We start from the raw sequence: 115,343 nt of genomic DNA, 5'->3' as shown, positions 1-115,343 counted from the left end.
TGTAGCGCCCAACCACAGCGTTGCCTGTAATTTCCCCATGAATGAGACCCCTGTTTTTTGTTATGAATTAGGACAGGAATCCATTCTATAAGTTCTAAACTGAATGCAAACAAAAAACCCGCCAATAAACTTTTTAAAGCGGGTTTTTTATTTAATTTGGTTTAAAAATTACCAGCGTGTGCCAAAACTTTTATCGGTTTGATGGCCTAAACTGGGCAGGTCGGCTAAATCGTGTACCGTACTTAAGGGGCCGTTGGGGAATAATTGGTAAAGGTATTTGCGTCCGCCTTGCGGGGTGAACTCTTCTTGTAGCATATCAGCGAGGCGGCGGGCATTTTGACAGTCATCGCAGTGTTCGTAGAAGTCGAGTACGAAGTTAATCACTTCCATGTGTTGCGGGCTGAGGCTGATACCTTGCTTGGTGGCTTGTTGACTAATGCGCTGGTAAACGTTGGCGACTTTCAGGGTGGGTAGTGGGGCACGCATTACCGCATGGGCGCGTGGGAACATTTCATCGAGTGATACGTCACTGAACATCATGGTATAACCCTCCTAGTGGTGTTTTGGGGGAATCTTCTATCTCTAGTGGTCGTTTATCGGTTGCTTCGTGTATTCCAAAAGTAATATTCCCTACTCGTGCAGTCAAGATATTTTTTCGCCTTTTTACAAGCGTGTGACGACTGGGCTATGCTGCGCTTCTCGTAATCGCTTGGAACAATACGCATGACTGTAGCGAATCCCCGCTTGACCAGTGTGACTTTAGCCGCGTATGGGTGGATGCCAAAGGATTGGGCGCAACGTTTTTACCCAGAGGATTTGCCGTCAAACTGGCAGATGGTGTATTACAGCAATGATTTCAACGAAGTATTAGTGCCCGCAAGCGCGTGGGAGTCCGGTGCGCTGGTGGCGGATTGGTCGGTATTGCCAGCGGGTTTTGAGCTGTATTTGGAAATTACTACGGCTTTGCTGGAGTCAGCGCATTGGGTACAGGTGTGTGAATGTATTGAGCAAACCTTGGCAACGCAGATCAGTGGGTTGTGGGTTGATGCATCAGCGCAGCATCAGTTGCCAGCAGCTTGGGAACAACGTTTTGCGGTACATCTTGCGACGGCAGATACGTTATTGGCGACAATGCCCGCGAACGCTAATGCGCAACTGGGTTTATTGCGTACCGATCAAGGTTTGACTCCCGCCGCTTTACGCACCTTGTTTGAAGCGTTGCAGGCGAAGACCGCGCACAAGGACGTGGTATTGTTTTTGGACACACCTTACGCGGTGGTGGGGCAAATACAGTTAATGCGCCAAGTGTACGGGGTTTAACGCGGGTAACTGGGTGGTTGCGGTATCCGATAGGTATTTGACTTGTAAGGGTTAGTGCTGGGGTAACGTGGTGCGGGTGCGTACTGGTATTGCCCTGTGCTTTGCTCTAGCACCTCGTCAAACATACCATTTTTTTCCATGTAATAGCCCAACACGGCCAAGGCACTGGCTGCGAAAATTATGGCAAAGGCAATTTTTACCTTGCTGTAAGGGCGTTCGCCTTGGGTTTTGCCGTTGCGCCCGTTGATAACGAAACGGTAAGTTTCTTGCTTGTAACGAAATGCCGCTGACCACACCGGTAGCAATACATGCTTAAACGTTGTGCCGGAATGTTGGGTTTGCAGGCTGTGAATGTGTTGCTGATCACCGCCAATATCGCTGGTGACGGCGGCGTGGATGCGGCTGTCCATGATATTGCGTGCGTCTTCAAAGCCTTCGTCGAGGTCAATTTGGTAAATTTCGCTCTGGAAGCCGCTCAAATAACTATCGTTATAAGGAACCAGATTGGGTAAATCCCACGGTTCCAAACGATCCAAAATCGCACGCGGTAAGGTGCGCGTTGCGCCAACCAGCACATCATCAAAGAATAAGCGCACCCGTCCGCTCACAGGTGTCCAGCGTACTTTGGGAACGCTGCGAACTTGTTGCTGCGATTTGCCATTGACAATGACCGTTACCATTTCACGCTCGTAATACACCGTGCCGCGCTCACCCCGGTAAAAGGTGTCGGTATGGCTGTCATACGTCCAATACGGCACGTAAATGCCCAGCAGTTTTTCATCGCGCTGCGCTTTGTTTTTGAGGGCGGAAGGCGCGAACCATAAGCCGCCAATCCATTTATCGAAAGCGTCGCGTGCGGCTTTTTCGGTAATGACAAACGGCAGTAACGACTTCGGCTGAAACAAGCGGGTGCGCTCTGTTCCCGTAACCACGGGCGTGCCGCAAAACGGGCAATCCCCGGCGTGGCGATTGGTGGTTAGCTCAAAAGTTGCCGAACAATTGGGGCATTTAATGACTTGGGTATTATCTAGCGGACGCAGTTTTACCTGCTCGATGGCGCGTAACGCTTCGGCAAAGCTGTATTCCTGAATCGGCACGCTGCTGGTTTGAATCGCATTTTGATGCCCGCAATAAGTACATTGCATGGCAGTCGTGCCCGGTTGGTAAAGCAGATCTGCCCCGCATTGCCCGCAGGGAAAATGTTGTTGCCGCGTTTTGTTGTTATCGTCTGCCATGAGTGCCTATGAACACGATGCCCTTCCAGTCGCAAAAGGAAGGGCGGGTTGAGAGTGTCGTTTATGTACCCGGTACAGGTGGGATGGGCGGAGGCGTTTGCGCTGTAAACAGTGCCGCTAACGCTGCCACTTCTCCGGCTGCTTGCCAAGCTGCCATGCCATTTTGCCATACCAGTGCGGCGGGGGTGAGCGTGCCACTGCGTACCATTTGTTGCAATTGCTGGAATGAATGGGGGCCGCTGGCTGCTTGGTCAATCGCCACGTGCCACTCATTATCCGGTAACGGCGGGGGCGCGGCTGGCTTGGGTTTGTTCAGCACTTCTGCCATTTTATTGGCAACGGCAAAACCCATCCCCATGTCTAACGCACTGTTAGAGCCGCCATTACCCACGCCTTGCGCCGTTTGGTATTGCAAGTATTGGTCAAGATTACCGACCATGCCCATGCTGGTACGCTTATCGAGTGCTGCTTCCACCTCATCCGGCAGGGAAATATTTTCCACCGCAATCGAGGTTAATTGAATGCCGTAACCTTTGAATTCCGGCGCGATCCGCTGGGTGACGTATTGCCCGAATTGCTCGTAGTTCGCCGCCATATCCAACACCGGAATGTTAGACGCAGCCACCACAGTGCTGAAACGGGTGACGATTAAACTGCGCAACTGGTTGCTGATTTCATCGACCGTAAACAGACTGTCAGTGCCCATGATTTCCAGCATGAACTTGCGGGCATCTTCAATCCGAATCGCGTAAGTCCCGAAGGCGCGTAATCTGACCGCAGAAAACTCGCTGTCACGCATCATCACCGGGTTGCTGGTTCCCCATTTCAGGTTGGTGAATTGCTTGGTGTTGAAGAAATACACTTCGGCTTTAAACGGGCTTTGAAAACCGTGATCCCAGTGCTGCAAGGTGGAAAGCACCGGCAGATTTTGGGTTTCCAGCACGTACATGCCGGGGGTAAGTACGTCGGCAATTTGGCCTTCGTTAACGAAAATCGCGACTTGTGATTCGCGCACGGTGAGTTTTGCACCGTATTTGATTTCGTTGCCGTGCCGCTCGAAGCGGTAGACCATTGTGTCATTACTGTCGTCTGTCCATTCAATGACATCGACAAATTCACCCATGAGTTTATCCCAGAGTCCCATGATTATGCTCCTTGACGTGGGCTGTCAGCTTTGGCTTTGGCAGCAATGAGGGCTTCACGCAATTCACCTTCCATGACCTTGATTTCTTCCTCAGCCTTGGCACGCATGGCTTTGCCTTCGTCAGCAATGCGCAGGGAATCGTTGATGGTGTCGATCAGGCTTTGGTTGGCTTTTTTCACGGATTCAATATCGAACACGCCGCGTTCCATTTGTTTGCGGGTTTCGGCATTGCCGAGGCGCAGGGTTTCGGCGTTCTTTTCGAGTAAATCATTGGTCAGGTCAGAGGCTTTCTTGACCACTTCCGCTGCGTCGCTCATACGGAAAATCGTTACCGCTTGCGCCAATTGGTTTTTCCACAATGGCACGGTATTGATCAGGGTAGAGTTGATCTTGTTGATCAGGGTTTTGTCGTTTTCTTGCACCAAACGGATGCTGGGTAAGCTTTGCATTGCGACTTGGCGGGTCAGGCGTAAATCGTGGATGCGGCGTTCGAGATCGTCACGCGCTGCACGCAAATCACGCAGATTTTGCGCCATGATCATGTCTTGCGCATTGGCTTCGGCTTTAGCAACCAGCGCGGGAATATCGGTGGTTTCCAAGCGACGTAACTTCTCTTCACCGGCAGAAATGTAAACTTCCAGTTTGTGGAAAAAGTCGAGGTTAGCTTCGTAAAGGTGATCCAGCGTTACTACGTCGGTGAGCAACTGGGTTTTGTGGCTTTCCATCTCATCGGTGATGGTATCAATTTGCTTACGCACTTCTTCGTATTGATTGAGGAATTCCACCACTGGCTTGGCTTTACCAATCAGTTTTTCCCACCAGCTTGGCTCATCGTTAGGGTTTAGCGCGTCAATGTCGAAACCCTTAATCGCGGTAATCATGCTGGTGAGCGATTTACCCGCAGAACCAATGTCTTTATTCTTAACGCCGGTCAACATTTTTTCGGAAATAACGGTCATTTGCTCTTGGGTTTTAGTGCCGAAGAACATAATGCTGCTGCGGTCGCTCATGTCGATTTCCGCAATGATGCTTTCCATTTCTTGCTTTTTAGGGTCGGTCGCTTGTTCAAAAGCCACCAGTTCGGTGGTGACTTCTGGCAGTGTGGCGATTTCAGTGCCGGGAATAATCGCAGGAGCTGTTTGGGTCGCAGTCGTTTGAGTATCGCTCATGATGGTAATCTCCGAAAAATAATTATGATTTAAATAACGCCTTCACGTTTGAGTTGGGTTTCCAGCACTTCTATCTGTACGTCCAAATCAAAATGGTTATCTTCGAGAAGTTTAGTCTGTTGTTCTGTGAAGGTTTGCTCAATCGAATCCAGCACGCGGCTGAAATTGGTTTCCAAGGCTTGCGGAGCTGCCAGCCCTTGATGCGTCTGGGCATAGCCCTCAGTGACACGCTGGGTTCCGTCTAAATACACTTTGAGAAATTTACGTGCACGACTTAAGCGGGCAGGATCGTCTTCGATACTGTCCACGACTTCGCGGGCTTTGTTGGTAATGCGTTGCAAGCGTGCATTGAATTCAGGATTGCGGATTTTACGGCGGGCATCTTCAATAGCGTCAATTTTCAGATTGGCGGCATCCAAGGCTTCCAACACCTCTTCGACCGTAACGCCTAGCGACAGCTTACCTGCTTTATCTTTGCGCGGGTCAAGCCCGTAATACAACGCAAACCCTAGGAAGGCCACCGCGCCAATTAACACGGATTCGGGTAACGCGCCCATTACGAAGTCAGAAGTCCACCAATCCAATACGCCCGTGGTAATGCTGATAAATAACGCTGCTACGGTTTTGTACGGTGTGGTCGGCGCACGTGCAATTTTGCGCCGTTCGTATTCACCTTGCAGCCGGAAACCGTGTCGCGCCACCGTTGCCGCTAACATGAAAGCTGCGAATGCACCGCCAGTGACCAAAGTGTCAAATACTTGCCCACGTAACAGCAGCACAATCGAGGTAATCAAGATGGGCAGCGGTAACAGGAATAACAAAATGCCTTTGATGCCATAGCGCACGGCATGAAGGGTAGGGTCGTAACGCTTTGCTGATGCCATGTGTCCCGTTCCTAAAAAATGGGCGGAATAAGGTGAATAACAGACGCGATGCTCACCCCACCGATGGTGACGAGCAACAAGATGAAGCCAACCGTCTTTTTTAATGTATAGGCCATAATGTCATCCTTTTAAGATGCAGCAAAGTATAGCGAATATGTATGGTAATAGCCTACGTTATTCAAGGGGGAATTCAAGTAAAACTGGATGAGTTGTGTCCGGGTTGTGTCGGGGTCCGAGCAGGGGTGTATAATCGGTCCATCACCCAACCACGCAAGTTGCCGGAAAATGCTTAAATTTCCCTATGCCATCAGTGACTTTTACACCCTACGCCGCGAGGGTTATTTGTACCTTGACCGCTCCAACGCGGTTCCTGTGTTGGAAGAAGCAGGTCGGCAACTGGTGTTTTTACGTCCGCGCCGATTTGGTAAATCGTTACTGTTGTCGCTGTTAGCGAATTATTACGACATCAATACGCTGGATAAATTTGAGATGTTGTTTGGCGATCTTGCTGTCGGGCGCAACCCAACCGCAGAGCGTAATCAATATTTGATTCTGCGTTTGGATTTCTCCAAGGTATCAGCCAAGGGGAATGTGGAGGATATACAACGCAGCTTGTTTATCCACATTAACCAGTCCATTCAAGATTTTATGCAGCGTTACCAGCCGTTGTTGAAACATCCCGTGGTCATCATGGCTGATGCGCTTGGTTCGTTCCAATCGGTGATGGATGCGGTAAAAAATAGTGGTCACAGCATCTATTTGCTGGTCGATGAATACGACAATTTCGCCAATGAAGTGCTGGTGCATGACGTAGGCAATCGCCAACGTTACAGCGATTTGCTAGAAAGCGAAGGCGTGGTCAAAACCTTGTTCAAGATCATTAAAGCAGGGGCATCGGAAGGCAAAATTGCGCGAGTATTCATCACCGGCGTATCGCCCTTGGTGCTAAGTGACATGACCAGCGGTTACAACGTTGCCACCAATATTTACTTGGATGAAGACTTTAATAACTTATGCGGAATTAGCGAACCGGAATTGACAGGGCTAGTCGATGAAGTGGTTCAGGCGTGCGGCTTGCCCACAAGCGAAACCAGCGTAGTGCTGGAAACCATGCGTCAATTTTATAATGGCTATCGCTTTTGTCCAGATATTAGTCTTCCCACCCTCTATAACCCGACGTTGTGTTTTTATTTTTTACGCGCTTACCAAAAACGCTGCCGCCCACCAGAACAAATGCTAGATGGCAATCTTGCAATGGATGCCAGCCGAATTAGTTACATTGCTAACTTACCCGGCGGAGCAAGTGTCATTGGTAATATTTTAGATGAACAAAACCCCGTGTTGTTGCCCTATCTGGAAAGCCAGTTCGGGGTGGAACAACTGCATCGGTTGCAACACGATGCGCGTTACATGGTGTCGCTGCTGTATTTTTTCGGGGTGTTGACCATCGGTGGCTTGGGTGGAGAGCTGGAAGAGCTGCGGCTGGAAGTCCCCAATCGGGTCATTTACGCCCTGTATGTGGACACCTTGCGCGAAAAAGCCCTGCCAGACTTAGCGCAACGTCGCGAAGTTGAAGGGCTTGCCAAACAATTTTACCAAACCGCTGAGTTGCAACCGTTAGCGGATTACCTTGAAAACAGTTATTTCAAAGTGTTCAACAACCGTGACTATCGCTGGGGTAATGAGTTGACCATCAAAGCCGCCTTCATGAGCCTGCTGTTTGATGACACTTATTACATCATGGACTCGGAAGCCGCATTGCAACGACGTTATGCCGATTTGCTGATGATTATCCGCCCTGATATGCGCCGCCTTGCCGCGTTGCAGGATATTGTGCTGGAGTTTAAATACCTTTCACTGGCTGATGTGGGGATGACCGCAGAAACCTTGCGTGAGCAAAGTCGCGAAACGCTGCAACAACTGCCAGTGGTTCAATCGGTATTGCAAAGTGCATTGGTGCAGTTACGCGATTACCAGCGGGTGTTGATGGAAAAATACCGTGAGCCGCAACGCTTGCGCTGTTTGGCAGTGGTGGCGATTGGGTTTGAGCGGGTGGTGTGGGAGAGTCTGGCGCAATACTGAGCATAATCCCACCGCATGAACATTCGTTAATGAATTCGCAAGCCTGTTGTAATGTTGTTCTTGTCACACTGTTTGCCATGTGTAAAAAATTGATTGAGGAGCGACTATCCATGTTCAAGCGTAATAAATTGGCATTAGCGACTGGCTTGTTGGGTGCGGCGTTAGGTTTTGCTGTGCTGCCAACGATGGCTGAAGTATTGCCGCCTGCAACGCCAGCCGTTCCCGCTGCACCAGCGGCTCCCGCGCCTGCTGCGGTGGTCACGACACCACTCGCGCCCATCGCTGCACCTGTTGCGATGCCGACGATGGGTGGTTTGCCGGATTTAGTGGCATTGATTAAGCAAAACAGCGCGGCAGTGGTGAATATTAGCGTTGAAGGCAAAGCGGTTAGCTCTGCCTACGGTTTGGGTTTGCCCGATGGGTTGGAATTGCCACCTGAATTAGAGCGGTTTTTCCGTCAATTACCCGATGGCAATAAGGGTAAGAAGCGTTCAGCGCAAGCGGTTGGTTCGGGTTTTATCATTTCCGCTGATGGTTATGTCGTCACCAATGCGCATGTGGTGGATGACGCTAAAACCGTCACGGTTGGTTTAGGTAATAAGCGTGAATTGATTGCCGAAGTCATTGGGATGGATAAACTCAGTGACATTGCGTTGCTGAAAGTGAAAGCCGATAACCTGCCTGTGGTGCAATTAGGCAATTCCGATGGTTTGGATGTGGGGCAGTGGGTGTTCGCGATTGGTGCACCGTTTGGCTTAGACCATACCGCGACGCAAGGGATTGTCAGCGCGTTGTCACGCAGTTTGCCGGACGGAACTTACGTGCCGTTTATTCAAACCGACGTGGCAGTGAACCCCGGTAACTCCGGCGGCCCGTTATTCGATTTGTCCGGGCGCGTGGTAGGGGTGAATTCGCAAATCTATAGCCAAAGCGGTGGTTATATGGGGATTTCGTTCGCGATTCCCATCAATGTTGCGAAAAATGTGGTGGAACAGCTTAAAGCCAAAGGGCAGGTGAGCCGGGGTTGGTTGGGTGTAGCGATTCAGGATATGAATCAAGAGTTAGCCACCTCGTTTAACCTCAGTCAGCCTAGCGGTGCATTGGTGTCGAGCGTGGAGCGCGGGAGTCCGGCGGACAAAGCGGGTATTCAGGCAGGTGATGTGATTATCGGTTTTGGCGCAGGCGAAGTGAAGTCGGCCTCTGATTTGCCGTTGCTGGTGGGTAATACCCCTGTTGGAACCAGCGTGCCTGTTAAAGTGTTGCGTGCTGGTTCGGAAAAAACGCTTGATGTAACCGTGGATGAGTTGGCAGATAGCGGTGATAAATCCAGCCCGCGTGTCGCCACGGGCGAAGCAGGCCAAGGTGTGCTGGGTGTGGTCGTGGCGGATTTATCCGAAGCCGAACGTAAAGCGAATGAGCTCAAGGAAGGGGGCGTAATGATTCGTGAAGTGTTGCCCGACAGCGCGGCGGATAAAGCGGGTTTGACCACGGGTGATATTATCGTTTCGGTCAATAATGCGTCGATTACTTCAGCAGATGCGTTAAAGGCAGCGGTGAAGTCCGCGCCAGAAGGCAAGCCGTTGGCAATGCTGGTGATGCAAGACGGTAAAACGCGCTTTATTGCGATTAGCAAACCGTAATCCATCATATCGGTGGTTCGGTGACATAAAAGCAGGCTTCGGCCTGCTTTTGTCGTTGTGCTTTATCAAGCGGTTTTTTAGATTGATATAATAATATTCAAATTTTAAGTTTGATTGAATAGGTCTATAGTGTACTCATCAACAGTTAGACAACACCGGAGACAGGCACATGGACATTCAAATCGGCATTCAAACAGAACAACGTCAAGCCATTGCAGACGGTCTTTCACGTTTATTAGCAGACACTTACACCCTTTACCTCAAAACGCATAATTACCACTGGAATGTGACCGGGCCGATGTTCAACACCTTGCACCTCATGTTCGAGACGCAATACAACGAGTTGGCATTAGCGGTGGATTTAATTGCGGAACGTATTCGTGCGTTGGGTCATATTGCACCGGGGACTTACGCTGCTTACAGCCGTCTTTCGTCGATCAAGGAAGAAGAGAGCATTCCGAAAGCGCAGGACATGATCCGTCAGTTGATGGAAGGTCAGGAAGCTGTGGTGCGTACCGCACGCAGTATTTTCCCCGTAGTGAATGAGGCAAGTGATGAGCCTACGGCGGATTTATTGACGCAGCGGATGCAGATTCATGAGAAAAATGCATGGATGTTACGCAGCATGTTGGAGTGAACCAACCACACCTCGCCCTCGGTTTACGTTCTCGCAATGCAAACCGAGGGTAGGGTGAACTACCTGCTCTTCGGCTTTAAATTGCCGAGGATGCTTTCCTGCATTTTTTGCCAAGTCTGGATATTTTGCTCGCCTACTTTCAGCCAAGAATCCAAGGGCGTACCAGCCAACACCTTATGCATTTGTTCGCGCATGGCTTCTTGCTGATTCGTAAATAAATTAACGCTTTGCGCCATGTATTCAGTGAAGCCTTTACGGGTGGTGTCGCTGTAGTTGCGGATAAATTGTTCCAAAATATTGGCACTGAACAGCGGTTGCCCACCAGATTCCTGTTCCATAATGATCTGCAACAAAATGCTGCGGGTAATGTCATCCCCGGATTGCCGGTCAATGACTTTGAAAGGAACGGAAGCCAGCACTAAATCACGCACATCATTCAAAGTGATATAACAACTTTGATTGGTGTCGTACAAGCGTCGGTTGGGGTATTTCTTAATAATGCGTTCGTCGGTCATGGTATTTTTTTGAGCTACTGTGTGGTGAAACAAACAAAAATCAACGGCTGCCTAGCATGAAAGCAGCTTCTAAGTTTGATTTTATAGGTTAACGTTTTGTTATGCACACAAAAACAGTATGGCGATGCACAAAAGCAGTGAATAGCGGGTGAGAACCCCTCACCCCAACCCCTCTCCCTCAAGGGGAGAGGGGCTAAGAACGAGAGGTACAGATTTTACATCACTCTTATTCCCCCTCGCCCCTTGAGGGAGAGGGGGCTAGGGGGTGAGGGGTAAATCTCTTAGTGAATGAACTGACCGCCGTTAGCGGAGATGTTCGCACCAGTGATGAAGCCCGCTTTGTCGGATGCCAAGAAAGAAACGATTGCAGCCATTTCTTCTGGAGTACCCAAACGACCTACTGGGATTTGCGCAATGATTTTGTTACGCACGTCTTCAGCGATAGCCATAACCATTTCAGTCGCGATGTAGCCCGGTGACAAGGTGTTGATAGTTACGCCTTTACGAGCCACTTCTTGTGCCAGAGCCATGCTGAAACCGTGTACGCCCGCTTTTGCCGCGCTGTAGTTGGTTTGACCAAACTGACCTTTCTGACCATTGATGGAAGAAATGTTGATGACGCGACCAAAGCCACGCTCTGCCATTTCGTTCACGAACTGGTGAGTCACGTTGAAAACGCTGTCCAAGTTGGTTTTCATGACCGCAGCCCAATGTGCTGGGGTGATTTTCTTGAAGGTTGCGTCACGAGTAATACCCGCGCAGTTAACGATAATGTCAACTTGACCGAAATCCGCAATCACGGATTCTTTCAGTTTCGCGCAATCGTCATAGTTGCTTACGTCGCAAGGGTAGATTGCAACTTCATAATCTTGCTTGGCTTGCCATGCTTTGGCTTGCTCTTCCGGCTCGAAATAAGTGGTAACAACTTTGTAACCGTCAGCAGCGAACTGCTTGCAAATCGCGTTACCAATACCGCCAGTACCACCAGTTACCAGTGCAACTTTACTCATAATCAATGCTCCTACTATTTGTTTACCCCTCACCCCAACCCCTCTCCCTCAAGGGGAGAGGGGCTAAGAAAAGGGAAGGTATAATTTCTTGTTCCCCTCGCCCGTTGAGGGAGAGGGGGCTAGGGGGTGAGGGGTCTTAAACCGCTTCAACCGCCAACGCAACGCCTTGACCACCACCGATACACAGTGTTGCCAGACCTTTTTTCGCGCCAGTGCGCTTCATGCCGTGCAACAGTGTTACCAGCACACGTGCGCCGGAAGCACCAATCGGGTGACCCAATGCAATTGCGCCGCCGCTGACGTTAACCTTGCTCAGGTCAAAGCCGAGGCTTTCGTTAACCGACATTGCTTGTGCTGCGAAGGCTTCGTTGGCTTCGATCATGTCGAGGTCAGCAACGCTCCAGCCTGCTTTTTCCAAGCACTTGGTCGTAGCAGGGATAGGGCCAGTGCCCATGATTGCCGGATCAACGCCCGCGCTAGAGAACGCTACGATGCGAGCCATTGGGGTTAAACCCAGTTCAGCCGCTTTAGCAGCGGTCATCACGATGACTGCCGCAGCACCGTCGTTAATGCCGGAAGCGTTGCCCGCTGTTACTGAACCATCTTTCTTGAACGCAGGGCGCAGTTTGCCCAAAGAAGCAGCGGTTGTGCCAGCGCGTGGGAATTCGTCAGTGTTGAATACCAGTGGATCGCCTTTACGCTGTGGGATCACGACAGGAATGATTTCGTCGTTGAACGCGCCCGATTTTTGCGCAGCTTCAGTTTTTTGTTGTGAAGCAGCAGCGAATTCGTCTTGCGCTTCACGGGTGAAACCGTATTGGGCAGCGATGTTTTCAGCAGTCATACCCATGTGGTAATCGTTAGTAGCGCACCACAGGCCGTCTTTAATCATGGTGTCGACCAGTTTCCAGTCGCCCATTTTCTGACCGTTGCGTGAACCTGGCAGGACGTGTGCGGAAGCACTCATGGTTTCCTGACCACCTGCGATTACGATGTCAGCATCGCCACAAGCAACCGCTTGATACGCCAAATGGACTGCTTTCAAGCCGCTGCCGCAAACTTTGTTGATGGTCATTGCTGGTACTTCAACCGGCAAGCCAGCAGATAACACCGCTTGACGTGCAGGATTTTGGCCTACGCCAGCGGTCAAAACTTGACCTAAAATGACTTCGTTGATTTGCTCAGGTTTCAGGCCAGAGCGTTCCAGCAAACCTTTAATGACGGTTGCACCGAGTTCTGATGCGGGGAGTGATGAGAGTGAACCACCGAATGTGCCGAGAGCAGTACGGCCAGCAGCCACAATCACGATATTATCTTGCATTAAAAACCTCCTAAACGTGCGGATTATCAACTTTGTTGCAGCGCACAAAGTAACATGCTACGCTAGAGTAATGCAATCTTTTTTACGTGGAGGATGGGTACTCTAATGGCAGCTTGGTCTGAAGATATGATGAAAAACTGGTCTGACGCGCAGCAGCGTTATTGGAATGCTTGGTCTGACCTCTCCACAATGGGAAAAGTAGGCGCACAACCCAGCTTCGGCACACCAGCTTGGACACAAGGTTTAGAGCAATGGTGGAAAGCCGTTAGCCCACATACAACCCCCGGTGCTTCAACAGATGCGTTCCAGCGTATGGTTGAGATGGGTAAAGTCTACATGAATCTGGCAGAAAATGCCTACACTGTTCAGCAATCCGGTAAATCTGGCGCAGAAAGCATGAATGCGTGGATGGATGCGATGGAAAACGGTTTCCGTCAGTGCTGCACGCAACTTGACATGAGCAAGTTCGGTGCGCACGGTTTTGGCGTAGGCCAAGCAGCAATGGATAGCTGGCAGCGCGTGTTGAACAGCATGGGAATGCAAGCGTTTCAGTCGATGGGCGCGGGTGGTTTCCAGATGCCGACTTCCGAAAACTGGAGCGAGCAACTCAGCAAATTATTAGCAACGCCAGCAGTCGGTTATAACCGCGAATCGCAAGAGCGTTTGCAAGTCCTAGCGCAAAAAGGCACGAATTACCAAGAAGCAATGGATGATTACCTGAAAGCGTTCGCGAAACAGGGTATTGAATCTGTGCAAGCGTTGCGTGAGCGTGTTGCGACGCTGCGTGAAGAAGGCAAGAACATTAGCTCATTGCGTGAGTTGTATGATCTGTGGGTAGAAGTTAACGAAGAAGTTTACGCCAAATTCGCCATGACTGATGAATATCAGGTGGTTTACGGTGATTTGGTCAATGCGTTGATGGTACTCAAAAAAGGTATCAATACTGAGTTGGACAGCGTGTACGCCTCCGCCAACCTGCCGACCCGCACCGAACTGAATGCTGCTTTTGAAAAGCAGCAGGAAACGCGCCGCGAAAACCGCGCATTACGCAAGCAATTACAAGAATTGTCACGCAAGGTTGATGCTCTGGTTGCTGCACAAGCGTCTGAACCTGCGCCTGCTCCGGTTGCTGCACCCGTACCTGTCGTTGCTGAACCTGTGGTTGAGCCGGTCGTTGTTGCTGCTGAACCTGAACCGGCTGTTGCACCTGCGCCTGTCGCCAAACCGAAGAAAACACCTCGCGCTAATACCAAAAAAGCGTAATCAGTACTGGATATTCAAGGAGAACGAACATGCCGTTTCAAATGCGTCCAGATCAAATTCTGAACGAAGTGAAAACCTTCAACGAAAAACTCGCGCAAGGTATGACCAACTTAATGGAAGTCGGTGAGATTTCCACTGGCGTTACCCCGTTTGAGGTGATTTACACCGAAGACAAGCTCAAATTGCTGCATTACACCGGTAATGCCGAGCCAAGCAATAAAGTGCCAATGCTGATTGTGTACGCGCTGGTTAACCGCCCTTACATGACCGACATCCAAGAAAACCGCTCAACCATCAAAGGGTTGCTGGATGCGGGTCAAGATGTATATCTGATCGACTGGGGCTACCCGGACGCATCCGACCGTTACCTGACAATGGACGACTATCTCAACGGTTATCTCGACAACTGCGTGGATGAAATTCGTGCGCGTCACAATGTCGATGCAATTAACCTGTTAGGGATTTGCCAAGGTGGTGCTTTCAGCTTGTGCTATAGCTCCATGCATCCTGAAAAAGTTAAAAATCTCATCACTATGGTCACGCCAGTGGATTACCACACGCCAGACAATATGTTGAGCCACTGGGTACAAAACGTCGACATTGACCAACTGGTCGACACCATCGGCAACGTTCCCGGCGAAATGCTTAACTGGACGTTCCTCAACCTGAAACCGTACCAATTAATGGGGCAAAAGTACCTCGGTATGGTTGACGTGATGGGCGACAGCCAAAACCTCAAAAACTTCATGCGCATGGAAAAGTGGATTTTCGACAGCCCGGATCAGGCTGGTGAAACGTTCCGCCAATTCATCAAAGACTTCTTCCAGCAAAATAAACTGCTGAAAGGCGAAGTACAGATTGGTGATTACACCATTGACCTGAAAAACGTCACCATGCCAGTGCTGAATGTATTCGCGGAACAAGACCATTTGGTTCCGCCGGACGCTTCACGCGCATTAAAAGGTGCGCTGGGCGGCTCAGATTACACCGAACTGTCTTTCAAAGGCGGTCACATTGGTATTTACGTGAGCGGTAAAGCGCAAAAAACCATTCCACCAGCGATTGGTGAATGGCTGACTGCACGCAGCTAAACAGCTTTTCCCGGCCTCCCCGTATTGGGGAGGTGTGGGATGCTATTTGCGCTTACGGAGATCTGTTTTTTATAATTCAGAAAATAGATAGACTTAACTTTAAGCCTTCATCAAGTGCCGATATTTTTTTGTCTGGCAATCTGCCGATTTTCTCTATTAAGAACGATTTATCAATAGTTAGAATCTGTGAAACATTGATGACAGATTCTTTTAATAATTCTGTGTCTCTTTTGGCCAGAGAAATATTACCCGGAGCAGTAGCCAAGCGTAAATTTGAAGTCACTATTGCGACAATGACAGTTTGTATTCGACTGTGGTTGAATGCATCGGATGAGATGATGACAACGGGTCTTTTATAACCCGGTTCTGAGCCTCTGGGTTCTTCAAGAGAAGCCCACCATATTTCCCCTCGCTTCATTACCATTCCTCGCGTGGAATGGACTTAATCTGCATTGAATATAATTCATCATCTAAGACAGAAGGTTCATCGCCATAGATTTTATTCAATGCTGCGGTGACATTCATAAATCGCCTTGATGCTATGTATTCTTCAATAGCTTTGGCGTAAAGCTCACTTCTGGATATACCAAAATGATTAGCAAACAGTTCTGCTGCTTGAAATATTGGATCAGGTATTGATATGGCTGTCTTCATGTGAATTAGAGTATGACAATGGTTATACCGATGTCAAGAGGGGGGTAACATTTGCGCTTTAAGATAAGGCGGGATAGACTGGTCATCTAACTAGTCATTTACGAGGTATGCTTATGCAAACTTGGGCTGTCCAAGATGCTAAAGCGCGGTTTAGCGAGTTTTTGGATGCGTGTCTTGCGCAAGGGCCGCAAGTAGTCACCCGGCGTGGTGCTGAAACGGCGGTTCTCGTTCCTGTTGAAGTCTGGCGTAGACTCCAAGCCGTCGCAAAACCATCACTGAAAGATTTATTGCTGTCTGACGCGGGGCGTGGTGAGCTTGTGTTGCCAGAGCGCGGGCAAGCTCGCAGAAGACGGGTACAAGAGGTTCTATAAATCATGTACTTGTTGGATACGAATGTTGTCTCTGAACTCAGGAGACAAAAACCGCATGGGGCAGTTGTCGCGTGGATTCAGTCCGTCGACGATAAGGATTTATACCTCTCGGCGGTAACATTAGCTGAAATTCAGGCGGGTATAGAATTAACGCGGGATCAGGATAGCCAACGTGCAGCCGAATTGGAAATATGGCTGGATAACGTAGCTGCCGAGTCTGTCAAATAAACTGTGTAACACGTTTTTCATAGGGCGGAGAGCGGAACCCGCTCTTCACCGAACATAAGTAAAAAAGTCTGCAAAGCGGGTTTCCAGTGGTGAATGACCGACCACTTTTGCGAGGCTTCGCGTACCGCCAAATACAGGCTTTTGAGGGCTGAACTGTCATTGGGAAAGATGCGCCGGTTGCGGGTAAACTTGCGCAAACTCATGTTCAGGGATTCAATCGCATTGGTGGTGTAAATCACTTTGCGGATCTCCGGCTGGAACTGGAAAAACGGGATGACATTCGCCCAGTTACCGCGCCATAGACGCACGACTGCTTTGTATTTGTTACCCCATTCGGTGTCGAGGGCTTCCAGTTCGTGTTCGGCTTCTTCAGCAGTGCTGGACTGGTAAATGCGCTTGAGGGCAGCGACCACACCTTTGGTATCCTTGGCGGTGACGTAGCGCAAGCTGGCGCGAACCATGTGTACCATGCACAACTGGGTCAGCGTTTTGGGGAAGACCGCGTTGACGGCTTCAGGCAAGCCGTTTAAGCCATCCATGCACGCCACGTAGATGTCTTGTACGCCCCGGTGGCGTAGTTCCGTCAAGACCGATAACCAGAACTTGGCACCTTCATTTTCTGCCAACCAGATGCCCAACACGTCCTTTTCACCGCGTAAGTTGACCGCCAATACCACATGGGCTGATTTATTGATGACCTGCTTATCTTGTTGAACTTTAACGACAATCCCATCGAGCCAGACAATCGGGTAGATATTATCCAGTGCTCGCGTCTGCCACGCTTTAGCTTCGCCCTGAACGGCTTCGGTTACTTCCGCGATCAGCGTATGCGAGATGTCCACCCCGTACAGGCGTTTGATCGTGTCTTCGATGTCGCGGGTGGTCATGCCTTTGGCGTACAGCGTCAGGATGTGTTCTTCCATCCCTGCTAACCGTATTTGGCGTTTTTGTATCAACTTCGGCTCAAAGCTGCCATCACGGTCACGCGGTGTCTCTACCTGCAACTCACCAAATTCGCCTTTGATGGTCTTGTTGCCTTTGCCGTTACGGGTATTGCTGCGCCGTTGCCCGGCTTCGCTACGCTCACCCTTGTCGTAGTTTAGGTGCACATCCAATTCGGCTTCCAAGCTGCGGTTGATCATCCGCTGCAAGAGCTGGCTGTAAAGGTTTTTGACATCAGCAGGCGTTTTGCAATCGCTGAGTAAGTCATCCATGAGTTTCGGGTCGAGGCGTTCCATGTTACTGCTCCTTCTTGGGATTCACGTTATATAGCAGTTACACAGTTCAGTTTACAGTCTCTTTATTGAGCCATACATATGAGTTGTATTAATAAGAACTTTCTCTATTTGCTTTTCTCGTTTTTTCCATATATTAGTCATGGCTCTCTTCTCAGAATCCAAATCATTTTTCATCTGCGTAAAACCTTCTACAATCGCTTCAACTTGCAATCTAAATTCATTGCTGGTTAAAAAGTCGTATAACATAATCATTTTATCACCTTTATTTTCTTGTGTAATAATGGCGTTACTGATTTGAATAAGTGTTTCACGAAGAACAGGACAAAGAGATTTGAATTCATCAAAAGAACAAATCCAGATGCCTTCTTTTAATCCCATTCTTTTCATGTCTTGAGGCATGGTATCTGTTACTAGAACACCAATATTGGCATTTTTGTCTCGAATGTCAGATTTGAATTTTTCTATCCAGCTTACTTGAAAGTGTTTTGTGCGTTTGCTCTCGTAATAAATTGAACCACAATTCTGCCTGTTATATGTATTTACTATTTGAATACAATCTGCACCTTTTTCTCCTTTCTTTATTTCTTGAATAGAATCTAATGGAAAATTATTTATCAGCCAATCCTCAATGGCTAGCTCATGAACCTCTCCCTGTAGTTGAGTGGAACCTTGCGCAGCTTTTCTTTGAGCTTCTCGTAATTGTTCCTGCAATTGATTTATAATATTTTCTTTCTCTGATACTTTTAATTTTGATTTATCTTCTTCTATTCTTTTTATTTTTTCTCTCTCTTCGTTTATCATTTTATTTAATTGTTGCTGGGATTCAAATTCTATTTTATCTCTCAACTCTTCTTTTTCTCTTTTTAGACGCTCAATTTCTGCTTTTGATTTATTTAGGTCTTTAACTTGATTGGATTTTTCTTCTATTTCTTCCTTTAATGCTTTAATTTGTTCGGCTTGCTCTTCTTCTATTTTTCTTTTTATATCTTTTTCAATTTTAATTTTTTCATTTTTGACTCGATGTGTGATTTCATCCTCAATGGATTTTTTTTCTTCTTGTATTTTAAATTCCAATTCTTTGATTTTTTTTCGATCTTCAATAAGTTGTTCATTATATTTTTTCTTGAGTTCGTTATCTAATTGGTGATAAGTAATTATCCAAAAGTTATCGTGTATTTTTCGCCAAAGCCAGCCAGTATAGCTAACACCAGTTCCTTCATGTCCTTGTAGCTTTTATAGGCATCCAGCGGCAACCATTCATATTTGATTTTTCGCCAGAGTATTTCGATAGGATTGAGTTCAGGGCTGTAGGTTGGCAAAAAATGTAAGCAAATTCCCGCCAACATCCAATCTTCACGTTTACCAAGAAAGGCTTTGCTGGTTTGTATCGGGGCGTTATCCAGAATAACCAAGCAAGGTATTTTTGTTTGTGCAAATTCTTCGGCATAACGGTCAGCAAAGGCATTAAAGGCGGCGATGGCAGCTTGTGAGTCAACGCGCCCTTCCACCGTGTGGAAAAAACTATCGTTGTCTAGGCTCATAAAACCCAAGACATTCAAGCGTTTGCTCTGAGCTGTGAGTAGCCTGCGTGTTTCCCCCGTTTCTGCCACCCGTAAGGGACGCAAGGAGTTGTGGTAAAACCTGAACCATCGAAGTAGTAAATAAGCAACTTGCCAGCCGCCGCTTGCTGGTGGAGTAATGCTTGAATTTCCTGCTCACGCTTGAAAGCCACGGGGTCACGTTTATCTTTCAATGAGTTACGCATCCGCTTCCAGAGGTAGTGGAACTTTTTTTTAACAGGCGTTTCAAGGTGCTGGTACTGGCTACTTTCTGGGTTAGATCAGCCAGTTTGGTTTGAGCCGTCTTGATTTGGCGTGGCTCTTCGTCCACTAGGGTTTTCAACAACGCTACTTCAGCTTCTGTGTATATCCGGGGGCAACCAGAGCGGGGACGGTCGTAAAGTCCCAGCAGCCCTTCATGTTCCCAGCGGTCGAGCCACTCACTGATGGCATCGCGCCGTACATCCAAGATTGACCACAGTTCCGCAAGGGTAAAGCCGCGTGTACTCAACAAAATTGCTTGCGCACGTTGACGACAGCGGAATGTAGGGTGGTTCATATACATTTCCTGCAAGGTCAGAGACTGTAAACTGAACTGTGTAACTGCTATATAACGTGAATCCCAAGAAGGAGCAGTAACATGGAACGCCTCGACCCGAAACTCATGGATGACTTACTCAGCGATTGCAAAACGCCTGCTGATGTCAAAAACCTTTACAGCCAGCTCTTGCAGCGGATGATCAACCGCAGCTTGGAAGCCGAATTGGATGTGCACCTAAACTACGACAAGGGTGAGCGTAGCGAAGCCGGGCAACGGCGCAGCAATACCCGTAACGGCAAAGGCAACAAGACCATCAAAGGCGAATTTGGTGAGTTGCAGGTAGAGACACCGCGTGACCGTGATGGCAGCTTTGAGCCGAAGTTGATACAAAAACGCCAAATACGGTTAGCAGGGATGGAAGAACACATCCTGACGCTGTACGCCAAAGGCATGACCACCCGCGACATCGAAGACACGATCAAACGCCTGTACGGGGTGGACATCTCGCATACGCTGATCGCGGAAGTAACCGAAGCCGTTCAGGGCGAAGCTAAAGCGTGGCAGACGCGAGCACTGGATAATATCTACCCGATTGTCTGGCTCGATGGGATTGTCGTTAAAGTTCAACAAGATAAGCAGGTCATCAATAAATCAGCCCATGTGGTATTGGCGGTCAACTTACGCGGTGAAAAGGACGTGTTGGGCATCTGGTTGGCAGAAAATGAAGGTGCCAAGTTCTGGTTATCGGTCTTGACGGAACTACGCCACCGGGGCGTACAAGACATCTACGTGGCGTGCATGGATGGCTTAAACGGCTTGCCTGAAGCCGTCAACGCGGTCTTCCCCAAAACGCTGACCCAGTTGTGCATGGTACACATGGTTCGCGCCAGCTTGCGCTACGTCACCGCCAAGGATACCAAAGGTGTGGTCGCTGCCCTCAAGCGCATTTACCAGTCCAGCACTGCTGAAGAAGCCGAACACGAACTGGAAGCCCTCGACACCGAATGGGGTAACAAATACAAAGCAGTCGTGCGTCTATGGCGCGGTAACTGGGCGAATGTCATCCCGTTTTTCCAGTTCCAGCCGGAGATCCGCAAAGTGATTTACACCACCAATGCGATTGAATCCCTGAACATGAGTTTGCGCAAGTTTACCCGCAACCGGCGCATCTTTCCCAATGACAGTTCAGCCCTCAAAAGCCTGTATTTGGCGGTACGCGAAGCCTCGCAAAAGTGGTCGGTCATTCACCACTGGAAACCCGCTTTGCAGACTTTTTTACTTATGTTCGGTGAAGAGCGGGTTCCGCTCTCCGCCCTATGAAAAACGTGTTACACAGTTTATTTGACAGACTCCAAGGTCACGCGGATTTCTTCAGGGATCGGCTGGGCAAATTTCATCGGTGCGGACATTCTTAAGTGACAAACTACCAGTTTACACCAGCAGGATCTTATACGTGGAAACTTCTAGCTAGTTACTTAACTGTTAATGCCCTCTGTAATCCGTGGCCTTTTCGTTTTATATCAGTCCTCACCCCATCATCAATCCACACCTGTGTGTTGGCTTTAAATACGCTTTCAATATCAGGGGAACTTACCTCTATATCAACTCTCGCCCCCCACGTGACTAGCTCTGATGCTAGTTCTTCTTCAAAGTCAGAAAGCTGTTGAGGTCGTGCTTTGTTGATCTTGCCATCTTTATCTTTCTTGTTTAGTGTTGCGAATAGCTTTCCGAGACTTTCTTTTGTTGTCTTCCAGTCTTCGTTGCTTTCTGACATTAATGCCACAACGTCTGCATACATTTTTCCGAAGACGCTTGAATCCTTTGATGTAAAATCCTCGGATGCTTCCTTGATCGCCGGAATGAAGTATACCTCTCCAAATATCCCACTGGCGACCGATTTAAGACCTAAAAAATTTGTAGTCTCCAACTCAAAGCTGAAACTTATTGAGTCTCTATTTTGTTCTATGTATGCAATTTGAGCATCAATAATATCTTGCTTTGAAATTCTACCTGTATCGGGAATATGCGGATGAAACGGAAGGCTGCTGACCAGCTCTCTTTTTGTGTATGCATTGGCATTTGCTTCTTGAAGCCACTCTTCTGTTGGATTTTCAATATAACCTCGATACTCAAAGCTACCACCTGAGTACGCAGTTTTTCTCACGACAATTTTTTCTTCAGAGGTAAGATATTTTTTGAAGGTTGTTTTGTCAGAATCATCTAGATTTCCAAATTGCAATTCAACAAACAGTTCTGTGGATCCACGATGGAAGTCAAGATCATGATGCTTAATCTCACCAAAGAAAAATAATATTGATGATAGTAAGTTGGACTTCCCGTGATTGTTTTGACCAATTATCACCATCAAGTCTTGAGCATGGATGACTTGATTCTTTATTGATCTCCAATTTTTAATGCTAATTTTCTCTATTTTCACGGTTTGTCCTTAAAAGGCATAACGAGGGTGTAGAAAAACCTAAGTCTCTCTAGAAAAATCTCAAAAGTGGCATGATGTACATAAATTTTTTGACATGTTTCACTGAAAACTCCTCAAAGATTTACGTAGAATTTCACGTTTGTTTTTTATTCAAATTTCAAAAGTCGAAAAAGTGGTTTTGAGGTTCTTCTACAGCCTCAACGTCCGAATTGATGAGCGCGGCGGGGAGTAGGGTGGTTGGAGTTGTGGGCTGTCACCGCGTCCGTCGTTGAATAACTCGCTATGCATTTGATTAATAATGTTTATTTTAAGACCTTGAATGCTGGTGTAATGCCTGCCCTGCTGGCTGCTTTGCAAAACTCCGCGTCAAAAGTGTGCATCAAGCTATCCCCACAAATGCACAAGTGCATAGCATCAGCAAAATCAGCACCCAACTTATACCACCCAAGGGCTTGTCCAACCTCTGTTGGGTTCTCTATGACGATATTTTCGGTTATCAGGACATTCTCAAAAAATGATGCTATGTCGCTACGGGATATTTTATAGACTGAACGGAGTACCCACTCAGTCTCCAGTAATACCGTCCTGGAAATGAAAACATCATTATTATTAATCAGTTGTTCGGCAATGTCGGCTTGGGTTTGGTCATCGTTGACTGCGATGCGCACCAATAAATTAGTATCAAAAGCGATCATTGGTGTACTCAACAGGTCGGCAAAGTGTCTCAGTTGAAACAGGCGCACCCGTATGCTGTAAAAATCCCCGTAAGGAGTTTGCAGGAAGCCTACGCTGTTGTTTTGGCTTGGTTTGTAGCATGACCCCATGTTCTGTTGTCACCAATATCAGCTCAACACCAACACCCCAATGTAAAGAGTCCCTTACATCTTTGGGTATGACGATCTGTCCTTTGCTGGACAGTCTGACAGTAGCCGCCATCATAAGCATGAACCTCGGTAAGATGATAAGTAAGATGTTTAATTATGGAACGGATGATGTCAAATAGCAAGCACAGCAAAATTGAGGAGATTAGGGTTCATATAGTCGATTTTAGTAATTTTTTGTGCAGGGCTTCACTGACCATTAGCAATAGCACGTTTTATTATAGGTGCAACTGATTCGACGGTGATGCCATGCTCTTTACAATATTTGGATTGAAGCCAAATAGAAAGTTGCTTTTGTCCTTTGCTTGAGTTGCAACCACGGCAACATAACGCAATATTTTCTCTTGTAATAATCTTTTCATCGTTAATAATGTGTTCCCAACTTGTAGCCGTTCTTGTTGAAACTTTTGCTGGTGTGAATGCTTTTCCGCAATAGACGCAGACTGTATCTCTTTCTCGAACTTCGATTTCTAGCCAGTTTGGAATATTCCAATTATTTGCCACGGTATTTCTCCTTTTTTGTGCATAACAGTTGCATATCTAGCGTCCTGAAATATTAGTATACTGAGCCTGTGAGAATTTATTGACACAGACTTCATCTCCCCATTCGCCAGCGTTCCGTCCAATCTGGGATTTGCACGGCGTATATTCTTATCAACGTACAAACAGTTTCCCAACACCACTTCACAAACCACAAACACGCTACCGCCCTACCGTGTCATAACAGACCAGCATAGGGTCGGGTACGTGTTGTTATGATTGGTGTGCTGTTGTTGGGGTATTACCAGATTGCTGGAAACTGTAGCATAAGTTGATTAAAAATACCCACACCAAATACACCCTAGCGCACCGCTTGCACATCCCCCCGCATCGGGCTACGCTTCCGCGCTGTCACGACTTTGTAACGGAAATCCCTATGGGGTGAGCGGTGAATTTGGAACTGATTTTGCAAGCAATTTTGCTCACGGCGGATAAGCCGTTGTCGCTTGAGCAGTTGGAAAGCTATTTTCTGCCCGAAGAGCGTGTGTCGCGCTCGGCGATACGTGTGGCGTTGCACACTTTGCAGGCGGCGTGCGCGACGCAAAGTTTTGAATTGCAAGAAACGGCGAGTGGTTTCCGCTTGCAAACTCGTGCGGCGTTTCAGACGTGGGTGCAGCGTCATTCTGAGGAAAAACCGGCGAAATATTCGCGTGCTTTCCTTGAAACCTTGGCGTTGATTGCATGGCGACAGCCGATTACCCGTGCGGAAATCGAGGCGGTGCGCGGTGTCGCGGTGAATGCGAATGTGATTAAAACCTTGCTGGAGCGCGAGTGGGTCAAGGTGCTAGGGCATAAGGATGTACCGGGCAGACCAGAAATGCTGGGGACAACCCGCCAATTCCTTGATTATTTTAACTTGAAGTCATTGGATGAATTGCCTAGCCTGTTAGCGATGAAAGGTTTGGATATTGATCAATTGCCCTTGGCATTAGACAGTAAATAAAACCAATGTGTTATACTGCGCTGCAACATTTTGCCGATTCTCGGAGCTAAATCCCATGAGTAATACCCAAGCCCCCGCCCGTGTCACTGTGACTACCTTGCATAAGATGAAGCGTGAAGGGAAAAAAATCGCCATGCTGACGGCTTACGATGCCAGTTTTTCGCGGGTGCTGGATGCACAAGGCGTTGATATTTTGTTGGTGGGTGATTCATTAGGGATGGTCATTCAGGGTCATGAAACCACAGTCCCGGTGACGATGGATGAAATGGTTTACCACACCCGTGCGGTGGCGCGTGCGTGCCAGCGGGCTTTGGTGATTGGTGATTTGCCGTTTATGAGTTATACCTCGCCCGAATTAGCCTTGCGCAACAGTGCGCGGTTAATGCAAGAGGGTGGGGCGCAGATGGTGAAACTCGAAGGCGGTGCGCCGCAAGTCGCAACAGTGGCGCAATTGGCGCATCACGGGGTTCCGGTGTGTGCGCACTTGGGGTTGCAACCGCAATCGGTACACAAACTCGGCGGTTATCGGGTGCAAGGTCGTGATGAAGCGGTAGCGCAGCAAATGTTAGCGGATGCACACGCGCTGCAAGAAGCTGGTGCGGATTTGTTGGTGCTGGAGTGCGTCCCGGTCAGTTTGGCGCAACACATCAGTCATGCGTTAAGTATTCCGGTGATTGGCATCGGGGCAGGGCGCGAATGCGACGGTCAGGTGTTGGTGCTCTATGATATGTTAGGCATTTCACCACGCGCCCCGAAGTTTTCCCAAGACTTTATCGGTGCGGGTGCAACCATTCCACAGGCGGTTGCGTCTTATGTGCAAGCGGTCAAGGCGGGCACATTCCCGCAAGATCAACATTGTTTCTTTTGAGCGATTAGTATGATTATTGTGCAAGCGATTGACGCACTCCGTGAGGAGCTAAGCGCGTGGCGTAAAGCCGCTGAAACGGTAGCTTTTGTGCCGACAATGGGGAATTTACACGCCGGACACATGGCTTTGGTGGAGCGGGCGCGGCAGTTGGGCAGTAAAGTGGTGGTATCCATTTTTGTAAACCCCACCCAATTTGATCGTAAGGAAGACCTCGCCGCTTATCCGCGTACACTGGCAGAAGACTGCGCCCAACTGCAAACTGCGGGCGCGGCAATGGTATTTACGCCCACGCCTGCGATGATGTACCCCGCTGGCGGGTTAGCAACGCGGGTGGAAGTCCCCGGTATCAGTGAATTATTGGAAGGCGCGGCGCGTCCCGGACATTTCACCGGGGTTGCTACGGTCGTGTGTAAATTGTTTAACCTAGTGCAGCCCGATGTGGCGGTGTTTGGGGAAAAAGATTTTCAGCAATTGATGCTGATTCGGCAGATGGTGCGCGATCTGGATATGAATATTCGCATCGAAGGTTTGCCGACAGTGCGGGAAGCGGATGGCTTGGCGATGAGTTCGCGGAACGGTTATTTGACCGCTGCGGAACGTCAGCTTGCACCGGGATTTAACCGGGTATTACGTGAAGTGGTTGACGCGCTGCACAAAGGTAGGCACGATTACGCCTCCCTACAGGCAGATGCAGCGAAGTCACTGGAATCTCGCGGTTTTCGGCCTGATTATGTGGAAATCCGGCGGGCTTTTGACCTGTTGCCACCGGAGCAGGGAGATACCGATTTGGTAGTGTTAGGCTCGGCATGGCTGGGCAAGGCACGCCTCATTGATAATCTGCCATTAACATTGAAAAATTTAACAGAAACATCATAATAGTATTGCCTAGCAAAATGCTGGGCATGGAATTTAGTTACGGAGACCTCGCTATGGAGCTGACGCTTCTCAAATCCAAACTGCACCGTGTTACTGTCACTCATGCTGAGTTGGACTATGAAGGTTCTTGTGCGATTGATGATGATCTGTTGCTGGCGGGCAATATTCGTGAGTACGAACAATTGCACATTTATAACATCACCAACGGCGAACGTTTTTCGACGTATGCGATTCGTGCGGAAGCTGGTAGTGGTGTTATTTCTATCAATGGCGCGGCAGCACACAAGGCGAGTGCGGGTGACTTATTGATTATTTGTACGTATGCAACGTTTAGTGAAGCTGAAGTCGACGCACATCAACCGCAGTTGGTGTACTTTGATGGTAAGAACCGGATTACGCATACCTCTAAGCAGATTGCTGTACAGGCCGCTTGATTAATATTTGATACACTTCGTCGGGAAGGGGTGTAAATCCGGGTGTTTCTTGTTAGTATTATTACCCGGTTGATACACAATATATCCACTTATTTTTAGTATTATCATCGACTTCAGGTCTGCTCACCTGCTGAAACGTGTCAACCCCTTAACCCGTTTCAGGTGCGATGGATATTTAGTTAAAGCGACTTGCCGTGAATTTCGCGGCAGGTCGACTTGCTTTCCCTTGTTAGTTCCTTCTAAGCTCACGACTTGTTGTTATTAGTATTTGTCGTGCTTCCTTGCTGCGTATCTTACGGGTTTGGGCTGAATCAACACTTAATTAAAATCTTTTATTACGACTTGTAATTAACTGATTTTTAAGGTCTATTTGGTTCATGCCTAGTTCAGTTTGAGGGCTGGTCATTAACCCACATCATCGAAACCTGCTTGTTTATAAAGACGTTTTGCCTCTTCTGCATCTTGCGGCACACCGTTACCTTGCTGGTACATGAGGGCTAACGTGGTCAAAGACCCCTGTAAACCTTGCGCTCCGGCTAACCGAAACCACTTGGCGGCTTCTTCACCATTTTTGTTGGCGCATTCGCCTTCAAGGTACATAAAGCCCATACCGTGCTGTGCCAAGCCGTAGCCTTGTTCGGCGGATGCTTTCATCAGTTTGTAAGCCATTAACTCGTTACGCACCACGCCAAGGCCGTTTTGATGCATGATGGCGCATAAATGTTGTGCTACCGGATCGCCCTGATCAGCGAAGGGCGATAGCATTCTGATAGCGCGTGAGAAATGTTTCGCTTCAAAGGCGGCCATGCCGCTGGCAAAATCCATAGTTTCTGCATCAATTTGTGACATGATAGGTTCCTTAATCTTAAAATCAGCCCTAATCTTAACGCACACGCTGGGTTATGGCGAAATAGCCCACCCGATTGTCCGTGTTACCCCCATAGGGATATTCCTCAAACTGGGATACCCTTCTTAAACTTCTGCGACATGGAAAACCCTTCTTAAACTTCTGCGACATGGAAAATGCCACAATGACCGACGTAAACACTGATTTAAACCTGAAGCTGCACATGCGCCAATGCATTCAAAAGGTAGCAACAGGCCCCGAATACAGTAAAGATTTAAGCTACGAAGATGCTTATCATGCCATGCGCCATATTTTGTCGGGCGAGGCTGATCCTGTGCAAGTGGCGGTATATTTCATTGCATTGCGGATGAAACGCGAAACCGATGAAGAAAACCGTGGAACTTTACAGGCATTGATTGACGGCTCGGTCATTAGCACCGCAGCAGTGGATGAAATCTTCGATATTTCCGACCCGTATGACGGTTACACACGCGGGGTTCCGGCTTCGACGTTTGTGCCGGTGGTGTTGGCGAGCATGGGTGTGCATTCGGTATTGCACGGTTTAGAGCAGGTTGGCCCTAAATTTGGCGCAACCCACCACAAAATTTTGAAAGCAGTCGGCTTAAATGTGAATTTGTCGCCTGCGGAAGCGGTCGCACAATTGGAGCGCATCGGCTGGACGTATCTGGATCAGCGGCAATTTGCCCCCGGTTTGCACGATTTGATTCCTATCCGCCAGCGCATGATTAAGCGTCAGGTGTTGACCACGGTAGAAACCATGCTGGGGCCGATTCGCGGTCGGGTGAAAACCCATTGCATGGGCGGTTACGTGCATAAGGCTTACCCACCGATTTATGCGTCATTAGCGCGTCAGGCTGGGTTTGATAGCGCGATGTTTGTACGCGGTGTGGAAGGCGGGATTATCCCTTCTTTACAGCAAAGCGGTAAGTTGTTCTATTACTACGAAAAGGGTGAAGAGCAGCAGCGTGATTTATCGCCGCAAGACATCGGTATTCAATCGGATGTACGGGCGATTCCATTGCCGGATGATTTACCCGCCGCGCCGACGATTGGTGATGAAATCGCCACAATGGTCGATAGCGACGCACTCGCGGCTAAAGCAGCAGCGATGGGTATCGCGGCTTTGGGTGGCGCGAAAGGTTTGATGTACGATAGTTTGGTATACTCAGCTTCAACTGCGCTGGCGCATTTGGGGCGTTATGCTTCGATTCAGGAAGCCGCTGATGCGGTACGTGCCACGCTCGATAGTGGCAAGGCACTGGAAACACTGCGTGCTGCCGTCTAAAGCACCACGTTTATTTTGGTTTTGATAGTAAGAGGATTTGGCAAATGAATATGCAGTACTACAACGCGGTAGTTGAAATGGAAAAAGCGGGCGTTGACCCTGAGTTCCTGCAAGGCTGGCAAGGTGGCTACCTGCTGAACCCTATGCGTGAAGAACAGCGTGTGACTGAAGCCTATGAAGCAGGTTACGCGGCTGGTCAAGAAAAAGACATGGACGCTTACAAAGAGTGGCTGCAAGGCTAAGCGCGACGCACGGTGTTTAGCGTATAAAAGAAGCGGGCTGAGTCCCGCTTTTTTTGTTATCGCTGTTTTTAGTGCAGTTATCCGGTAGTGCGGAGCCTTTCCGCATTATTTCCGCCACAATGCCTTCATGTTACTAAGCCATAACACGGGTATTTTCCTTTGAGCGTACAACTCGTTACCAGTCCTGCTGATCTGCGCGACATTGTTCCCGCGTGGGATGTGCTTGCGCGTCACAGCTTGGAACCCAATGTTTTTTATGAAAGCTGGATGTTGCTGGCGGCCTTGGAGCAATTTAGCACGGGGCAGGTGGCGGTGTTATTGGTGTGGCAAGACCCGTCCCACACGCGCTTGCTGGGTTTAGTACCGTTGATGCAAGCGCATTCTTATTACAAATGCCCCGCTTGTCATTGGTCAAACTGGGTGTACACCAATTGCCCATTGGGAACCCCATTAATTCACCGTGATTATGCAGAAACAGCCTTGCTGGGCGTGTTTGAGTGGCTGGGTGAAACCGGTGCGACGGTATTTTCTTTGCAAAATGTGGCAGTTGACGGCGCATTCTTTCAGTGTGTGGAAACTTTGCGGCGTGACCATGCCTTGTTGCTGGATGTGCCTCAGCAATGGGCGCACTCTTTGCAACACCATTTTTCGCCGGTAACAGCAGTGAAATCCCAGACATTATGGCCGGGTGAAGTGCTGCAATTGGAACAGTGGATACGTGAGTTTACCCAATTAGAACAAGGTGGTTGGAAAGGCTGGCGGCAAACAAGTTCGGCGTATCCGCCACAACAACAGGCGTTTGTGGAAGAAGTGATGCGTGCTGGTGCACTTTACGGGCAATTGATGATGGTGCGACTTACGCTACACGAGGAGCTGATCGCGTTGAGCTTGCACCTGACAGGGGCGGAACAAGGTATTTTCACCTTGCAGGCGGCTTACAATGCCGCTTATGCGGATGTCATATCGCTAACAGCAACACCAGATACGACAAGCCGCCAAATAGCAACCTTGCACCTAAGTACCCGCCACCGCTTCAGTAAACCGCTGATGCACACGGTACGTGTGGCTAAATCCGTGTACCGTTATTGCACCAGCAGTCATCATTAAGCGGTTAACGTCCCCGATAGCCGCTGTTGCCGCAAACCCATTCCAAGTCGCCTAAGCCATTGGCTTTGCCAAAACCCCAGTAATCTTTGCTGTTGTAAGCTTCGGCGCGGCGAATGCTATTGCCTTGTTGATTGCCATACCATTCGATGCCACCGGAGTAAAAGTCGAACGGATTCATGGCGGTGGTAACGATTTCCCCACGTTGCGGCAATTGCAGCAGCGCACCCATGGCAGTTTGGTGGTGTCCGCGCGTGTCGCCACCCGCACCTGTGCCGCCCGAACCTTGATCGTTCCAGTAATATTCGCCACCTTGCGGGCCTTGACCGTTGTTTTGCCCGACGGTGCGCTGTCCGCCGCAACTGCCATTGCTTTCTAAGACCCAACCAGAACCTGCGGCGCACGCCCGTAAAATATCACCCGCGCCATTGCCTTGCTGAATCCCCATTGTGCCTGCTTTGCAAGCATCTTGAGTGTTAGGAACTTGTGGGTTTTCAGTGGTATCGGGTGAGCCTTTGCAATAGCCAGTGCGGTCGCCGTTTAAGTCGCGGAAACCCAGCAGCATATCGCCGTTGTCGAATTCTACATCACTGAGCCAAGGTTGCGGGTATTCCAAATTGAAGTTGGTTTGTTGCGCATTACCGGGGGCAATCCGCCCGTACACCACGCGCCAATCTGGTTGCCAAGGCCGCCAGTTGGTATCAAAGCACCCCGGTTCGGGTGGAGCAGCCATGATATTGCTCGAATACACGCACCCGCGCGGGTAATTTAACGGGGTGCTGAATGCCGGAGCATTGTCAAAGCGTTGCGCTTGCGGGTCAAAACGGTAAACAGCAGCTTTGAGTTGTTTAGTATCACCGATAGCACCGCTACCGACAGTGGATTGCGCGGTGCAAGTAACTCCGACGTAAACTTGCCCATCGTGAATGCCCAGCCCCATCGGGCGTGCATCTTGCGGGTTGCTGCACGCATTGAGTGGAATAGCGACGGGGGCGGCTTTGAGTTGATTGACGGGCAATTTACCACCAGCGTTTAACGCGGCGGTATCCAGTTGGTAAAGCTTGCGGTCGCCCAGACTTACTGCGTAGAGGGTTTGCTGATCTTCCGACAAGTCAATGTCACCCAAGCCCACAAAGCCTACTTTGTCGAAACTGGCGGCATCGTGAAACCAATCGGTCGCGCCGCCACGCGGATCATTACCCGCTACTGCGCCGCCGCCAAGACGATTGAGATCGGCAAACAGCGTGGTTTGTCCGGTACGACGGTCAGTGGCGTAAATAGCCCCTGTGCCATGCGGCCCTAATGCGGCAAAACGTTTCAAAAACGCCCCAGATAGCAAGGTATTGCTGCTGGCATGATAGGCCAAGCCATACACCGAACCCGTGGCTGGCTCAGCAGCTTCCCCGCGAAAATCACGCGAACGGTGCGGTGCTTGATAGGGTAAACCGATGATCGAAGCTTGATTGGCGGCGTTAGCATCTTCGGCTTGAATCAGTGCGGTGGTGACAACCTGGACATTGCCAGCGGGACAATCTGCTCCTGCGGCGGTATTGGCGGTGGTAGGCAACGGCAAGGTGGCAAGTGCAATCGCAATGCTGAGGCTGAATCGGCGCGTAGCTAGGGCTGGTATGGGCATATAGAGCAATCCTTTGGTCATTGAATAAGCATCCTTTGCGTTTAAGTGTAGACAATGACCTTTTCATTTGCCGGACTCATAGCACACTAGGGCTATTTTCCCGATGGGCTGCTCCCGCTTAGAATGCCGCCATGCAAAAATCACTGAGGTAACGATATGGCACTCACCACACTCCTGTTTGACGTAGACGGCACACTCGCCGACACCGAACGCGACGGACACCGCGTAGCCTTTAACAAAGCCTTCGCCGAAGCCGGTTTGGATTGGGACTGGACGGTAGCAATGTACGCGGATTTATTAAGCGTAACCGGCGGTAAAGAGCGCATTCGCTTTTTCGTGGACAAATACCAACCGACGTTTGCCCCCGCCGAAGGTTTAACCGAATTTGCAGCGCGGATGCACAAGCGCAAAACCCACTACTATTTAGCCATGTTGCAAGACGGCGAAATTCCGTTGCGTAACGGTGCGGCGCGTTTGATTCACGAAGCGCGGGCGGCGGGTTTGCGTTTGGGGATTGCTACCACTACTACGCCGGAAAACGTGACGTATTTGCTCAGAGCGACTTTAGGCGAGGAATCATTGGGGTGGTTTGAGTGCATTGCAGCGGGGGATATTGTGCCTGCGAAAAAGCCCGCGCCGGATATTTACCAATACGCGATGCAGCAAATGGGGGTAACACCTGAAGAGTGTCTGGCGTTTGAAGATTCGGATAACGGGATTCGTTCATCGACTGCCGCCTTGTTGAAAACCGTGGTGACGGTGAACGATTACACCCGCGAACACGATTTTAGCAAAGCGGTATTGGTATTGGATCAGTTTGGGGAGCCAGACGCACCATTCACGGTGTTACAAGGCGATGCAGGCGATTATCGCTGCACCACCCCGGCGTTATTGCAGGTATTACACGCGCGTTAATAGCCCGCTAACAGGTTTTGCGGGCGATAGGTGTCTAAACGCGCCCGCCAGCCCGGTAGCCATTTGCTTTCCTGACGTTCAATTGGCGAATTAGCGATGCGTCGGGTCAGTACCACTTCGGCGGCACGTGCAAATTCATTGAGTGCCGCCGCTCCCGGTTCAACCGGATTCATGGTTAACAATACTTGCAGTAAGCCCCAGCCTTGCCCGTTGTAACGCTCACTAATGCTTGTGCCTTCGCCTTTAAAGTTGACGTAATCCAGTAAGGGGTACAATCCTTTGGGGGATTTCTCGACGGCTTGGTAATTTTTCAAGACCCGATCGCGGTCTTGGGGCGCAACGTTATTGAGTAAATCGGGTAATGCCCGCGTTAACCGTGCTGCCATGTAATTGGCTTGCAGGTTCATGGTTTGGCGCAGGAAGTTGCGTAATTCGGTGACTTCACGGTCATTTTGAGCGCGTTCAAACGTTACTTTGTTAGGCCAAGGTGCGCCGCGCACTTGACGATTTTGCAGCCATGCCGGTAACGCAACTTTTTGGCTTTTGGTGTATTCGATCAAACCCGGAAAGGTTTCGGTGTAAGGCCCGGTGCGTCCTTCGGGATACCAGATAAAATGACCAATACCCAGTGAGGCGAACTCCTCTTGCGCATTCCACACTACCAATTTGGCGGGATCACCACTGGTTTCGTTTTTGAAGACTTTATCGGCAATCCAGTTTAAATCTTGTGCAGATACCACGGTTGGTGGTGCTTGCGTTTGCGTCATCGGGGCGCAAGCTGCTAACCCACCCATGATCGCCAGTGAAACCAGTAATTTTTTCATCGTTTTTCCCCTTGTTGTTGCTTAAGCAGTAGGATGTTGGCGTAGCCCTATAATCGTTATCAATGGATTCGTATTGCATTGAAAAGTTCAATATGCCGCGCATGAGTCATGGCGATAAGCGTGCTGCAATAGTATATTGAAAGCAGATTCACTCAACGGAGGGACGTTACCATGCACGAGAAATTAGAGCAGTTATTAAACAAAATCAAAGCCGAACGCGCGGAATTTCAGGAACGCCTGCCTCATAGCAGCGAAGATTTTCACGCACTGTGGGCGGATACCGAGCAACGTTGGGAAAAGCTGCAACTGCAATTGCGCGAGTCCGGGTTGTCATTGGTAGGTAAGGCTGGTGGTTTGCTCGAAGAAGTCGAGGAAGAATTGCGCGAATTCAAGCAAGAGGCGTCGGCTAAAACGTGGGAACTGCACTTGAAAGCGAAAGAGGAAATCCACGATCTTGGCGAAGATGTCGATAAGTTGCAGCATAAACTTGCCGATAAAGTCGAGGATGTGCGCCTTGAAGTAATGGAGGAATTGCACGATCTGGGCGAAGAAATTTCCAGTTTGTATCAGAAAATCCGTCACCGTTTCGACTGAATGTGCGCCGCCCACATCACAGGAGGGCAGGGATGGAGCATTACACCAAGCGTTTGCTGAACCCGTTTAACGGCACGGTGCAGGTGATTGCGGATACCGAGATTCGGGCGTTGAGTTTCAATGCACGTGATTGGGAATTGCAGTTTCGTTGCGATTCGCCCAAGGGTGTGCGTTATGCGCGGATTGGGACTTGGTGTCGGCAAACGGGTTTTAAACCTTATCCATTACCGCCGGATATTGATGTGGCTGCGGTTGAAATCGCGCATAGCAAAATGTTGGGTGCGTTACAGTCCGCGCCTGCGTTGTTGGTGCAGGATGACACTTACGAGTTGTGGTTGCTGGATCAAACGCAGCAACTACCTTTGGCTTTGTTAGCGAGTTGCCGCCGCCAGGATGAGATGTCAGCCGCAACGGTGCGAGCCTTGTGGAAAGCAGTGACCTCAAATCAACTGCAATTGGCGAATACGCCCGAAGAAGAGCGGCGTGGTGCGCCACCCGTGAGTTACCGGGTGGAAGAGTGCGTGAAATCCCGCGCGGGGCAAAATCCGCGTGCCGCTTGGTTTCAGCGTTTACCGGATCGTAGTGCTTACCGGGTACAGGGTGACGTGGTGTTGCCTGAGTGCTTACCCGCTGAGCACTTTCCCGAATTCCTTTTGCGCGAAGACTGGAAGTCTGCGACAGAACAGGCGTTATGCCATCGCTATTTGCAACGCCTTTCCCCACGTTTATTGGTATTGCAGCATTTATCGCACGCTGCGCGTGACCGGTTGGAACAAATGGCCTGCCACCACGCGTTGGATGTTGCTGACTATTTTCACTTGTACCCCGACATTGCCGACCAGCAGCGCATGACCGCGCTTCGGGTAGAGGCGCGGTTGCGGTCGAGCTTATTACCTGATTAAAAGGAGTGGTTACAATGCTGAGAATGACAATGCCAGCGATCCGAGTCTACTTGTTTTGCATCCTGCTGCCGCTATTGCTTGTCGGTTGTGGCAAGGAAGAAGGGTATGAAATTCGTGATGGAAAAGTGATCTGGCACAGTTGGCGAGGCGATGGACTATCTGGCACGTGGTCTGAGGGTGTGTTGCTGGATGATGCACGTGGTTTTACGATTCTCCAGCAGCAAGGTTATGCGAAGAATGCCGAAAGCGTTTTTTACGGCTCTAGAAAACTGGACGGGGCAGATGCAGCGACATTTGAACTGCTGGATCAGTCATCAGGGCTGGCGAAGGATGCCAAGCGCGTGTATCTCAGTGGTGCAGTGATCGCAGGGGCAGATCCCGCTACTTTCGCGTTGACAGGTATGGAGTATTTGGGGAAGGATAATAAAGACTATTATCTTGGGACAGCACCCTTGCATGTGCGTGACATGAGCACCTTTAAAACCGTAAAGGACAATACCTTCTGCTCACAAGACAGCGACCACTGTATTTGGGCGTGGAATAAGTTCGACTATTATGTGGGCACGCAGGCCACTCCAATGGTTGACAGCAATACTTTTCAGGTGATTCAGTCCAGCTATGCGAAGGATGCCAAACAAGTGTACTTCGGCAGCACGGTTCTCGCTGGCGCAGATGCAGCATCTTTTCAGGGGATTGGCGGCGAGTCGGGCGAGTTTGCTAAAGATGCCAAACATGTTTATTGGAATGGTGAAGTCGTGGAAGGTAGCGATGCCAAGACGTTCCAACTGCTTAAGTACCGTTACGCCAAAGACAGTAAACAGGCGTACTTTTGTTATGCGAGTGGTAGCCCTCCGCTCATTCTGGCTGGCTCAGATGCCAAGACTTTTGAGGTAATCGGGCCTTCTACGCAAGGTTTTGGCTATGCTAAAGATGCCAAGTAAGTAACTAGCTAGAAGTTTCCACGTATAAGATCCTGCTGGTGTAAACTGGTAGTTTGTCACTTAAGAATGTCCGCACCGATGAAATTTGCCCAGCCGATCCCTGAAGAAATCCGCGTGACCTTGCAGGAAATGTATATGAACCACCCTACATTCCGCTGTCGTCAACGTGCGCAAGCAATTTTGTTGAGTACACGCGGCTTTACCCTTGCGGAACTGTGGTCAATCTTGGATGTACGGCGCGATGCCATCAGTGAGTGGCTCGACCGCTGGGAACATGAAGGGCTGCTGGGACTTTACGACCGTCCCCGCTCTGGTTGCCCCCGGATATACACAGAAGCTGAAGTAGCGTTGTTGAAAACCCTAGTGGACGAAGAGCCACGCCAAATCAAGACGGCTCAAACCAAACTGGCTGATCTAACCCAGAAAGTAGCCAGTACCAGCACCTTGAAACGCCTGTTAAAAAAAAGTTCCACTACCTCTGGAAGCGGATGCGTAACTCATTGAAAGATAAACGTGACCCCGTGGCTTTCAAGCGTGAGCAGGAAATTCAAGCATTACTCCACCAGCAAGCGGCGGCTGGCAAGTTGCTTATTTACTACTTCGATGGTTCAGGTTTTACCACAACTCCTTGCGTCCCTTACGGGTGGCAGAAACGGGGGAAACACGCAGGCTACTCACAGCTCAGAGCAAACGCTTGAATGTCTTGGGTTTTATGAGCCTAGACAACGATAGTTTTTTCCACACGGTGGAAGGGCGCGTTGACTCACAAGCTGCCATCGCCGCCTTTAGTGCCTTTGCTGACCGTTATGCCGAAGAATTTGCACAAACAAAAATACCTTGCTTGGTTATTCTGGATAACGCCCCGATACAAACCAGCAAAGCCTTTCTTGGTAAACGTGAAGATTGGATGTTGGCGGGAATTTGCTTACATTTTTTGCCAACCTACAGCCCTGAACTCAATCCTATCGAAATACTCTGGCGAAAAATCAAATATGAATGGTTGCCGCTGGATGCCTATAAAAGCTACAAGGACATGAAGGAACTGGTGTTAGCTATACTGGCTGGCTTCGGCGAAAAATACACGATAACTTTTGGATAATTACTTATGTGTATCAAGGCGCGAATGTCATTACTGGTGCTGACCCTGCGACTTTTGTTGTGGATCAAGGCGACCCCGAAAATGCCTCGGATAAAAACCAACGCTACCGCAACGGCGAACCCGTTAAATAAATCAACGCGAATTTATTCGGACATTTATTGAAAAGCCCTTGCATTAAAATGGTGCAAGGGCTGTATAAAGCAGTTACGCAGCTATTTTAGATTGCTTATTCAGTTTTATTTTGATTACGGTTATGACACCGACTACTGTTGCCAGCAAAATTATAGCCAATAATGGACGGTAGAAAATCCACGCAGTCGCAATCGTCACTAAAGCAAAAATGATCGCTAATAAAAATGCAATGATTCCTGTGCCAGCCCCAATAATGTCGCCTGCAATAGGCAATACGTCGGCTATAACAGAAAGCACCTTGAATTCCATATTAATCCCAATAACGAGCAGGATAAATCCAATGAGCCGGAGAATCCATGTCAAGATGACATTGCTGTCTTGTGCATGTTGGATGATGGCATCAGCACTGTGGATGCCTGTTTCCAGCAGTTCAATTTCCCCGCCCACGCTAGTGGTGTAAGGTTCAAGCGTATTCCGAACCTGCTTGGCAATGACGCTGACTTCCATCGGGTTCACCACTTCAAAGGTGATGCGTTGATCCCCAATCTGTGGTGTTGCCGGATCTGCACCGCTGTAAAAACTACCCGCTTGTAATTTTATTCCTGTGGGAAGTTGCGTATTTTTAATGTCAGCCGCTTGAATAAAAAGCGGTTTTGTTTCATCAATCCGCTCCACGAGGGAGCTGGGGAGGCTGAATTTCCCAAGGGATACCGCATCCGCAACCTGCGTGTTGGATTCGTAGGGCATGGTTGCCGGGTTCTGGTGTTCCTCTGGAATTCTGAAATTACTGGAGTTGATCGCGCTTGCCGACCAAGTTTTTGCGTATGAGTACGTAGTCTTGGTTTCTTCGCCACCGCCAAGCTTTTTCTGGGTTTCACTTTGCGAGGTTTCCTGCCATTGGTACATTTCTGTTACCCGACGCAGTTGTAAGGCATTGGCTGATACCCCAAAAATAGGGTCACTCAGCACGGCTTTTGTATCGGCTTTCCCGGTGGTATGGATCAGTTTACCGGCATTGGCAGGGTCAACAGCATCGGAGGCGACCGAGACGACAGAACTCGCGCCTTCCTGTAGTGTTTTGTATTCTTTGACGGATCGGCCTTCATTCCAGAACAGCAGTATCAAGGCAGCAATGATCAGTACAATACCAACCAATATCCCTTTAATTGCGCCGCCAAGACGACTAAACCACGATTCGGAAGTGACTTCGGTGAAATTATCATTCGACATTTGACGCATTCTCCAGCTAATTGTTAATTCAGGTCATTGGCGGCATAAGCCATTATTTGACTTTGATAGACTTGATGGTTTTTTCTAGCGCGTCGGCGTGCGTTTCTAGTGCCTTTTTCGGTGCTTGGTTGATGATTACGAGGAATTTTTCACCGTCTTTTTTGACATATTCGACGAAGTTTACGAAGTATTGTACGCCTTTCGCTTCTGCTTGCCCGTTGTTATAGGTAGCGGTAACGCCCAAGGCATCATCCTTTGCAACTTCGGGGTCTTTGCCTTCATTCCAAACGATGCTTTCATACTTCGCGCCTACGTCTTTCTTCATTTTTTCGACAGCAACATCCAGTTCGCCTTGGTCGATCAACAGTACGTTCATCGCAACCAATTTGTCGGGGGATTCCACGTAAGCACCTTCAGAATCGGGTGTGATGTGCCAATCAGCCGGGAAGTCGACGGTAAAAAGCGGTTTGTCTTTGTCTGGATAGCTGTAGGTTTGCGTGTCACTGGCATCGCTGCTCTTGTCGTCGCCTTTGTTCGCGTCGCCGCCGTGGGCTTCGATTGACTCGATAACTTTTGCAGCAATTTCAGCGTGCTTTTCAAAGGCTTCACTGCTGGAAACCCACAGCAGCATGTAAGTATCGCCGGATTCTGTGTGATTGGCGAGGATGAGGTTAATGTTCGCTTTACCTTCCTCGTCTTCGCCTTTGGCATTGAGTACTTGTAAAGTCACGCCCGGATTTTCGCCTTCGGTCGGCTTTTCGTCGTAAGTGACGTTCTTGAAGCTGTCTTCGATAGAGGCTTTGGCTTCTTCCATTGCTTCGTCAGGATGATCCTTGTCAGCTTCCAGTTTAGAGAGTTCCATAAAGAAGTTGGAATCATCCTTGGGATTGGCAAACAGTACGCCGTCCTTCGGCTTGAGTTCCCAGTCATCGGGGAATGCTACGTCGAGTTGCGGGGCATTTTCAGGAAAGTTAATGGATTGATCCGCCATGACGAATGGGGAGCTTAATAGAGTGATAAAACAAAGAATAAGCGATTTTTTCATGATAATGGCTTCTTAATATGGCGGGCAGAAAATTATTTCTTTTTCCGGGGTGAAAAAAGAAAGGCTGAATATATGCGCTCTCTCTCGCAACAAAGCTGAACACACACTATAAGTTCAGAAGATGGCATATAACATGGCTGAATTTATCAATAAATTTGAGAATTGTCATTGTGTTTTTTGCTAGGATTATATCTGGCAAGATTCTTAGCCTGGGCTTACATCTTGCCCAAGATTAATTTTTTAACGATAGTTTATCAATGCGAGGGAAAAATCATGAGAACACTAAATACGCTATTTTTATTGGTTGCATTAGGTGGCTTCGCCTTGCCCGTCAGTGCCGCCAGCCTTGAGGGTGAAATTTCTGGATACGAGTGTGGTGACAACTGTTACTTGACTGTTACCGACGCGGCTGGCGAAGAACACATTGGTCTGTGTACCGCTACCTTGTGTGAGAACTGGAATGCGGAAACAGCAATGCCTGACAGTTTTAAAGGCACTCAGGTCAGAGTTACGGTTGGCACGGGTACGCAGGTCGATGGTAGCGGCAACAACATGGGTGAGATGGAATCCTTCGATGAAATTGAACTGTTAGGTGCGGACAGCGCAACACATTGCACCGACGATGAACTCACGGTGTTTTCCTGTGAGTTGAAAAATAAAAAGACCGTTTCTGTGTGCGCATCGAATGATGTGTCTGCTCGTTCTGGGTATTTGCAATACCGCTTTGGTAAAATTGGCAAGGTTGAGCTGTCTGTCCCTGCCAAGAAAAAAAGTTTCCCGCAAGAATTAAGCCTTCAGCACAGTAAAGACGATAGTGCAGCATACAATTACATGAGTTTTTCAAACGGTGGTAATTTTATCTATGAGTTGACCAGCTTCCGGCAGTTTAAGTCCACCAATAGTGAAGGTCAGGAAACGCCAGAAAGCAGCGATACGCTTGCAGTACGGGATATTAGAAAATCCATGCGAGAAGGTGATATTGTTTTCTCCAGTGACTGTGCAATGCTTGGTGCGCCGCTGGATGTTGAGGCGGTTTCCGAATGGACAGGTGTTCAGTGGGAAAGGGCAGGGTTCTAACTGTCTATTTTCATTATTCATCCTGCCAGTGTTGTAATATGTTTTTGTGTAAATTTTTCATCTAAGAATTTGATTTTATGAAAAAAGTTAAGGTTTTATTTGTATGTATGGGCAATATCTGTCGTTCGCCCACTGCGCAGGGTGTTTTTGAACGTTTGGTGCAGTCAGAAGGCGTGGCGGAGCACCTTGTTATTGATTCGGCGGGTACTCATGCGTATCACGTTGGGAACCCGCCCGACAAGCGTTCACAAGCTGCGGCAAAAGGTCGTGGCTTGGATTTGTCAGGGCAACGCGCCCGTCAGGTGACAGCGGCGGATATTGAGGAATTTGATTACGTTTTGGTGATGGATCATACCAATTTGTACGATTTGCAGGACTTGGTGACGGAATCAGGGCGCGAACGCGTACATTTGTTTATGAAGTTTGCGGAACGTTGGGATGTGGATGAGGTTCCAGATCCGTATTACGGTGGGAATAGCGGCTTTGAGCGCGTATTAGACATGGTGGAAGATGCGGCGGCGGGATTGCTGATGCATATCCGCCGCCACCATTGGTAAGCAAGAAACTTGCTTAGGATGCTGCCTTATTCGGCGTGCATCCATGAAGGACGTTTCTTCGGAGCCGGTGCTGGTTCCGCTTCTGCCGTTTCGTTGGCTGTGAGCACTTCCGGTGTTACCGCCACTGCTGGTGCTGCCACGATAGGTGTTACCACTTCCGGCGGTGCTGGCGGTGGTGGCTCAGGTGTAACCACAACGGCTTTGGGAGGTTCTACGGCGATTACCACTTCCGGTTTTGGTGCAGGAGCAGGTGCAGCTACCTCAGCAACGACGACGGGTGTTGCAGGCGGTTGGCTTTCCACCACGATTTGCGGCGCACGTTCGACTTTTGCCGGTTTTTCGGGGTTTAAGTCAATCACGAATGGTTCCAGTGACTCTTGTGTGATTTCGTGATCAGTCGCCGGACGCGGTTGGCGCGGGCGATCACGGTCTTGACCACCCCGTGGACGACGTGTACGACCACGACGTTCGCGGTATTCACGCGGTGGACGTTGCTGGATTTCAGCATCATCATCCGTTGGCTCAAACGCGCTCACTTCCTCGGTTTGTACTTCGTCTGCTGGTTCGTCGTCAGGCTCGCTTACTGGCGGTGCGTGGCGTTTGGGCGCAGGCGCATTGAGTGGGGTTAAATCCGCAATGGATGTTACCACTACAATTGGCAGCGGAGAGCTAGTGCTAACCGTATCAACACCACTTGCTTGCTGCTGGGTTTCACCTGCTTCGTTAGTTTCCGGGCGACGCTCATCACGACGCTCACGGTTATCACGGCGATTACGATCACGGCGATTGCGGGTACGCTGGCCTTGCTCATTCGGTCGGTCAGAACCGGCATTGTCGTCGATCGGCATTAAGCTGATTTCGACAGGCGGCAGGTTTTCAACATCATCGACGTTAGCAACGGGTTGCTCGTAACGGCGTTGCTGACGGTCGTTACGTGGCTGACGCGGTTCTTGGCGTTGTTGATTGCCCTCACGTTGCTGCTGCGGTTCACGATTATCACGCGGTTCACGTTGTTGTTGCGCTTCACGGTTGTCGTTTACCGGCTCACGTTCACGCTGTTGCGGATTCGGTTCGCGCGGTTCACGCCCTTGTTGACGCTGGTTGCCGTTACGGTCGTTACGTGGTTGACGCTCGTTTCGCTCAGTGCGCTCGTTAGGGCGACGTTGTTGCTGACGATTATCTTCACTTGCACCCGTTTCAGTATTCTCTGGGGTTCTGGTGTTGTTGCGTTCGCGGCGGTCATTGTTACGGTCATTACGTTCGTAACGCGGATTATTGCTGCGGCGGCCTTGACGATCTTGGCGTTGCGCTTCGTCTTTGCGTTCAGTATCAGCGACAGCTTTTTCGGCAGCTTCTGCGGCTTTTTCAGCTTTAGGATTGCTTCCAAACAGGCTGTTGAAAATCCGCCGTACCAAACCGGGGCCTTTAACGTCGGGAATTGCCGTTGGCTCTGGTGTTACAACATCGCTGACTGGGGTGTTACGCGGCGCGGCTTGCGGAGCAGGTTTGCTCGGCATCACGTTGGTAACAGCCGCTTCTACCGGCAATTGTTTTGGCAGGTTTTCTTGCTGCGTGGTGTCTTCTAATTCCGGTGGTTCAGGGATGTGCTTGTAACTGGCAACATCTTCCACTTCCAGACCATCGCTGCGGATACGGCTGATTTCGTAGTGCGGCGTATCGAGGTAAGGGTTAGGAATGACCAGCAGCTCAATGTTGCGGCGTGCCTGAATATCAGCCAGAGCCTGACGCTTTTCATTGAGTAAGAAACTCGCGACTGCAACCGGCACTTGGGTAATGACCTTGGCAGTCATTTCCTTCATGGCTTCTTCTTCCATGAGGCGCAAAATTGACAGTGCCAACGAGTCAGTGCTGCGAATATGACCATGCCCGGTGCAGCGTGGGCAGACGATTTGGCTGGATTCACCCAAAGAAGGGCGCAGGCGTTGACGCGACATTTCCAGCAAACCAAAGCGTGAAATGCGTCCGACTTGCACCCGTGCGCGGTCAAGTTTCATGGCATCACGCAGGCGTTTTTCAACTTCGCGCTGGTGTTTGCTGGGTAGCATGTCGATGAAGTCGATCACCACCAAGCCGCCCAAATCCCGTAAACGCAATTGACGGGCGATTTCGTCAGCAGCTTCGAGGTTGGTATTGAGCGCAGTTTCCTCAATGTCATGCCCTTTGGTGGCACGTGCTGAGTTGATGTCGATGGAAATCAACGCTTCGGTGTGGTCAATCACAATCGCCCCGCCGGACGGCAAGCCCACGGTGCGCTGATACGCTGTTTCAATTTGATTTTCAACCTGATAGCGGCTAAACAGTGGAGTGCCATCAGTGTAATGTTTCAGCTTGCGGATGTTATGCGGCATGACTGCCTGCATGAAATCGCGGGCTTGCTTATAAACTTTCTCATCGTCGACCACGATTTCGCCAATGTCGCGGCGGAAATAGTCCCGCAAAGCACGAATAATGACGTTGCTTTCCTGATAAAGCAGGGTAGGGCCTTTGTGCTGGGTGTAAGCCTGCTGAATCGCTGCCCATAAGGTTTTGAGGTAGTCCAAATCCCACGATAACTCTTCAGCTTCGCGGTCAATGCCAGCAGTGCGTACAATCACGCCCATGCTGTCTGGAACATCAAGTTCGTTCAGGGTTTGTTTGATTTGCTGGCGATCTTCACCCTCAATACGGCGCGAAACCCCACCTGCTTTCGGGTTGTTGGGCATCAATACCAGATAGCGTCCGGCAAGGCTTAAGTACGTGGTCAGTGCCGCGCCTTTGTTGCCGCGCTCTTCCTTGTCCACCTGCACCAGCACTTCTTGGCCTTCGCGGAGCATGTCTTTGACGTTGGGACGCGCATTATTTTTCGCTTCGCCTTGATAAAATTCAGGGGCAACTTCGCGGAAAGATAAAAAGCCGTGGCGTTGTGCGCCATAATTGACAAAAGCAGCTTCTAAGCTAGGCTCAATACGGGTGATTACACCTTTGTAGATATTTGCTTTCTTTTGAGCGCGGAAAGGGTGCTCAATATCGAGATCGTACAGGCGTTGCCCGTCGACCATTGCAACCCGGATTTCTTCCGGTTGCGTGGCATTAATTAAAATACGTTTCATGGACTACATAAGCCTTGTTATGCAGTACCTGTTACCTGTTTGTTCCAGATTAGGTCAGATCTACTCATTTTAAGGAATATCAATGGGTTAGGCTTATCGCTGCACGGGCTAACCTTGAAATCTGTCCAGCTTCTTCGAAGAATCGTTCGGTCGTCACGGATCATGAGAATGCCACAAAAGGGCGGATGCATGTGCGTTGTGAGCCGCTGGCGTATTCTTTTAACAGACATCAGCAACAAGTTTCTGCTGTTAATGTCAGACTCGCGCGTTGACCCCTACTGGTGTGCGCGAGCATCGTGTTTGCGGGTGCGGTGCGACTTGTTACGCTCCTTCCACCCTGTCACAAATTCATCCGTTTGATAGAAGCCGTCAGAATTTATGATTGAATCACTAAGGCGCGGGTCATATCATCTCGTTCTTGATTGATCCCGGTTTGTCAGGTGGGTGACACCTGCCTTTTTGCCCATAGCGAATATATCAATTCGGTTAATCATATTCAATTTAGATTTCAAATAATCTGGTATGTTTCTCATTATGACAGTCGAATATCACACCGTAACCGAAAATGAAGCCGGACAGAGGGTAGATAACTTCCTCATTCGCCATTTTAAACACGTTCCTAAGAGCGTGGTGTACCGCATTTTACGTAAGGGTGAAGTGCGGGTTGACAAAAAACGGGTGAAGCCCGAAAAAAAGCTGGAGCTGGGTGAGGTGATTCGGATTCCGCCGGTGAAGCAAGAGGAGGATTTGCGCCCGGTCGATCAGCCAGCCGTAGCTTCGCCTGCGTTACTGGCAATGTTGGAAAAAGCGATGTTGTTTGAGGATGAGCAACTCATTTTCATCAATAAGCCGTCGGGGTTGCCGGTACATGGCGGCAGCGGCTACAAATTGGGGTTGATTGAAGCATTCCGGCAACTTCGTGAAAATCTGCCTTACGTGGAATTGGCGCATCGCATCGACCGCGATACCAGCGGCGTAGTGATTTTGGCGAAATCGCGTCAGGCATTAACCGAATTACACGGTTTGTTCCGCGACGGCAAGATTGACAAACGTTACAAGGCGTTGGTGGCAGGGCGTTGGAAGCACGGGCGGCAACACGTCACGATGGATTTGAGCAAGGAAGAGGGTACGCGCCAAAAAGTGCAGGTGGTGGAAGAGGGTGAGGGCAAGGTATCCGAAACCATTTTCTCATCGTTGAAAAATCTCAACGGTGCGTCGTTGCTCGAAGCGCAAATCTTAACCGGGCGAATGCATCAAATAAGGGTGCAATTGCAAAATCTGGGGCATCCGATTTTGGGTGATGACCGCTACGGGGATTTCGCGCTGAACCGTAAGTTTCGTGAAATGGGCTTGAAACGCTTGTTTTTGCACTCTGCCAGCGTGGAATTTACCCTGCGGGCGACTGGGCGGCGTTACATGATCGAAGCACCGTTATCGGATGAGTTGAAGGATGTATTGCTGAATATCAGAATCAGTTCGGTGCAGACGTGAGATGAAAACCTATTCATTGTTGATTTTTGATTGGGATGGCACGCTGATGGATTCGGCGGCGCACATTACTTTGTGTATGCGCAATGCGATTGCGTTGACAGCGGCAGAGCCGCGTAGCGATGGGCAAATTCGTAATATTATCGGTTTGGGGTTGGATGAGGCGGTTTACCACCTTTACCCGCAGGCCAGCCCTTCGTTAATACGTCAAATTGTGGACGAATATCGCCAAGAGTTTTTGGTGCGCACCACCCACGGCAGCGAACTGTTCGCTGGAGCGCGGGAGGCATTACACGGTTTGGCGGCGCAAGGCTACCAATTGGCAGTGGCGACAGGTAAATCGCGGCGCGGCTTGGATAAGGTATTGGCGGAAACGGGTTTGGATGCGTTATTTCCGATTACGCGCTGTGCGGATGAAACCCGTTCCAAACCGCACCCGCAAATGTTGGATGAAATTTTGACAGATTGTGATACGGCGGTGCGCGATGCCTTGATGATCGGTGACAGTATTTACGATTTACAAATGGCGCAGGCTATCGGCATGGATTCCTTGGCGGTAACTTACGGCGTGCATGGGCTGGAGCGTTTATTGCAGCATCAACCGCGTGGTTACGTGGATAATGTGGCAGCAATTCCCGCGTGGTTAACACAACAACAGGTGACAGAATGATTCAGGAAGAGACGCAATCCTTGCTGGTTTTAAAAGACGTAGCATTGGAAGTGGTTAAAGAGCAACGTCGGGCGCGGCGTTGGGGGATATTTTTCAAATTGCTGTTCGTCGGCATGGGTTTGCTGTTGTTGATTGGAATCAATGCGGACGAGTCCGGTAATAAATTCACTGATGCTGAGGAAATCACGGCGGTTGTGGATATTAACGGCGTGATTATGGATGGCGCGTTAGCCAGCGGTGAGTTCGTGAATCCGGCGTTGAAGGAAGCGTTTGAGCATGAAAAAACCAAGGGTGTGCTGTTGCGGATTAACAGTCCCGGCGGTAGCCCGGTGCAATCCGGCATTATTAATGATGAAATCAAACGTTTGAAAGCAAAGCACAAAGAAATTCCGGTGTATGCGGTGGTGTCGGATTTGTGCGCTTCGGGCGGTTACTACATTGCCGTAGCAGCGGATAAAATCTACGCGGATAAGGCAAGTATCGTCGGTTCGATTGGGGTGCGCATGGATAATTTCGGCGCGGTTGGCTTGATGGAAAAGCTCGGTGTTGAACGACGTTTGTACACCGCTGGTGCGAACAAAGGAATGCTTGACCCGTTTTTACCAGAAAATGAAACGCAGGTGGCGCATATCAAAAATATGCTGAATAACACCCACCAGCAGTTCATCAGTGTGGTGAAGGAAGGGCGCGGTGAGCGGCTGCAAAACAACCCAGATATTTTTTCCGGCTTGTTTTGGACGGGTGAAGACGCGCTCAAATTGGGTTTAATCGACGGTTTGGGCAGCGATGCTTACGTCGCGCGTGAGCTGATCAAGGCGGAAGAAATGGTTAACTTCACCTCGGAAAAGGATTTGTTTGAGCGTTTGAGTGAGCGCGTTGAAACCTCCGCACAGGCGTTATTGTCGATGGATGCAACGCCGCGTCCGGTGTTGCGTTGATGGAAACCCTGCTTGCGCGAATGGTAGCGGCATTGCAAGCCAAACACTGGATGCTCACAACCGCAGAATCGTGTACCGGCGGTGCAATTGCTAAAGCGTGTACTGATTTAGCCGGCAGTTCGGTGTGGTTTGAACGAGGTTTTGTGACTTACAGCAATGAGTCGAAACAGGAAATGCTGGGTGTGCCAGCAGCAACCTTAGCTGAGTACGGTGCGGTGAGCGAAGCTGTGACTGCCGCGATGGCAACGGGTGCGTTACTGCATTCACGGGCGCAAGTCGCGGTATCTGTCAGTGGTATTGCGGGGCCGGGTGGCGGTACAACCACCAAACCTGTCGGCATGGTCTGTTTCGGTTGGGCAGCGCAGGATGGGAAAGTACGTACCGCAACCCAATACTTTGACGGTGATCGGGAAGCGGTACGCTATCAGGCGGTGCAATACGCGCTACAAGGCGTATTGCAGATGCTGGCGGATTAGATCTTCTGGCGCACGTAAGTGCCGGGTGCATCACCCAGTACTTCCAGTTTGCCTGCACCGGGAATACGCGCATCGACTTCTTCGCTGGAGAACGTTGCTACCCAACGATTCCAGTCATGCCACCAAGACAAATCCACTTTGGTGGCATCAAACAGCCAATCATCCGCATTTTCGTCTAGCGTTTCATTGACCCAGTGGCCGTATTTGTTGGCGGCTGCGGGGTTGACAATGCCTGCAATGTGGCCGGATTGCCCTAACACAAAGCGTACCGGGCCTGCGAACAGCTTCGCGCCTGCATAGGTGCTGCGCCACGGCGCGATGTGGTCATCGTGGGTGGAAACAAAGTAAGCCGGAGTATCAATGGTGCGCAAATCAATTGGCGTACCAGAAAGGGTGAGGCAATTCGCTTGGCTCAGGCAGTTGTTCAGGTACATATTGCGCAGGTAATAGCTGTGCATCGCCGCTGGCATCCGCGTGCTGTCTGAGTTCCAGTACAACAGGTCGAAAGGCATCGGGTCATTGCCGAGCAAATACAAGTTCACAAAGAACGACCAGATCAGGTCATTGGCGCGGAGCATATTGAAAGCCGTGCCCATGTCCTTGCCATCGAGGTAGCCGGTTTTGTCCATGCGCTTTTCCAGCGAACCGACTTGTTGTTCACTCAGGAACACGCCGATTTCACCGGGTTCAGCAAAGTCCAGCAACGTGGTGAAGAAGGTGGCACTTTTCACCCGGTCATCACCTTTGGCTTTCAGGTGAGCAAGGGTAGCAGCCGTTAGTGTGCCGCCTAAGCAGTAACCGATCAGGTTCAGGTCACGTTCGCCGGTCGCCGCTTCGACCGCATCCATCGCCGCAATCGCTGCCTGCATGTAGTCTTCAAAGTTTAAATCGCGGTGCTGGCTGTCAGGGTTGACCCACGAAATCATGAAGACAGTGTTGCCTTGGTCGACTGCCCACTTCACAAACGAGTTCTTTTCGCGCAAGTCGAGGATGTAATATTTATTAATCCAAGGCGGTACGATCAAGACAGGGCGTTGACGGACTTTGGTGGTAGTTGGTGTGTATTGGAGCAGTTCCAGCAGTTCATTCTTGAACACGACTTTGCCGGGCGTGGTGGCAATATCGCGTCCCAGTTCAAACGCTTTCATATCGGTCATGCGGATACGCAATTGACCGTCTTGGAAATCATCCAGCAGGTTACGCATCCCTTTGACGAGGTTTTCGCCGTTGGTTTCGAGGATGGTTTGCCAAACTTGCGGGTTGGTGTGCGAGTAATTGTTCGGTGCGAGTGCATCAATCATGCTGTTAATGAAAAACTCGGCTTTTTTCGCATCCTCTTCTGATAAGCCGTTGGCGGTTTGTGCCAATGTCCGCCAATATGTCGACAGATTGAGGTAAGACTGAAGCAGAACTTCGGTGAAGTGGTGTTCTTGCCATGCCGGGTGTTTGAAACGTTTGTCGGTAACGGCAGGCATGTCGGGTGACAGATGACCGAATCCGAACAAGCGGGCAGTGGTGTGTTGCCATAGCTTTGCTTGGGTTTGGAAGAGTTCCATATTGGCTTGCATGACAGCATTGGGGTGCAGGAACAGGTTCACGCCCCATTTGGTCAGTGCCGTACTGAAACTGTTGTCACTTTGCTGGGCATCCTGCGATTTTTGGCTGGTTGCTACCAGAAACCGGGCGATGAATTGTTGCCACAGCAGCAGTGCCGTCGTGACGTTGGTTTGCAGCAGCACCGGGTCAGTTGAGTGCGTTGGTTTTTGCGCCAGATTTTGCATGGTTCAGGGATTCCGCTTGTGTGGACTAGGGATATTCATAGGGTCGTCACAGTAACCAGTTTATGGGGGGATTGTCGACAATTTTTTATTAGTAGGTACGTGGTGTGATTATCCGAATAACCGAAAATTCCCGCTTTTATCGTTCGGCATTGGCTTGCTGCTACCCGTTATGAAATAATCCCCGCTTTCATACCACCCACACAGAATTTACCTTTATTAAGGAGTGTCCGCATGGACGAGAACAAAAAGAAAGCCCTCGCCGCCGCCCTAGGCCAGATTGAACGTCAGTTTGGTAAAGGCGCGGTGATGCGCATGGGCGACTCCAGTGCTGCCCGCGACATCGAAGTGATTTCCACTGGCTCGTTGGGGTTGGACATTGCCCTCGGCATCGGCGGTTTGCCTAAGGGACGTGTCGTCGAAATTTACGGCCCGGAATCTTCCGGTAAAACCACCCTGACGCTGCAAGTGATTGCCGAATGCCAAAAAATGGGCGGCACGGCGGCTTTCGTCGATGCGGAACACGCACTCGATCCGATTTACGCGCAAAAACTCGGCGTTAACGTTGACGATTTGCTGGTTTCCCAGCCAGACAACGGCGAACAAGCCTTGGAAATTGCCGATATGCTGGTGCGCTCCAACGCGGTTGACATCGTGGTGGTAGACTCGGTAGCAGCATTGACCCCCAAAGCGGAAATCGAAGGCGATATGGGCGATTCCCACGTCGGCTTGCAAGCACGGTTAATGTCACAAGCCCTGCGCAAACTCACCGGTAATATCAAGCGTTCCAACACCTTGGTGATTTTTATCAATCAGATTCGGATGAAAATCGGCGTGATGTTCGGCAACCCGGAAACTACCACGGGCGGTAACGCGCTGAAATTCTACGCTTCCGTGCGTCTCGACATTCGCCGCATTGGTGCGATTAAGAAGGGTGAAGAAATCACTGGCTCTGAAACTCGCGTCAAAGTGGTTAAGAACAAGGTTGCGCCACCGTTTAAACAAGCCGAATTTGAAATTCTGTATGGCGAAGGTATTTCCCGCGAAGGTGAATTGGTTGACCTCGGTGTCAAGCAAGGGCTGGTCGGCAAAGCTGGCGCATGGTACAGCTATAAAGGTGAAAAAATCGGTCAAGGCAAGGATAATGCCCGCAATTACCTGAAAGAGCATCCGGCTGCGGCGGCTGAAATTGAAAAAGCTATCCGCGAAGCTTGCATGAATGCGCCCGGTTTTGCTGCCACTGTTACCGAAGAAGCCGACAGCGATGCCGGTCTTGACGACGTGGTGTAATAGTTAACAATGGCTAATGGGCGGGAATGCGAAACGGTAGCGGTGCGCTTGTTGGCGCAGCGTGAGCATTCCCGCCAAGAACTCGCGCAAAAAGTGCGTCAGCGTTGCGAGTGCGATACTATCAGCCTGAACGCGCTCTTGGATAAATTGCAGTCGCTGGGTTATCTGGATGATGCCCGTTACGCGGCTGCTTTTGTCCGTTCGTCAATCTCGCGGGGGCGTGGCCCGCAGCGGATTAACTATGAATTACGTGAGCATGGCGTGGATGACACCACGGCGGCTCAGGCATTGGCAGAAGCCGATGTCGACTGGCACGATCTGGCCTGTGAACAACGGATCAAGAAATTTGGCGGGGAAATCCCGGCTGATTACAAGGAACGCGCCCGGCAATCTCGATTTCTTGCCGGGCGCGGTTTTTATACCGATGCGATTAAAGCTGCTTTCCAATGAATACTGCTGAACTCAGACAACATTTTCTCGATTTTTTCGCCAGCAAAGGCCATGAAATCCTCCCGTCCAGCTCGTTGATACCGGGTAACGACCCGACCTTGCTGTTCACCAACGCAGGCATGGTGCAATTCAAGGACGTATTTTTGGGCGACGATATACGCGCCTATAACCGTGCGACGACTTCGCAGCGTTGCGTGCGTGCGGGAGGCAAGCATAACGACTTGGAAAATGTTGGTTACACTGCACGTCACCACACCTTTTTTGAAATGCTCGGCAACTTCAGTTTTGGCGATTATTTCAAACACGATGCAATTCAGTATGCGTGGGAATTCCTCACCGAAGTGCTGAAATTGCCCAAAGGCAAGCTGTGGGTGACGGTTTACGCGGAAGACGACGAAGCCTATAACATTTGGGCGCAGCAAATCGGTGTGCCAACTGATCGCATTACCCGCATCGGCGATAATAAGGGAGCACGTTACGCTTCCGACAATTTCTGGCAGATGGGTGATACCGGGCCGTGCGGACCTTGCACCGAAATTTTCTACGATCACGGTGAACATATTTGGGGTGGGCCACCGGGAACGCCTGAAGAAGATGGCGACCGTTACATCGAGATTTGGAACTTGGTGTTCATGCAATACGAGCGCACCAAGGATGGCGAAATGCGTCCGCTGCCGAAACCTTCCGTTGATACGGGTATGGGCATGGAGCGTCTGGCGGCGGTGATGCAGGGCGTTCACAGCAACTACGAAATCGACTTGTTCCAAACGCTGCTCAAAAAAGGCACGGAACTGGCGAAAAATGCCGATCCGAATAGCCCGTCATTGAAGGTCATTGCTGACCACATCCGTTCTTGCTCCTTCCTGATTGTGGATGGTGTATTGCCGTCGAACGAAGGGCGTGGTTATGTGTTGCGCCGGATTATTCGCCGTGCTATCCGTCACGGTTACAAACTGGGCATGGAAGCACCGTTTTTCCACAAGCTGGTACAGCCCTTGGTGGATGAAATGGGCACAGCTTACCCTGAGCTTGCCGCTGCCCAGCCCTTGGTCGAACAGGCGTTGGAAAAAGAAGAACGCCGCTTTGCCGAAACCCTCGAACAGGGCATGAAGATTCTGGAAGAGGCGATTGCGGGCATGTCCGGCGATACCATTGACGGCGAGACCGTGTTCAAGTTGTATGACACTTACGGTTTCCCAGTGGACTTGACGGGCGATATTGCCCGCGAACGCAACTTCAAGCTGGACGAAGCTGGGTTTGAAGCGGCAATGAATGCGCAACGCGAACGCGCCCGTGCTGCCGGTAAATTCGGCGCGGATTACGGCGATAAGTTGGATGTGAGTGGCGCAACGGCATTCCACGGCTATGAGCAATTGGCGGAAACGTCCACCATTACCGCGCTGTTCCGTGGTAGCGACGCGGTAACGAGCCTGCAAGCCGGTGATGAAGGACGTATCGTGCTGGATCACACGCCATTCTATGCCGAATCCGGTGGTCAGGTAGGCGATATGGGTGTGTTGCACACGGGCGATGCGGTATTCCGCGTTACCGATACCCGCAAGCAGGGCGCAACCTTTATCCATATCGGTGTACTGGAATCCGGCATCTTGTCCGTCGGTGCAACAGTTGCCGCCGAAGTGGATGCCGAACGCCGCCAAGCCATCATTCTCAACCATTCCGCCACGCATTTGATGCACGCAGCATTGCGCCAAGTATTGGGTACGCACGTTGAGCAAAAAGGCTCATTGGTGACACCCGACCGTTTGCGCTTTGACTTCTCGCAACCCGACCCGGTTTCCGCCGAGCAAATTGCGGAGGTGGAAGCCATCGTCAACCGTGAAATCCGTGCCAATGCTGCGACTTCTGCGCAAGTCATGAACATGGAGGCTGCCAAGCAAGCCGGTGCAATGGCATTGTTCGGCGAAAAGTACGGCGACGAAGTGCGTGTTTTGAAAATCGGTTTCTCCACGGAATTGTGTGGCGGTTGTCACGTTAACCGTACTGGCGATATCGGCTTGTTTAAAATCGTCAGCGAAGGCGGGGTTGCCGCCGGTGTGCGCCGTATCGAAGCTGTGACCGGTGCGAATGCGCTGGCGTGGCTTGCGGAAGTCACTAGCCGTTTGGATAATGTGGCGCGTTTGCTCAAATCCAATCCAGTGGAAGTGACCGACAAGCTCGATGCGATGCTGCAAAAAAGCCGCGCTCTCGAAAAGGAACTGGAGCAGCTTAAAGGCAAAATGGCTTCCCAAGCCGGTTCTAACCTTGCCGATCAAGCGGTGGAAGTGGGCGGAATGCGCGTCCTTGCGGCGCATTTGGAAGGGGCTGATCCCAAATCCTTGCGCGACACCGTTGACCAGTTGAAAAACAAACTGGGCAAAGCGGTGGTGATTCTCGCCACGGTAGCAGACGGCAAAGTCAGTTTGGTGGCAGGTGTCACCAAAGATGAAACCGCCAAAGTCAAAGCCGGTGATTTGCTGGGCTTTGTGGCGGCGCAGTTGGGCGGCAAAGGCGGCGGTCGCCCGGATATGGCACAAGGCGGCGGCACGGATGTGGCAGCATTGCCAGCCGCGTTAGCCAGCGTACAGGGCTGGGTTGCCGAGCGCGTTTAATCGGGTTTAATTTAGAAGTGTTTTGAAGGTAAACAGTAAACAATGGCACTGATCGTACAGAAATACGGCGGTACATCGGTTGGCACACCTGAGCGTATTGAGGCTGTGGCTGACCGGGTAATCCGCTGGAAACAACAGGGCAATGATGTCATCGTGGTGGTTTCCGCGATGTCGGGCGAAACCAATAAGCTGGTCGCTCTTATCAACGCCATTAACCCACAAGGTTCGGAGCGCGAAAAAGACGCGATTCTATCCACTGGCGAACAAGTCACGATTGGCTTGTTGGCAATGGCGTTGGAAAAGAAAGGCCAGCCTGCGCGTTCTTATACCGGGGCGCAAGTCCGCATTTTGACCGATGATGCGCACACCAAAGCGCGTATCCGCGACATTGATGCCGACCCAATCCGCAAGGATCTGGCGGAAGGCAAAGTGGTGGTAGTAGCAGGTTTCCAAGGTGTGACCGAAGATGGCAGCATTACCACCTTAGGGCGCGGCGGTTCGGATACCACGGGTGTGGCACTTGCCGTTGCGCTGAAAGCCGACGAATGCCAGATTTACACCGACGTGGATGGCGTTTACACCACCGACCCGCGTGTCGAACCCAAAGCGCGTCACATTCCGCGCCTGACCTTGGAAGAAATGCTGGAAATGGCCAGCCAAGGCTCCAAGGTGCTGCAAATTCGTTCGGTTGAATTTGCCTACAAATATGATATGCCTATCCGTGTGCTGTCCAGCTTTGACGAATTTGGTCAGGGCAAAAGCACGCTGGTCACTCGTGAGGAAGAAGTAATGGAAGAAGTCTCAGTTCGTGGGATTGCGTTTAATCGTGATGAAGCTCAATTGACGGTATTAGGTGTGCCAGACCGTCCGGGCGTGGCTTACCAGATTCTGGGGCCGATTTCCGAAGCCAACGTTGAAGTTGACATGATTGTGCAGAATATCGGTTCTGACGGCTCTACTGACTTCACTTTCACGGTTCATAAGAACGATTACGCTAAAGCCCGCCAGATTCTGTGTAAGACCGCAGAAACGATGGGTGCTAAACAATGCACTGGCGACGAACACATCGCTAAAGTTGCCATTGTTGGTGCGGGAATGCGTTCACACGCAGGCGTTGCCAGCAAAATGTTTAAGACATTGGCTGATGAAGGCATCAATATCCGCATGATTTCGACTTCTGAAATCAAGGTAGCCGTTGTGGTTGACGAGAAGTATCTGGAACTCGCAGTGCGCGTGTTGCACGATGCATTTGGTTTATCACAGGCCGCATAAATACCGTTTATCTCGGTTTTAATCGACCCGCTGTTGTAAAAAAGCTGCAACAGCGGGTTTATTTTTGACCATAAAAGTATTTTTAGGTACAGTGTCAGGGCAATGTGTTGCTTTTTTCCCTCTTATGGTAAAAAAGCAACATTCGAGGGTGGGTAGTTCAGCTTAAGTTCAGTGCCTATGTGTGATTGTTGAACACGGCACGTTGGTAACGTGTGGGGCCTAGATTAGCCTTAGCAAGGCTGGGTGATGTCTATACAGCGATATGGAGAGTTTGCAGTATGTTGATTCTGACGCGGAGGGTAGGGGAAACCCTCATGATTGGAGACGAGGTAAGCGTTACCGTCCTTGGTGTAAAAGGTAATCAGGTGCGCTTAGGGATCAATGCACCAAAGGATGTAGCCGTCCATCGTGAAGAAATTTACGAGCGCATCCGACACGAACATACAGAGCCGGTGCTCATTGAAGAAAATACAAATTAAGGCGAATTAGGGCTTTACCTCCAGCACTTTGGAATGTATCCTTACCGCCTTCATTGAGTACCCAATTGGAGAGGTGGCCGAGAGGCCGAAGGCGCTCCCCTGCTAAGGGAGTATGGGCCATAAGCCCATCGCGGGTTCGAATCCCGCCCTCTCCGCCATTTACTCATTGATAGTCAAAAAGATGAAAATTTTTATTGACTGAATTTAATTGAATGCGCATAATGCGCCCCTCAATTGCTACGCATCCGTAGCTCAGTTGGATAGAGTACCTGGCTACGAACCAGGTGGTCGGAGGTTCGAATCCTTCCGGATGCGCCATATTACTATTTCATGGTGTACCATGATGTACCAAAAACCCTTACAGGCCACAATCTGTAAGGGTTTTTGCGTTTCAGGGAGTATCAGCTTGTACCACCCCAGCCCACCAAATTGCTTGTATTAATGTTTGTATCTGCACGTATTCAGGCGGAAACCCTGACTCCTTTTGCTTACATGGCACTAAACTTGTTATTGGATGTATTTAGGTCTACATTTTATTACATAATCTGTAAGAAAGTGTAGATCATGATGCAACCATTACAACAGTTAGGCATGGCACTTAGAACATTGGCTGACTCAGAGCATTATCTGTTCACCCAAAGTGATTTAAGTAGCCTTTTTCCACAGCATAACCCAGCAACTTTAGCAGTATTACTGAGTCGTGCCGTACACAGCGGTGTATTGCAGCGCGTATGTCGGGGGATTTATGTATACCCCGATGTTTATACCAATCACGGTTTATTGCTTTACCATTCTGCGGCTCGTTTGCGAGCCAGTGAGTTTAATTACATCAGTTTGGAATCGGCATTAAGTGATGCGGGAATCATTTCACAACTGCCGCTGAATTGGATCACCTTAATGTCTTCCGGGCGTAATCGGATTGTGGACTGCGGCACATGGGGGCATATCGAATTTATCCACACGCGGCGTGCAGCGGCTGCTGTAGCACCGTTATTAACGTGGGATACGCGCTGCCATTTGTGGCGAGCCAATGTGTCGTTGGCATTACAGGACATGAAATATACCCGTCGTAATACCGATTTAATTGATTGGGAGGTTGCCCATGAATTTGTTTGACCAATTGGTGACACAAGCACTTGCAAACCAGCAAGCATTATCACCGTTACGGGTAGTCGTGGAAAAGGAATTGTTACACCACGACATCTTACGTGAAATGGCGGATGCGGGTTTACTTAGCCGCTTAACGTTCATCGGCGGTACTTGTTTACGGGCTTGTTACGGTTCTAACCGTTTGAGTGAAGATTTGGATTTTACGGGAGGTGCGGATTTTCAGCGTGAACACTTGCAAACCTTGGGGCAAGTCTTAGTTGAGCGTTTACAAGTGAAGTACGGTTTGGGTGTTGAGGTAAGCGAACCGCAACGTGAAACGGGCAATGTGGATACGTGGAAATTACGGGTGATAACGCATCCAGAACAAAAGCACTTGCCGACGCAACGCATTAATATCGACATTTGTGCCATTCCCAGTTATGAGCCGCGTCCAACGGTATTACGTAACCATTATGCGGTCGATATGGGAACCTCAGGGCTGATTCTGCAAGTCGAAAGTCGGGCGGAAATCCTTGCTGATAAATTAGTGGCGTTTGCATTGCGTCCAAACCGCATCAAAAACCGTGACCTGTGGGATATTGCTTGGCTACGACAACAAGCCGTGGATACGCCACTGGCGTTGGTCGCGAAGAAAATTGCGGATCATAAACAGCTGTCGAGCAGTTCATCACCCAAATGGATCAGCGTATGCAGCAATTACTGACTGACGATGGTGTACGAGTCGATTTTCTGCATGAAATGCGCCGGTTTCTTCCCCCTGATGTCGTTACCCGCACTGTCGAAAATCCGGCATTTTGGGATTATCTGCGTAATACCCTAGAAGAAGAATGCCAGCGTGTCATGCGTTTTCTCCGTCAAGATGGAGCGACTAACGTTTTCAGGATGTAACTATGTCAACGGATAATACCCTGATCATCACGCGCCGTTTCCGCTGGCGCAGCCTGAATAAGCTGCTGCATGGTGGCATCGGGCGTGTTGACCAAGGTGTTCAACCACTCGCTTGAAATTCCCGCTTGTTGGCGTATTTGGGTTGCTTGCTGCTGCTGTTTCGGCGTGCCTTGCCACAACCGCTGGCGAATTTCAGCCACACTGAGCTTGTCGGGGGAAACCCTTAACAAATAATGGGTGGGTTCGTCGTCGTCGCGGCTGATAATGCCGTAAATGTTCAGTTCGTCTAGGGTGTTTTCTAGCAGGAAACGCGACACGGGGATTAGTTGGCGTAAGTCGTCAAGCGTGGCGGGTGTGTCTTTATTGAGAAAGCGTGTACCGATTTCGCGCAAAATGGCGATGGTGAGTAACTCGCGGGTTTGCATACTGGTTTCGGTCGGCTGTTGCGGCAGGTGTACGGCATCGGGGTATTGAAAGTAATAAGCCAAACGTGCGCCGGTCAAGACAATCAACCAGCCCACATACAGCCACAGCATAAATAAAAATAGGCTGGCGAAAATCGAATAAATCGCGGTTTGCTGCCCAGAACTGACCACGAATGATGCAAATAACCACCCCGCGATTTGCCAAGCAATGCCCGCAAAGGTCGCGCCGCCCAATGCCGCCCAAGGTTTGACGTGAGTATTCGGCATAAACAGGTAGAGCAGGGTGAATGCCAGCACGATTAGCACCGTCGGGCTGGTTTGTAACACCAGCGATAACGGTTTCAGCGTCACTACGGTGTGTACGATTTCCCATTGGCTGAACGCGCCCCACAAACCCAGTGCGGAAAACAGCAGCAGCGGCCCCACCAAAACTACGCTGAGGTAATCGCGAAATTGCGCCAGAAAGGAACGCGGACGTTTAACCCGCCACACGAAGTTAAACGCTTCCTCCACCTTGCCCATCAGGGAAATCACGGTGTAGAGCAAAATCGCCAAGCCCGCGAAACCCAGCACCCCGACCTGCATATTATCGACAAAGCCCAAAATCTGTTGAGTGAGTTCGAGGGCTTTCGCGCCCATCGGTTCCAGCAGTTTGAGCAGCAAGGGTTCCATTTGGTTGTGAACGCCAAAGCCTTTGAGCATCGAAAAGCTCAACGCTAACAGCGGTACGAGCGAGAGTAGCGTGGTGTACACCAAACCCATTGCCCGCAAAGTGATGTTGCCTTGATGCATGTCATGGAACAGTGCAATAGGCAGTGTGCGAAGGAATTGAAAGGTTTTTGCACGCATTTTTCAGTGGTATATCAATAGAAACTTATGGAGAATTCGGGTTTCGCGTCAATTATTGCTACATTCGGCGCGATTAAACCATTTTAGGAGGTATTACCGCGTGAACGCACCTGTTTTTCTGGAAGATTTGAAACGTCGTGTTGCCGAGCATCCTTTTTTACGCCATCCGTTCCTGCATCTGGTGTCAACCCAAGCGGTGTCGCGGGAGCAGGCGCGGCGGTTCGCGTTGCTGTATTACCCGCATATTTTACGCACCCGCTTGTATCAGGCGAATGCGCTGGGGGTAACACCCGACGAGGGCATTCAAGCGGTGTTGGCGGAAATTTTGTACGATGAATACGGCAATGGCGATTCGTCACGCTCTCACATGGCGGTTTACCGTAAATTCATGCGTGCGCTGGATATTACTGAGGAAGAAATCGCTAACCCGCCGATTATTCCAGAGCAGCAAGGTTACATTGATACCATGATGCGCGTGACCCAGGGAACCGATTGGCTGGCGGCAGTAGGTGTGGCAGGGATCGCCGGGGAGTGGCCGATTCCGCCGTATTACCGGATGCTGTTGCAAGGTTTGCGCACAGTACCGGGGTTGACCGATGACGCTTTGGAATTGTTTATTGGGCATATCGAGCTGGATGTACACCATTCAAAAATCGTCGAAGACGCGATTATGCCGTATTTGCAGGATGTCGCAGGGCAGGCTTCGTTGTGGCGTGGCATTGAGCTAAATTTAAATGCGCGACTGGTGCAATTGAGCGGTTTACAGCGCGAGGTTTTTGGTTCGGCGACATAAGCGGTTTGCGTTATACTTTATACTGGTGTTAACAGGCTGATAATGGTAACTTCCCCGCAAAGTTGCGGGTGTTGCCGCCGTTAAAAATACATAATCGCTTTGAGGAAAAATACCAGATGGGTATAAGCAAACAGTTATCAGGTATGCTGGCAATGGTGCTGGCTGCCTGTCCTATAGCCGTGTTGAATGCTGCTGAAATCGTTCCGGTGGAAACCACGGGTTCATCGTCGCGTTCGGTGTTAGGCAGTACCGTGGTTCCCTACAAGGAAGTCACGTTGTCGGCGCAAGTGCCGGGTGTGGTTAAATATGTCGCGGGTGGTGTCGGTACTAACCTGCAACAAGGCGGCGTGATTTTTCAGGTCGACGACACTCAGTTGCAAGCTAAACGCAGTGCGGTCGTGGCGCAAATTGCGATGGCGCAAGCCGCCGTGCAAAATGCGCAAAGTCAATATCAACGTGAATTAACCTCGCCACGCAGCAAAGACATTGGCGCAATGCCGGGGTTTGGGTTGCCTGCGATGTTCGACAAAATGGCAGTGCGCCCGTTTGCCGATTCCGTGATGGGTGGTTACAACTCTGACACGATTCGCCAAGCGGATTTAAATAACGCGATTTCCTCCGTTTCACAAAGCCAAAGTCAGCTTCAGCAAGCCAATGCGCAATTGCAGGAAATTGATACCGCGTTGCGTGATGCCAGTGCTTACGCGCCGTTTGAGGGGATGATCCTCGAAAAAATGGTGGAAGTGGGCGATACCGTGCAACCTGGTCAACCGCTGGTAAAATTCGGTTACGTCAAATACAAGCGTCTGCAAGCGGATGTGCCGTCCGGTTTGGTAGGCAATCTCAGCCAAGACATGGTAGTGCCTGCCAAGATTGATGGCAGTGTGCAAACTTCCGTGCGTGTTGCGGAAATTTACCCGATTGCCGATGCCAGCCGCCACACTGTCACGGTTAAATTCGACCTGCCGCTGGAAATTACCACCGCGCCGGGTATGTATGCCGAAATCTACCTGCCTGAAAGCAATAAAGGCGATAAGCAAGTATTGACCATTCCCAGCACCGCGTTGATGAAAGGCAGCAGCTTGCCGAGCGTATTGGTGGTGAAAGCCGATAATACCTCGGAATTGCGCTTGGTACGTCTGGGTGCTGATCAAGGCAATGGCAAGATGCAAGTCGTGTCTGGCTTGACGGCTGGGGAACGCATTATTGACAAACCACCAGCGGGCGTGACTTCCGGTTGGATGCCATCAGCGGCGGCTGCACCAGCTCCGGCTGCGGCAACAACGGCTGTTGTTCCGGCTCCGGTTGCACCACCCGCGCCAGCAGCACCTGTTGCCGCGCCGGTTGCGCCAGTGCCACCCGCTGCACCGGCTGCGCCACCAGCGGCTGTTCCGCCTGCGAAGTAACACGGCTACATTAGGTTGTAGGTTTGGAGAATCATTACCCCTAGGCTGGTTGTAAACAGCGAGCCTAGGGTGGTGAGTACGACAGTGTTTGCCGCCAGTGTCGCATTACCGCCCATTGCGCGGGTCATCACATAACTCGCTGCCGCCGTCGGTGCGGATGACATCAGCAGTAAAATCCCCAAATCCATCCCGCGAAAACCCCACCACCAACCGCCAGCGGTAAACAGCAACGGGATCAATACCAACTTGCTGAATGTCGCGAGCAGCGTTTTATTCATTTCCTGTTTCAGGGTGTGAAAATCCAGCGAAGCCCCGGTACACAACAACGCCAACGGCAAGGTCATATCCGCCAAGGTTTCCCCGGCTTTCATCAGCAACGCGGGTGGTCGCACATCCCACGCGGCGAAGGGTAACGCCAACACAATTCCAATAATCAACGGGTTGGTGACAATATTCCATAGTATGCCGCCAATGCCTTGCTGCTTGTGTAACGAGCGGCTCAAGGTAATCACCCCCAGAATATTGAACAAAATGCTCAATATTCCCACGTATAACGACGCGGCAGCCAACGCGGTTTCACCATACGCATTCACGCAATACGCCAGCCCAATAATCGCCATGTTAGAACGGAAAATCCCCTGCACCACCACGCCACGATCCGCTGGCGGCTGCACCGTGAAATGCACCATGATCTCCGTCAACACAAACAGCAGCAGCATCGCCACCAAACCGTAAGCCATCAAATGAAAATTCGTGGTGGTGTCGATGTGCGTTTTCGCGATATTCACAAACAACAACGCAGGCAACGCCCAGGTAAACACCAAGCGCGAACCCACCTCAATAAAGCCATCACTGATCGCGCTGCGCTGGCGCAACCACAGCCCCAAGGCCAGCAAAATAAAAATCGGTCCCGTGACCGATAAAGAAAACAGGATAATGTTCCAAAATTCGAGCATTTCGCACCTGCCAAACTCAAACAAGCAACATACCACACCCAGAAAACCAACGTCACAACGCGCCGCTTCGCCGGGTTGCGGTAACGGCAAATATCCGCAGTACAGATGTTCGTTCAGCCCCGATAAATCTTTTGTAATTACCGCTAATTCAGTATAAATTGTAACCGTTTGTCGGTGATGTATGACGGTTTGTCGCGATCTTAGTCGGTACAGGCTAGGGCGGTAGCGTATTTAGGATTTAGATCATATCGGCGGGACTACGTACACTGATACCGGGCGTATTCAACACATGGGTATAAATCATCGTCGTCGATACATCCGAATGTCCCAGTAACTCCTGAACGGTACGGATGTCGTAACCAGACTCCAGCAAATGGGTGGCAAACGAGTGACGAAAAGTGTGACTGGTAGCGTGTTTGGTAATTCCCGCCTGTTTCACTGCCCGACGGATGATTTTTTGCAAACTGGTTTCATGCACATGATGGCGGCGCACCACGCCCGAACGTGGATCAGCAGCGACACCACTGGAAGGAAACACATATTGCCAGCGTAGTTCTTTCGCCGCATTTTGGTATTTTCTCCCCAAGGCATCGGGCAGATACACCTCACCAAACCCATTTTTCAAATCCATTTGGTGTTGACGCTCAACAAAAGCGATTTGTTGTTTGAGAGCTTCTTTGAAACGTTCGGGCAATGGCACAATCCGATCTTTAAAACCTTTGGCATTGCGGATCAGCAATTGGTTGTAATCGAAATCCACATCCAGAATCCGTAAAGTCACGCATTCCATGAGACGTAGCCCGCCACCGTAGAGCAAACCGGTCATTAAGTGGTGCGTCCCTTTGAGGTGCTGGAAGACGCGGCGTACTTCGTCGCGGGACAACACCACTGGCAATTTACGCGGACGTTTTGAACCGATAAAGTCACCCAAATCATCCAGCGGTCGTTTCCACACTTGATTAAACAAGAACGCTATCGCATTTAATGCCTGTTTTTGAGTAGAAACTGACACATTGCGTTTAAGCACAAGGTATTCGAGGTATTGTTTAACTTCTTTACCCCCTAAATCATGCGCGTCATTGGGTTTGTGGAAATAGAAAAAGCGGGCAATCCAACTACGATAGGTTTGCTCGGTGCGCATCGCATAATTTTTGAGACGCACCGTTTTGACCACTTCCGCTAATGCAGGTTGGTAACGTTGGTAAAGCTCATTGGAACAACGCTCTTCACCTTCGAGCATTTCCAGACCTTCGAGGGCATCGGTGTAATCACGGGCAACAGTGGCATGATTGGCATCTAACTTTTTCGCCGACGCTGACCAGTATTCCCAATCGAAGTCGTTTGCCCAACTTTTCTTCAATGCCAGACAAAACAGAATCCGTATAGCATCGACGACTTGCCCAAATTGCCACGCTTTCAAGTTGACTTCACGCCCTACTTTGTTGAGAAATTCTTCTACTTGCTGGGGTGTATGGGTACGGATGTGATCGTCAGGAAAGTAGGCAATGTACTGCTTAGTACGCAATACATACCACGTCACATACTTCTGAGTAACACCTTGTTTAACAAGAAAAAGTGTGTAGTTTTCCCAGAACTCATGAGAATACGAGGTTGCTGGTTCTACGGGACTTCGTGTATGCTTCTTATCCATTAACATTAGCTGAATTTAGGGGACACGACTTATGATAATGCCAGACTATGCGGAATTCTCGACGAACCAGATAGGCGGCGTGTGCTCACCGATTGAGCGCAGGCTTCCTATCCTGATATTCCAGAACGCCGCCTAATAAACTGTTGAACTAAACCGCTAACGCGGTAGCCCACTGATTCCCAACGATTTTCCTCTGATGAGCCACACTTTAAGTGTCCGATAGATGGACATTTACAGGAGAACCCATCATGAAAGTCAGCCCGTTGCGCCAGCGGATGCTGGATGCCATGCAGATGCGTGGCTATTCCCCCAGAACCCACGACAGTTATGTCCAAGCCGTCCTTGACCTAAGCCACTATTACCACCGCTCACCAGACAAGATTTCGGCGGATGAGGTGCAGCAATGGTTGCTGTGGCTGTTAAAAGAACGCCACGTTTCATCCTCCACCTGTCACCTGTATTTCAACGGGATACGCTTCCTGTTTGTGACGGTGCTGGAAGATGCGGATTTTATGGCTTACCGCTTTGCCTTGCCCAAACGCCAGCAACGTTTGCCTGATTTGCTGTCGCGGGCGGAGGTCAGCCAACTGGTGGCAGCCCCCGACAACCCGACCCACCGGCTGCTGTTGCTGAGCTGTTATGCCTGCGGGCTGCGGGTCAGTGAGTTGGTGAATATCCGGGTGCAGGACATTGACGGCAGCCGCCGCATCTTGCATGTGGTGCAGGGCAAGGGGCAAAAAGACCGTTACGTGCCCGTACCCGACACCTTGCTGGCACAATGGCGGGCTTACTGGCAGCGTTGCCACCCCAAACAATGGCTGTTTCCGGGGAAATACTACGGCTACCAACAGTCGATGACGACACCCCAGAAAATCTACCTGCGCGCCAAGCGGCAAGTGGGTATCCGCAAGGCAGGCGGCATCCATAGCCTGCGCCATGCGTTTGCCACGCATTCGTTGCAGGCGGGAATGCCGATCCACCAGTTGCAGCAGGTGTTGGGGCATGAGCATGTCAGCAGCACGATGCGCTATGCGCATTGGTTGCCGGAAACCCAACAAGGCGGGCAAGCCATTGATCTGCTGGCGGGGCTGGATGCCGCCGCCGTATGTTACGCCTAGCCGAGGTGGTGCAGCGGTTTCAGTCACACTTGCCGCCGCTGCCACCGCCAGTGAACAAGGTGTGCCAACAACTGCTGGCGTGCCGCACCGCTGCCTTGGGTGGTTTCCAACTGCGCTGTGGGGAATGCGGCGAGGAAGTCCCGCTGTACCATGCCTGCCGCAACCGCCATTGCCCGCGTTGCCAGCAGCAGGCCAGCGAGCAGTGGCAACAGCGTGAACTGGCGAATGTTGTGCCTGCACCGTACTTCCATCTGGTGTTCACCCTGCCACATGAGTTGAACGGTTGGGTCAGGCTACATCCAGCGGTGGTTTACCATGCCCTGTTCCGCAGCGTGTGGGACACACTCAACACCTTGGGGCATGACCCCAAACGCCTCAACGGGCAATTGGGGATGACTGCGGTACTGCACACCTGGGGGCAGAACCTCAGCCAGCATGTCCACCTGCATTGCCTGATCCCCGGCGGGGCATTGGATGCTGCGCAACAGTGGCATCCGGCAAAAAGCACCTACCTGTTCCCGATCCGAGTGCTGTCGCGCCTGTTCCGGGGCAAGCTGGTCAGCCGCTTGCGGGAGGCTGCCGAGGATGGGCAATTGCCGCGTGTCACCCACCCCGGTGAGGTTAAACAATTGCTGGGGCAACTGATGCGTAAAGACTGGGTGGTGTATGCCAAACCCTGCCTGCACAAGGCCGAAACGGTGGTGAAATATCTGGCACGCTACACCCGCAAGATTGCCATCAGTGAGTCGCGCCTGTTGGGTATCACCGATGAAACGGTCAGCTTCCGCTACCACGATTACCGCGATGGGCAGCAGAAAGTGATGACCTTGGCGGGTGATGAGTTCCTGCGCCGCTTCCTGCAACACGTATTGCCTGCGGGGTTCCTGCGCATCCGCCATTACGGCTGGTTGGCGAATGCCTGCCGCAAAACCCGCTTGCCGCAAGTGCGCGAGGCCATTGCCCGTTACGCACCCACGCTGCCAATGGTGGCAGACAAGCCAATGGAAGCCATTGCTCGCTTTGATGGCATCCCTTGCCCTTGTTGCAAAACCGGGATGATGCGGGTGCGTTACCCGCTGCCGCCGCAACGGTTGGAGTATGGTTGACGGCACAATAGGCAGGTAGGTTTAGCTTTGGGCAAGGGAAAAACAGGCAGCCCCGGACTGCCCCCCACGGCTGTTGCGTCTGCTGGACAAAAGGCTCGAAACGCCCCTGACCCTGTGCTATGTTTGACCACAATCAGGGTAGCAGGCGGTGACAAGGCAATGGAAAAGCAGCAGTCGGTGTTAAATAATCGGGCAGCATGGGCTAATGTAGCGAAAGGCTGGAAAAGCAATCCCCTTATAGATAAAGAGTGGGACTCCGTAGCACGCGGTTCCGTCCAACAAGACATTTATGCCCAGTGCTGCCGCACACGGCATAAAATGCTTTAACGTTAGCTCCCTTACACTTAAAATCACCTTGAAAACTTATTTCTTATGATAAATTTAAATGTACTAAGATTTTTCATTGCCATTGCATTCGTCATATCCCTATTAATTTATCATCTTCTCATTGGCATAACCCCTGCCACCCAGTTAAACAACTTTGATACGGCCATTAAAATTTCTCAGTTATTGGTATCTGGAGTCATGTTTTGGATCATTATTTCAAATAAATTTCTATTGAGGTTTTATTTGGGAGAGGCATATATAAAAGGCGGTTACAAAGGCATTGCTACACCAATTGTTGAAAACAAAGAAAAAGATAAAGAGATAGCTTTACGTAATGATATTGATCAAGATGAATCCAATGTAAGCTTCTCAATAAAACAAACAATATTCGGCACAGAAATCTCTGGAGTTTCATTCAATAAAAATGATGGGAAATTAAGATCTACTTGGACAGGAACAGCATTTAAAGTCGAACGGAATAAATTTTACTTTGGCATAGAAATATCAAAGAAAACGGTTGGTTATGCCATCATGGTTTTAACATTTAATGATGATCTAGTAACTGGTTTTTACTATCCAGCAAAATTAGATTATGGATATATCGTAAAATTTGAAGGCAAAAAAGCAAAAATAGCTAACGAGATATTCGACGACGGACGCAGTGACAGCCCGCAACTCTGACCAATCACTCTCCGCCGCGCCCATCAATTCAGACGTTATGCACATAAAATAATATGTCTCATCTAGACGTAAATGAAATAAATATAGAATTCTGGCTTGGTCGGCTTGATGGCTATTTAGATGCACTTTCGATTGTTAATGGATATTTTAGAGAATTCAGATATTTTGCTTACATCTGCAACATATCGAACAAAGACATAAATACATCAATCACTAACCTATACAAGCCAGACTGTACCGTAACATTTGGCGAAGTCGAAAAAATTCGTCATTGGGTTCGATTCTTACAAGAAGAATTTGAATCTTTAATAGTTGATGAATCATTAAGCAAAGCAATAGAAAATAATAAAAATCGTGCTTTTCAAATTGCTTGGTATATAATAGAGATGATACGAATTATATCTGATAATTTCTCATCCGAAGAAATATACAAATGCACAATACAGGTCAATTGCGATAAAGATATTAGTGAAGGCATTCTATATGCAATACCATTCAAAGATAAAACCTTGGTCATCAACCTTCAAAAAATAATCAAATCTTAAATAATAATCTGCATATGACAAATAATAAATATTCTGCCAGCTTAATGAATAATACTAAATGGAGAGAAGTGCTTTTACTGACCTCCCATTTCTACCCCACTTTTGAAGTGGCTTATACAGAAAGAGAGAAGTTTCAGAGTGCCCGTTCACCAGAACCAAAGATGCTAAAAACAACTTATATAGATGATCCTGGCATCGCTGGAGGCCCAGCAGAATACAAAGACATTTATGCCGTCAGATTTCCTATATTCCACAATATTAGGAATCCAATAACTGGTGTTACCACAAAAAATAAATCAATTTATGAAGAATTTATTTTAGCACTTAAATCTTTAGGTTCTATCCCTATTACAGAAATAGATGAATATATTTATATTTTTGGCTATCAGCGATAAGAGCATAACGAGTTATTCGACGACGGACGCGGTGACAGCCCATGACTTCGCCCAATCTACTCCCCGCCGCGCCCGTCAATTCGGACGTTGAGGGTGTAGAAAAACCCTCCAAACCGCTATTTTGTGGGATAATCAGGCATCGCAAGTACCCGAACGAGTAGGCAGGCATGGCACGCTACAAACCGATGCATCAAGGCTTAAAACTGTTGGCACTGGACTTTGACCGACAAATCCTGCCCGGTACGTTTGAATACGCGCTACGCCATTTGGTGGATAACGAACTCGATCTTGAAGGTTTCCACCAACGTTATAAGAATGATGTGCAGGGAGCGGCAGCCTTTCACCCGGCGGCTTTACTCAAAATCATCCTGTTGGCCTACAGCCGTGGCATTATCAGCAGCCGTAAAATCGAAGCGGTGTGCCGCGAGAATATGCTGTTCATTGCGGTTTCCGGTGACAGCCAGCCGCATTTCACCACACTGGCGGCCTTCATTGCCAATGCCGGGGATCTGATTGCCAAACTGTTTGCCCAAGTGCTGCTGATATGTGACCGCCAAGGGTTAATCGGCAAAGAGCTATTTGCCATCGACGGGGTGAAGTTGCCGTCCAATGCCAGCAAAGAAAAGTCCGGCACACGTGCTGACTTCCTGCGTCAAGCCGAACGCATGGAAAAAGCCGCTGAAAAGATGATCGGCAAACACCAACAAACTGATGCCAGCCAAACGGATGAGGCAGCAGCCAAACGCGAAGCCAAACAACTGGAACGCCTACAACGCGAAGCCAAGCAGTTACGTGATTGGTTGGCGGACAACCCCGAAGACCGCAAAGGGGTTAAAAACGGTATCCGTTTGTCCAACCGTACCGACAACGAATCCGCCAAAATGGCCACCAGCAAAGGCGTGGTACAAGGCTATACCGGCGTGGCGGCAGTCGACAGCCAGCACCAAATCATTGTCGAAGCCCAAGCCCACGGCACAGGGTCGGAACAAGAACTACTGATGCCCGTGGTCAATGCCACCGCTTCAATGCGTAAGCCCGAAACGGTGATCGCCGCCGACAACGGCTACCACAGTGAAGCCAACCTCAAAGCCCTAGCGGAAGCCGGGATTGATGCCTACATCCCTGACCAAGACTACCGTCAACGCGATGAACGCTATGCCGACCAAGCTATCCACCAACAAAAGCCCGACCCGTTAACCAACAAACGCCACAAAACGCCCAAAGTCACCACCTTTAAGCCCGGTGATTTCCAGTTAGCGGAAGACCTCAGTCACTGCCTGTGTCCGGCGGGCAAACGCCTCTACCGTACCGGCAAGAATTGCACCCTCAACGGCTATGCCTCGGTACGTTTCCAAGGCGCGTTGCGTGACTGCGAACCCTGCACCCGCCGTCACGAATGCCTACGCACACCCGACACAACCCGCGCACGGCAAGTCACCTTCCTGCAAGGCAAGCGTGATGACAGCCCCAGCCACAGCGACCAGATGAAGCCAAAAATTGATTCAGACCTCGGCAAACGCATCATCGCCCAACGCTTCGCCACCGTCGAACCCGTGTTTGGGAACTTGCGCGGTAACAAACGCCTGCACCGCTTCACCTTGCGCAGCAAAGCCAAAGTGGACGGGCAATGGAAACTGTTTTGCCTGATGCACAACCTCGAAAAGCTGGCACATCACGGGTATGCCGCATGAAGGGAGAAATGATGCAGCCAAACACGAAAACACACACCGTATTGCCCGTATCAGGCGGCATTCAGGGCGTTATGAGGAAGCCGGAGGTTGGCAACAGTGAAAAAACCTGTCAGCCGTGTGGGGTGTTCAAAAAAATGACTGACCGATCTGGATGGGATGATCAGATTTAGGTTTTTCTACACCCTCGTTAGCCAACACAACACGGAAGCATCGTGAAATTTGATTTTTCAGCACAGTTTCTTCGAATTAATCCACCAGACACAAGCTTCGGCGATGCTTGGGAATCACTTTGCTATGCTTTGTTGGATGCCGAACTTAACGATTCTTCCTTGATTCGGCTTCGGCCACCCGATAAGGGGGTGGACATACTTCATAGAAATGCGCAAAGAGCTTTTCAGTGTAAGAGTAATGAACAAGGCGCATTCGGGTCTCTAAGTTCAACTGAAAGTATAAAATCTCTAAACTCTGCTTTTGCAGAGAAAGCAAAGCTCTCATGGGAAGCTTTCGCGTTTGCCACAAACGCTAATTATACTGGCAGTGCGTTCACGTCGATTATAGATGCAGCTAATAAACTAGGATTAAATGAAAAGCAAATAGAATTTCTAGGCCCAGAGCATTGGGATAAGCTTTGCATTCGCCACGAAAATTTAATCTCTGATCGGTTTGACTATAGAATTCCTGTTGCGAAAGAACGCGTAACTCAAGCATTTGCAAATCAACGTTACTTTCCACAATACGTATCTCAATATACATCAGAAGTTAAGAATTCTAGCCTGGTTATGCGGATCTCCAACAATCGAACTCCTGCGATACTTGAAATTCCTTTTTCTCCAGAACTCACTGTTGAACACCTTGTCGATGTTGTTAAAGATTTACTTGGCGTTTCACTTGAATGGACTAATTATCAAGATTTAGGTACCTCTGCTGGGCCTTCGATATCATTGACGCTGGACAAGAAAAAACAATCGTTCAATAAAAAGATTGGTGAGCTAAATCTAGGTCAGGAAAACGAATTAGAATTTTGGATTACGATCGTATGGCGCGACGAAGAAAAGAAAGATGCAACAGAATCAAAAACACATATGGAGCGTTTCAACCTCGAATATCTTAGCGAGTTTAAAACAACAAGCCGCAGCTCTATTTCTTATGGTGAGAGAAGAGAAAAAACCATTTCACGTTCTGAAGAGATTATTGAAAACATGCTATGGAATGGTGTGAGGCAAATACAAATTGGCTAACAAAGGGCTACACCGGACATCCAAAAGCTGCTCGGCTTTCCGCTACGCTTCAAGCCACTCCGCTTTTGGCTGCCGGTGAGCCCAGGCGTTGGCGACATTTAAGATAAAAACCGATAATCACTAAAAATATGCCGATTATCGGTAATTCGATACATTTTATTCCTTATCTTAACCACACTGGCGGAAGGACAACTTTATGAAAGATAACAGTCATGGTAGATCGCATTAGTAATAATTTTTTCGATACAACTCGCAACGTGTCAAGAAGCTCTGCTCTTGATACAAAACCAGATAAGCAACTTATCAATAAGTTTGAAAAAAACTTATTAGCTGATGGCAGCATGAATAATGATGGCTTTTTTGTTTCAAATCAAATAATTACACCAGACGATATTAAATCAGAGGGTGGTACAGCCTGTGATGGAAAAGGTGGATTTAAAGAGATTATCAGTTCAGGTATATCTGATGAATGTGGGATACATAGTTGCTATGTTCAACATGAACAAATACATATTAGTCAACTTAGCAAGTATGCCCCTAAAATTTGCGAAGGACAGGCTGAAGGCAAAGCACTAGGTTATTTGGACAATGCTAGTGCTGTTAGATATGAGCGACCTGCTTATAAGGATACCATCAAATGTTTAGAAGAAAAAATGGATGATGCATCTCTGCTTTGCAAAGCAGAATTAAAGATTAAAGCATTTCAACTCCCTGGTGCTTTCAATGTAATTTATAGAGAGAAATTGTAAATTAAAGTTCAGCAGCTTAATATTAATTAATTCGGCAATCATAAAAAACTATGAACAAAAAAATCTTAACGATATTGGTTTTGTTTTTAATCAATATTGTGATTTTTAGCTACCACAGTTTCATTTACTTCTCTTTCTCTCCCCCTGAAGGGGAAATTATCATGGGTAATGATTATGGAGCTACTCGCATTGTTGCCAATTACTTTGAATCTTATTTAGCTCTTTTTCTTGCCATACTTTCTGCTTTAGCTTTACTCATCCACTTAAGATATAAAGCTATCCCTCACCTAACTTGGATTATATTAGTTAGCTTATATATTGTATTTTTAATGATGGATATTATTATAATTAAAGGTTTTATGTTGACTTACTCTTTGCCTGTCATGCTATATCTACTTTATCAAGTGATACGATCAATAATAACACGACCAGCAAATTAAAAGACAGCCCACTTTATTAGTGCTTTGCAACCCTAATTAATACGCCAACGAGACATTCGACGACGGACGCGGTGACAGCCCGCTACTCCGACTCGTTCGACTCCCCGCCGCGCCCGTCACACGAGACTGTCCACGGGTTGACGGGTTGACCGCCGATAAACTCCCCGCCGCGCCCGTCACACGAGACGGTTGAGGGTGTAGAATAACCCTCCAAACCGCCATTTTGTGGGATAATCAGGCATCGCAAGCACCCTAATGAGTAGGCAGGCATGGCACGCTACAAACCGATGCATCAAGGCTTAAAACTGTTGGCACTGGACTTTGACCGGCAAATCCTGCCCGGTACGTTTGAATACGCGCTACGCCATTTGGTGGATAACGAACTCGACCTTGAAGGCTTCCACCAACGTTATAAGAATGATGTGCAGGGAGCGGCAGCCTTTCACCCGGCGGCTTTACTCAAAATCATCCTGTTGGCCTACAGCCGTGGCATTATCAGCAGCCGTAAAATCGAAGCGGTGTGCCGTGAGAATATGCTGTTCATTGCGGTTTCCGGTGACAGCCAGTCGCATTTCACCACGCTGGCGGCCTTCATCGCCAATGCCGGGGAGTTGATCGCCAAACTGTTTGCCCAAGTGCTGCTGATTTGTGACCGCCAAGGCTTAATCGGCAAAGAGCTATTTGCCATCGACGGGGTGAAGTTGCCGTCCAATGCCAGCAAAGAAAAGTCCGGCACACGCGCTGACTTCCTGCGCCAAGCGGAACGCATGGAAAAAGCCGCTGAAAAGATGAAGCTAAAAATTGATTCAGATCTCGGCAAACGCATCATCGCCCAACGTTTCGCCACCGTCGACCCGTGTTTGGGAACTTGCGCGGCAACAAACGCCTGCACCGCTTCACCTTGCGCAGTAAAGCCAAAGTGGACGGGCAATGGAAACTGTTTTGCCTGATGCCCAACCTCGAAAAGCTGGCACATCATGGGTATGCCGCATGAAGGGGTTAAAGCGTGCCAAATTTGAACACCCAAATAATGGGATGATCCTTTACATTCGTATCTGTTCGGATACAATTAACTCATGAACATCATCCTCAAGTCAGACAAGTTCGATGATTGGTTATCCAATCTGAGAGACAAAAAAGCAAAAGCCAAGATTGCTTTACGGCTTGGGCGGGCTGAACAAGGTAACTTTGGTGATTGTGAGCCTGTCGGCGAGGGTGTGTCTGAGATGCGCATCCATTACGGCCCCGGCTACCGCCTTTATTTCACCCGCCGGGGTGATGTCGTTTATTTATTGTTATTGGGTGGCGACAAATCGACCCAACAAACTGACATCAAGAGAGCCATAGAGATGGCTAACAATCTGCCCAAGGAATCAACGCCATGACAAAATTTACCCCATTTGATGCGGCTGATTATCTTGATGATGAAGAGACTATCGCTGCTTATTTATCCGAGGCACTTGAAGACCCTGACCCTGATACATTCCTGATGGCTGTCAGAACCGTTGCCCGCGCCCGTGGCATGACACAACTGGCTAAAGATTCAGGGCTTGGGCGGGAGAGCCTTTATAAAGCCCTGACACCTGGTGCAAAACCCCGTTATGACACAATGATGAAGGTGATTCGTGCGCTTGGGATCAAATTACACGCCGAAGCTGCTTAAAAATAAATTAATGCGCCAACAAGTTATTCGACGACGGACGCGGTGACAGCTCGCGTCTATCACCCTGCCAAGTCCTGAAAGATCATAATCTTTCGCTTATCCCGCCATTATCCCCAGTGGCACTGCCCACAACTCCACGCCGTCGCACTCCCCGAACGGTAGCGCACGCTCCCCCGCATACAACACCATTCCCTGCACCACTCGCCCCGGATTTTGTTCGATAAAGTGGCGCATGTGCCGAAAATCCGTTGGTGTCACGCTATGCGCAGCCTTCACTTCCAGCAATACCAACCCCTTGCCGTTATCCAGCACAAAGTCGATTTCTTTGCCGTCGCTCGTGCGGTAAAAACTCAAATCCACTGGCTGCGTCGCGTAGGTATTGGCTTTCACCAATTCACTCAGCACGAAGGTTTCATAAACCGCGCCCCGGTTATTGGACTGGTGTAATTCTGCTGGGCTGGTGATCTTTAGCAAATGGCATAAAATCCCAGTGTCGAGCATAAATACTTTGGGCATTTTCACCAGTCGTTTGGCTGCATTCGTAAACCACGGTTTTAGCAGTGCGACTTGATAGGTGTTTTTCAAAATGCTCAGGTAATTATCCAGCGTTTTGGTATCAATCTGGCAATCGTTGGCTAAATCTGATTTGTTTAGCAAATTGGCACTGCGCAACGCCAGCGACAGGTACAAACGCATAAAGCTGTCCAGATTGCGGATATTGCCCATGTCGAGCAAATCGCGCTCGACGTGAGAGCGAATGTAGGAGCTAAACCACAGCATCCGCGTTTTAGGGTGTTCAATTCGCTGGACTTCGGGAAAGCCGCTGTTGATGATATGACGGTGTAACATGGCCTATTTCTGTAAATTCTAGGGGTATAATGCCGGAATTTACAGAGTATGCATCCCCCCCATCTGGTGGCATAATCCACCGCATGTCTCAACAATTACCTCCCCTGAATGCTTTGCGTGCCTTTGAGGCCGTTGCCCGCCATTTGAGTTTTACCAAAGCGGCAGCCGAACTTAATGTGACCCGCGCCGCTATTAGCCACCAAATTAAATTTTTGGAGGAGTTCTTAGGTTTTGCCCTGATTGAGCGGCATAACCGTACCTTGGTTTTAACTAAAGCAGCAGTAGCGGCATTGCCGCCGTTGCGTTCGGGATTTGATCATTTGGCGCAGGCGGTGTCTTTGATGCATGGCGAACGTCAAGCGGAAAGCATTACGGTGTGGGCAGCATCGTCGTTTGCGTCTAAGTGGTTAGTGCCGCGCTTGCACCGTTTTTCGCGTCAACACCCTGATATTGATATGAAAATCAGTGGGGATGCGGGGTTGGTGGATACCGATACGGCGACGGAAAGTGGAGCGATGGATGGGGTGTTCCGTAGTCATCAGGTGGATGTAATGATTCGCTTTGGTTTTGGGCATTATGCGGGTTGTCGGGTGGATAAATTGCTCAGTGTTTCCGCCGCGCCTTTGTGTAGCCCTGAGTTGGTGAGTGAGGCACATCCGCACCCGTTACATGCGCCGTCGGATTTGGTGTTTCATACCTTGCTGCATGATGACACGGCTTACGTGGGGCATCCGCGCTGGGCGGACTGGCTGGCATTGCATGGGGTGAGTGGGGTCAATGCGAAACGGGGGTTGCATTTCAATCACGTGTCATTGGCGATGGAAGCGGCAATAGACGGGCAGGGCGTGTTGCTGAGCATTAAGAATTTAGCGCAATGTGATATTGAAGCAGGGCGGTTGTGCATCCCGTTCGCGCTGGATATGCCATTGGAACAGGCGTATTACATTGTGCGCCCGCAATATGAGGGCGTGCGCCAGCGGGCGGTGAATGCGTTCGTGGCTTGGTTACAAACGGAGGCGAGTGCGCCCGGCTCCTAATTTGCGTTAGTTTTTCTAATCATTAAGTTGAAAAAATGTAGCTTGTACCTCAAAGCTAAACTACCTAATATTTGCTGCATTGCAATATACGGGTGATTTTGAGTTCTCTCCTCCTCTCCCTTGAAATCATTTGCAAGCACCTGTGTTGTGGTATGGCATTCCTCCTCCTCCTCCAGACTTTGCCGCAACACAGGTGTCCCCCTCTCTTACTTCCCGCCTCTGGATTTTTGTGCAGCGCACACGTAAGCTTCCCTTTTAGCATTGGTTATCGCAAGAGAGGATCGCATGGCGCATTGGGTACGTTTTGAAGCCGAGGGTGAAACCCGTTTTGGCACAGTCAACGCAGCTACCATTACCGAATACACGGGTGATTTATTCGCACACAAGCAAGCGACCGGGCGTGAATTCGCGTTAACGGCGGTGCGGGTGCTGATGCCTTGCCAACCGTCCAAAATGATCGGCTTGTGGAATAATTTTCACGAACGCGCGGTGTTAGAAAATCTGCATAAACCCGAACATCCTTTATATTTTCTGAAAGCCTCCAACAGTTTTGCCGGTGAAGGCGACCCGATTCCGCGCCCTGCCGGGTATGCGGGCATGGTGGTATTTGAGGGTGAATTAGGCATTGTGATTGGTAAACGCTGTCAAGCCGTGCCGCTGGCGGCGGTTGACGATTACATTTTTGGCTATACCTGCGTCAATGATGTTACGGCACGCGATTTACTCAAACGTGACCCGGTTTTCGTGCATTGGACTCGTGCGAAAAGCGCGGATAATTTCGGCACATTTGGCCCGTACATCGCTACTGATTTAGACCCGGCAACGCTGCGGGTGCGCGTGGAACTCAATGGTGAGCAAAAACAAGATTACCCGGTGACGGATATGTTCTTTTCGCCGCAGGAAATCGTCAGCCATTTATCACACGACATGACCTTAGAACCAGGCGATGTGATTGCTTGCGGTACATCGGTGGGCGTTTGCGGAATGCAAGATGGCGATACCGTGGTGGTGAGTATCGCGGGCATTGGTGAATTAACCAACCGTTTCGGTTAAGCCACACACCGGACAGGCGGGGTCTGCACGCAAGCGCATTTCCCGCCATTGCATGTATTTCGCGTCCAACAGCAATAACCGCCCGTGCAACGTGGGCAAATCCAGCAATAGCTTGAGGGTTTCGGTGGCTTGCATACTACCGATAATCCCCGCCACGGGTGCGAGAATGCCCGTTGTGCTGCACGTATCTTCGGTTTCACCCGCTTCACCGTACAAACAGCGATAGCACCCACCATCTGGCTGGCGAAAATCGAAGGTGGTAATTTGCCCTTCTAAACGAATCACCGCGCCCGACACCAACGGCTTTGCTGCGGTTTTACACGCCTGATTCAGATCAAAGCGTGTCGGGAAATTATCGCTGCAATCCACTACTACGTCATGTGCTCGCACATTTTCCAGTAATTCGGGGTAATCCCAACGCTGATTGACCGGGTTAATTTGAATGTGCGGGTTAAGCGCGTGTGCGGCGTGTGCGGCGGATTCCACCTTGGGCGTGCCAATGCTGGCAGTGGTGTGGATCACCTGACGCTGGAGATTGGTTAAATCCACTAGGTCAAAGTCCACCAGTGTGAGTTGCCCAATGCCTGCCGCTGCTAAATACAAGGTAACAGGTGCACCCAAACCACCCAAGCCAATAATCAGCACTTTCGCCGCTTGCAAGCGTTGTTGCCCCGCGATGTCGACTTCGGGCAACAGGATTTGGCGGCTATAACGCAACAGCAATTCATCATTCATGGCAGCATTCAGTCAAGGTTAGGTTGAGCGCGGTATGATTTTCGCGAGAATAATTTTAAGATCTCGATCGTACCGTGGGGCAATCATGATAACAATAAAACCAAAACCTTGGCGTTTTTCCCTGTTTGCTTCGCAAGCTGTCGTCGCGGGGTTACTCTGTGCAAACTTGACTCCCGTGTGGGCAAGCACGCAAACCTTTAAACCCGTGGAAACACCTAACCCGCAAGAACAAGCTCCCCCTTGGTCGGCACGTCCTGACGCACTGCTGGAAGCGGCGGCGGCTGAAACGCCAACCGATGATGCTGAGGAAACCACATCCACCGACGCAACCGCAGCGGTAGAAACCTCCGAATTACCCGAACCCGTTGAAACCACGCAAACGCCTGCGCCTGTTAATGTGGCAAATATCGCGCCTGCCAGCAAACCCGCTCCGGTGGCGAAGGGCGGCAATTCCGCAATGGAAACTTGGTATCGCAACCGTCGCCAACAATCGGCGAAACCTGCTACCGCGATCAGTGAAATTCAAGCAGCGGCGGAACAAGGTGATCGTGACGCACAATTTGAATTGGGTTTGATTTACCAAGGCGGGCGTGGTGTACCGCAGGATAAGGAACAGGCGCAACAGTGGCTGACCCAAGCTGCGCAAAAAGGTCACGGTCGGGCGCAATACGCTTTGGCCTTATTGTATCGCGAACAAGGTGCAGATATTAGTCAATCCCTTAAATGGCAGCGGCAAGCGGCACAATCCGGTTACGCCGAAGCGCAATACGGCATGGGTTTGCTGTATGCCAACGGGCAATATTTACAACAAGATAAAACCCAAGCACGTTTTTGGTTTGAACAAGCTGCTGCGCAAGGCCATGTCGCATCGCGTTTAGCCTTATTATCGCAAGGTGGCGATGTGCCTACGGAGGCTGCCGCGCCCGCACCTACGCCAACAGTGGCGGCAATCCCAGCGGAACCCGAACCCGTCGAACAACCTCAAGCCACTTCCGCACCAGAAGTTGCCGCAGCACCCAAGCTCGTTGCAGCAGCTCCTGCGGTAGCACCGCTTGCGGCTGTTGAAACACCTGCCGCCGCACTCGCTGATACAGGCGGTGCGGATAGTCTCGATTTAACCGGTGTCGAACCTGAAGTGGTGAAGCAATCAGCAGAAGCGGGCAATAAATCCGCCCAATTGATGCTGGGCACAATGTACGAAGACGGTTTGGGTGGTTTACCCAATGACCCGCGTGAAGCCGCGTATTGGTACGAAAAAGCAGCTCGCCAAGGCTACCCGAAAGCGCAATACAACCTCGGTTTGTTGTACGAAGACGGGCGCGGGGTGAAGCAAGATTACAAACAAGCCGCGCACTGGTACAACAAAGCTGCCGAAGCTGGTTTTACCGAAGCCCAAAACAACCTCGGTGTGCTTTACGTAATGGGCAATGGTGTGAAAAAAGATCCAAAACGCGCCAAACAACTGTTTAGCAACGCTGCTTCGCAAGGCAACGCCAATGCCGAACGCAATTTGTCGATGCTAAAAACCGGCTAAGTGATTTAGCGTTATTTGTTTTTGTGCAACCAATCCTGCGCGTGTTTGGTAATCGCCATCACCGCAGGATGGGTAATGCGCCGCTCGACTGAAATGGCAAAAAACCGTTCGATAATCGTGTCAGCACGCCCCAATAACGTCATCCCAGTGCTTTCTTGCAGCAAAGTTGCTTCCAACGCGGTGGGTGCTACAAAAATACCGCTGCCCGCTTGCCCGAAGGCTTTCATTAATGCGCTATCGTCGAACTCGCCGACGATTTCCGGGTAAATCTGCTGTTCTAAAAACCACTGGCGTAACTTATTACGCACCGCTGTCCCAACGCTGGGGATTAGCAATGGCGCGTTATTCAAGCACTGCGGAAATTCCCCTTGTAAACCTGCCCGTACCGATGCACTCGCAAAAAAACTAATGCCACTACTGCCCAATTCGTGATTAAAACAACGTACATTAATACTGGGGGGCATTGGGCTATCGGCAATCACCAATTCCATGCGATGAACAGCGAGTTCTGCCAGTAAATCGGTCAATTTACCTTCGGTACACACAATCCGCACCGGCATATTCAAGCTCATGGCGGGTTCCAGCAAGCGATAGGCAATGGATTTTGGTACAACATCCGCCACGCCTACCCGAAAGATTCGCACGCCGCCTTTGGGGTGGTGTTGCATCGCCGTTTCTAATGCCGCGCCCAATTGGAAGATTTCATCAGCGTAATTCAACGCGACTTGCCCAGCTTCAGTGAGTTCGAGATTGCGCCCGCTGCGTTGAAACAATTCTGTGCCTAAGCTTTCCTCCAGCAAACTCAATTGACCGCTAATGGTTTGCGGGGTCAGGTGCAGGCTTTCACTGGCGCGGGCAATACTGCCGTTGGTGGCGACTTCGCGGAAGTAATACAGGTGTTTGTAGTTGAGCATGAGCACCTCTCAATCATCAGTTTTTTTCGATGTATTTACGTATAAATAACGAATTTTTCTTATCATCATGGGCTTGTATAGTAACTGTCAAGAACAAAGCAACACACAGTAGGAATGTAAAACATGAAACTATCCACGCAAGGCCAACATGCCATTATGGCCATGCTGACACTGGCGATCCACGATGATACCGGCGCGATGCGCTTGGGGGATATAGCCACGCAGCAAGGCATTTCATTGTCCTATCTGGAACAGATTTTCGCTAGGTTGCGTAACGGCGGCTTGGTGGAAGGGATTCGCGGCCCCGGCGGTGGCTACCGTTTGGCACGTCCCGCTGAGGAAATCAGCCTCGCGGAAATTGCCACGGTGGCTGAGCAAGAGCCAGAGCAGGATACGGACACTGTAAGCACACCTCAGCGCGAGCTGGTGGCGCGTATGTGGGAAGATTTAAGCCAACAGTTTTATCAGTTTCTCGATGGCATCAGCCTCGATAGCTTGATGGAAGGCCATAAAATCCCGCGTAAAGCGTACAAAATGAGCGAAACCGCGAGCATGATTGCACGCATGTTCCCGGCACGTTTAACTTTCCCTAGCATGGGACAACACGCTGCACTGTAAGGTGTAGCCCGCTTCCCTCCGACACTGCCCACTCTCCTCCGAGGCAGTGTTTCCCCCAACGACTGCGTTGCCTGAGCCACAACGCGGTCGTTTTTTTTGCTATACTCAGCCATCCCCAAGACCCTCAGGATTTCCCCATGAATTACTGGAGATTCCCGCTATTGCTGGCTTCATTGTTGCTGTTGGCGGGTGGTATTAAGAGTTTGCTGGATTATTGGCAATACGATGAGTTGGCTCCCGATGTGGCGCAATTGATGTTGCATCAGGTGACGGCTGACGAAGTGCGCCAAAATATTCGTGAAGCTATTGTCGCGGATAACCCCAGCGATGCGCGGATGTATTTGAATTTAGCGCAAACTTTCGGTTATCCCATCAGTCCGGTGGAGTTTCAGGCGGATTTAGCACGGCTTGAATCCCCGTTAAATACGGCACGACGTACTGTTAACGATTTCACCACCGGCTTTGTTGCGGGTGATGCCGCCAGTGGTGCGGGTGTCGCGGGTGCGATTGCGTCGGATTTTACCGTGGTGGGCGATGTACGCGATTTGTGGGAGCAATACCAGATTCATGCTAAAGGCGGCACGATTAATCCGTTAATCGTCACCTTGGCGGGCGTTGGGGTGGGTTTGACGGCGGCAACGGTGGCGAGTGTGGGGGCGACAACGCCAGTCAAAGGCGGGGTATCTACCACCAAATTAGCCGCGCGTTCCGGGCGTTTGACTCCGAATTTCCAACAGCTTTTGCTGAAGCAAAGCTCAGATGTGTTTAACTACAAAGCGTTTTTACTCGCCACCCGCACTGAGCGCAGTATGGATGGTGTGGGTAAAGCTGCGGTCAAAGCTTACAACCCACAGGCGATGCGGGCATTGCAGGGCACGGCGGAGCGGGTAAACAATATCCGTAAAGCCAGCTCCACTGCTGATGCGTTGCACGTATTGAAGTACGTTGATAATGCTGATGATTTAGTGCGTTTGGAAAAGCTGAGTCTGAAATACGGCACGGAAACCAAAGGCATTTTGAAGTTTCTGGGGAAAAGCGCGATTGGGACGGTGCGGGTGTTGCGCAAGTCGGTTGAATTATTAGTCAGTGGCTTATTAACGCTGATTTCTTTTATATCATCAGTGCTATCTTTGGCGGGATTTCGCCGCCCCTTATCCAGCTAACACTTTGAACTTTATAGACTGCCGGTATTCTAATGCATACCAATACCAAAGATTTACGGGCAGGATATTATGGATGGACTCACCTTTGGGGAGGCGCGGCATTTGGTTGCCCGTACCGGGCTGGGTGCGGAATGGGATCAAATCAAACGCTTGCAGAGCAAGTCACGTGACGAGGCCGTGGCTGCGGTTTTAAACCCGCCTGCATCGCCGTTAGCTGCACCACCTGCGATGAGCGCGTGGCATACGCTCGAACCGATGCGCCTGATGGATGCACAACACCGTACCCAAGCCTGGATGCTGGCGCAAGCCGAAGGTAAGCGTTTGCAAGCTTGGTGGGTAACGCAGTTGCTGGCAACCCGCGCTCCGCTGATAGAGCGTATGACCTTGTTTTGGCACAATCATTTTACCTCATCAATCCAGAAAACTTTGCAACCCAGTCTGTTGCACCAACAAAACCTGTTATTACGTCGTCATGCTTTGGGTAATTTTGCGGAACTGTTACACGCGATTGCTAAAGATCCCGCGATGCTGGTGTATTTGGATGGCTACCAAAATATCAAAGGCAACCCCAATGAAAACTTCGCGCGTGAATTGTTGGAGCTGTTCACGCTGGGGCGCGGGCATTACAGCGAGGCCGATGTCAAAGCCGCTGCGAAAGCCTTTACCGGTTGGGGCGTGGATAACCGCAACGGAAAGTTTGTGGTCCGTGCCGATCAGCACGACACGAGCCGCGTTAGTTTCTTAGGCAAAAGCGGAACATTTAGCGGTGAAGACATTATTGCCATTCTGCTGGAACACCCGCGTACCGCTGAACACCTTAGTGAAAAGTTCTGGCGAAACTTCGTCAATAACGGCACACCGGATGCCGCAACGGTGCGCTCTTGGGCACAGGTATTACGCACCTCCGGTTATGAAATCAAAGCCTTGCTGAGTGCGGTGTTAACCAGCGAAGCTTTTTGGGCGCAACGCAACAAAGGGACGCTGATCAAATCACCGATTGAAATTCTGGTCGGTACGGTGCGGATGATTCCTTACCCGCGAGAATCCATCACAGCAATGGTCAATTTGTGCCGTTTATTGGGGCAGGAATTATTCGACCCGCCCAACGTCAAGGGCTGGCAGGGCGGCGAACATTGGATCAGTACCCAAACCTTACTGGTGCGCACCTCGTATTTGACCAAATTATCGCGTGGTGACTTGAATCAGCGGGTCGAAACCGGGTTGAAACTGCCTCAAGCCAGCGAACAAGAGCTGGTGGAATGGATGTTGCCAGTGTCGCCGTTGCAAGCGTTGCCGAGTATTGCGGGCGACCGGCGTTTGGTGCGGGCTTTGTTGCTTGACCCAGCTTTTCAAGTGTCTTAAGGGGGAATCGCATGAATCGCCGAGCTTTTTTACAATGGGGTGCTGCCGCACCGTTTTTGAGTTGGTTGCCATCCATCGCATCTGCTAGCCCCAGCCAGCGGCGCGTTCTGGTGTTGGTTAAATTGGCGGGTGGCAATGATGGCTTGAATACCCTGATTCCCCATGCTGACCCTTTGTATTATTCACTGCGCCCAACGCTGGCGATACCGCGTCATCAGGTCATTGATACCGGGCAGGGGATGGGCTTAAACCCTTACCTTAAAGCACTCAAACCTTGGTGGGATGCGGGGCAAATGGCATGGGTGCAAGGGGTAGGTTATCCGCACGGGGATTTGTCGCATTTTCGTTCCAATGATATTTGGGAAACCGCCAGTACTGCACAACGTGCGCCGGAACAGGGTTGGTTAGCGCAAACCTTGGCAGGGAACGGTTTGCATGGCATCGTGATGGGCGAACAACTGGGGCCGTTATTGGGTAAGGATTGTCACGCGCTGGCAATGCAAAGTCCGGCGGTTTTTCTCAGTCAAGTGAGTTTAGTGGACGATATTGCCCCGGCGACTGTTACCCCTGCGTTGGCGCATTTGACGCGCACTCAGCATCAGCTTTACGCAGCAGGTCAGCAATTGGGCAGTAAATTGCATCAACCGGTAGCGGTAGGTGTGCCGTTTGCCACCAGTGCTTTGGGGCGTGATCTGGAATCAGTGGCGCAGATGATTCTCAGTGGGGTGGATGCGCCGGTGTATTTAGTGACACAGGAAGGTTTTGATACGCACAGCAATCAAGTCGTGGCGCATAGCAATTTGTTGCACCACCTCGCGGGCGGCTTGGACTCGTTTGCACGGGCAATGCAGCGCGGCGGGCGGTGGAATGATGTGGTAGTGATGACGTATTCGGAATTCGGGCGGCGGGCGCAGGAAAATCGGGGCAAGGGTACGGATCACGGCACGGCTTCGGTGCAATTATTGCTAGGCGGTCGGGTGCGTGGCGGTATTTACGGCGATGCCCCGCGATTGCACGAGTTGGATGCTGATGGCAACCCGCAGCAAACCGTGGATTTCCGTAAAGTCTACGGCACGTTGGCGCAGCAGTGGTTGGGGCTGAAAAACCCTTGGGTGCAATTCGGGACATTACCGCTGGTTTAACCCCGGCAGGCTTGGCATAATCCGCGCACCCGCAATCCATAACAAGGCATAACCGTATGTGGTTTAAAAATCTTCATTTGCTCCGTTTAGGCAGCGATTTCAGCGTTACCCCAGAAGCATTACACGATGCATTAGAAAGCAAGCCATTCTTGGGTTGCAATAAAGAACAGCGCGAAGCCAGCGGTTGGGTTTCACCCTTCGGACGTAATAGTGAACAACTGTTGCTGGTGGCTGGCGATTATATGTTGCTCACCTTGGCGCATCAGGAACGTATGCTGCCTGCCTCGGTGGTGCGTGAAGAGCTGGATGAGCGCGTCGCCGACATTGAACTCAAAGAAGACCGCAAAGTTAGCAATCGCGAAAAGAAAGACTTACGTGAACAAATTGAGTTTGAATTACTGCCACAAGCCTTTACCCGCACCCGCAAAATGGATGCATGGCTTGATCCGGTCAATGGCTGGATGGTGATTAATACTTCAGCGGCGGCACAAGCCGAACGCATGACCAAATTGTTGCGCACCTGTTTGGGTTCATTGCCTACTACCGTGCCGAAAACCGATATTACCCCGACGTTTTTAATGACCCAATGGCTGAAAGAGGGCGGGATGCCTGCGCCATTTAGTTTGGGTGAAGAATGCGAATTGCGCAGTCAAGGTGATGAAAAAAGTGTCGCAGTCTTCAAACGTCACGAACTAACCACCGAAGCGGTGCAAGCTAATTTCACCGCCGGTAAAGTCGTGTCGAAACTGGGTCTGGTGTGGGCGGATAAAATCAGTTTTGTGCTGACTGATGAATTGCAGGTGCGTAAGGTGCGCTTTTTGGATGTGCTGGAAGACACCTTGAAAGATGCCGATCCGCAATCGCACGCGGAACGGTTGGATATTGAATTTGCCCTGATGACGGGGGAAGTGACGCAGTTGTTGGCGGATTTGATGGGGTGCTTTTCAGCACCCGCACCCTAATGGCTGAAGCGGCGATTTAACCTTGAATCGCGGCTTGAATCTTCTCAATCCGCTCAATTTGCACGCTTGCCGCTTCTTCCGCCATGCCACCCAGTGCGTACCATTGCTTTAACAAGGGCAAGGCTTGTGTGGTAGGCGATTGCAATTCCCGGCGGGTCAACATGCTTTCAGAAAGTTGCGCCAGTTGGTATTCCATCCGCGCTTTCTGGAAGGCAGCGGGTGTTTCCAAATCCAGCAGAATTTCCAGTTGCAGGCACAGCTTTTCACCGGCTGTTTGATTGGCTTGCTGGGTATCAGGGTCGGTTGCGGCAGATTTATTGCTGATGCCTTGCGCGATCAAAGCGTCCCATTCGGCACGTTTTTGTTGCTGCTGTTCAAGTTCGCGTTGGCGTTTTTCGGCTTCGAGGCGTGCGGTTTCGGCAAGGTGTGCGTCACGTTCATGACGTTGCTGCTGGCGTTCTTCGCGGGAACGGGTAAACAATGTATCAATCGGTTCGCGGAATTGTTTCCATAGGCGTTGTTCATCCGCAGGGCGTGAGGGCAGGGTAATGTGCCATTGTGCTTGCAGATTTTTTGCGTCTTCAATGGCTTGCGCGGTGTCGGTTTGTTCCAATAGGGCTTGCGCTTCGGCTACCAGTTGCTCACGTTCTTGCCAGTTGTGTTCACGTTCGGTTTTGAAAGGCACATCGAGTAAATCCATCGCGGCATTAAAACGGTCATTGATGATTTTCCAGTCTTTGTGTCCGACCGTACCCGCTTCTTTCCATTGTTTGCGCAACTGATTGATGTGATTTTGCAGGCTGCGCCAGTCGGCATTGTCCCAGTCGGTTTCCGCGTGCAAAGCTTCCAGTTGGGCACATAGCGCGTTGCGTTGTTCCAGATGGGCTTGGCGTTGCTGCGCTTGCTCAGTGAAGTGCTGTTTGCTGGGTTCATAAGCGGCGGTAACGTTGGCATCAAAGGCTTTCCATAAAGCGCGTTGTTGCCCCGGTTCCATTTGGGAGAGTTTTCGCCATTCGTTGCGCAAGGTTTGAACTTGTTTGGCGCGTTCTTGTGGGTCAAGCGCATCGTCAGTGCGTAAGTTTTCTGCTGTTTCAATCAGTTGCTTGCGTGCCTGATCGGTTCCCCAACGTCGCCAATCCTGCAATTCGCGGATGTAAGGGGTAAGCATTTGAATTCGGCGTTGGAAAAATGCGCGTTCGCCCGCTGGCAGGTTGGCAGTTTCCTTCAGGGTTTGCAGCAGGTTCTGGTGCTGGTCAATCGCTTCGCCGTAGCGTTCGGCTTCTAGATGCGCTTCCAAGGTTTGTAACGCTTGATGCAGGTGTTGCTGCACCTCGCTTTGTTGGGCTTGTTGCTGCTGACGTTGTTGGCGTGCCTGAGCTTGCGCTTGCTGCATTTGCTCTTGCTGTTCGCGCGCCGCTTGAGCTTGTTGCTCTGCTAAAGCAGCGGCTTCGGCAGCAATGCGTGCCTGTTCAGCCGCTTGTTGCGCTTGTTGTTCGGCACGTTGCGCCTGTTCGGTTTCGTAAGCACTTAATTGCTGCTGAAACGCTTGAATGGCGGTATCAAAGCGCGTTTGGTGTGCAGGGCTGGCGTGCCGCACGGTTTCTTGCCAGCGTTGTTGCAGGGTGAGTGCGCGGGTTTTTTCCTGCGCCCAAGTGCTGCGTTTGCCAAGACTTTCTGCGTCATCACATAAATTAGCAATACGTTGCTGAAGTTGTTGTGCGTGCTGTTCTTGGTCGATGCGTTCTTTGAGTAATTGACGCAAACGCTTGTTGGTTTTACCGTGCTGTTTATCGAGCAGTTTGAGTTTTTCTAAATCGTGTAAACGTGTTGCCGCAAGGTATTGAATTTCTTTGGATGCATCGTTGCTGGCAATCTCAAACAACAGGTTCTGGTCGTTGAGTTGCTCAATCGCGTGGCGGCGCAGCTTGACCCCGCGTTCGCTATCACGTGCGATGCTGGTAAGCAGTGCAGGGTTTTGCAACCAACTAAACACGTCCGCCAACAGGGTGTCGTGGTGGTGATCCGTTGCTGCGAGGATAATGACACGTTGCCGCGCCCGGTCTGCCAGTGGTGTTGCACCATGTCCCAGTTGAATCAGCGTGGGCAGATGGCTTAAACGGGTAATGGCTTCACTTCTCACCCCCATATCGGGGTCGGTTTGCGCGAGCTTGATCAGTTCGACGCTATCTCCGGCTAAACCTTGTATAGCTTGGATGCGCACTTTGGCATCCTTGTGTAACCACTTCGGCTTAAATAAATTCCCTAACATGCTGATTTTACCTTGTTTATTTTACACGTATTCCGGGTTGCGCACCGCTGTCTGGGGTGAGAATGAATAAATCACTACCACCGGGGCCTGCGGCTAATACCATGCCTTCGGATATGCCGAAACGCATTTTGCGGGGAGCTAAATTCGCCACCATGACTGTCAGCCGCCCTTCCAGATCGGCGGGATCATACGCTGATTTAATGCCCGCGAATACGTTGCGGGTTTCACCACCGAGGTCAAGCGTCAACTGCACCAGCTTATCCGCGCCTTTGACGTGTTCCGCTTTAACGATTTTAGCGATGCGTAAGTCGATTTTGGCGAAATCGTCGTAGTCAATCGTGGCACCGATAGGGTCGTCGGTCAGTTGGCTTGAGGCTGGGGGCGCAGTATTGTTTACGGCTGCGGGCTGGATGGCTTGTTTGTTGTCTTCGAGCATGGCTTCGACCATTGCTGGTTCAACACGAGTCATCAGAGCTTTGAACGTAGCAATTTCGCTGCCAATCAGAGGTGTCGCAACACTTGCCCAAGTTAGTTCACCGGCATTGAGGAAGCTTTCTGCATCCACCGCCAATTGTGGGAGAACCGGCTTGAGGTAGCTCACAATCGCACGGAACATATTGATGCCTTGGGTGCAAACGTTTTGTACGTCGGCAAGGCGTTCGGGGTCTTTGGCGAGTACCCACGGCTTTTGTTCGTCAACGTATTGGTTGGCCTTGTCAGCTAAGCCCATGATTTCGCGCATCGCCTGACCGTAGCGGCGGGTTTCGTAAAGTTCGGCGATACGCTCAGAGGCATCGCTAAACTCCTGATATAACGCGCTATCAGGCAGCATATCAGCCAGTTTGTTGTCAAATCGCTTGTTGATGAAACCGGCGCAACGCGAGGCAATATTAACCACTTTGCCGACTAAATCGCTGTTGACCCGTGCTACGAAGTCTTCGAGGTTGAGGTCGATGTCATCCACGCCATTGCTGAGTTTGCTGGCGAAATAATAGCGTAGCCACTCAGGGTTCAAATGCTTGAGATAGCTTTCGGCTTGGATAAATGTGCCGCGTGATTTGGACATTTTCGCGCCATTCACTGTCAAAAAGCCGTGGCAATGGACTGCGCTAGGGGTGCGGAAACCCGCGCCATGCAACAGGGCAGGCCAAAATAGCGTGTGGAAATAGGCGATGTCTTTGCCGATGAAGTGATACACCTCGGCGGTGGAATCGGGTTTCCAGAAACTATCAAAATCCAGCCCGGTGCGCTCACACAGGTTTTTGAAGCTGGCTAAATAACCAATCGGCGCATCCAGCCACACGTAAAAATATTTGTCATCAGTGTCGGGAATTTTAAAGCCCCAGTAAGGCGCATCGCGGGAAACATCCCAATCGCTCAAGCCTTGATCCGACTCAAACCATTCCATTTGCTTATTGGCTATTTCTTTTTGTACCGCACCGCTGGCGAGGAATTCGCGCAGGAAGCTTTCAAAATGCCCCAGCTTAAAGAAATAGTGGTCGGTTTCTTTTTCAATCGGAGTCGTGCCGGAAATTGCCGACACCGCATTTTTCAAATCAGTGGGGGAGTAAGTCGCACCGCAAGCTTCGCAGTTATCGCCGTATTGATCCGCCGCGCCACAACGTGGGCATTCGCCTTTAATGAAGCGGTCGGGCAGGAACATGTTCGCTTGCGCATCGTAAGCTTGGCGAATCGTGCGCTTTTCAATATGCCCATTGTCACGCGCTGCTTTGTAGATGAATTCGGCGAAATGGCGGTTTTCGTCAGAGTGCGTGGTGTAGTAATTGTCGAAACCGACCCTAAACCCTGCAAAATCACGCTGATGTTCCGCGCCTATGCGGGCAATCAATTGTTCCGGGGTAATGCCTTCTTGTTGCGCCCGCAGCATGATCGGTGTGCCGTGCGTGTCATCCGCGCACACGTAATAGCATTCATTGCCGCGCAAACGTTGAAAACGCGCCCAAATATCCGTCTGGATGTATTCGACCATGTGACCAATATGAATCGGGCCATTGGCGTAGGGCAGTGCGCTGGTGATGAGGATTTTTCTTGGCTTCATGGCGGTATCTAGGCATTCCTTAATGAGCCGGAAAGGGTAGCAGGTTGCAGGCGGTTTCGCTACTTTCAATAGCGGTTAACCGCGCCTCCAATGCCTAGTGAAATGAGTGGTGTGCCTTGCCAAGGCATCAATGCAGATGAAGATGCTCTTGTCGAGTAGCGTACTGCTCAATAGGTTTTCTTTGAAAATATACGGTCAACAAAGTGAGGACATGTGTCTCTAAAACATTAGCAACTTTGACTAAGGTAGACAGCTTAGCTTCGTCGATGTCAGCTTGTAACAATCTATGCCATGTTTGACGTGAAATGCCGGAGCGTGCGGACGCTTCCGTTATCGTCATTCCTAATGCCTCTAATTGTTCGCGCAGGTGATGCGCCAGATCTAATGCAGACATATGCTGGGTTTTCCTCACTTAACCACTTCCCCAATACGGTATTCTGGATGAGGTAGATTGCAGGCGAAAGGTAGGAAAATACACCTTGTTAATTTTTATTTAATAATCAACTTATTACTCTGGTGATTAACATGCTCTGCTTTCATGTGGTCTTCTGTTGCGGCCTATTGAGATGAAATACGATTTCTTGATAAAAATTATGAAAAAAATTGGTGAGTGTAAACCGCTCTTTACACTTTTCTTGCTAGAGTCCGGCTCAAGGGTTCGCTTGAGCGTAAACCCACCTTTTTCTACAGTCAGTCGCTGACTCCCTCACACTAACCCGCTGGCTGTAGATGGTCGGCTCGTATGAGCCGGCCGATCTTAATCGGCAATTGCGCTACGGTTTCCTCAACACATCAAACCGCGCCGGATTAGCAAACTTCACCCCATCTTCACCCATATGCGCCGCAAACCGCTGCTGCACTTGCGCGTACAGCGTGTCGTCCAGTTTGTGGTTAGTGTGAGTCACGTTCAAAATCCGTGTTTCAAACTCGGCAAAATCCGCAAAACGGGTTTCAGTATTGCAGAATATTTGTTCGACTAATTGCAATTTACCGGAGGCTACAACGTCGCACACCGCTTGAAATGCCAGTTCGCGCACCACTTTTTCATCGTGAAATAAGCGCAGGATGTCGTTGAATTTACCCGCGTAAACGGGTTCGGAAATCCAAGCCAAGCCGCCGGGTTTTAACACGCGGGCAATTTCCAGCAAGCCTTGCGCCATGAGTTCTTGCGGTACGTGATGCAGCGATTTGAACATAAACACCACGTCAACGCTGTTGTCGGGCAGGTCAATCGCTTGTGCGCCGCCTTCGTGGAATTCAATGGTATCGGGGTAATCGCTGGCGAGGTTTTTGGCGTGCTGAATGCGGTCAACTTCAGTGGCGATAATCCGTGCAATGGGGAAGCGTTCCACCAGTGAGCGCGTCATGCGTGCCGTGCCGCAACCGAGTTCGAGTACCGTGGCGTGATCAAGCGGCAGGTGCTTGGCGATGAGTTCGAGTTCGTTACAGTGAGTGGTGGCGTGAGGGTTTTGCAGTTGCATGGTGCGTATCAGTCGTTGGCAAAAAGGCATTCTAATTGATGTTTTGGGTGAATTGCACGATGATAATGGTTCATTATTAGGGGATTTTACCGCTTGATTTACGCGCCGCCTGCCACGGAAATTGTACCTTTGTATGCCGATGATGCGCTGCTGGTGGTGGAAAAACCAGCGGGGTTGTTGTCCGTTCCCGGTCGGGGTGACGATAAGCAGGATTGTTTGATTAGTCGAGTGCAGGTGGATTTCCCGGATGCGTTGATCGTGCATCGTTTAGACATGGGCACGTCGGGTTTGATGGTGTTGGCGCGGGGTAAGGCGATGGAGCGGGCGTTAAGCATCGCGTTTCAGCAACGCCAAGTGCATAAGTGTTATCAGGCGGTGGTGAGCGGTTGCTTGCAGCCGTTGAATGGGGAAGTCAACTTGCCGCTGATTACCGATTGGCCAAATCGCCCGCGTCAGATGGTGTGTTTTGAGCGCGGTAAAGCCTCATGTACCCGTTATCAAGTGCTAAATTATGATTCGCCGAGTGATACCACGCGGGTGGCATTAGAGCCAGTGACCGGGCGCACCCATCAATTGCGGGTGCATTTGCAGGCGTTGCAGCACCCGATTTTGGGGGATGAGTTGTACGCGAGTGCAGCGGTTTGTGCTCAAGCCCCGCGTTTGTTGTTGCACGCTAGTCAGATTCGTTTGCCGCACCCGTTGACGGGCGCGACGCTTTCGGTCAATAGTGCTGTCCCGTTTTAACTGCATGACCTAACTACTTTTATGCAAATTCGTGAAAATGTCAGCCTGAAAGCTTTGAATACCTTCGGTTTGGAGGCAAAAGCCCGTTATTTTTGTGTATTACGCAAACTCGGTGGAGTGCGCAGTATTATGCAGTGGGCGGCGCAACACCCTGATTTACCGGTGATGTTTTTAGGCGGTGGCAGTAATTTGCTGTTGGTGGATGATTTTCCGGGCTTGGTGGTTCATGTGCGTTTATTGCAGCGTGAAGTGTTGGGGCAGGATCAGGATTATGTTTATGTGCGTGGTGCGGCGGGTGAAAATTGGCACGACTTTGTGCGCTGGACGATTGAGCAGGGTTTTGCAGGTTTGGAGAATTTATCGCTGATTCCGGGAACGGTGGGCGCGGCTCCGATGCAAAATATTGGTGCGTATGGGGTCGAGGCGAAAGATTGCATTTATGAAGTGCAGGCGTTGGATTGGCGCACCGGGGAAATCCGTGAGTTCAGCCAAGCGGAATGTCAGTTTGGCTATCGCGATAGTTATTTTAAATCAGTCGAGCCGGGGCGGTGGTTAATTGTGACGGTGGTGTTTCGTTTGCCGCGTCAGCCACAGTGGAAAATGGATTATGCCGGGGTACGCGAACAGCTTGAAGGCAAAACGCTGAATGCACGTGTCATCAGTGATGCAATTATGAACATTCGGCGCAGTAAGCTCCCTGATCCGGTGGAAATCGGTAACGCGGGCAGCTTTTTCAAAAATCCCGTGGTATCGCCACTGCAATGGGCGAATTTACAAGCACAATACCCCGCTATTCCCGGTTGGACACACGGCGAGGGTGTGAAATTATCCGCCGGTTGGCTGATTGATCAATGCGGTTGGAAAGGGCAGCGTGATGGCGATGCAGGTACTTACGACAAGCACGCTTTGGTTTTGGTGAATCACGGTAATGCTACAGGCCAGCAGGTTTGGGCGTTTGCACAGAAGATTATGGCTTCGGTACAGGAAAAGTTTGGGGTTGGGCTAGAGGCGGAACCTAATATAATTTTCTGATGAATGGCGGGTTAATAGGGCATAAACGGCTAGCTTCCCGCACCTCACCACGGTAAAGTTAGCAACATACAATACATAAACATAATACAGCTTTGTCTGGTTGCGAGGAAATCATGAGATCGCCACATAATAAGGGCACGTTGTCTGTGCGCGTTTCTTGCTTGTTGCAACGTATCATTTTGAATGGTTTTCTACCCATTTTTTTGTTTTTCAATAGTGTCAATGCGTATCCATCGCTTGAGAGTAACCTGACGGGTATTTTGCCGGATGCGGGCTTGCAGATCGACGGTGCGGCTTATCCAGCTACGCCATTTAACGCATTCCGTTATGAAACTAACCGCCTGCGTAGCATGGTGTTGTCCTCGCCTGAGTCTGTTTTTCCAACCTTGAACCCACCGAACCCAGCCGCAGCCAGTGGGATGAGTGCGTTACTAGCGGGTAGCGATTTGTATCAGGAAATGGTGATTCATGCGGCATTGACCGGAGCGCGTCAGTTTGTTTATCAAAACGCCAGTGCGACGGCAGACCAAGAAACCAGTCTAAATAAAACCCTGCAAGAAGTGGATGCCGTGTTGGGTGTGACTGCTGCGAATACCACGGTGGATAATTTATCTGCATGGCAACAGCCGTTTGTGCTGACTTCCGCACGCGGGGCTAACGGTACGGTATGGCGGTTTAGCCCGCAGTTGGATGCTTCTACACCACTGACGAATACCATTCTTCAGCAACAGCCCGCAGTCTTTGCCGTGGCTGGTTTGCAAGTGACTGTGCCAGCCGCGCAAGTGCATAGCGTGAATAATCCGGCATCAGGACAGGGTGTGTGGTTAACCGAAAGCGAAAATCCGCAGGTGGTCAGTTGCCCTCAACCTTTGGCGGTTGGGCGCGAATGCGTTGCGTATTACGCCGGTGATGCGCTTGCTGCCCCTGCCACTTTATTGGTAGAAAAAACAGTTCCAGCCGTTGATGCTGCGGGTGCTGCAACCGTGTTGTTTGCACGCGACTGGAAGTCGGGCGGGGCAGATGCTGCTGCCGGACGTGATCAGTTTACGGTGCAATACAACGCAAATCTTGATCTTCCGGCGGGGCTTTATCAGTTTGTGATTAAGGCTGATGATCAAGTGCGGCTTTGGGTAGATGATCAATTGTTGTTGGATGGTAACGTGGGTGAAACCACCGCTGCCCGCAACTTGAGTGCTGATGTGGCCTTGTCCGGTTTGCATACCTTGAAGCTGGAATACACTGATTTAGCCGATGAAGCGGTGTTGGAACTGGGGATGCAACGCCTCGCTAGCAGTGCAGCAGATGATTGTTCTACCGTGCCGAGCGGTAAGTTTTGTGGGCAGTTTTTCTCAAATCGTTTGTTGAGTGGCACACCAGCAGCAATTGCATCTACGCCTACCATTGCGTTTGATTGGGGTAATGGTAAGCCGTTGCCGAGTTTGCCTGCTGCTGATAACTTCTCCTCCCGTTGGGTTGGTGATTTTCAGTTTGCAGCCGGGAATTACACCTTCACCACGACCGCTGATGATGGCGTGCGGGTATGGGTTGACGATGAGTTATTAGTTGATGCGTGGAAAGATCAACCACCAGCCACTTACTTCAAAAGCAAAACCCTGAGCGCGGGTAAGCATCGCGTCAAAATGGAATATTACGAGCGCGGTGGCGGTGCAGTAGCGAAGTTGAATTGGGAAAAAACCCAAAGCTGCGACAATATTCCTACCGGGCAATTCTGTGCGGAATACTACAACAACGTCGATTTCGTGGGTAATCCGGCAAAAATCCAAAATGAAACCGCGATTAATTACGAATGGCAAGATGGCGTACCGGCGCGGGGCGTTAATGCCGATAACTTTGCTGTGCGTTGGCAGGGTGATTTTGAGCTGGCAGGTGATTATCGGTTTCTCGCCAAAGCTGATGACCGGATGCGGGTATGGGTTGGCGACGACTTGATCATTAATTTGTGGGAAAGCAATGACGCAAAAGAACATTTCCACGATGTGTCTTTGCCTGCCGGAAAACATCGCATCAAAGTAGAAATGCGTGAGTACGGTGGTTGGGCGCGTGCCATGATGTCGTGGGAACAACGTGCCGATTGTGAAGGCGCACCTGACAACGCTTTTTGTGGCGCGTTTTATGCCGGTGATGCGTTAGCGGGTGAGGTATTGCGCACTCAAAAAGTGAATGCATTGAATGTTAACTGGGGTACTGGGCGCGTGATGCACGGCGTGCCCGCTGATATGTTCTCGGCTCGCTGGTTGGGTAAATTCGATTTCCCTACTTCCGGCTATTATCGTTTCAATACTGAGATGGATGACGGGGTAAAAGTGTGGGTCGGCGATCAACTGGTGATTGACCAGTGGAGTTCCGATTGGCGTTGGTCGGGTAAAGCGCAATCCGCACCGTTTATTGAAGCGGGTAATCATACCGTTAAAGTTGAATACCGTGAGCGTTACGGCGCGGCTTTCCTTAACTTGGGTTGGCAGTTAGTCGATGGTTGCGGCACAACCCCGGAAAATGCGTTTTGTCTGTCTTACTTCAATAATCAGGAATTGACAGGGATTCCGGCACAAGTGCTGAAAACCCCAGCTACGATTGATTACGCTTGGGGCGATGCGCAACCCGAACCAATGGTGTGGAGAGATGCCTTCTCCGCACGTTGGGTCGGTAAAGTAAACTTTGAAGATGCCACTTACCGTTTCGCTACGGATGTGGATGATGGTGTGCGGATTTGGGTCGATGGTGACGAGTTACCGTTGAATGCGTGGAGTCAGGTTTGGCCTAATTATGGTAAATACCAACTGCTCAAGAAAATGTCGCCCGGTTTACACGATCTGAAAATCGAATACCGCGATAGTTGGGCGGCTGCGAAGGCAAAAGTAACGTGGGAAAAAGCCCCTGATTGCAGCACTGTCCCGGATGGTCAATTCTGTGCGGCGTTCTTTAATGGCATTGGGTTGCAAGGTGCACCGTTGGATACGCGCTTAGACAATGCCATTAACTTTGATTGGCAATATGAAAGCCCTACACCTGCTGTTCCGCGCGATAATTTCTCGGCACGCTGGGTCGGTAATTTCACTTTTGCAGAAGGCGAATATACTTTTACCGCGCGTACCGATGATGGTTTCCGCCTGTGGGTTGGTGGCAAACCTTTAATTGACTCGTGGAAACCACAAGGTGCGACCACTTATACCAAGCGCGTTTTCCTGACAGAAGGTACGCATGAGGTTAAAGTCGAATACTACGAAAGTGGCGGCGGTGCGGTAGCGCAATTGGCATGGCAAATTGATCTGTCTGGGCAACCGCAAGCACCGGTCAATTTAAAAGCCAGTCAAGTGACGCAAACAGCGGCTACTTTGGATTGGACAGCGCAGGAGTTAGCCAGTTCTTACCGCGTGTATCGTGATGGTGAGTTGGTTGCAACAGTCACTACGCCCAGGTTTACCGATACCGATGTGACTGTTACCCACAGCTATGCCTATCGTGTGACTGCGTTGTGGGCGAGTGGGCGTGAGTCATTGCCAAGTACTTTGAACGTTACCATCCCGGATACGCAAGCACCGACCCAACCCGAGAATCTGAGAGCGCAGGCGGTAACGGGTGATTCGATCCAGTTGGTGTGGCAAGCAGCCAGCGACAATGTGGCAGTGGCACGTTACCGGGTATTGCGTGATGGGGTACAAGTGGCAGAAACCACTACACCAAGTTTCACCGATAACGGTTTGAGCAGCTTTAGCCGCTATGCGTATAACGTGTTGGCGTTGGATGCCGCAGGCAATGTTTCCCTGATGTCGAATCCATTGACCGCGTATACCAGCGATGGTACGCCGCCTTCTGTGCCACAAGCGTTACAGGCGTTTGCGGATAAAGGGCAAGTGACCTTAAGTTGGCAAGCGGCTACCGATAATGTGGGTGTTGCGGCTTACCGGATTTTGCGTGATGGACAGGAAATTGGCACAAGCACCGCAGCACGTTTTGGTGATAGCAGCGTACAGCAAAATACTACCTACCGTTATCAGGTAGTAGCAGTCGACAGTGCAGGTAATCGTTCTGAGTCGAGTGCGGCGGTTAGTTTACTCAGTGGTGATTCCACCGCGCCGAGTGCCCCGGCAAATATGAGCGCGAATGCGGATGCCACACGCTTGCAAGTGGCACTGCGTTGGGATGCGGCAAACGATAACGTGGGCGTGGCTCAATACCGTGTATTGCGTAACGGGCGTTTATTGGCAGTCAGTAAATTAGCTACTTACACCGATACAGATGTGCAGCTTGGCAACACCTACCGTTACAGCGTGACGGCGGAAGACGCGGCTGGAAATGCCTCCATTGCCAGCAATGCCGTGGAAACCAGCTTATCCGCCATTTGCGAATCGACTCAACTGTATTACCAGCAACAAGTGGAAACCCATGTTGGTAACTGTGCCAGTTGTCACGTTGCTGGCGGTATGGCGCAAAACAGTCGTTTGATTTTCAGCACGGGTGACAATGCCAGCGCACGTAATCTCAATGCGTTGAATGCCATTACCCAAACCGTAGGCAAAACCACGGTATTGCAAAAAGCCAGCGGACAAGTTGCGCACGGCGGTGGTGCGGTATTGCCTGTAGGGTCAGACGCATTGCAAGTGTTTACTACTTTGCTGGATAAATTAGCTGATCCACAGCAGTGTGATGCCGTCAATACCAGTACCGGCGTGGCTGTTTTGGTGGAATCAATGGCAGCAAACTGTGCGTCCTGCCACGGTACGAACGGTGTCAGTCATGGCCCCGCGACACCGGGTCTGGCGGGAATGGATAGCCACTATTTCAGTAAATTGATGCGTGATTACCAAACAGGCAATCGTGCTTCTACTGTCATGGGGCGGATTGCGAAAGGCTACAGTGCGCAAGAAATTGACCAACTGGCAACGTTTTTTGCGGCGCAAACCTTCAAGGTGACTGAGCAAACCACCGATGCAGCCCAAGTGGCACGTGGGCAGGGCTTACATCAGCAATATTGCGCGAGTTGCCACACGGCGAATGGGCGTGATGACAGTTTGACGGGCGTGCGTTTAGCTGGGCAGTGGCAGCCTTATTTGGAACGTACTCTGCAAGATTACGCCGCCAAACGCAGCCACGCACCAACCGGCATGGCAAATCAGCTAAGCGCGTTGCTGGCGCGTGAAGATGGGGAAGCGTTGAATGCATTAGCAGCATTTTATGCGAGTTCCTCAGCGGATAGCCAAGCTCCTGATGCCCCTGAGTATGTGGAGGTGGCTGCATACACGCCAACGGGTGTGACCTTAACTTGGATGGATGCTTCCGATGAATGGGGTGTGTCTTACTACGAAATTTACCGCGATGGCGTATTGATTGGGCGCAGCCGTTACAACAGCTTTACGGATACCGGCTTAGCGCAAGGCAGTTACCGTTACACCATCGTGGCTGTGGATGCCTCTGGCAACCGTTCGGTGGTGAGTAATGAAGTGGTGGCGAGTGTTTCCAGCGAAACCGCGACACCGAATGGGGTGCAATTGCTGGATTACCCAGAAACCTTGCGTAAAGCAGCGGTGCTATTGCTGAATCGTACCCCGACAGCAGCAGAATTGGCGGCAGTGACTTCTGAGGAAACCTTCCGCAGTACGCTGCGTACCATGCTGGATGCGGCTGGGGCATTGAATCCGTTTGTGTACCGCGCAGGGCATGAAGTGTTCTTGAGCAATGGTGCGGCACGGGTTAATAGCGGTAATGGCGGCATCCAAACGATGGACTTCCCTGCATTAGCGACGCTCACTACCGCCGAAATGAACATTGTCAGCGATACGATTCGTAAAGAGCCGGTGTTCCTGATGCAGTACATTGTGGGCAGTGACCGTCCTTGGACAGAAGTACTGACAGCAGATTACACCGTTTTGAACCCCATGTTGTCGAAAGCCTTGGGTGCGCAACCCTTGGAAGCGTTTACGAATGTGAGCGATCAAAGCGAATTGCGCCCCGCACGTATTCCGCAAGTATCGGCGCGTTTTGCGAATAAACCATTCCCGCACGCTGGGGTGTTGACGACGAATGCGTGGTTATCGCGCTTCCCAACCACCGATACTAACCGTAACCGTCACCGTGCCTCTAAGGTTTACAAGCAATTCTTAGGTCTGAACATTGAAGCTTTGGCGCAACGCCCGTTGAATGACAGCGGCAATGGTAATTTCCGAGTACCAACCATGGAAAATCCGAACTGCATGGTTTGCCATACAGTAATGGATCCGGTGGCGGGTGCATTTAAGGAATGGGGTAATAATGCCCGTTACCTGCAAAACTTTAACGGTACGCAAGGTGATAAAGATTCCTTGGCGGGTGCTTACAAATCTTCTTCTTATCCGCTGAGCCATTTGGGGCAGGCGTGGTATCAAAAAGGTGATTTGTGGTATCGCGATATGTTGATGCCGGGATTAGATGGCAAAGCCATGCCGGGAGGTTTCACAGGTTTCGGTAGTGAAACGTGGGTGGACAGCGTTAACTTGTTGGTTAACCCATCAGCAGAGTCCGGGGTATCGGGCTGGACAACCGTAACAGGTAAAGCAGAAGCCAGTAATAAAGCCGGGTGTTCACGCATTACCCGTGACCCTAAGTCTGGGCAGGCATTGTTCCACCTTGGTGTGTGTAATCAAGTGACGGCTGAAACCTTGTTGCAACAAACCATAGACATTACTAGCCATGCCAGTGTAGTCGATGCAGGTAAAGCCGCAGTCAACTACGGTGCTTACATGAGTACCAAAGGTAGCGGTGATATTCCTTCCGTTTGGGTAACGTTTGTTGGCACGGATGACAAGGTGTTGGGTGAAAGCCGTATCTTGTTAGAAACGATTGGTTGGACATGGGGTAATCAAAAGGCTGAGCAGGCTGTGCCGGTGGGAACCCGCCACTTGCGCTTTAATCTGCGTGGAGTGCGTTCACCGAATACCTGGGCGGATAAATTCCTTGATGTGTATGCGGATGATGTCTTCCTGACGCTGAAAACACCTGCCAGTAACGTGGCAGCGGCGGAAGGTTTGCAAGACAGCCTGCAATGGTTGGGTAAGCATTTGGTTGCGGATCAACGCTTTGCCAAAGGCGCGGTGCATTTCTGGTATCGCACACTGTTCAAACGTGAACCGTTGACTGCGCCAGTAAATCCGGCAGCGGAAGGTTACGCACAGCAAATGGCGGCGTTTAACGAGCAAGATGCGCAGCTCACTACTTTGGCTGAACAATTCCGCCAAGATAGTGGTCACGGTGTCTGGAACGTTAAAGACTTGCTAATCAATATGGTGGCTAGTCCATTGTTCCGTGCGGAATCTGGCTACTTGGACGCGACGGGTAAACAGGCGATACCTGATTTGGGGATTGCACGTTTACTTACCCCAGAGGAAATTAATGGCAAACTCAAATCGTTGGTGGGTGCTGAATGGTCGTCGTTCCGCCCTGAACGTGCGTGGAGTGATCGCATGGGCTTGTTCTACGGTGGTTTTGACGGGGGTAGTTTGAAGCCAACGCCTAACACCGAAATGAACACGCTCATGAGTAAAATTCCTGAACGCATGGCGATTGAGCTTAGTTGCAATACGGTTTACAACGATTTCCTTAACAAGGCGACTGAGCGTAAATTGTTCCGTTTCGTCGAAGCTACCGACACACCAACTCTGGAAGAGTTGGGCGATAGTCAGGCCAATATGTTGTTGAATCCGGGTGCGGAACAAGGCATGGCAAGCTGGGTGATTGAGCAAGGTACGGCACGTATTCTCTCAGGCAAGTCGGGTTGTGATGGCGGGCCGTCAATCCGTAACGGGCAGGCGATTTTCAACCCCGGCAGCATATGCAAAACCCCGACACCATTGGGGCGGATGTATCAGGATGTCGACGTTACCGCATGGGCGACGACGATTGATGCGGGTCAGGGGCGTGCTGTCTTCGGTGCAGCTTTACGGGGCTGGTCGACTAATAACGATGAAGCCAGCATTTCCCTCAGCTTCCGTGATGCCAGTGGCGTTGAAATTGGCACATCCGCTGTCTTGAGCAGTGCGCGTGACCGGTGGGAAAACTTCTCCACCTCGACCAATGTGCCAGCTAATACCCGCCTGATCCGCTTCGTGATGCAAGGGCGGAATTTGGGTGCAGCCAATAGCAACACCGACGCTTTTGTGGACGACACTTATCTGCGCGTCGTGGCTAATGGCAGCGATTACATGGCGGCTGGAGAAAAACGCATCCGCAGCAATATCCAATTCCTGCATAAACATTTGCTGAATGAAGATTTGCCTTTGGATGATGCGGAAATCGACCGTACTTATCGTCTGTTTAGTGAGGTTCAAGCCGATGCCAGCGGTGTTGGCACGAGTGCTTGCCGCCTTTACAACGATGGGGAAGACCCGCAGCGCACGAAACGCGCGTGGAGCATCGTAATGATGTACCTGTTGACCGATGCACGTTTCTTGTACGAATAAGGTGAGTGAGGAGAGTCAGGCATGAACAGACGCAACTTTTTAAAGACGCTGGGTGCTGTCGGGTTTGCTACCTCACTGCCGTGGGTGAGCAACAGTGTACAGGCGGCGAATTTGCATACCGGGAAAATCCTGTTAACCCTGAATCTTGGTGGGGGATGGGATCACAGCTCGTTTTCCGACCCGCGTAATAACCCGCTGGTTAATCGCTGGGCAAGCACGCAGGTGGCAGGTGAAGCGGGTAATTTACGCTATGCACCCATGGCGGAAAACGCGGCATTTTTTGATAAATACCAGCGTTACATGTTGGTGGTGAATGGCATTGACATTCAAACTAACGGACATGAAGCGGCGGAACGCAATCGCAATACCGGCAATTTGATGCAAGGTTATCCGTCCTTGAACGAGTTGTACGCTGCGGTGGCAGCACCGACCGTACCTATGCCGTTTGTGCGTGATGGCGGTTTTTCGGAAACCGCCGGGATCATGCCATTCACGGTATTGCCGGATGAAACCTTGCTGCGTACCTTGGCAAATCCTAATTACTACGATGCGACGCGCAGTTATTACGCGAATTCGCACGTCAGTACCCTACAGCGTTTTCGCGACGAACGTTTGCAAGCGCAAGTAAGCCAGCCCAATAACCTCCCACGTTGGCAGGAAAAGCTCGATGAACTGCAACGCGCTCGCGCTGGTACGGGCGATATGAATTTGTTGGGAACGGTTTTGTCCGGCACGCTTGACCGCAACGATTTACAAGGGCAGGCGCGTAATGGCATTCAAAACATGCACCTGTTTTTGACCTTGGCAGCGGCAGGCATGACTGCAACCGGGTGTTTCAGCACAGGGGGGTTTGATACGCACGGCAACCACGACACTAACCATGCGAATGCGTTGATCAATACCACGCGCTTGCTGGATTATTTGTGGACAAAGGCTGAAGGCATGGGTCTAGCGGATCGTTTGGTAGTGCATGTCACTTCTGATGTGGGGCGCACTCCTAGTTACAATGCTGGTAACGGTAAAGACCACTGGTCATTGGGCAGTGACATTATCATGGCGAAAAACGCACTTTGGGCAAATCGCATCGTTGGCATCAGCGGCGCGACTCATGAAAAACGGGCGATTAACCCGAATACTCTGCAATTGAGTGAATCCGGGGTGCAATTGCAACCGCGTCACGTGCAGGCAGAGTTGCGCAAACTCCTCGGCATCGACACCCACGCACTTGCGCAACGCTACGACCTGAAAGCCGAAAGCATGGCATTATTCAACCCCGCAGTATCCAGCGGCATCACGGTTTAGGAGTACACACCATGACAAACGTAAACCGTCGACAGTTTTTGAAAGCCCTGAGTGCGGGTGGTTTGGTTTTGCTATCCGGCATTTCGACTCGTAGCTGGGGTGCAAATGCTAATGTGGTGATTATCGGTGGCGGTACGGCTGGTGCAACGGCTGCCAAGTACCTGAAACTCGCCGACCCTAGCATCAACGTTACCCTGATCGAAAAAAATGCACACTACTACACCTGTTACATGAGTAACGAAGTGTTGGGTGGCGGGCGCACTTTAGACTCGCTGAAATTCGGTTACGCGGGCTTGGAAAGACGCGGTATTACCGTGGTGCAAGCCGAAGTCACCGCCATTGATGCTGTGGCTAAATTCGTGCAAACCACTGCTGGTAACTTCCCCTATGATCGCTGCATTGTCGCACCGGGGATCGACTACCGTTACGAAACCATTGAAAATTACAGCGCGGATGTGGCGCAACAGATTCCGCACGCATGGAAAGCAGGTGAGCAAACCACCTTGCTGCGTTCCCAGCTTGAAGCCATGCCTAACGGCGGCACATTCGTAATGGTTGCACCACCCAATCCTTACCGTTGCCCGCCCGCGCCGTATGAACGTGCCAGCCAAGTTGCCAGTTATTTCAAAAAGCACAAGCCCAACAGCAAAGTGTTGATTCTTGATCCGAAAACCAGCTTTACCAAGCAAGCTTTGTTTGAAGAGGGCTGGATGCAGTTGTACGGTTACGGCAATGACGGTGACATGATTGAATGGGCATCGGGCGGAACCAATGCCGTCGTGAGTTTGGATGTTGCCACGAAAACCGTTACAACCGCAGGTGGCGAACGAATTGCAGCCAGCGTGTTGAACATTATCCCGGCACAAAAAGCGGGTGCGTTGGCGTTCAGTGCTGGATTAACCGATAGCAGTGGCTGGTGTCCGGTTGCCGTTGCTAGCTTTGAATCCACCTTGCATGACAATATTCACGTCATTGGTGATGCGTGTATTGCTAATCCGTTGCCCAAATCAGGTTTCGCCGCGAATTCGGAAGCCAAAGCCTGCGCCTTAGCCGTAGCAGCGTTATTGAACGGGCGCGAACCGGGCAGAACCTCGTTTTCCAACGGTTGTTACAGTTTAGTGGGCGATGATTACGCGATTTCCGTGGTTGGCATTTATCGGCTATCTGCTAACGGCACAACGATTGAAAGTGTACCGAATGCAGGCGGCACATCACCCTTAGCAGCGGCAGAAGAAGAACGTTTAATCGACGTGCAATACGCTTACAGTTGGTACAACAACTTTACGCAGGATGTGTTCTTTTAAAGCTGGTAGAATCCGACACCATTGCCTGTCAGAGGTGTCGGAGTCTAAATATCAGCATGAGTCGCAGCAGAAAACCCCGTGGCGTAAAAAACAGCCCACTTGTCGAAACCACTATCGAATCCCTCACGCTTGACGGTCAGGGTGTCGCCCACATTGACGGCAAAACCGTATTCATTGACGGTGCGTTGCCGGGTGAAACCGTCGCTTTTCGCTACACCTCTTACAAAGCTAAACACGACGAAGGTAAGGTCGAAACCGTCCTTACGCCATCACCAGAACGGGTAGAGCCGCGCTGCGAACATTTCGGCGTATGCGGTGCGTGTAGCTGGCAACACATTTCGCTGGAAGGGCAGATTCGCCACAAACAGCAAGCCATGCTCAATAATCTTAAATACATCGGCAAAGTCGAACCTGAAACAGTGCTTGAACCTTTGACCGCTGAAGGGTGGGCATACCGTCGTAAAGCCCGTTTGGGTGCGCGTTGGGTGCGTAAGAAAGAGAAAGCGTTGGTGGGGTTCCGCGAAAAAGAAGGTGGTTTCCTCGCAGAACTCAACCGTTGCGAAATTTTACACCCTAGCATCGGCGAACATCTCACTGATTTTCAAGCTTTAGTGGGTGGCATGGAGGCGCGTGAAACCATTCCGCAGATCGAAGTGGCAGTGGGTGATAATGCCACTGCGCTGGTGGTGCGTCACATGGAACCCTTGTCTGACACAGACACGCAAAAATTAATCGACTTTGCCCGTGAAGGGGATTATCAGCTTTATTTGCAGCCTAAAGGCCCTGAAACGGTTCACTGCATTTATCCTGAAAACCCGACGTTGTATTACGAACATCCGCAGTTCAATACCAAAGTAGGTTTTGTCCCGCTCGACTTTTTCCAAGTTAATCAACCGCTCAACCGTAAAATGGTAGCGCGTGCCTTGGAATTGCTTGCACCTGAACCCACCGATACGGTACTAGATTTATTCTGTGGCTTGGGCAATTTTACTTTGCCATTGGCGCGTCATGCCGCGCAAGTGATTGGTGTGGAAGGCGATATGGCGATGGTGGAACGCGCTCGTGCGGCGGCGCACGCCAACGGCATTCACAACACCGATTACTACGCTTGCAACCTGATGGGCGAGGATTTACACCGCGAACCTTGGCTGAAAAAACACCGTTACGACAAGATTTTACTTGATCCACCGCGTGCGGGCGCGAAAGAAATCATTGAGCATATCGGCAAGCTCAAAGCGGGACGCATTGTGTATATTTCCTGCGATCCGGCAACTTTAGCGCGTGACGCGGGTGAATTGGTGAATACGCACGGCTATCGCTTAGTGAGTGCAGGGGTGATGGATATGTTTCCGCATACATCGCACGTTGAATCTATTGCGGTGTTTGAGAAATAGGCAAGAGGATAGTATGAATCTCATCCATCAAATTCATCAAGGTGAAAGCAAAACGCTGGAGTTAAAACGCCAGCTTCCACGTCATGAGCAAATTGCTCAGACGGCGGTAGCGTTTGCGAACACGAGTGGTGGCAAGCTGATAATCGGCGTGGATGATCATCGTAAAATTGCGGGTGTTGCTGAAACGGATATTTTTACCCTGCAAGACCAGATTACCAGTATTATTCTTGACCGTTGTTATCCGCCTTTATTGCCGGAGATTTACACTAGTAATATCAATGGTAAATTGGTGTTGGTTGTTGAGATTTTTCGTGGCAATTTAATGCCTTACTACCTTAAAGCCGAAGGTAAAAATAACGGTACATACCTACGTATCGGTGCTTGCAACCGTAAGGCTGAATTGTTGCAATTGGTTGAATTAGAACGTCAACGTATCAATCAAAGTTTTGATGAAGAGATTTGCCCTGAGTTTCGGCTACAAGAACTGGATTTAACCCCATTGCAAATCCGCTTTGCTGCCAAAGGTAAACCGCTGGATGATGAAAAGCTCAAAAATTTGAAGCTTGTCCGCCAAGACCAGGGGCATTTATTCCCCACGCAAGGTTTACTCATCTTGCTTGGGAAATTGCCTCATGTCACGACCAAATGTGCCCGTTTCAAAGGTACGGACATGAGCCTGTTCCTTGATCGTAAGGAATATACGGGTGATCTGTTCAGTCAATTGGAGCAAGCAGAAGCCTTTATCAAAAACCACATCAATCTGCGTGGTGAAATCAAGGGATTGCAACGTACCGATACTTATGAACTCCCTGAGGCTGCTTTACGTGAAGCATTGACTAACGCTCTTATCCATCGTGATTACACCAATCAGGGACGTGACATTAAAGTGGGTATATACGACGATATTGTCAATATTGTTTCCCCCGGTGGGTTTCCTCGTACGCTGACGGCAGATGGTTTGCGTGAAGGCCGTTCCGAAATCCGCAATCGCGTCATTGCTCGTGTTTTCAAAGAATTAGGCTATATCGAACAATGGGGGACTGGCCTGCAACGGATCAAAAAAACCTGTCTTGATCATGGTTTGCAAGAGCCACGCATCCGTGAAATTAGCGATTCCATTGATATAGAATTTCAGCGTCCGCGAGTATCCGGCATTTCCGAAGTGCCGGATACCGCCGGATACCGCCGAATACTAACCAGCAAGAATCCGTAATCCTCAAGCAGCTTGACCAGAATGGTATAATTACTGCTGCCCAAGTGATGCATTTGCTCTCGGTAAAAGAGCGGCGGGCGCGGGAAATTTTGAAACAATTGTCCGAAAAGCACCTGCTTGAAAAACGCGGTAGTGCCCGCAGTACTTATTACACCAAAATCAATCACTGACTAATAAGGACAAAATAATGATGTCAGACATGCAAACGCAACTCGAAAAACTACGTCAACAACTGCGTTATCACAATCATTTGTACTACGTACTGGATGACCCACAAATCCCCGATGTGGAATACGACCGCTTGTTCCGCGAGTTACAAGCACTCGAAACTGCACACCCAGAACTGATCACCCCCGATTCGCCCACGCAGCGCGTCGGGGCAGCACCACTCACCGAATTTGGCGAAATCAAACACGCCATTCCGATGCTGTCTTTGGGCAACGTGTTCAGCGATGAAGAATTGCTGGCATTCGACAAACGCATTCACGACCGCCTCAAATCCGACACGGAAACCGAATTCGTTGCCGAACCCAAGCTCGACGGTTTGGCGATCAGCATCCTCTACGAAAACGGTGTATTCACCCGCGCTGCCACCCGTGGCGATGGCGAAACCGGCGAAGATGTGACCCACAATGTGCGTACCATTGCCTCTGTGCCCTTGCGCTTGTTGGGTGAAGGCTACCCGTCGGTGTTGGAAGTGCGCGGCGAAATCTACATGCCCAAAGCCGGGTTTGAAGCCTTCAACGCCAAAATGCGGGCATTGGGTGAAAAAACCTTCGTTAACCCGCGTAATGCCGCAGCAGGCAGTTTGCGCCAACTCGATCCGCGCCTGACTGCGCAACGTCCGTTGGATATTTTTTGCTACGCGGTAGGCTTGGTGGAAGACGGCACAGTGCCGGATACTCATTACGCCATCCTGCAACAATTCCGTGCGTGGGGTTTGCGGGTGTGCCCTGATATTCGCATCGTGCAAGGTGCAGAAGGCTGTCTGGACTATTTCCGCGAGATTGGTGCACGGCGTAACAGCTTGCCCTACGACATCGACGGCGTAGTGTACAAAGTCAACAGCATTGCCACCCAACAAGAACTCGGTTTTATCAGCCGTGCGCCGCGTTGGGCAATCGCGCATAAATTTCCCGCGCAAGAAGAAATCACCGAACTCGAAGGTGTTGATTTCCAAGTCGGGCGTACTGGCGCACTCACCCCCGTTGCCCGTCTCAAACCCGTATTCGTCGGCGGCGTGACCGTCAGCAATGCGACCCTGCACAATATGGATGAAATCGAGCGCAAAGACGTGCGTATCGGCGATTTCGTGATCGTGCGCAGGGCAGGGGACGTGATTCCCGAAGTTGCCAGCGTGATCCTCGAACGCCGTCCCGCAGGTGCTGCACCGATAGTCATGCCCACGCATTGCCCCGTGTGCGGCTCAGAGGTGCAACGTCCCGAAGGTGAAGCCGTGGCCCGCTGTAGCGGCGGTTTGTATTGCCCCGCGCAAGTTAAAGAAGCCATCAAACATTTCGCCTCGCGCAAAGCCCTGAATATCGACGGTTTAGGCGACAAAATGGTGGAACAACTGTTTGATGCCGGTTTGATCCGCCACGTTGATGACCTCTACAGTCTGGATGTGGAAGCCGTCGCCGCGTTGGAGCGCATGGGCAAGAAATCCGCCGAAAACCTCATTGCCGCCCTCGAAAGCAGCAAATCTACCACGCTGGAACGCTTTATTTACGCGCTAGGCATCCGCAATGCAGGCGAAGGCACTGCAAAAGGTTTGGCACGCTATTTCGGCTCATTGGAAGCGATTCAAGCTGCGAATGAAGAAACGCTGAAACTAGTGCCGGACATTGGTGTGATTGTGGCGGCGAATGTTGCCCAGTTTTTCGCAGAAGCACACAACCGCGATACCATCCAGCACTTGCGCGATTTGGGTGTACATTGGCCGAACTACGAAGCCAAACCTGCCGAAGCTTTGCCATTAGCGGGCAAGACTTACGTGATTACCGGTACACTCAGTCGGGCACGGGAAGACATTAAAGCCGATCTGGAAGCGTTAGGGGCGAAAGTGTCTGGTAGCGTTTCCAAGAAAACCACGGCATTGATTGCGGGTGAGAATGCCGGTTCAAAGTTAACTAAAGCGCAAGAGTTGGGTGTGGAAATCTTGGGAGAAGACACTTTATCCGTTCTTTTGTGCCAATCGTAACAGGTCTGTAAAAAAAGCAGCGCGGAAGGTTGACAGTATTACCATCGGTCATTATTATTCGCAGCCTGTTCAGCGGGAATAGCTCAGTGGTAGAGCACAACCTTGCCAAGGTTGGGGTCGCGAGTTCGAATCTCGTTTCCCGCTCCAAATTTTTGAAGATTCTTTAACCACAGAATTTTCAGTTTCAAGCCTTCATATAAGCGGGAATAGCTCAGTGGTAGAGCACAACCTTGCCAAGGTTGGGGTCGCGAGTTCGAATCTCGTTTCCCGCTCCAATTTTTCTACGGTGGTTGTACCCACCGACCCAGGCTGAATAGCATAGGGGTAATGCACCGGATTGCAAATCCGAGTACCTCAGTTCGATTCTGAGTTCAGCCTCCAAATTCTTATTTCCTTATTAAATCAAATAGTTATAGTATCTATATTGCTTGCCCTACAGCAAAAATAAAGAGACACCCATGAACTACGAAGGCATCGAAACCCTCCCGCTACAGGAATACACCGAGAAAGCCTATCTCGACTATTCCATGTACGTCATTCTTGATCGCGCATTACCTCATCTTGGCGACGGCTTAAAGCCCGTACAACGCCGCATTGTTTACGCCATGTCCGAATTAGGGCTGACGGCAGCTTCCAAACACAAAAAATCAGCGCGTACTGTCGGTGACGTATTGGGTAAATTCCACCCGCACGGCGACTCGGCGTGTTACGAAGCAATGGTGTTAATGGCGCAACCGTTTTCCTACCGCTACACGCTGGTGGATGGGCAGGGCAACTGGGGTTCGCAAGATGACCCGAAATCGTTTGCGGCAATGCGTTACACCGAATCGCGTTTGACCGCTTACGCCAAAGTATTGCTGCAAGAATTGGGGCAGGGCACGGCGCAATGGCAGCCGAATTTTGATGGGTCATTGGAAGAGCCAACCATTTTGCCCGCACGTTTACCGAATATTTTGCTCAACGGTGGCAGCGGCATTGCGGTGGGGATGGCGACCGATATTCCGCCGCACAACTTGCGTGAAGTGGTAAATGCTTGCCTGCATTTGCTGGATCACCCCAATGCGACCTTGCAGGATTTGCATCAGCACATTCCCGCGCCGGATTTTCCTACCGAAGCCGAAATCATTACGCCGGCGGCGGATTTCCTCGCGCTCTACGAAAAGGGCAACGGCACGTTCCGAATGCGGGCGCGTTACGAAATTGAAGACGGCGACATTATTATTACTGCTTTGCCGTATCAGGTGTCGGGCAGCAAGATTCTGGAGCAAATCGCCGCGCAAATGCAGGCGAAGAAACTGCCGTTGGTGGAAGATTTACGCGATGAATCCGACCACGAACAGCCGGTGCGCTTGGTCATCGTGCCGCGTTCCAACCGCGTGGATGTGGACATGCTGATGTCGCATTTATTCGCCAGCACCGATTTAGAACGCAGTTACCGCGTCAATATGAATATGATCGGGCTGAATGGTCGTCCGCAAGTCAAAAACTTGCTGCATATTTTGACCGAATGGCTGACCTTCCGGCGGCAAACGGTGACGCGCCGCTTGCAATGGCGGTTGGATAAAGTCGAAAAACGCCTGCATTTATTGGCGGGTTTGCTGGTGGCATTCCTCAATATTGATGAAGTGATCCACATTATCCGCACCGAAGACGAGCCGAAAGCGGTGTTGATGCGCCGCTTCGAGTTAACCGAGATTCAGGCGGATTACATTCTCGATACCAAATTGCGCCAATTGGCACGATTGGAAGAAATGAAGATTCGCGGCGAATTGGACGAATTGGAAAAGGAAAAAGAAACCCTGCTGGCGTTGCTGGGTTCCGATACCAAACTCACCAGTTTGATCCGCAAAGAGCTGAAAGAAGACGCGAAGTTGTACGGTGATGCACGGCGTTCGCCCTTGCAAGAACGGGCGGCAGCACAAGTGTTGGATGAAACCGCGTTAACGCCTTCTGAGCCGGTGACGGTAGTGGTGTCGAAAATGGGCTGGATTCGGTCGGCAAAAGGGCATGATATTGACCCGGCTTCATTGAGCTACAAGCAGGGTGATGAATTCCTGACTTCGGTACGCGGGCGTTCCAGCCAGCAAGTGGTGTTGCTGGACAGCACCGGGCGCACCTATGCATTGCCTGCGAATGCCTTACCATCGGCACGCGGACAGGGTGAACCGTTGACCGGCAAGCTGGCACCACCGGCAGGCGCGAAGTTTCAATACGCGCTGATGAGCAAAGACAGCGATCAGTATTTGCTGCATTCGGCGGAAGGTTACGGTTTCTTGTGTGCCTTTGGCGAGATGCAAAGTCGGGTGAAAGCGGGCAAAGTGACTCTGACGGTGGGCGAGGGCGTAGCGATTTTACAGCCGTTGTTGGTGACGAGCATTGCCACCGATTCGCTGGTGTTGGTGTCATCATCGGGTTATGTGTTGGTGATAGGCTTGCAAGATGTGCCGCAATTGTCCAAAGGCAAGGGCAATAAGTTGATCAGCCTGAAAAAAGGCGGGTTGGGTATTGCCGATGAAACGGTGCAGTTTGCGGCGATTTTGCCTGCGAATGCGGCGTTGCTGATTCGTGCGGGTAAGCAGTTTAAAACTATCAAGGGTGCGGAATTGGAAGAATACCGCAGTGAACGCGCGAAACGTGGCAAATTACTTCCGAAAGGCTACCAAAACGTCACTGGTCTGGAGATAAGCGTCAATTAGTAGGGAAAACTTGAATCCCGCTACCCAAACCTTATATTGCTGCTAGGAAAATCAAACACAAGAGGTTTTGAGAAATGATGCGAGTACTTTTGTTGGTGTTGACCAACGTGGCTGTAATGGCGGTGTTGTTCCTTACCATGAATATTATCGGTGCAGTTTTTGGCATTGATATGAGCGCGGGCAGCACCGGAGCTATTTTGACGGTAGCTATCGTGGTGGGTTTTGGCGGTTCCTTCATCAGTTTGCTGATGTCTAAGTGGATGGCAAAGCGCAGCATGGGCGTGCAAATTATTGAAAATCCACAAACCGCACAAGAACGTTGGTTGGTGGAAACCGTGCGTCGCCAAGCGGAACGTTCCGGTATTGGTATGCCGGAAGTGGGTATTTTCTATTCGCCAGACCCCAATGCGTTTGCAACCGGAGCTAACCGCAATAATGCCTTGGTAGCGGTGAGCCAAGGCTTGCTGGACACCATGACGGCGGATGAAGTGGAAGCGGTATTAGGCCATGAAATTGGGCACGTTGCTAACGGTGACATGGTGACGCAAACCTTGTTGCAAGGCGTATTGAATACGTTTGTAATGATTTTTGCGCGTTTGATCGGTTTAGCGATTGATCGTTTCTTCAGTGGTAGCAGTGATGAGGAAAGCAGCAGTCCGGGTTGGGGTTATTTTATTGGCTCCATGATTGCGGAAATCCTGTTGAGCTTTGTAGCAACCGCGATTGTGATGTGGTTCTCACGCTACCGTGAATTTAAGGCGGATATTGCCGGTGCTGATTTGGCAGGTCGTCAAAAGATGATTAACGCCCTTAAGCGGTTGCAAGGTGCTCATGCGACTGAAGATTTGCCGGGTGAAATGGCAGCGTTTGGTATTGCGGGTGGCTTGGGAACCGGTTTGCGTAAAATCTTTATGACGCACCCGCCGTTGGAAGAGCGTATTGCCGCGCTGGAAAACATGCGTTAAGGATGACAGGCTAATGTCACAGATTAAAATCGGGATTGTAACGGCATCCGACCGCGCGAGTGCGGGGGTTTATGCGGATATTTCAGGGCAGGCTATTTTAGATACCTTGAAAGCGTATTTGGTGTCGGCATTTGAACCCGTTTACCGTTGCATCCCGGATGATCAGCAAGGCATTGAGCAAGTGCTAATGGAACTGGCGGATCACGAAGGCTGTTGTTTAATCGTGACTACCGGCGGCACGGGGCCTGCATTGCGTGATGTAACACCCGAAGCTACCGAAAATGTTTGTGAAAAAATGTTGCCGGGGTTTGGCGAGTTAATGCGTCAAGTGAGTTTGCAGTACGTGCCAACCGCGATTTTATCACGCCAAACAGCGGGTATTCGTGGTAAGTCTTTGATTTTAAATTTACCGGGTAAGCCTGCTTCGATTCGGCAGTGCCTGGATGCGGTGTTTCCGGCGATACCTTATTGCATTGATTTGATTGAAGGGCCGTACCTTGAGTGCGATCCTCAGGTAATTAAGGCATTTCGTCCTAAATCGTCTTGAACCTTTTGTGTAGCTCATGCGTCTAACTTTTCGTTAAGCCGTGAGTCAAGTTAAGTTGATTATTAAGCCCTGGAGTTGAGTCCGGGGCTTTTTTTTGCCTAGCGCAAAGCGGATTTATGCAGATTGACCGCTGAGAGGACGAAACATACAGCTTATCGGCAAGATTTGAGTTTCTTATCATTACCGGTGCATTTATCGGTATACTAGCATCCATAAATACAGTGTCTCCCCAATGAATAATACTAATAGGTGGACTTATGATGCGCACGAGTACGCATTCTCGCCCTACCCGACGGCAAGCGGGCTTTAGCCTGCTGGAAGTGTTAATCGCAACCCTAGTTCTTTCTGCGGGTTTGCTAGGTCTCGCCGGTTTACAAATTGCCGGTATGAAAACAACCCACAACTCCTACCAAATGCAGCAGGCAACTTGGCTCGTTCACGATTTGCTGGAGCGAATGCGCGTTAATCGTGCGGGAGCTTACGCAGGTAATTACAACGGCACATTGGATGGCGCGACGGCGTGTGGCACTGTACCCACTTGCGCGGTAGCGACGGCGTGTACCAGTGCGGAAACTGCCAATATTGACTTGTTTCAGGTGCGTTGTGGCACGGGTACGGTCGGTGGGGTGCGTAATGACTTGATGGGCGCGTCATTAACGGTCACTTGCGTGGGCGGGGTGTGTCGTAATGGAGTCAACATTAACGTCGTATGGAGTGAGCGTAATTCCTCCAGCAAGGTAGGTAACAATACCGAACAATCCAATATCAATCTGAACGCGGTTTTGTAGGGAACACACGGTATGTCTAATCATAAATATCAACACGGTGTCACCCTGATTGAAATGATGATCGCAATGGTAGTCAGCTTGGTGCTGGTTGCCGGGGTGGGAACTGTTTATTTCAGTAGCAAACGCAATTACCAAACGCGCGATGAGCTTTCACAAATGAATGAGTCCGCGCGTTCTGCATTGGAAACGTTGCGTAAGCACTTAGAGCACGCGGGTTATGCCACACCCAGTAAATTACCGTTAGGTGCATATTTCTTTGTCAATGGCGATCCTAATCCCGTGTCGCAAGAGTGCGGTGGCGGTAAAAATAATCTTCAAGATGCGACCGACTTTACTGGGCGTGGTACTCGTGATGCCTTTAATGCTAACGGCGATGCAATCAGTGTGCGTTTTTTAGGTGACAATAATCTCTTTACCGATGCTGCGGGTGCTTCATTACCTGATGAGTGCCGGGTGGGGAAAGCGGCAAATATGAATGCCAGTCTGATTTATAACGCTTTTCATGTTGATAATGATGGCACAACCCGTGATAGCAACAATGTGTTTGTACCTATCTTATACGCGGTTGGTTCCAATTGGGATAATCGTCAGCCGATTGTGAATGGGGTTGAAAATATCCAATTTCAGTACGGCATTGATGGGGATGGTAACGGTACAGCCGACCGTTTCGCTAATGCAACGAATGTAGGTGCGGCAAACTGGGAACAGGTGGTGAGTATTAAGGTGGCTTTATTGGTGCGCTCATTAGGTAATGTCCTAGAGGCGAATTCGGTGCGCACTTATAACTTATTGGATGCCACGGTGACGACACCCGCTGACCGTTATCAGCGTGCGGTTTATACCACTACCATTCAATTGCGCAATGTCGTGGATAACTAGAGGAATGAGCATGAAGCAAACACGTTATGCCAAACGCGAACAGGGTTCAGCTTTGTTGTGGGGTTTGGTGATTTTATTGGTGATGACGGTAATTGGGGTGGCGGCTTCGCGCATGGCGGGTACGGACAGTCGCATTGCCGGTAATCAGATGATGTACATGCTGACGTTTCAGGGTGCGGACTCGATGTTGCGTAAATCAGCCAGTTTGTTTGAAGTGTTACGCACAGCGGAATCAACCACGGCGTTGCCCGCGAGTGCGGATGCTGGGGTGGTGCGCTTACGCACGCTTTCCGGTGCTGATGGCTATAGTGATGCCGCCAGCGGAGTGACCGCCGCCGGTTTTGCCACAATGGGCAGTGCGCAAGGTTGCCCGCCATTACGCGGTGTTGCCATGACCACAGAAATGACCCCGGATACCGGCGGTTTGGCGTGTCGGGTGTTTATTACCGAGGCCAACGCGATGTTAACCGGAACTGGCGCACGTAGCAGGCACGTTGAGGGGGTTGTGAAACCCGTTCCGCCCACCCCATAACGCTCTACTCATTAGGAATAACACAATGATAACAATGATAAAACCTACCCAACGCGGCTTCACCTTAGTTGAAATGATGATCGTGGTAGCGATTATTGGCATTTTAGCAGCGTTTGCTTACCCCAGTTATGTGCAGCACGTGCAAAAAGCCAAACGTTCGGATGCACATGTTGGTTTGAATGAGGTTTTCCAGCGT

Annotated in this window: 110 protein-coding genes, 5 tRNA genes and 1 pseudogene (2 of these 116 running past the window's edge); 80 read left to right on the top strand and 36 right to left on the bottom strand. The window is 50.3% G+C overall.

Going from position 1 to position 115,343, the window contains the following annotated elements; all coding sequences use genetic code 11:
- Nucleotides 1-39, bottom strand: the 5' portion of a protein-coding gene (locus J9260_RS11075; RefSeq protein WP_210217831.1) for a C40 family peptidase. 549 nt of this gene lie to the left of the window's left edge; only the first 39 of its 588 coding nucleotides appear in the window; its start codon is at nt 37-39; its stop codon lies beyond the left edge, outside the window.
- Nucleotides 40-168: 129 nt separating this feature from the next.
- The gene (locus J9260_RS11070) at nt 169-540 is read right to left on the bottom strand and encodes a TusE/DsrC/DsvC family sulfur relay protein (RefSeq protein WP_210217830.1); all 372 of its coding nucleotides are present in this window, start codon (nt 538-540) and stop codon (nt 169-171) included.
- Between the two features lie 183 nt (nt 541-723).
- On the opposite strand from J9260_RS11070, the gene J9260_RS11065 reads away from it, so the two are divergent.
- Nucleotides 724-1,320 (top strand): hypothetical protein, encoded by a 597-nt coding sequence (locus J9260_RS11065; protein ID WP_210217829.1) that lies wholly within the window; start codon nt 724-726, stop codon nt 1,318-1,320.
- On the opposite strand, the gene J9260_RS11060 is transcribed toward J9260_RS11065, so the two are convergent.
- From J9260_RS11060 to J9260_RS11045, 4 genes are all read right to left on the bottom strand, one after another.
- Nucleotides 1,317-2,555 (bottom strand): TFIIB-type zinc ribbon-containing protein, encoded by a 1,239-nt coding sequence (locus J9260_RS11060; protein WP_210217828.1) that lies wholly within the window; start codon nt 2,553-2,555, stop codon nt 1,317-1,319. The genes J9260_RS11065 and J9260_RS11060 overlap by 4 nt on opposite strands.
- Nucleotides 2,556-2,616: 61 nt before the next feature.
- The gene (locus J9260_RS11055) at nt 2,617-3,699 is read right to left on the bottom strand and encodes an SPFH domain-containing protein (RefSeq protein ID WP_210217827.1); all 1,083 of its coding nucleotides are present in this window, start codon (nt 3,697-3,699) and stop codon (nt 2,617-2,619) included.
- 2 nt (nt 3,700-3,701) lie between these two features.
- Complete coding sequence (locus tag J9260_RS11050; RefSeq protein ID WP_210217826.1) at nt 3,702-4,868, bottom strand: toxic anion resistance protein; 1,167 nt, start codon at nt 4,866-4,868, stop codon at nt 3,702-3,704.
- 29 nt (nt 4,869-4,897) lie between these two features.
- Nucleotides 4,898-5,752: a 5-bromo-4-chloroindolyl phosphate hydrolysis family protein gene (locus tag J9260_RS11045; RefSeq protein ID WP_210217825.1), complete on the bottom strand. Its 855-nt coding sequence runs from the start codon at nt 5,750-5,752 to the stop codon at nt 4,898-4,900.
- A gap of 285 nt (nt 5,753-6,037) precedes the next feature.
- On the opposite strand from J9260_RS11045, the gene J9260_RS11040 reads away from it, so the two are divergent.
- From J9260_RS11040 to J9260_RS11030, 3 genes are all read left to right on the top strand, one after another.
- A complete protein-coding gene (locus tag J9260_RS11040; RefSeq protein ID WP_210217824.1) occupies nt 6,038-7,834 on the top strand; it encodes an AAA family ATPase in 1,797 nt (598 codons plus the stop codon).
- A 110-nt stretch (nt 7,835-7,944) separates the two neighbouring features.
- Nucleotides 7,945-9,474: a DegQ family serine endoprotease gene (locus tag J9260_RS11035; protein WP_210217823.1), complete on the top strand. Its 1,530-nt coding sequence runs from the start codon at nt 7,945-7,947 to the stop codon at nt 9,472-9,474.
- A 169-nt stretch (nt 9,475-9,643) separates the two neighbouring features.
- The gene (locus J9260_RS11030; protein WP_210217822.1) at nt 9,644-10,111 is read left to right on the top strand and encodes a Dps family protein; all 468 of its coding nucleotides are present in this window, start codon (nt 9,644-9,646) and stop codon (nt 10,109-10,111) included.
- Between the two features lie 59 nt (nt 10,112-10,170).
- Here J9260_RS11030 and phaR read toward each other — a convergent pair whose 3' ends face one another.
- The 3 genes from phaR to J9260_RS11015 all read right to left on the bottom strand — a co-directional run bounded on the left by phaR (nt 10,171) and on the right by J9260_RS11015 (nt 12,957).
- Nucleotides 10,171-10,626 (bottom strand): polyhydroxyalkanoate synthesis repressor PhaR, encoded by a 456-nt coding sequence (gene phaR / locus J9260_RS11025; RefSeq protein WP_210217821.1) that lies wholly within the window; start codon nt 10,624-10,626, stop codon nt 10,171-10,173.
- A gap of 281 nt (nt 10,627-10,907) precedes the next feature.
- Complete coding sequence (gene phbB, locus J9260_RS11020; RefSeq protein ID WP_210217820.1) at nt 10,908-11,636, bottom strand: acetoacetyl-CoA reductase; 729 nt, start codon at nt 11,634-11,636, stop codon at nt 10,908-10,910.
- 136 nt (nt 11,637-11,772) lie between these two features.
- Nucleotides 11,773-12,957, bottom strand: coding sequence for an acetyl-CoA C-acetyltransferase (locus tag J9260_RS11015; protein ID WP_210217819.1), 1,185 nt, complete (start codon nt 12,955-12,957; stop codon nt 11,773-11,775).
- 105 nt (nt 12,958-13,062) lie between these two features.
- Between J9260_RS11015 and phaE the strand changes: the two genes are divergently transcribed.
- Nucleotides 13,063-14,220: a class III poly(R)-hydroxyalkanoic acid synthase subunit PhaE gene (gene phaE, locus J9260_RS11010; protein ID WP_210217818.1), complete on the top strand. Its 1,158-nt coding sequence runs from the start codon at nt 13,063-13,065 to the stop codon at nt 14,218-14,220.
- A 29-nt stretch (nt 14,221-14,249) separates the two neighbouring features.
- Nucleotides 14,250-15,311, top strand: a complete 1,062-nt coding sequence (locus tag J9260_RS11005; RefSeq protein WP_210217817.1) for a class III poly(R)-hydroxyalkanoic acid synthase subunit PhaC — start codon at nt 14,250-14,252, stop codon at nt 15,309-15,311.
- 76 nt (nt 15,312-15,387) lie between these two features.
- Here the strand turns inward: J9260_RS11005 and J9260_RS11000 are convergent, their stop codons facing one another.
- A complete protein-coding gene (locus J9260_RS11000; RefSeq protein WP_210217816.1) occupies nt 15,388-15,729 on the bottom strand; it encodes a type II toxin-antitoxin system PemK/MazF family toxin in 342 nt (113 codons plus the stop codon).
- Nucleotides 15,729-15,965: a hypothetical protein gene (locus tag J9260_RS10995; RefSeq protein WP_210217815.1), complete on the bottom strand. Its 237-nt coding sequence runs from the start codon at nt 15,963-15,965 to the stop codon at nt 15,729-15,731. The genes J9260_RS11000 and J9260_RS10995 overlap by 1 nt, the downstream gene beginning before the upstream one ends.
- Before the next feature lie 113 nt (nt 15,966-16,078).
- Between J9260_RS10995 and J9260_RS10990 the strand changes: the two genes are divergently transcribed.
- Together J9260_RS10990 and J9260_RS10985 are read left to right on the top strand one after the other, a co-directional pair.
- Nucleotides 16,079-16,336, top strand: coding sequence for a type II toxin-antitoxin system Phd/YefM family antitoxin (locus J9260_RS10990; protein ID WP_210217814.1), 258 nt, complete (start codon nt 16,079-16,081; stop codon nt 16,334-16,336).
- Nucleotides 16,337-16,339: 3 nt separating this feature from the next.
- Entirely contained in the window at nt 16,340-16,564 is a 225-nt protein-coding gene (locus J9260_RS10985) for a PIN domain-containing protein (protein WP_246499399.1), read from the top strand.
- Between the two features lie 17 nt (nt 16,565-16,581).
- Here the strand turns inward: J9260_RS10985 and J9260_RS10980 are convergent, their stop codons facing one another.
- The 4 genes from J9260_RS10980 to J9260_RS10965 form a co-directional block, all read right to left on the bottom strand.
- A complete protein-coding gene (locus J9260_RS10980) occupies nt 16,582-17,802 on the bottom strand; it encodes an IS256 family transposase (protein ID WP_210217517.1) in 1,221 nt (406 codons plus the stop codon).
- A gap of 51 nt (nt 17,803-17,853) precedes the next feature.
- Entirely contained in the window at nt 17,854-18,876 is a 1,023-nt protein-coding gene (locus J9260_RS10975) for a DUF2130 domain-containing protein (protein WP_210217813.1), read from the bottom strand.
- Nucleotides 18,877-18,956: 80 nt separating this feature from the next.
- The gene (locus tag J9260_RS10970; protein ID WP_210217479.1) at nt 18,957-19,412 is read right to left on the bottom strand and encodes a transposase; all 456 of its coding nucleotides are present in this window, start codon (nt 19,410-19,412) and stop codon (nt 18,957-18,959) included.
- Nucleotides 19,413-19,551: 139 nt separating this feature from the next.
- Nucleotides 19,552-19,920, bottom strand: a complete 369-nt coding sequence (locus J9260_RS10965) for a helix-turn-helix domain-containing protein (RefSeq protein ID WP_210217812.1) — start codon at nt 19,918-19,920, stop codon at nt 19,552-19,554.
- 81 nt (nt 19,921-20,001) lie between these two features.
- On the opposite strand from J9260_RS10965, the gene J9260_RS10960 reads away from it, so the two are divergent.
- Nucleotides 20,002-21,222 (top strand): IS256 family transposase, encoded by a 1,221-nt coding sequence (locus J9260_RS10960; RefSeq protein ID WP_210217517.1) that lies wholly within the window; start codon nt 20,002-20,004, stop codon nt 21,220-21,222.
- 151 nt (nt 21,223-21,373) lie between these two features.
- On the opposite strand, the gene J9260_RS10955 is transcribed toward J9260_RS10960, so the two are convergent.
- The 4 genes from J9260_RS10955 to J9260_RS10940 form a co-directional block, all read right to left on the bottom strand.
- A complete protein-coding gene (locus J9260_RS10955; protein ID WP_210217811.1) occupies nt 21,374-22,339 on the bottom strand; it encodes an AAA family ATPase in 966 nt (321 codons plus the stop codon).
- 302 nt (nt 22,340-22,641) lie between these two features.
- Entirely contained in the window at nt 22,642-23,034 is a 393-nt protein-coding gene (locus J9260_RS10950; RefSeq protein WP_210217810.1) for a type II toxin-antitoxin system VapC family toxin, read from the bottom strand.
- The gene (locus J9260_RS10945) at nt 23,021-23,275 is read right to left on the bottom strand and encodes an AbrB/MazE/SpoVT family DNA-binding domain-containing protein (RefSeq protein WP_246499769.1); all 255 of its coding nucleotides are present in this window, start codon (nt 23,273-23,275) and stop codon (nt 23,021-23,023) included. Before J9260_RS10945 ends, J9260_RS10950 begins: the two co-directional genes overlap by 14 nt.
- A 134-nt stretch (nt 23,276-23,409) precedes the next feature.
- Nucleotides 23,410-23,724 carry an HNH endonuclease gene (locus tag J9260_RS10940; protein WP_210217808.1) on the bottom strand — a complete coding sequence of 105 codons (315 nt, stop codon included), beginning with the start codon at nt 23,722-23,724 and terminating at the stop codon, nt 23,410-23,412.
- Nucleotides 23,725-24,148: 424 nt separating this feature from the next.
- Here J9260_RS10940 and scpB point away from each other — a divergent pair, with 424 nt between their 5' ends.
- The 4 genes from scpB to panD are packed head-to-tail and all read left to right on the top strand — an operon-like array spanning nt 24,149 to nt 26,881.
- Nucleotides 24,149-24,703 (top strand): SMC-Scp complex subunit ScpB, encoded by a 555-nt coding sequence (gene scpB, locus J9260_RS10935; RefSeq protein WP_210217807.1) that lies wholly within the window; start codon nt 24,149-24,151, stop codon nt 24,701-24,703.
- A gap of 55 nt (nt 24,704-24,758) precedes the next feature.
- Nucleotides 24,759-25,571, top strand: a complete 813-nt coding sequence (gene panB, locus J9260_RS10930; protein WP_210217806.1) for a 3-methyl-2-oxobutanoate hydroxymethyltransferase — start codon at nt 24,759-24,761, stop codon at nt 25,569-25,571.
- Nucleotides 25,572-25,580: 9 nt separating this feature from the next.
- Nucleotides 25,581-26,447, top strand: coding sequence for a pantoate--beta-alanine ligase (panC, locus tag J9260_RS10925; RefSeq protein ID WP_210217805.1), 867 nt, complete (start codon nt 25,581-25,583; stop codon nt 26,445-26,447).
- A 53-nt stretch (nt 26,448-26,500) separates the two neighbouring features.
- Nucleotides 26,501-26,881 carry an aspartate 1-decarboxylase gene (gene panD, locus J9260_RS10920; RefSeq protein WP_210217804.1) on the top strand — a complete coding sequence of 127 codons (381 nt, stop codon included), beginning with the start codon at nt 26,501-26,503 and terminating at the stop codon, nt 26,879-26,881.
- Between the two features lie 405 nt (nt 26,882-27,286).
- On the opposite strand, the gene J9260_RS10915 is transcribed toward panD, so the two are convergent.
- On the bottom strand, nt 27,287-27,730 hold the full coding sequence (locus tag J9260_RS10915) for a tetratricopeptide repeat protein (protein ID WP_210217803.1): 444 nt from the start codon (nt 27,728-27,730) through the stop codon (nt 27,287-27,289).
- 182 nt (nt 27,731-27,912) lie between these two features.
- Here J9260_RS10915 and J9260_RS10910 point away from each other — a divergent pair, with 182 nt between their 5' ends.
- The 3 genes from J9260_RS10910 (at nt 27,913) to J9260_RS10900 (ending at nt 30,383) form a co-directional block, all read left to right on the top strand.
- Entirely contained in the window at nt 27,913-29,034 is a 1,122-nt protein-coding gene (locus J9260_RS10910; protein WP_210217802.1) for an anthranilate phosphoribosyltransferase, read from the top strand.
- A gap of 44 nt (nt 29,035-29,078) precedes the next feature.
- Entirely contained in the window at nt 29,079-29,276 is a 198-nt protein-coding gene (locus J9260_RS10905) for an Alvin_2107 family globule sulfur oxidation protein (protein WP_210217801.1), read from the top strand.
- Between the two features lie 159 nt (nt 29,277-29,435).
- On the top strand, nt 29,436-30,383 hold the full coding sequence (locus J9260_RS10900) for a GNAT family N-acetyltransferase (RefSeq protein ID WP_210217800.1): 948 nt from the start codon (nt 29,436-29,438) through the stop codon (nt 30,381-30,383).
- 4 nt (nt 30,384-30,387) lie between these two features.
- Here J9260_RS10900 and J9260_RS10895 read toward each other — a convergent pair whose 3' ends face one another.
- Nucleotides 30,388-32,016: a hypothetical protein gene (locus J9260_RS10895; RefSeq protein ID WP_210217799.1), complete on the bottom strand. Its 1,629-nt coding sequence runs from the start codon at nt 32,014-32,016 to the stop codon at nt 30,388-30,390.
- Nucleotides 32,017-32,172: 156 nt separating this feature from the next.
- Between J9260_RS10895 and J9260_RS10890 the strand changes: the two genes are divergently transcribed.
- Entirely contained in the window at nt 32,173-32,931 is a 759-nt protein-coding gene (locus tag J9260_RS10890) for an HAD family hydrolase (protein WP_210217798.1), read from the top strand.
- Here the strand turns inward: J9260_RS10890 and J9260_RS10885 are convergent.
- Complete coding sequence (locus J9260_RS10885) at nt 32,928-33,755, bottom strand: hypothetical protein (protein ID WP_210217797.1); 828 nt, start codon at nt 33,753-33,755, stop codon at nt 32,928-32,930. The two genes, J9260_RS10890 and J9260_RS10885, sit on opposite strands and share 4 nt — an antisense overlap.
- 171 nt (nt 33,756-33,926) lie before the next feature.
- Here J9260_RS10885 and J9260_RS10880 point away from each other — a divergent pair, with 171 nt between their 5' ends.
- From J9260_RS10880 to J9260_RS18815, 6 genes are all read left to right on the top strand, one after another.
- Nucleotides 33,927-34,349: a hypothetical protein gene (locus J9260_RS10880; RefSeq protein ID WP_210217796.1), complete on the top strand. Its 423-nt coding sequence runs from the start codon at nt 33,927-33,929 to the stop codon at nt 34,347-34,349.
- A 32-nt stretch (nt 34,350-34,381) separates the two neighbouring features.
- Nucleotides 34,382-35,251, top strand: coding sequence for a hypothetical protein (locus J9260_RS10875; protein WP_210217795.1), 870 nt, complete (start codon nt 34,382-34,384; stop codon nt 35,249-35,251).
- A gap of 14 nt (nt 35,252-35,265) precedes the next feature.
- Nucleotides 35,266-36,192 (top strand): DKNYY domain-containing protein, encoded by a 927-nt coding sequence (locus J9260_RS10870; RefSeq protein WP_210217794.1) that lies wholly within the window; start codon nt 35,266-35,268, stop codon nt 36,190-36,192.
- Nucleotides 36,193-36,270: 78 nt separating this feature from the next.
- The gene (locus J9260_RS10865; RefSeq protein WP_210217478.1) at nt 36,271-36,696 is read left to right on the top strand and encodes a helix-turn-helix domain-containing protein; all 426 of its coding nucleotides are present in this window, start codon (nt 36,271-36,273) and stop codon (nt 36,694-36,696) included.
- A gap of 139 nt (nt 36,697-36,835) precedes the next feature.
- Entirely contained in the window at nt 36,836-37,291 is a 456-nt protein-coding gene (locus J9260_RS10860) for a transposase (RefSeq protein ID WP_210217793.1), read from the top strand.
- Nucleotides 37,292-37,299: 8 nt separating this feature from the next.
- Nucleotides 37,300-37,422 carry a hypothetical protein gene (locus tag J9260_RS18815; protein ID WP_281419387.1) on the top strand — a complete coding sequence of 41 codons (123 nt, stop codon included), beginning with the start codon at nt 37,300-37,302 and terminating at the stop codon, nt 37,420-37,422.
- A gap of 73 nt (nt 37,423-37,495) precedes the next feature.
- On the opposite strand, the gene J9260_RS10855 is transcribed toward J9260_RS18815, so the two are convergent.
- The gene (locus tag J9260_RS10855) at nt 37,496-38,653 is read right to left on the bottom strand and encodes a TMEM43 family protein (protein WP_210217792.1); all 1,158 of its coding nucleotides are present in this window, start codon (nt 38,651-38,653) and stop codon (nt 37,496-37,498) included.
- A 52-nt stretch (nt 38,654-38,705) separates the two neighbouring features.
- Nucleotides 38,706-39,698, bottom strand: a complete 993-nt coding sequence (locus J9260_RS10850; protein ID WP_210217791.1) for a hypothetical protein — start codon at nt 39,696-39,698, stop codon at nt 38,706-38,708.
- A gap of 273 nt (nt 39,699-39,971) precedes the next feature.
- Between J9260_RS10850 and J9260_RS10845 the strand changes: the two genes are divergently transcribed.
- Both J9260_RS10845 and J9260_RS10840 read left to right on the top strand, forming a co-directional pair.
- On the top strand, nt 39,972-40,775 hold the full coding sequence (locus tag J9260_RS10845) for a hypothetical protein (RefSeq protein ID WP_210217790.1): 804 nt from the start codon (nt 39,972-39,974) through the stop codon (nt 40,773-40,775).
- Between the two features lie 77 nt (nt 40,776-40,852).
- Nucleotides 40,853-41,332 (top strand): low molecular weight protein-tyrosine-phosphatase, encoded by a 480-nt coding sequence (locus J9260_RS10840; RefSeq protein ID WP_210217789.1) that lies wholly within the window; start codon nt 40,853-40,855, stop codon nt 41,330-41,332.
- Between the two features lie 26 nt (nt 41,333-41,358).
- Here the strand turns inward: J9260_RS10840 and rne are convergent, their stop codons facing one another.
- Nucleotides 41,359-44,442 (bottom strand): ribonuclease E, encoded by a 3,084-nt coding sequence (rne, locus tag J9260_RS10835; protein ID WP_210217788.1) that lies wholly within the window; start codon nt 44,440-44,442, stop codon nt 41,359-41,361.
- Between the two features lie 534 nt (nt 44,443-44,976).
- Here rne and J9260_RS10830 point away from each other — a divergent pair.
- From J9260_RS10830 to J9260_RS10815, 4 genes are read left to right on the top strand one after another with little or no spacing between them, the layout of a single operon-like run.
- Complete coding sequence (locus J9260_RS10830) at nt 44,977-45,933, top strand: RluA family pseudouridine synthase (protein ID WP_210217787.1); 957 nt, start codon at nt 44,977-44,979, stop codon at nt 45,931-45,933.
- A 1-nt stretch (nt 45,934) separates the two neighbouring features.
- Nucleotides 45,935-46,600: an HAD family hydrolase gene (locus tag J9260_RS10825; protein ID WP_210217786.1), complete on the top strand. Its 666-nt coding sequence runs from the start codon at nt 45,935-45,937 to the stop codon at nt 46,598-46,600.
- Nucleotides 46,597-47,538, top strand: a complete 942-nt coding sequence (locus tag J9260_RS10820; RefSeq protein ID WP_210217785.1) for a S49 family peptidase — start codon at nt 46,597-46,599, stop codon at nt 47,536-47,538. Before J9260_RS10825 ends, J9260_RS10820 begins: the two co-directional genes overlap by 4 nt.
- Nucleotides 47,538-48,014: a CinA family protein gene (locus J9260_RS10815; protein WP_210217784.1), complete on the top strand. Its 477-nt coding sequence runs from the start codon at nt 47,538-47,540 to the stop codon at nt 48,012-48,014. Before J9260_RS10820 ends, J9260_RS10815 begins: the two co-directional genes overlap by 1 nt.
- Here J9260_RS10815 and J9260_RS10810 read toward each other — a convergent pair.
- Nucleotides 48,011-49,795 (bottom strand): PHA/PHB synthase family protein, encoded by a 1,785-nt coding sequence (locus tag J9260_RS10810; protein ID WP_210217783.1) that lies wholly within the window; start codon nt 49,793-49,795, stop codon nt 48,011-48,013. The genes J9260_RS10815 and J9260_RS10810 overlap by 4 nt on opposite strands.
- A 231-nt stretch (nt 49,796-50,026) precedes the next feature.
- Here J9260_RS10810 and recA point away from each other — a divergent pair, with 231 nt between their 5' ends.
- From recA to J9260_RS10760, 10 genes are all read left to right on the top strand, one after another.
- Nucleotides 50,027-51,082 (top strand): recombinase RecA, encoded by a 1,056-nt coding sequence (recA, locus tag J9260_RS10805; protein ID WP_246499397.1) that lies wholly within the window; start codon nt 50,027-50,029, stop codon nt 51,080-51,082.
- A gap of 9 nt (nt 51,083-51,091) precedes the next feature.
- Nucleotides 51,092-51,532 carry a regulatory protein RecX gene (locus J9260_RS10800; RefSeq protein ID WP_210217782.1) on the top strand — a complete coding sequence of 147 codons (441 nt, stop codon included), beginning with the start codon at nt 51,092-51,094 and terminating at the stop codon, nt 51,530-51,532.
- The gene (gene alaS, locus J9260_RS10795; protein ID WP_210217781.1) at nt 51,529-54,141 is read left to right on the top strand and encodes an alanine--tRNA ligase; all 2,613 of its coding nucleotides are present in this window, start codon (nt 51,529-51,531) and stop codon (nt 54,139-54,141) included. Before J9260_RS10800 ends, alaS begins: the two co-directional genes overlap by 4 nt.
- 42 nt (nt 54,142-54,183) lie before the next feature.
- On the top strand, nt 54,184-55,413 hold the full coding sequence (locus tag J9260_RS10790) for an aspartate kinase (RefSeq protein ID WP_210217780.1): 1,230 nt from the start codon (nt 54,184-54,186) through the stop codon (nt 55,411-55,413).
- A 278-nt stretch (nt 55,414-55,691) separates the two neighbouring features.
- Nucleotides 55,692-55,892: a carbon storage regulator CsrA gene (gene csrA / locus J9260_RS10785; RefSeq protein WP_210217779.1), complete on the top strand. Its 201-nt coding sequence runs from the start codon at nt 55,692-55,694 to the stop codon at nt 55,890-55,892.
- A 67-nt stretch (nt 55,893-55,959) separates the two neighbouring features.
- Nucleotides 55,960-56,050 (top strand) — tRNA-Ser (locus J9260_RS10780).
- An 83-nt stretch (nt 56,051-56,133) separates the two neighbouring features.
- Nucleotides 56,134-56,210: transfer RNA gene (locus tag J9260_RS10775), tRNA-Arg, on the top strand.
- 246 nt (nt 56,211-56,456) lie between these two features.
- On the top strand, nt 56,457-57,008 hold the full coding sequence (gene abiEi, locus J9260_RS10770) for a type IV toxin-antitoxin system AbiEi family antitoxin (RefSeq protein WP_210217778.1): 552 nt from the start codon (nt 56,457-56,459) through the stop codon (nt 57,006-57,008).
- A complete protein-coding gene (locus J9260_RS10765) occupies nt 56,995-57,705 on the top strand; it encodes a nucleotidyl transferase AbiEii/AbiGii toxin family protein (protein ID WP_210217777.1) in 711 nt (236 codons plus the stop codon). Before abiEi ends, J9260_RS10765 begins: the two co-directional genes overlap by 14 nt.
- Nucleotides 57,690-57,890, top strand: coding sequence for a hypothetical protein (locus J9260_RS10760; RefSeq protein ID WP_210217776.1), 201 nt, complete (start codon nt 57,690-57,692; stop codon nt 57,888-57,890). The genes J9260_RS10765 and J9260_RS10760 overlap by 16 nt, the downstream gene beginning before the upstream one ends.
- Before the next feature lie 5 nt (nt 57,891-57,895).
- Here the strand turns inward: J9260_RS10760 and J9260_RS10755 are convergent, their stop codons facing one another.
- Nucleotides 57,896-59,107, bottom strand: coding sequence for a YihY/virulence factor BrkB family protein (locus J9260_RS10755; RefSeq protein WP_246499395.1), 1,212 nt, complete (start codon nt 59,105-59,107; stop codon nt 57,896-57,898).
- Between the two features lie 157 nt (nt 59,108-59,264).
- On the opposite strand from J9260_RS10755, the gene J9260_RS10750 reads away from it, so the two are divergent.
- Entirely contained in the window at nt 59,265-59,957 is a 693-nt protein-coding gene (locus J9260_RS10750) for an iron-containing redox enzyme family protein (RefSeq protein WP_210217774.1), read from the top strand.
- A 116-nt stretch (nt 59,958-60,073) separates the two neighbouring features.
- The gene (locus tag J9260_RS10745) at nt 60,074-61,363 is read left to right on the top strand and encodes an efflux RND transporter periplasmic adaptor subunit (protein ID WP_246499394.1); all 1,290 of its coding nucleotides are present in this window, start codon (nt 60,074-60,076) and stop codon (nt 61,361-61,363) included.
- Nucleotides 61,364-61,368: 5 nt separating this feature from the next.
- On the opposite strand, the gene J9260_RS10740 is transcribed toward J9260_RS10745, so the two are convergent.
- Both J9260_RS10740 and J9260_RS18685 read right to left on the bottom strand, forming a co-directional pair.
- The gene (locus tag J9260_RS10740; RefSeq protein WP_210217773.1) at nt 61,369-62,319 is read right to left on the bottom strand and encodes an AEC family transporter; all 951 of its coding nucleotides are present in this window, start codon (nt 62,317-62,319) and stop codon (nt 61,369-61,371) included.
- Nucleotides 62,320-62,557: 238 nt separating this feature from the next.
- The gene (locus J9260_RS18685) at nt 62,558-63,859 is read right to left on the bottom strand and encodes an integron integrase (protein ID WP_425520093.1); all 1,302 of its coding nucleotides are present in this window, start codon (nt 63,857-63,859) and stop codon (nt 62,558-62,560) included.
- 359 nt (nt 63,860-64,218) lie between these two features.
- Between J9260_RS18685 and J9260_RS10730 the strand changes: the two genes are divergently transcribed.
- The 13 genes and pseudogenes from J9260_RS10730 to J9260_RS10675 all read left to right on the top strand — a co-directional run bounded on the left by J9260_RS10730 (nt 64,219) and on the right by J9260_RS10675 (nt 73,923).
- Nucleotides 64,219-65,088 carry a tyrosine-type recombinase/integrase gene (locus J9260_RS10730; RefSeq protein WP_210217459.1) on the top strand — a complete coding sequence of 290 codons (870 nt, stop codon included), beginning with the start codon at nt 64,219-64,221 and terminating at the stop codon, nt 65,086-65,088.
- Complete coding sequence (locus J9260_RS10725) at nt 65,076-66,194, top strand: IS91 family transposase (RefSeq protein ID WP_210217460.1); 1,119 nt, start codon at nt 65,076-65,078, stop codon at nt 66,192-66,194. The genes J9260_RS10730 and J9260_RS10725 overlap by 13 nt, the downstream gene beginning before the upstream one ends.
- A gap of 525 nt (nt 66,195-66,719) precedes the next feature.
- Nucleotides 66,720-67,202: a hypothetical protein gene (locus tag J9260_RS10720; RefSeq protein ID WP_210217771.1), complete on the top strand. Its 483-nt coding sequence runs from the start codon at nt 66,720-66,722 to the stop codon at nt 67,200-67,202.
- Between the two features lie 53 nt (nt 67,203-67,255).
- Complete coding sequence (locus J9260_RS10715) at nt 67,256-67,747, top strand: hypothetical protein (protein ID WP_210217770.1); 492 nt, start codon at nt 67,256-67,258, stop codon at nt 67,745-67,747.
- 14 nt (nt 67,748-67,761) lie between these two features.
- A complete protein-coding gene (locus tag J9260_RS10710; protein ID WP_210217769.1) occupies nt 67,762-68,142 on the top strand; it encodes a hypothetical protein in 381 nt (126 codons plus the stop codon).
- Nucleotides 68,143-68,309: 167 nt separating this feature from the next.
- Nucleotides 68,310-69,833 carry a transposase gene (locus J9260_RS10705; protein ID WP_210217768.1) on the top strand — a complete coding sequence of 508 codons (1,524 nt, stop codon included), beginning with the start codon at nt 68,310-68,312 and terminating at the stop codon, nt 69,831-69,833.
- A 212-nt stretch (nt 69,834-70,045) separates the two neighbouring features.
- Nucleotides 70,046-71,071 (top strand): hypothetical protein, encoded by a 1,026-nt coding sequence (locus tag J9260_RS10700; RefSeq protein ID WP_210217767.1) that lies wholly within the window; start codon nt 70,046-70,048, stop codon nt 71,069-71,071.
- 212 nt (nt 71,072-71,283) lie between these two features.
- Nucleotides 71,284-71,820, top strand: a complete 537-nt coding sequence (locus J9260_RS10695) for a hypothetical protein (protein ID WP_210217766.1) — start codon at nt 71,284-71,286, stop codon at nt 71,818-71,820.
- Between the two features lie 161 nt (nt 71,821-71,981).
- Nucleotides 71,982-72,260, top strand: coding sequence for a hypothetical protein (locus tag J9260_RS10690; RefSeq protein ID WP_210217765.1), 279 nt, complete (start codon nt 71,982-71,984; stop codon nt 72,258-72,260).
- Between the two features lie 269 nt (nt 72,261-72,529).
- A pseudogene (locus tag J9260_RS18910) lies at nt 72,530-72,844 on the top strand (transposase); the annotation flags it as partial.
- A gap of 272 nt (nt 72,845-73,116) precedes the next feature.
- On the top strand, nt 73,117-73,254 hold the full coding sequence (locus tag J9260_RS18905; RefSeq protein WP_425520092.1) for a transposase: 138 nt from the start codon (nt 73,117-73,119) through the stop codon (nt 73,252-73,254).
- A gap of 82 nt (nt 73,255-73,336) precedes the next feature.
- Nucleotides 73,337-73,645: a type II toxin-antitoxin system RelE/ParE family toxin gene (locus tag J9260_RS10680; protein WP_210217763.1), complete on the top strand. Its 309-nt coding sequence runs from the start codon at nt 73,337-73,339 to the stop codon at nt 73,643-73,645.
- Nucleotides 73,642-73,923, top strand: coding sequence for an addiction module antidote protein (locus J9260_RS10675; protein ID WP_210217762.1), 282 nt, complete (start codon nt 73,642-73,644; stop codon nt 73,921-73,923). The genes J9260_RS10680 and J9260_RS10675 overlap by 4 nt, the downstream gene beginning before the upstream one ends.
- 96 nt (nt 73,924-74,019) lie before the next feature.
- Here J9260_RS10675 and J9260_RS10670 read toward each other — a convergent pair whose 3' ends face one another.
- Complete coding sequence (locus tag J9260_RS10670; RefSeq protein WP_210217761.1) at nt 74,020-74,772, bottom strand: ATP-binding protein; 753 nt, start codon at nt 74,770-74,772, stop codon at nt 74,020-74,022.
- Nucleotides 74,773-74,855: 83 nt separating this feature from the next.
- On the opposite strand from J9260_RS10670, the gene gcvA reads away from it, so the two are divergent.
- A complete protein-coding gene (gene gcvA / locus J9260_RS10665; protein WP_210217760.1) occupies nt 74,856-75,809 on the top strand; it encodes a transcriptional regulator GcvA in 954 nt (317 codons plus the stop codon).
- 285 nt (nt 75,810-76,094) lie between these two features.
- Complete coding sequence (locus J9260_RS10660; protein ID WP_210217759.1) at nt 76,095-76,862, top strand: fumarylacetoacetate hydrolase family protein; 768 nt, start codon at nt 76,095-76,097, stop codon at nt 76,860-76,862.
- Here J9260_RS10660 and J9260_RS10655 read toward each other — a convergent pair.
- The gene (locus J9260_RS10655) at nt 76,842-77,597 is read right to left on the bottom strand and encodes a HesA/MoeB/ThiF family protein (protein ID WP_210217758.1); all 756 of its coding nucleotides are present in this window, start codon (nt 77,595-77,597) and stop codon (nt 76,842-76,844) included. The two genes, J9260_RS10660 and J9260_RS10655, sit on opposite strands and share 21 nt — an antisense overlap.
- An 85-nt stretch (nt 77,598-77,682) precedes the next feature.
- Here J9260_RS10655 and J9260_RS10650 point away from each other — a divergent pair, with 85 nt between their 5' ends.
- On the top strand, nt 77,683-79,131 hold the full coding sequence (locus J9260_RS10650; protein ID WP_210217757.1) for a tetratricopeptide repeat protein: 1,449 nt from the start codon (nt 77,683-77,685) through the stop codon (nt 79,129-79,131).
- Between the two features lie 11 nt (nt 79,132-79,142).
- Here the strand turns inward: J9260_RS10650 and nhaR are convergent, their stop codons facing one another.
- Nucleotides 79,143-80,045, bottom strand: a complete 903-nt coding sequence (gene nhaR, locus J9260_RS10645; protein WP_210217756.1) for a transcriptional activator NhaR — start codon at nt 80,043-80,045, stop codon at nt 79,143-79,145.
- A 123-nt stretch (nt 80,046-80,168) separates the two neighbouring features.
- Between nhaR and J9260_RS10640 the strand changes: the two genes are divergently transcribed.
- The 5 genes from J9260_RS10640 (at nt 80,169) to J9260_RS10620 (ending at nt 85,292) form a co-directional block, all read left to right on the top strand.
- A complete protein-coding gene (locus tag J9260_RS10640) occupies nt 80,169-80,663 on the top strand; it encodes an Rrf2 family transcriptional regulator (protein ID WP_210217755.1) in 495 nt (164 codons plus the stop codon).
- A gap of 137 nt (nt 80,664-80,800) precedes the next feature.
- A complete protein-coding gene (locus tag J9260_RS10635; RefSeq protein WP_210217754.1) occupies nt 80,801-81,826 on the top strand; it encodes a hypothetical protein in 1,026 nt (341 codons plus the stop codon).
- Between the two features lie 69 nt (nt 81,827-81,895).
- Nucleotides 81,896-83,188 carry a DUF1800 domain-containing protein gene (locus J9260_RS10630; protein ID WP_210217753.1) on the top strand — a complete coding sequence of 431 codons (1,293 nt, stop codon included), beginning with the start codon at nt 81,896-81,898 and terminating at the stop codon, nt 83,186-83,188.
- A gap of 11 nt (nt 83,189-83,199) precedes the next feature.
- A complete protein-coding gene (locus J9260_RS10625; protein WP_210217752.1) occupies nt 83,200-84,330 on the top strand; it encodes a DUF1501 domain-containing protein in 1,131 nt (376 codons plus the stop codon).
- 56 nt (nt 84,331-84,386) lie between these two features.
- On the top strand, nt 84,387-85,292 hold the full coding sequence (locus J9260_RS10620) for a recombination-associated protein RdgC (RefSeq protein ID WP_210217751.1): 906 nt from the start codon (nt 84,387-84,389) through the stop codon (nt 85,290-85,292).
- A 16-nt stretch (nt 85,293-85,308) separates the two neighbouring features.
- Here the strand turns inward: J9260_RS10620 and J9260_RS10615 are convergent, their stop codons facing one another.
- From J9260_RS10615 to J9260_RS10600, 4 genes are all read right to left on the bottom strand, one after another.
- Nucleotides 85,309-87,561: a DUF349 domain-containing protein gene (locus J9260_RS10615; RefSeq protein ID WP_210217750.1), complete on the bottom strand. Its 2,253-nt coding sequence runs from the start codon at nt 87,559-87,561 to the stop codon at nt 85,309-85,311.
- A gap of 16 nt (nt 87,562-87,577) precedes the next feature.
- Nucleotides 87,578-89,620 carry a methionine--tRNA ligase gene (gene metG, locus J9260_RS10610; RefSeq protein ID WP_210217749.1) on the bottom strand — a complete coding sequence of 681 codons (2,043 nt, stop codon included), beginning with the start codon at nt 89,618-89,620 and terminating at the stop codon, nt 87,578-87,580.
- 127 nt (nt 89,621-89,747) lie between these two features.
- On the bottom strand, nt 89,748-90,014 hold the full coding sequence (locus J9260_RS10605; protein WP_210217748.1) for a helix-turn-helix domain-containing protein: 267 nt from the start codon (nt 90,012-90,014) through the stop codon (nt 89,748-89,750).
- Nucleotides 90,015-90,393: 379 nt separating this feature from the next.
- Nucleotides 90,394-91,101, bottom strand: a complete 708-nt coding sequence (locus J9260_RS10600) for a class I SAM-dependent methyltransferase (RefSeq protein ID WP_210217747.1) — start codon at nt 91,099-91,101, stop codon at nt 90,394-90,396.
- Nucleotides 91,102-91,194: 93 nt separating this feature from the next.
- Here J9260_RS10600 and J9260_RS10595 point away from each other — a divergent pair, with 93 nt between their 5' ends.
- The 18 genes from J9260_RS10595 to J9260_RS10510 all read left to right on the top strand — a co-directional run.
- On the top strand, nt 91,195-91,845 hold the full coding sequence (locus tag J9260_RS10595) for a pseudouridine synthase (RefSeq protein WP_210217746.1): 651 nt from the start codon (nt 91,195-91,197) through the stop codon (nt 91,843-91,845).
- Between the two features lie 21 nt (nt 91,846-91,866).
- Complete coding sequence (gene murB / locus J9260_RS10590; protein ID WP_210217745.1) at nt 91,867-92,877, top strand: UDP-N-acetylmuramate dehydrogenase; 1,011 nt, start codon at nt 91,867-91,869, stop codon at nt 92,875-92,877.
- A 113-nt stretch (nt 92,878-92,990) separates the two neighbouring features.
- Entirely contained in the window at nt 92,991-101,327 is an 8,337-nt protein-coding gene (locus J9260_RS10585) for a PA14 domain-containing protein (RefSeq protein ID WP_210217744.1), read from the top strand.
- A 21-nt stretch (nt 101,328-101,348) separates the two neighbouring features.
- Complete coding sequence (locus J9260_RS10580; protein ID WP_210220773.1) at nt 101,349-102,629, top strand: DUF1501 domain-containing protein; 1,281 nt, start codon at nt 101,349-101,351, stop codon at nt 102,627-102,629.
- A gap of 11 nt (nt 102,630-102,640) precedes the next feature.
- Nucleotides 102,641-103,933: an NAD(P)/FAD-dependent oxidoreductase gene (locus tag J9260_RS10575; RefSeq protein ID WP_210217743.1), complete on the top strand. Its 1,293-nt coding sequence runs from the start codon at nt 102,641-102,643 to the stop codon at nt 103,931-103,933.
- A 56-nt stretch (nt 103,934-103,989) separates the two neighbouring features.
- Nucleotides 103,990-105,327, top strand: a complete 1,338-nt coding sequence (gene rlmD, locus J9260_RS10570; protein ID WP_210217742.1) for a 23S rRNA (uracil(1939)-C(5))-methyltransferase RlmD — start codon at nt 103,990-103,992, stop codon at nt 105,325-105,327.
- 13 nt (nt 105,328-105,340) lie between these two features.
- A complete protein-coding gene (locus J9260_RS10565) occupies nt 105,341-106,540 on the top strand; it encodes an RNA-binding domain-containing protein (RefSeq protein WP_210217741.1) in 1,200 nt (399 codons plus the stop codon).
- Between the two features lie 190 nt (nt 106,541-106,730).
- On the top strand, nt 106,731-108,740 hold the full coding sequence (gene ligA, locus J9260_RS10560; RefSeq protein ID WP_210220772.1) for an NAD-dependent DNA ligase LigA: 2,010 nt from the start codon (nt 106,731-106,733) through the stop codon (nt 108,738-108,740).
- Nucleotides 108,741-108,812: 72 nt separating this feature from the next.
- Nucleotides 108,813-108,887: transfer RNA gene (locus J9260_RS10555), tRNA-Gly, on the top strand.
- A 53-nt stretch (nt 108,888-108,940) separates the two neighbouring features.
- Nucleotides 108,941-109,015 (top strand) — tRNA-Gly (locus J9260_RS10550).
- 32 nt (nt 109,016-109,047) lie between these two features.
- Nucleotides 109,048-109,121 (top strand) — tRNA-Cys (locus tag J9260_RS10545).
- Between the two features lie 77 nt (nt 109,122-109,198).
- Complete coding sequence (gene parC / locus J9260_RS10540) at nt 109,199-111,436, top strand: DNA topoisomerase IV subunit A (RefSeq protein ID WP_210217740.1); 2,238 nt, start codon at nt 109,199-109,201, stop codon at nt 111,434-111,436.
- Between the two features lie 74 nt (nt 111,437-111,510).
- Complete coding sequence (gene htpX / locus J9260_RS10535) at nt 111,511-112,401, top strand: protease HtpX (protein WP_210217739.1); 891 nt, start codon at nt 111,511-111,513, stop codon at nt 112,399-112,401.
- A gap of 13 nt (nt 112,402-112,414) precedes the next feature.
- Entirely contained in the window at nt 112,415-112,948 is a 534-nt protein-coding gene (gene mog, locus J9260_RS10530) for a molybdopterin adenylyltransferase (RefSeq protein WP_210217738.1), read from the top strand.
- 257 nt (nt 112,949-113,205) lie between these two features.
- Nucleotides 113,206-113,736, top strand: coding sequence for a type IV pilus modification protein PilV (pilV, locus tag J9260_RS10525; RefSeq protein WP_210217737.1), 531 nt, complete (start codon nt 113,206-113,208; stop codon nt 113,734-113,736).
- A 12-nt stretch (nt 113,737-113,748) separates the two neighbouring features.
- Nucleotides 113,749-114,615: a PilW family protein gene (locus J9260_RS10520; RefSeq protein ID WP_210220771.1), complete on the top strand. Its 867-nt coding sequence runs from the start codon at nt 113,749-113,751 to the stop codon at nt 114,613-114,615.
- Between the two features lie 10 nt (nt 114,616-114,625).
- Nucleotides 114,626-115,147 (top strand): pilus assembly PilX family protein, encoded by a 522-nt coding sequence (locus tag J9260_RS10515; RefSeq protein ID WP_210217736.1) that lies wholly within the window; start codon nt 114,626-114,628, stop codon nt 115,145-115,147.
- A 25-nt stretch (nt 115,148-115,172) separates the two neighbouring features.
- Nucleotides 115,173-115,343: the start of a type IV pilin protein gene (locus J9260_RS10510; RefSeq protein WP_281419386.1), read on the top strand. 264 nt of this gene lie beyond the right edge of the window; the window shows 171 of its 435 coding nt (coding positions 1-171); it begins with the start codon at nt 115,173-115,175; the stop codon falls past the right edge of the window.

It is taken from the genome of Thiothrix unzii, from assembly GCF_017901175.1.
Classification (GTDB): domain Bacteria; phylum Pseudomonadota; class Gammaproteobacteria; order Thiotrichales; family Thiotrichaceae; genus Thiothrix; species Thiothrix unzii.
This window is presented reverse-complemented; position numbering and strand designations above follow the sequence as displayed.

Excerpts from the sequence above, each read along its gene's own strand:
- J9260_RS10745 (WP_246499394.1), top strand. The coding sequence starts at position 60,074 with ATGGGTATAAGCAAACAGTTATCAGGTATGCTGGCAATGGTGCTGGCT.
- J9260_RS10715 (WP_210217770.1), top strand. The coding sequence starts at position 67,256 with ATGTCTCATCTAGACGTAAATGAAATAAATATAGAATTCTGGCTTGGT.
- J9260_RS10980 (WP_210217517.1), bottom strand. The coding sequence starts at position 17,802 with ATGGAACGCCTCGACCCGAAACTCATGGATGACTTACTCAGCGATTGC.
- J9260_RS11030 (WP_210217822.1), top strand. The coding sequence starts at position 9,644 with ATGGACATTCAAATCGGCATTCAAACAGAACAACGTCAAGCCATTGCA.
- J9260_RS10790 (WP_210217780.1), top strand. The coding sequence starts at position 54,184 with ATGGCACTGATCGTACAGAAATACGGCGGTACATCGGTTGGCACACCT.
- J9260_RS10850 (WP_210217791.1), bottom strand. The coding sequence starts at position 39,698 with ATGAAAAAATCGCTTATTCTTTGTTTTATCACTCTATTAAGCTCCCCA.
- J9260_RS10575 (WP_210217743.1), top strand. The coding sequence starts at position 102,641 with ATGACAAACGTAAACCGTCGACAGTTTTTGAAAGCCCTGAGTGCGGGT.
- J9260_RS10520 (WP_210220771.1), top strand. The coding sequence starts at position 113,749 with ATGTCTAATCATAAATATCAACACGGTGTCACCCTGATTGAAATGATG.
- panC (WP_210217805.1), top strand. The coding sequence starts at position 25,581 with ATGATTATTGTGCAAGCGATTGACGCACTCCGTGAGGAGCTAAGCGCG.
- J9260_RS11065 (WP_210217829.1), top strand. The coding sequence starts at position 724 with ATGACTGTAGCGAATCCCCGCTTGACCAGTGTGACTTTAGCCGCGTAT.
- nhaR (WP_210217756.1), bottom strand. The coding sequence starts at position 80,045 with ATGCTCAACTACAAACACCTGTATTACTTCCGCGAAGTCGCCACCAAC.
- J9260_RS10675 (WP_210217762.1), top strand. The coding sequence starts at position 73,642 with ATGACAAAATTTACCCCATTTGATGCGGCTGATTATCTTGATGATGAA.
- J9260_RS10960 (WP_210217517.1), top strand. The coding sequence starts at position 20,002 with ATGGAACGCCTCGACCCGAAACTCATGGATGACTTACTCAGCGATTGC.
- csrA (WP_210217779.1), top strand. The coding sequence starts at position 55,692 with ATGTTGATTCTGACGCGGAGGGTAGGGGAAACCCTCATGATTGGAGAC.
- panD (WP_210217804.1), top strand. The coding sequence starts at position 26,501 with ATGGAGCTGACGCTTCTCAAATCCAAACTGCACCGTGTTACTGTCACT.
- J9260_RS10730 (WP_210217459.1), top strand. The coding sequence starts at position 64,219 with ATGAAAGTCAGCCCGTTGCGCCAGCGGATGCTGGATGCCATGCAGATG.
- J9260_RS10600 (WP_210217747.1), bottom strand. The coding sequence starts at position 91,101 with ATGCAACTGCAAAACCCTCACGCCACCACTCACTGTAACGAACTCGAA.
- J9260_RS10800 (WP_210217782.1), top strand. The coding sequence starts at position 51,092 with ATGGCTAATGGGCGGGAATGCGAAACGGTAGCGGTGCGCTTGTTGGCG.
- murB (WP_210217745.1), top strand. The coding sequence starts at position 91,867 with ATGCAAATTCGTGAAAATGTCAGCCTGAAAGCTTTGAATACCTTCGGT.
- J9260_RS10585 (WP_210217744.1), top strand. The coding sequence starts at position 92,991 with ATGAGATCGCCACATAATAAGGGCACGTTGTCTGTGCGCGTTTCTTGC.
- J9260_RS10865 (WP_210217478.1), top strand. The coding sequence starts at position 36,271 with ATGAAATTTGCCCAGCCGATCCCTGAAGAAATCCGCGTGACCTTGCAG.
- J9260_RS10995 (WP_210217815.1), bottom strand. The coding sequence starts at position 15,965 with ATGAAGACAGCCATATCAATACCTGATCCAATATTTCAAGCAGCAGAA.
- J9260_RS10515 (WP_210217736.1), top strand. The coding sequence starts at position 114,626 with ATGAAGCAAACACGTTATGCCAAACGCGAACAGGGTTCAGCTTTGTTG.
- recA (WP_246499397.1), top strand. The coding sequence starts at position 50,027 with ATGGACGAGAACAAAAAGAAAGCCCTCGCCGCCGCCCTAGGCCAGATT.
- J9260_RS10815 (WP_210217784.1), top strand. The coding sequence starts at position 47,538 with ATGGAAACCCTGCTTGCGCGAATGGTAGCGGCATTGCAAGCCAAACAC.
- J9260_RS10690 (WP_210217765.1), top strand. The coding sequence starts at position 71,982 with ATGGGTAATGATTATGGAGCTACTCGCATTGTTGCCAATTACTTTGAA.
- J9260_RS10635 (WP_210217754.1), top strand. The coding sequence starts at position 80,801 with ATGAATTACTGGAGATTCCCGCTATTGCTGGCTTCATTGTTGCTGTTG.
- J9260_RS10695 (WP_210217766.1), top strand. The coding sequence starts at position 71,284 with ATGGTAGATCGCATTAGTAATAATTTTTTCGATACAACTCGCAACGTG.
- J9260_RS10825 (WP_210217786.1), top strand. The coding sequence starts at position 45,935 with ATGAAAACCTATTCATTGTTGATTTTTGATTGGGATGGCACGCTGATG.
- J9260_RS10625 (WP_210217752.1), top strand. The coding sequence starts at position 83,200 with ATGAATCGCCGAGCTTTTTTACAATGGGGTGCTGCCGCACCGTTTTTG.
- J9260_RS10910 (WP_210217802.1), top strand. The coding sequence starts at position 27,913 with ATGACCGACGTAAACACTGATTTAAACCTGAAGCTGCACATGCGCCAA.
- J9260_RS10870 (WP_210217794.1), top strand. The coding sequence starts at position 35,266 with ATGCTGAGAATGACAATGCCAGCGATCCGAGTCTACTTGTTTTGCATC.
- J9260_RS10710 (WP_210217769.1), top strand. The coding sequence starts at position 67,762 with ATGACAAATAATAAATATTCTGCCAGCTTAATGAATAATACTAAATGG.
- J9260_RS10565 (WP_210217741.1), top strand. The coding sequence starts at position 105,341 with ATGAATCTCATCCATCAAATTCATCAAGGTGAAAGCAAAACGCTGGAG.
- J9260_RS10720 (WP_210217771.1), top strand. The coding sequence starts at position 66,720 with ATGTTTTGGATCATTATTTCAAATAAATTTCTATTGAGGTTTTATTTG.
- rlmD (WP_210217742.1), top strand. The coding sequence starts at position 103,990 with ATGAGTCGCAGCAGAAAACCCCGTGGCGTAAAAAACAGCCCACTTGTC.
- J9260_RS10855 (WP_210217792.1), bottom strand. The coding sequence starts at position 38,653 with ATGTCGAATGATAATTTCACCGAAGTCACTTCCGAATCGTGGTTTAGT.
- J9260_RS11060 (WP_210217828.1), bottom strand. The coding sequence starts at position 2,555 with ATGGCAGACGATAACAACAAAACGCGGCAACAACATTTTCCCTGCGGG.
- J9260_RS10810 (WP_210217783.1), bottom strand. The coding sequence starts at position 49,795 with ATGCAAAATCTGGCGCAAAAACCAACGCACTCAACTGACCCGGTGCTG.
- mog (WP_210217738.1), top strand. The coding sequence starts at position 112,415 with ATGTCACAGATTAAAATCGGGATTGTAACGGCATCCGACCGCGCGAGT.
- J9260_RS11055 (WP_210217827.1), bottom strand. The coding sequence starts at position 3,699 with ATGGGACTCTGGGATAAACTCATGGGTGAATTTGTCGATGTCATTGAA.
- J9260_RS10705 (WP_210217768.1), top strand. The coding sequence starts at position 68,310 with ATGGCACGCTACAAACCGATGCATCAAGGCTTAAAACTGTTGGCACTG.
- J9260_RS11045 (WP_210217825.1), bottom strand. The coding sequence starts at position 5,752 with ATGGCATCAGCAAAGCGTTACGACCCTACCCTTCATGCCGTGCGCTAT.
- J9260_RS10680 (WP_210217763.1), top strand. The coding sequence starts at position 73,337 with ATGAACATCATCCTCAAGTCAGACAAGTTCGATGATTGGTTATCCAAT.
- J9260_RS10620 (WP_210217751.1), top strand. The coding sequence starts at position 84,387 with ATGTGGTTTAAAAATCTTCATTTGCTCCGTTTAGGCAGCGATTTCAGC.
- J9260_RS10965 (WP_210217812.1), bottom strand. The coding sequence starts at position 19,920 with ATGAACCACCCTACATTCCGCTGTCGTCAACGTGCGCAAGCAATTTTG.
- J9260_RS11070 (WP_210217830.1), bottom strand. The coding sequence starts at position 540 with ATGATGTTCAGTGACGTATCACTCGATGAAATGTTCCCACGCGCCCAT.
- J9260_RS10725 (WP_210217460.1), top strand. The coding sequence starts at position 65,076 with ATGTTACGCCTAGCCGAGGTGGTGCAGCGGTTTCAGTCACACTTGCCG.
- J9260_RS10845 (WP_210217790.1), top strand. The coding sequence starts at position 39,972 with ATGAGAACACTAAATACGCTATTTTTATTGGTTGCATTAGGTGGCTTC.
- J9260_RS10740 (WP_210217773.1), bottom strand. The coding sequence starts at position 62,319 with ATGCTCGAATTTTGGAACATTATCCTGTTTTCTTTATCGGTCACGGGA.
- metG (WP_210217749.1), bottom strand. The coding sequence starts at position 89,620 with ATGAAGCCAAGAAAAATCCTCATCACCAGCGCACTGCCCTACGCCAAT.
- J9260_RS10650 (WP_210217757.1), top strand. The coding sequence starts at position 77,683 with ATGATAACAATAAAACCAAAACCTTGGCGTTTTTCCCTGTTTGCTTCG.
- J9260_RS10615 (WP_210217750.1), bottom strand. The coding sequence starts at position 87,561 with ATGTTAGGGAATTTATTTAAGCCGAAGTGGTTACACAAGGATGCCAAA.
- J9260_RS10985 (WP_246499399.1), top strand. The coding sequence starts at position 16,340 with ATGTACTTGTTGGATACGAATGTTGTCTCTGAACTCAGGAGACAAAAA.
- phaE (WP_210217818.1), top strand. The coding sequence starts at position 13,063 with ATGGCAGCTTGGTCTGAAGATATGATGAAAAACTGGTCTGACGCGCAG.
- ligA (WP_210220772.1), top strand. The coding sequence starts at position 106,731 with ATGTCAGACATGCAAACGCAACTCGAAAAACTACGTCAACAACTGCGT.
- J9260_RS10765 (WP_210217777.1), top strand. The coding sequence starts at position 56,995 with ATGAATTTGTTTGACCAATTGGTGACACAAGCACTTGCAAACCAGCAA.
- J9260_RS10885 (WP_210217797.1), bottom strand. The coding sequence starts at position 33,755 with ATGAAAAAATTACTGGTTTCACTGGCGATCATGGGTGGGTTAGCAGCT.
- J9260_RS10890 (WP_210217798.1), top strand. The coding sequence starts at position 32,173 with ATGGCACTCACCACACTCCTGTTTGACGTAGACGGCACACTCGCCGAC.
- J9260_RS10605 (WP_210217748.1), bottom strand. The coding sequence starts at position 90,014 with ATGTCTGCATTAGATCTGGCGCATCACCTGCGCGAACAATTAGAGGCA.
- parC (WP_210217740.1), top strand. The coding sequence starts at position 109,199 with ATGAACTACGAAGGCATCGAAACCCTCCCGCTACAGGAATACACCGAG.
- J9260_RS10580 (WP_210220773.1), top strand. The coding sequence starts at position 101,349 with ATGAACAGACGCAACTTTTTAAAGACGCTGGGTGCTGTCGGGTTTGCT.
- J9260_RS10660 (WP_210217759.1), top strand. The coding sequence starts at position 76,095 with ATGGCGCATTGGGTACGTTTTGAAGCCGAGGGTGAAACCCGTTTTGGC.
- abiEi (WP_210217778.1), top strand. The coding sequence starts at position 56,457 with ATGATGCAACCATTACAACAGTTAGGCATGGCACTTAGAACATTGGCT.
- phaR (WP_210217821.1), bottom strand. The coding sequence starts at position 10,626 with ATGACCGACGAACGCATTATTAAGAAATACCCCAACCGACGCTTGTAC.
- J9260_RS10830 (WP_210217787.1), top strand. The coding sequence starts at position 44,977 with ATGACAGTCGAATATCACACCGTAACCGAAAATGAAGCCGGACAGAGG.
- J9260_RS10630 (WP_210217753.1), top strand. The coding sequence starts at position 81,896 with ATGGATGGACTCACCTTTGGGGAGGCGCGGCATTTGGTTGCCCGTACC.
- J9260_RS10895 (WP_210217799.1), bottom strand. The coding sequence starts at position 32,016 with ATGCCCATACCAGCCCTAGCTACGCGCCGATTCAGCCTCAGCATTGCG.
- J9260_RS10945 (WP_246499769.1), bottom strand. The coding sequence starts at position 23,275 with ATGGCGGCTACTGTCAGACTGTCCAGCAAAGGACAGATCGTCATACCC.
- J9260_RS10655 (WP_210217758.1), bottom strand. The coding sequence starts at position 77,597 with ATGAATGATGAATTGCTGTTGCGTTATAGCCGCCAAATCCTGTTGCCC.
- J9260_RS11000 (WP_210217816.1), bottom strand. The coding sequence starts at position 15,729 with ATGAAGCGAGGGGAAATATGGTGGGCTTCTCTTGAAGAACCCAGAGGC.
- J9260_RS11035 (WP_210217823.1), top strand. The coding sequence starts at position 7,945 with ATGTTCAAGCGTAATAAATTGGCATTAGCGACTGGCTTGTTGGGTGCG.
- pilV (WP_210217737.1), top strand. The coding sequence starts at position 113,206 with ATGATGCGCACGAGTACGCATTCTCGCCCTACCCGACGGCAAGCGGGC.
- gcvA (WP_210217760.1), top strand. The coding sequence starts at position 74,856 with ATGTCTCAACAATTACCTCCCCTGAATGCTTTGCGTGCCTTTGAGGCC.
- J9260_RS10760 (WP_210217776.1), top strand. The coding sequence starts at position 57,690 with ATGCAGCAATTACTGACTGACGATGGTGTACGAGTCGATTTTCTGCAT.
- J9260_RS10950 (WP_210217810.1), bottom strand. The coding sequence starts at position 23,034 with ATGATCGCTTTTGATACTAATTTATTGGTGCGCATCGCAGTCAACGAT.
- J9260_RS10755 (WP_246499395.1), bottom strand. The coding sequence starts at position 59,107 with ATGCATCAAGGCAACATCACTTTGCGGGCAATGGGTTTGGTGTACACC.
- J9260_RS11015 (WP_210217819.1), bottom strand. The coding sequence starts at position 12,957 with ATGCAAGATAATATCGTGATTGTGGCTGCTGGCCGTACTGCTCTCGGC.
- J9260_RS10840 (WP_210217789.1), top strand. The coding sequence starts at position 40,853 with ATGAAAAAAGTTAAGGTTTTATTTGTATGTATGGGCAATATCTGTCGT.
- panB (WP_210217806.1), top strand. The coding sequence starts at position 24,759 with ATGAGTAATACCCAAGCCCCCGCCCGTGTCACTGTGACTACCTTGCAT.
- J9260_RS10990 (WP_210217814.1), top strand. The coding sequence starts at position 16,079 with ATGCAAACTTGGGCTGTCCAAGATGCTAAAGCGCGGTTTAGCGAGTTT.
- alaS (WP_210217781.1), top strand. The coding sequence starts at position 51,529 with ATGAATACTGCTGAACTCAGACAACATTTTCTCGATTTTTTCGCCAGC.
- J9260_RS10875 (WP_210217795.1), top strand. The coding sequence starts at position 34,382 with ATGGAGCATTACACCAAGCGTTTGCTGAACCCGTTTAACGGCACGGTG.
- J9260_RS11005 (WP_210217817.1), top strand. The coding sequence starts at position 14,250 with ATGCCGTTTCAAATGCGTCCAGATCAAATTCTGAACGAAGTGAAAACC.
- rne (WP_210217788.1), bottom strand. The coding sequence starts at position 44,442 with ATGAAACGTATTTTAATTAATGCCACGCAACCGGAAGAAATCCGGGTT.
- phbB (WP_210217820.1), bottom strand. The coding sequence starts at position 11,636 with ATGAGTAAAGTTGCACTGGTAACTGGTGGTACTGGCGGTATTGGTAAC.
- J9260_RS11050 (WP_210217826.1), bottom strand. The coding sequence starts at position 4,868 with ATGAGCGATACTCAAACGACTGCGACCCAAACAGCTCCTGCGATTATT.
- htpX (WP_210217739.1), top strand. The coding sequence starts at position 111,511 with ATGATGCGAGTACTTTTGTTGGTGTTGACCAACGTGGCTGTAATGGCG.
- J9260_RS10670 (WP_210217761.1), bottom strand. The coding sequence starts at position 74,772 with ATGTTACACCGTCATATCATCAACAGCGGCTTTCCCGAAGTCCAGCGA.
- J9260_RS10880 (WP_210217796.1), top strand. The coding sequence starts at position 33,927 with ATGCACGAGAAATTAGAGCAGTTATTAAACAAAATCAAAGCCGAACGC.
- J9260_RS10820 (WP_210217785.1), top strand. The coding sequence starts at position 46,597 with ATGATTCAGGAAGAGACGCAATCCTTGCTGGTTTTAAAAGACGTAGCA.
- J9260_RS11040 (WP_210217824.1), top strand. The coding sequence starts at position 6,038 with ATGCTTAAATTTCCCTATGCCATCAGTGACTTTTACACCCTACGCCGC.
- J9260_RS10905 (WP_210217801.1), top strand. The coding sequence starts at position 29,079 with ATGAATATGCAGTACTACAACGCGGTAGTTGAAATGGAAAAAGCGGGC.
- J9260_RS10915 (WP_210217803.1), bottom strand. The coding sequence starts at position 27,730 with ATGTCACAAATTGATGCAGAAACTATGGATTTTGCCAGCGGCATGGCC.
- J9260_RS10640 (WP_210217755.1), top strand. The coding sequence starts at position 80,169 with ATGAAACTATCCACGCAAGGCCAACATGCCATTATGGCCATGCTGACA.